General features: G+C 55.9%; 85 protein-coding genes and 3 tRNA genes (1 of these 88 running past the window's edge). 36 read left to right on the top strand and 52 right to left on the bottom strand.

All coding sequences use genetic code 11. From position 1 onward, the window contains the following. The 3 genes from CGZ80_RS11695 to CGZ80_RS11685 form a co-directional block, all read right to left on the bottom strand. Positions 1 to 412, bottom strand: partial view of a lysophospholipid acyltransferase family protein gene (locus CGZ80_RS11695; RefSeq protein WP_233148372.1) — the beginning only. The gene continues 434 nt to the left of window position 1, outside the view; the window shows 412 of its 846 coding nt (coding positions 1-412); the start codon lies at positions 410 to 412; its stop codon lies off the left edge, out of view. Between the two features lie 5 nt (positions 413 to 417). Further along, positions 418 to 1,992 carry a phytoene desaturase family protein gene (locus CGZ80_RS11690; protein ID WP_094414522.1) on the bottom strand — a complete coding sequence of 525 codons (1,575 nt, stop codon included), beginning with the start codon at positions 1,990 to 1,992 and terminating at the stop codon, positions 418 to 420. A gap of 121 nt (positions 1,993 to 2,113) precedes the next feature. Further along, complete coding sequence (locus CGZ80_RS11685) at positions 2,114 to 3,514, bottom strand: aldehyde dehydrogenase family protein (RefSeq protein ID WP_094414520.1); 1,401 nt, start codon at positions 3,512 to 3,514, stop codon at positions 2,114 to 2,116. Between the two features lie 186 nt (positions 3,515 to 3,700). On the opposite strand from CGZ80_RS11685, the gene acs reads away from it, so the two are divergent. Beyond that, on the top strand, positions 3,701 to 5,659 hold the full coding sequence (gene acs, locus CGZ80_RS11680; protein ID WP_094414518.1) for an acetate--CoA ligase: 1,959 nt from the start codon (positions 3,701 to 3,703) through the stop codon (positions 5,657 to 5,659). Between the two features lie 190 nt (positions 5,660 to 5,849). On the opposite strand, the gene CGZ80_RS11675 is transcribed toward acs, so the two are convergent. From CGZ80_RS11675 to CGZ80_RS11665, 3 genes are all read right to left on the bottom strand, one after another. Further along, entirely contained in the window at positions 5,850 to 6,032 is a 183-nt protein-coding gene (locus CGZ80_RS11675) for a hypothetical protein (protein WP_094414517.1), read from the bottom strand. Further along, positions 6,032 to 7,480, bottom strand: a complete 1,449-nt coding sequence (locus CGZ80_RS11670; protein WP_094414515.1) for a YeiH family protein — start codon at positions 7,478 to 7,480, stop codon at positions 6,032 to 6,034. Before CGZ80_RS11670 ends, CGZ80_RS11675 begins: the two co-directional genes overlap by 1 nt. Positions 7,481 to 7,706: 226 nt before the next feature. Next, the gene (locus tag CGZ80_RS11665) at positions 7,707 to 8,975 is read right to left on the bottom strand and encodes a tagaturonate epimerase family protein (protein WP_094414513.1); all 1,269 of its coding nucleotides are present in this window, start codon (positions 8,973 to 8,975) and stop codon (positions 7,707 to 7,709) included. A gap of 440 nt (positions 8,976 to 9,415) precedes the next feature. Between CGZ80_RS11665 and CGZ80_RS11660 the strand changes: the two genes are divergently transcribed. Next, positions 9,416 to 9,486: transfer RNA gene (locus CGZ80_RS11660), tRNA-Cys, on the top strand. Positions 9,487 to 9,553: 67 nt separating this feature from the next. Here CGZ80_RS11660 and CGZ80_RS11655 read toward each other — a convergent pair. Beyond that, complete coding sequence (locus tag CGZ80_RS11655; protein WP_094414511.1) at positions 9,554 to 10,486, bottom strand: hypothetical protein; 933 nt, start codon at positions 10,484 to 10,486, stop codon at positions 9,554 to 9,556. Positions 10,487 to 10,845: 359 nt separating this feature from the next. Here CGZ80_RS11655 and CGZ80_RS11645 point away from each other — a divergent pair, with 359 nt between their 5' ends. Continuing rightward, positions 10,846 to 12,012 carry a hypothetical protein gene (locus CGZ80_RS11645; protein ID WP_143543882.1) on the top strand — a complete coding sequence of 389 codons (1,167 nt, stop codon included), beginning with the start codon at positions 10,846 to 10,848 and terminating at the stop codon, positions 12,010 to 12,012. 46 nt (positions 12,013 to 12,058) lie between these two features. On the opposite strand, the gene CGZ80_RS11640 is transcribed toward CGZ80_RS11645, so the two are convergent. The 3 genes from CGZ80_RS11640 to CGZ80_RS11630 all read right to left on the bottom strand — a co-directional run bounded on the left by CGZ80_RS11640 (position 12,059) and on the right by CGZ80_RS11630 (position 14,524). After that, positions 12,059 to 12,919 carry a hypothetical protein gene (locus CGZ80_RS11640; RefSeq protein WP_094414505.1) on the bottom strand — a complete coding sequence of 287 codons (861 nt, stop codon included), beginning with the start codon at positions 12,917 to 12,919 and terminating at the stop codon, positions 12,059 to 12,061. A 107-nt stretch (positions 12,920 to 13,026) separates the two neighbouring features. Then, positions 13,027 to 13,278: a bacterioferritin-associated ferredoxin gene (locus CGZ80_RS11635; RefSeq protein WP_094414503.1), complete on the bottom strand. Its 252-nt coding sequence runs from the start codon at positions 13,276 to 13,278 to the stop codon at positions 13,027 to 13,029. Positions 13,279 to 13,336: 58 nt separating this feature from the next. Next, the gene (locus tag CGZ80_RS11630) at positions 13,337 to 14,524 is read right to left on the bottom strand and encodes a M20/M25/M40 family metallo-hydrolase (RefSeq protein WP_094414501.1); all 1,188 of its coding nucleotides are present in this window, start codon (positions 14,522 to 14,524) and stop codon (positions 13,337 to 13,339) included. Positions 14,525 to 14,711: 187 nt separating this feature from the next. Here CGZ80_RS11630 and rlmN point away from each other — a divergent pair, with 187 nt between their 5' ends. After that, positions 14,712 to 15,797 (top strand): 23S rRNA (adenine(2503)-C(2))-methyltransferase RlmN, encoded by a 1,086-nt coding sequence (rlmN, locus tag CGZ80_RS11625; RefSeq protein WP_409994543.1) that lies wholly within the window; start codon positions 14,712 to 14,714, stop codon positions 15,795 to 15,797. A 165-nt stretch (positions 15,798 to 15,962) separates the two neighbouring features. Beyond that, a complete protein-coding gene (locus CGZ80_RS11620) occupies positions 15,963 to 17,603 on the top strand; it encodes a DJ-1/PfpI family protein (protein ID WP_094414497.1) in 1,641 nt (546 codons plus the stop codon). A gap of 169 nt (positions 17,604 to 17,772) precedes the next feature. Here CGZ80_RS11620 and CGZ80_RS11615 read toward each other — a convergent pair whose 3' ends face one another. Further along, positions 17,773 to 19,026, bottom strand: coding sequence for a glycoside hydrolase family 71/99-like protein (locus CGZ80_RS11615; protein WP_143543881.1), 1,254 nt, complete (start codon positions 19,024 to 19,026; stop codon positions 17,773 to 17,775). 225 nt (positions 19,027 to 19,251) lie between these two features. Continuing rightward, a complete protein-coding gene (locus CGZ80_RS11610) occupies positions 19,252 to 19,875 on the bottom strand; it encodes a transposase (RefSeq protein WP_094414493.1) in 624 nt (207 codons plus the stop codon). A gap of 422 nt (positions 19,876 to 20,297) precedes the next feature. Between CGZ80_RS11610 and CGZ80_RS11600 the strand changes: the two genes are divergently transcribed. Then, positions 20,298 to 21,362, top strand: a complete 1,065-nt coding sequence (locus tag CGZ80_RS11600) for a methyl-accepting chemotaxis protein (RefSeq protein ID WP_199180701.1) — start codon at positions 20,298 to 20,300, stop codon at positions 21,360 to 21,362. A gap of 18 nt (positions 21,363 to 21,380) precedes the next feature. Here the strand turns inward: CGZ80_RS11600 and CGZ80_RS11595 are convergent, their stop codons facing one another. The 3 genes from CGZ80_RS11595 to CGZ80_RS11585 form a co-directional block, all read right to left on the bottom strand. Further along, a complete protein-coding gene (locus CGZ80_RS11595) occupies positions 21,381 to 23,327 on the bottom strand; it encodes an SHD1 domain-containing protein (RefSeq protein ID WP_094414488.1) in 1,947 nt (648 codons plus the stop codon). Positions 23,328 to 23,550: 223 nt separating this feature from the next. Further along, complete coding sequence (locus tag CGZ80_RS11590; protein ID WP_158222661.1) at positions 23,551 to 24,657, bottom strand: quinone-dependent dihydroorotate dehydrogenase; 1,107 nt, start codon at positions 24,655 to 24,657, stop codon at positions 23,551 to 23,553. A 168-nt stretch (positions 24,658 to 24,825) separates the two neighbouring features. Beyond that, positions 24,826 to 25,782, bottom strand: coding sequence for a hypothetical protein (locus CGZ80_RS11585; protein ID WP_103296732.1), 957 nt, complete (start codon positions 25,780 to 25,782; stop codon positions 24,826 to 24,828). 37 nt (positions 25,783 to 25,819) lie between these two features. On the opposite strand from CGZ80_RS11585, the gene CGZ80_RS11580 reads away from it, so the two are divergent. Continuing rightward, positions 25,820 to 26,521 (top strand): ABC transporter ATP-binding protein, encoded by a 702-nt coding sequence (locus tag CGZ80_RS11580; RefSeq protein WP_094414579.1) that lies wholly within the window; start codon positions 25,820 to 25,822, stop codon positions 26,519 to 26,521. Here the strand turns inward: CGZ80_RS11580 and tssH are convergent. The 14 genes from tssH to tssK form a co-directional block, all read right to left on the bottom strand. Continuing rightward, positions 26,508 to 29,252 (bottom strand): type VI secretion system ATPase TssH, encoded by a 2,745-nt coding sequence (gene tssH / locus CGZ80_RS11575; protein WP_094414483.1) that lies wholly within the window; start codon positions 29,250 to 29,252, stop codon positions 26,508 to 26,510. The two genes, CGZ80_RS11580 and tssH, sit on opposite strands and share 14 nt — an antisense overlap. A 47-nt stretch (positions 29,253 to 29,299) precedes the next feature. Further along, positions 29,300 to 30,424, bottom strand: a complete 1,125-nt coding sequence (tssG, locus tag CGZ80_RS11570) for a type VI secretion system baseplate subunit TssG (protein WP_094414481.1) — start codon at positions 30,422 to 30,424, stop codon at positions 29,300 to 29,302. Beyond that, on the bottom strand, positions 30,388 to 32,229 hold the full coding sequence (tssF, locus tag CGZ80_RS11565; protein WP_094414479.1) for a type VI secretion system baseplate subunit TssF: 1,842 nt from the start codon (positions 32,227 to 32,229) through the stop codon (positions 30,388 to 30,390). Before tssF ends, tssG begins: the two co-directional genes overlap by 37 nt. After that, positions 32,226 to 32,720, bottom strand: coding sequence for a type VI secretion system baseplate subunit TssE (gene tssE, locus CGZ80_RS11560; protein ID WP_094414478.1), 495 nt, complete (start codon positions 32,718 to 32,720; stop codon positions 32,226 to 32,228). The genes tssF and tssE overlap by 4 nt, the downstream gene beginning before the upstream one ends. Before the next feature lie 2 nt (positions 32,721 to 32,722). Continuing rightward, positions 32,723 to 33,535 carry a type VI secretion system accessory protein TagJ gene (locus CGZ80_RS11555; protein WP_094414476.1) on the bottom strand — a complete coding sequence of 271 codons (813 nt, stop codon included), beginning with the start codon at positions 33,533 to 33,535 and terminating at the stop codon, positions 32,723 to 32,725. Between the two features lie 93 nt (positions 33,536 to 33,628). Continuing rightward, positions 33,629 to 35,245 carry a type VI secretion system contractile sheath large subunit gene (gene tssC / locus CGZ80_RS11550; protein ID WP_094414474.1) on the bottom strand — a complete coding sequence of 539 codons (1,617 nt, stop codon included), beginning with the start codon at positions 35,243 to 35,245 and terminating at the stop codon, positions 33,629 to 33,631. Positions 35,246 to 35,366: 121 nt separating this feature from the next. After that, positions 35,367 to 36,869 (bottom strand): type VI secretion system contractile sheath large subunit, encoded by a 1,503-nt coding sequence (gene tssC / locus CGZ80_RS11545; protein ID WP_094414472.1) that lies wholly within the window; start codon positions 36,867 to 36,869, stop codon positions 35,367 to 35,369. Positions 36,870 to 36,937: 68 nt separating this feature from the next. Then, positions 36,938 to 37,453, bottom strand: coding sequence for a type VI secretion system contractile sheath small subunit (tssB, locus tag CGZ80_RS11540; protein ID WP_094414470.1), 516 nt, complete (start codon positions 37,451 to 37,453; stop codon positions 36,938 to 36,940). Positions 37,454 to 37,619: 166 nt separating this feature from the next. After that, positions 37,620 to 38,780: a type VI secretion system protein TssA gene (gene tssA / locus CGZ80_RS11535; RefSeq protein ID WP_094414468.1), complete on the bottom strand. Its 1,161-nt coding sequence runs from the start codon at positions 38,778 to 38,780 to the stop codon at positions 37,620 to 37,622. A 163-nt stretch (positions 38,781 to 38,943) separates the two neighbouring features. Continuing rightward, on the bottom strand, positions 38,944 to 39,654 hold the full coding sequence (locus CGZ80_RS11530) for a sigma-70 family RNA polymerase sigma factor (protein WP_158222660.1): 711 nt from the start codon (positions 39,652 to 39,654) through the stop codon (positions 38,944 to 38,946). After that, on the bottom strand, positions 39,651 to 40,028 hold the full coding sequence (locus CGZ80_RS11525) for a hypothetical protein (protein WP_094414464.1): 378 nt from the start codon (positions 40,026 to 40,028) through the stop codon (positions 39,651 to 39,653). Before CGZ80_RS11525 ends, CGZ80_RS11530 begins: the two co-directional genes overlap by 4 nt. A gap of 10 nt (positions 40,029 to 40,038) precedes the next feature. Beyond that, the gene (locus CGZ80_RS11520; protein ID WP_094414462.1) at positions 40,039 to 41,730 is read right to left on the bottom strand and encodes a type VI secretion protein IcmF/TssM N-terminal domain-containing protein; all 1,692 of its coding nucleotides are present in this window, start codon (positions 41,728 to 41,730) and stop codon (positions 40,039 to 40,041) included. 165 nt (positions 41,731 to 41,895) lie between these two features. Continuing rightward, on the bottom strand, positions 41,896 to 42,534 hold the full coding sequence (locus CGZ80_RS11515) for a DotU family type IV/VI secretion system protein (RefSeq protein ID WP_094414460.1): 639 nt from the start codon (positions 42,532 to 42,534) through the stop codon (positions 41,896 to 41,898). 118 nt (positions 42,535 to 42,652) lie between these two features. Beyond that, positions 42,653 to 44,107 carry a type VI secretion system baseplate subunit TssK gene (gene tssK / locus CGZ80_RS11510; protein WP_094414458.1) on the bottom strand — a complete coding sequence of 485 codons (1,455 nt, stop codon included), beginning with the start codon at positions 44,105 to 44,107 and terminating at the stop codon, positions 42,653 to 42,655. A 295-nt stretch (positions 44,108 to 44,402) separates the two neighbouring features. On the opposite strand from tssK, the gene CGZ80_RS11505 reads away from it, so the two are divergent. The 10 genes from CGZ80_RS11505 to CGZ80_RS11460 all read left to right on the top strand — a co-directional run bounded on the left by CGZ80_RS11505 (position 44,403) and on the right by CGZ80_RS11460 (position 60,726). Next, positions 44,403 to 49,169 carry a hypothetical protein gene (locus CGZ80_RS11505; protein WP_094414456.1) on the top strand — a complete coding sequence of 1,589 codons (4,767 nt, stop codon included), beginning with the start codon at positions 44,403 to 44,405 and terminating at the stop codon, positions 49,167 to 49,169. 191 nt (positions 49,170 to 49,360) lie between these two features. Beyond that, positions 49,361 to 49,843: an Hcp family type VI secretion system effector gene (locus CGZ80_RS11500; protein WP_143543880.1), complete on the top strand. Its 483-nt coding sequence runs from the start codon at positions 49,361 to 49,363 to the stop codon at positions 49,841 to 49,843. A 173-nt stretch (positions 49,844 to 50,016) separates the two neighbouring features. Then, the gene (locus CGZ80_RS11495) at positions 50,017 to 51,987 is read left to right on the top strand and encodes a type VI secretion system Vgr family protein (RefSeq protein ID WP_094414452.1); all 1,971 of its coding nucleotides are present in this window, start codon (positions 50,017 to 50,019) and stop codon (positions 51,985 to 51,987) included. Between the two features lie 64 nt (positions 51,988 to 52,051). Beyond that, complete coding sequence (locus CGZ80_RS11490; protein ID WP_094414450.1) at positions 52,052 to 53,185, top strand: DUF2169 domain-containing protein; 1,134 nt, start codon at positions 52,052 to 52,054, stop codon at positions 53,183 to 53,185. A 3-nt stretch (positions 53,186 to 53,188) separates the two neighbouring features. After that, positions 53,189 to 54,628, top strand: coding sequence for a DUF2169 domain-containing protein (locus tag CGZ80_RS11485; RefSeq protein ID WP_094414448.1), 1,440 nt, complete (start codon positions 53,189 to 53,191; stop codon positions 54,626 to 54,628). Continuing rightward, positions 54,625 to 55,059 (top strand): hypothetical protein, encoded by a 435-nt coding sequence (locus tag CGZ80_RS11480; protein WP_094414446.1) that lies wholly within the window; start codon positions 54,625 to 54,627, stop codon positions 55,057 to 55,059. Before CGZ80_RS11485 ends, CGZ80_RS11480 begins: the two co-directional genes overlap by 4 nt. A gap of 48 nt (positions 55,060 to 55,107) precedes the next feature. Continuing rightward, a complete protein-coding gene (locus CGZ80_RS11475) occupies positions 55,108 to 55,872 on the top strand; it encodes a hypothetical protein (protein ID WP_094414444.1) in 765 nt (254 codons plus the stop codon). 37 nt (positions 55,873 to 55,909) lie between these two features. Next, positions 55,910 to 59,467, top strand: coding sequence for an RHS repeat-associated core domain-containing protein (locus tag CGZ80_RS11470; protein WP_094414442.1), 3,558 nt, complete (start codon positions 55,910 to 55,912; stop codon positions 59,465 to 59,467). 76 nt (positions 59,468 to 59,543) lie between these two features. Then, positions 59,544 to 59,795 carry a hypothetical protein gene (locus CGZ80_RS11465; protein WP_094414440.1) on the top strand — a complete coding sequence of 84 codons (252 nt, stop codon included), beginning with the start codon at positions 59,544 to 59,546 and terminating at the stop codon, positions 59,793 to 59,795. A 34-nt stretch (positions 59,796 to 59,829) separates the two neighbouring features. Further along, entirely contained in the window at positions 59,830 to 60,726 is an 897-nt protein-coding gene (locus CGZ80_RS11460; RefSeq protein ID WP_094414438.1) for an Imm26 family immunity protein, read from the top strand. A 1-nt stretch (position 60,727) separates the two neighbouring features. Here the strand turns inward: CGZ80_RS11460 and CGZ80_RS11455 are convergent, their stop codons facing one another. The 4 genes from CGZ80_RS11455 to mnmD are packed head-to-tail and all read right to left on the bottom strand — an operon-like array spanning position 60,728 to position 64,922. Then, entirely contained in the window at positions 60,728 to 61,903 is a 1,176-nt protein-coding gene (locus CGZ80_RS11455) for a cysteine desulfurase family protein (RefSeq protein WP_094414436.1), read from the bottom strand. Between the two features lie 4 nt (positions 61,904 to 61,907). After that, positions 61,908 to 62,564 carry a hypothetical protein gene (locus CGZ80_RS11450; RefSeq protein WP_143543879.1) on the bottom strand — a complete coding sequence of 219 codons (657 nt, stop codon included), beginning with the start codon at positions 62,562 to 62,564 and terminating at the stop codon, positions 61,908 to 61,910. A 37-nt stretch (positions 62,565 to 62,601) separates the two neighbouring features. After that, positions 62,602 to 64,188, bottom strand: a complete 1,587-nt coding sequence (locus CGZ80_RS11445) for a methyltransferase regulatory domain-containing protein (RefSeq protein ID WP_094414432.1) — start codon at positions 64,186 to 64,188, stop codon at positions 62,602 to 62,604. Continuing rightward, the gene (mnmD, locus tag CGZ80_RS11440) at positions 64,185 to 64,922 is read right to left on the bottom strand and encodes a tRNA (5-methylaminomethyl-2-thiouridine)(34)-methyltransferase MnmD (protein WP_158222659.1); all 738 of its coding nucleotides are present in this window, start codon (positions 64,920 to 64,922) and stop codon (positions 64,185 to 64,187) included. Before mnmD ends, CGZ80_RS11445 begins: the two co-directional genes overlap by 4 nt. A gap of 184 nt (positions 64,923 to 65,106) precedes the next feature. On the opposite strand from mnmD, the gene CGZ80_RS11435 reads away from it, so the two are divergent. Beyond that, entirely contained in the window at positions 65,107 to 66,438 is a 1,332-nt protein-coding gene (locus CGZ80_RS11435) for a hypothetical protein (RefSeq protein WP_094414428.1), read from the top strand. A 196-nt stretch (positions 66,439 to 66,634) separates the two neighbouring features. Then, positions 66,635 to 68,254 (top strand): PQQ-binding-like beta-propeller repeat protein, encoded by a 1,620-nt coding sequence (locus CGZ80_RS11430; RefSeq protein ID WP_143543878.1) that lies wholly within the window; start codon positions 66,635 to 66,637, stop codon positions 68,252 to 68,254. Between the two features lie 144 nt (positions 68,255 to 68,398). On the opposite strand, the gene CGZ80_RS11425 is transcribed toward CGZ80_RS11430, so the two are convergent. The 7 genes from CGZ80_RS11425 to CGZ80_RS11395 all read right to left on the bottom strand — a co-directional run bounded on the left by CGZ80_RS11425 (position 68,399) and on the right by CGZ80_RS11395 (position 75,783). Further along, on the bottom strand, positions 68,399 to 68,809 hold the full coding sequence (locus tag CGZ80_RS11425) for a hypothetical protein (RefSeq protein ID WP_094414423.1): 411 nt from the start codon (positions 68,807 to 68,809) through the stop codon (positions 68,399 to 68,401). Between the two features lie 304 nt (positions 68,810 to 69,113). Then, positions 69,114 to 71,492 (bottom strand): transglutaminase-like domain-containing protein, encoded by a 2,379-nt coding sequence (locus tag CGZ80_RS11420; protein ID WP_094414421.1) that lies wholly within the window; start codon positions 71,490 to 71,492, stop codon positions 69,114 to 69,116. Beyond that, positions 71,492 to 72,886 (bottom strand): DUF58 domain-containing protein, encoded by a 1,395-nt coding sequence (locus CGZ80_RS11415; protein WP_094414419.1) that lies wholly within the window; start codon positions 72,884 to 72,886, stop codon positions 71,492 to 71,494. Before CGZ80_RS11415 ends, CGZ80_RS11420 begins: the two co-directional genes overlap by 1 nt. Further along, positions 72,883 to 73,986: an AAA family ATPase gene (locus tag CGZ80_RS11410; RefSeq protein WP_233148371.1), complete on the bottom strand. Its 1,104-nt coding sequence runs from the start codon at positions 73,984 to 73,986 to the stop codon at positions 72,883 to 72,885. The genes CGZ80_RS11415 and CGZ80_RS11410 overlap by 4 nt, the downstream gene beginning before the upstream one ends. 190 nt (positions 73,987 to 74,176) lie before the next feature. After that, entirely contained in the window at positions 74,177 to 74,515 is a 339-nt protein-coding gene (locus tag CGZ80_RS11405) for a rhodanese-like domain-containing protein (protein ID WP_094414417.1), read from the bottom strand. 22 nt (positions 74,516 to 74,537) lie between these two features. Further along, the gene (gene hisG, locus CGZ80_RS11400; RefSeq protein WP_094414575.1) at positions 74,538 to 75,401 is read right to left on the bottom strand and encodes an ATP phosphoribosyltransferase; all 864 of its coding nucleotides are present in this window, start codon (positions 75,399 to 75,401) and stop codon (positions 74,538 to 74,540) included. A 40-nt stretch (positions 75,402 to 75,441) separates the two neighbouring features. Next, entirely contained in the window at positions 75,442 to 75,783 is a 342-nt protein-coding gene (locus tag CGZ80_RS11395) for a phosphoribosyl-ATP diphosphatase (protein ID WP_094414573.1), read from the bottom strand. A 332-nt stretch (positions 75,784 to 76,115) separates the two neighbouring features. On the opposite strand from CGZ80_RS11395, the gene hisH reads away from it, so the two are divergent. From hisH to CGZ80_RS11355, 7 genes are all read left to right on the top strand, one after another. Then, positions 76,116 to 76,763, top strand: coding sequence for an imidazole glycerol phosphate synthase subunit HisH (gene hisH, locus CGZ80_RS11390; RefSeq protein WP_094414415.1), 648 nt, complete (start codon positions 76,116 to 76,118; stop codon positions 76,761 to 76,763). A gap of 17 nt (positions 76,764 to 76,780) precedes the next feature. After that, on the top strand, positions 76,781 to 77,311 hold the full coding sequence (locus CGZ80_RS11385; RefSeq protein WP_094414413.1) for a hypothetical protein: 531 nt from the start codon (positions 76,781 to 76,783) through the stop codon (positions 77,309 to 77,311). Positions 77,312 to 77,987: 676 nt separating this feature from the next. Further along, the gene (locus tag CGZ80_RS11375; protein WP_233148370.1) at positions 77,988 to 78,398 is read left to right on the top strand and encodes a CAP domain-containing protein; all 411 of its coding nucleotides are present in this window, start codon (positions 77,988 to 77,990) and stop codon (positions 78,396 to 78,398) included. Between the two features lie 107 nt (positions 78,399 to 78,505). Beyond that, positions 78,506 to 79,321, top strand: coding sequence for a hypothetical protein (locus CGZ80_RS11370; protein ID WP_143543876.1), 816 nt, complete (start codon positions 78,506 to 78,508; stop codon positions 79,319 to 79,321). A gap of 316 nt (positions 79,322 to 79,637) precedes the next feature. Further along, positions 79,638 to 81,674 carry a hypothetical protein gene (locus CGZ80_RS11365; protein ID WP_094414407.1) on the top strand — a complete coding sequence of 679 codons (2,037 nt, stop codon included), beginning with the start codon at positions 79,638 to 79,640 and terminating at the stop codon, positions 81,672 to 81,674. A 52-nt stretch (positions 81,675 to 81,726) separates the two neighbouring features. Further along, positions 81,727 to 82,800: a hypothetical protein gene (locus tag CGZ80_RS11360; RefSeq protein WP_094414405.1), complete on the top strand. Its 1,074-nt coding sequence runs from the start codon at positions 81,727 to 81,729 to the stop codon at positions 82,798 to 82,800. Positions 82,801 to 82,891: 91 nt separating this feature from the next. Further along, positions 82,892 to 83,854, top strand: a complete 963-nt coding sequence (locus CGZ80_RS11355; RefSeq protein WP_094414403.1) for an SRPBCC family protein — start codon at positions 82,892 to 82,894, stop codon at positions 83,852 to 83,854. Positions 83,855 to 83,883: 29 nt separating this feature from the next. On the opposite strand, the gene CGZ80_RS11350 is transcribed toward CGZ80_RS11355, so the two are convergent. Then, entirely contained in the window at positions 83,884 to 84,135 is a 252-nt protein-coding gene (locus tag CGZ80_RS11350; protein WP_094414400.1) for a hypothetical protein, read from the bottom strand. A gap of 185 nt (positions 84,136 to 84,320) precedes the next feature. Beyond that, entirely contained in the window at positions 84,321 to 85,319 is a 999-nt protein-coding gene (locus tag CGZ80_RS11345) for an FAD:protein FMN transferase (RefSeq protein WP_233148369.1), read from the bottom strand. Between the two features lie 255 nt (positions 85,320 to 85,574). On the opposite strand from CGZ80_RS11345, the gene CGZ80_RS11340 reads away from it, so the two are divergent. Together CGZ80_RS11340 and CGZ80_RS11335 are read left to right on the top strand one after the other, a co-directional pair. Next, positions 85,575 to 85,663: transfer RNA gene (locus CGZ80_RS11340), tRNA-Ser, on the top strand. 142 nt (positions 85,664 to 85,805) lie between these two features. Continuing rightward, positions 85,806 to 85,878, top strand: a tRNA-Lys gene (locus tag CGZ80_RS11335). A 79-nt stretch (positions 85,879 to 85,957) separates the two neighbouring features. Here CGZ80_RS11335 and CGZ80_RS11330 read toward each other — a convergent pair. After that, on the bottom strand, positions 85,958 to 87,391 hold the full coding sequence (locus CGZ80_RS11330; RefSeq protein ID WP_094414396.1) for a DUF58 domain-containing protein: 1,434 nt from the start codon (positions 87,389 to 87,391) through the stop codon (positions 85,958 to 85,960). A gap of 124 nt (positions 87,392 to 87,515) precedes the next feature. Here CGZ80_RS11330 and CGZ80_RS11325 point away from each other — a divergent pair, with 124 nt between their 5' ends. Further along, entirely contained in the window at positions 87,516 to 88,502 is a 987-nt protein-coding gene (locus CGZ80_RS11325) for a D-2-hydroxyacid dehydrogenase (RefSeq protein ID WP_094414394.1), read from the top strand. A gap of 183 nt (positions 88,503 to 88,685) precedes the next feature. On the opposite strand, the gene CGZ80_RS11320 is transcribed toward CGZ80_RS11325, so the two are convergent. Together CGZ80_RS11320 and CGZ80_RS11315 are read right to left on the bottom strand one after the other, a co-directional pair. Then, positions 88,686 to 89,606, bottom strand: a complete 921-nt coding sequence (locus tag CGZ80_RS11320) for a hypothetical protein (RefSeq protein WP_094414392.1) — start codon at positions 89,604 to 89,606, stop codon at positions 88,686 to 88,688. A gap of 49 nt (positions 89,607 to 89,655) precedes the next feature. Next, complete coding sequence (locus CGZ80_RS11315; protein WP_094414390.1) at positions 89,656 to 90,789, bottom strand: hypothetical protein; 1,134 nt, start codon at positions 90,787 to 90,789, stop codon at positions 89,656 to 89,658. Between the two features lie 265 nt (positions 90,790 to 91,054). Here CGZ80_RS11315 and CGZ80_RS11310 point away from each other — a divergent pair, with 265 nt between their 5' ends. The 3 genes from CGZ80_RS11310 (at position 91,055) to CGZ80_RS11300 (ending at position 96,315) form a co-directional block, all read left to right on the top strand. Further along, positions 91,055 to 92,407 carry a hypothetical protein gene (locus CGZ80_RS11310; protein WP_094414388.1) on the top strand — a complete coding sequence of 451 codons (1,353 nt, stop codon included), beginning with the start codon at positions 91,055 to 91,057 and terminating at the stop codon, positions 92,405 to 92,407. Beyond that, on the top strand, positions 92,404 to 94,518 hold the full coding sequence (locus CGZ80_RS11305; protein ID WP_094414386.1) for an acyltransferase family protein: 2,115 nt from the start codon (positions 92,404 to 92,406) through the stop codon (positions 94,516 to 94,518). Before CGZ80_RS11310 ends, CGZ80_RS11305 begins: the two co-directional genes overlap by 4 nt. Before the next feature lie 177 nt (positions 94,519 to 94,695). Then, complete coding sequence (locus CGZ80_RS11300) at positions 94,696 to 96,315, top strand: hypothetical protein (protein ID WP_143543872.1); 1,620 nt, start codon at positions 94,696 to 94,698, stop codon at positions 96,313 to 96,315. A gap of 108 nt (positions 96,316 to 96,423) precedes the next feature. On the opposite strand, the gene CGZ80_RS11295 is transcribed toward CGZ80_RS11300, so the two are convergent. The 5 genes from CGZ80_RS11295 to rpsB form a co-directional block, all read right to left on the bottom strand. Then, positions 96,424 to 98,106 carry a sigma-70 family RNA polymerase sigma factor gene (locus CGZ80_RS11295; protein ID WP_094414382.1) on the bottom strand — a complete coding sequence of 561 codons (1,683 nt, stop codon included), beginning with the start codon at positions 98,104 to 98,106 and terminating at the stop codon, positions 96,424 to 96,426. Positions 98,107 to 98,246: 140 nt separating this feature from the next. Further along, a complete protein-coding gene (gene dnaG / locus CGZ80_RS11290; protein ID WP_233148368.1) occupies positions 98,247 to 100,334 on the bottom strand; it encodes a DNA primase in 2,088 nt (695 codons plus the stop codon). A gap of 451 nt (positions 100,335 to 100,785) precedes the next feature. Further along, positions 100,786 to 101,532 carry a UMP kinase gene (gene pyrH, locus CGZ80_RS11285; protein WP_094414380.1) on the bottom strand — a complete coding sequence of 249 codons (747 nt, stop codon included), beginning with the start codon at positions 101,530 to 101,532 and terminating at the stop codon, positions 100,786 to 100,788. A gap of 191 nt (positions 101,533 to 101,723) precedes the next feature. Next, entirely contained in the window at positions 101,724 to 102,698 is a 975-nt protein-coding gene (gene tsf / locus CGZ80_RS11280; protein WP_094414378.1) for a translation elongation factor Ts, read from the bottom strand. A gap of 261 nt (positions 102,699 to 102,959) precedes the next feature. Then, positions 102,960 to 103,727 (bottom strand): 30S ribosomal protein S2, encoded by a 768-nt coding sequence (rpsB, locus tag CGZ80_RS11275; RefSeq protein ID WP_094414569.1) that lies wholly within the window; start codon positions 103,725 to 103,727, stop codon positions 102,960 to 102,962. Between the two features lie 571 nt (positions 103,728 to 104,298). On the opposite strand from rpsB, the gene CGZ80_RS11270 reads away from it, so the two are divergent. Continuing rightward, positions 104,299 to 106,569 (top strand): hypothetical protein, encoded by a 2,271-nt coding sequence (locus tag CGZ80_RS11270; RefSeq protein WP_094414376.1) that lies wholly within the window; start codon positions 104,299 to 104,301, stop codon positions 106,567 to 106,569. Positions 106,570 to 106,803: 234 nt separating this feature from the next. Here CGZ80_RS11270 and CGZ80_RS11265 read toward each other — a convergent pair whose 3' ends face one another. Together CGZ80_RS11265 and CGZ80_RS11260 are read right to left on the bottom strand one after the other, a co-directional pair. Next, a complete protein-coding gene (locus CGZ80_RS11265; RefSeq protein WP_094414374.1) occupies positions 106,804 to 107,616 on the bottom strand; it encodes a sugar phosphate isomerase/epimerase family protein in 813 nt (270 codons plus the stop codon). Between the two features lie 141 nt (positions 107,617 to 107,757). Continuing rightward, positions 107,758 to 110,634, bottom strand: a complete 2,877-nt coding sequence (locus CGZ80_RS11260) for a 2-oxoglutarate dehydrogenase E1 component (protein ID WP_094414372.1) — start codon at positions 110,632 to 110,634, stop codon at positions 107,758 to 107,760. Positions 110,635 to 111,321: 687 nt separating this feature from the next. Here CGZ80_RS11260 and CGZ80_RS11255 point away from each other — a divergent pair. Genes CGZ80_RS11255 through CGZ80_RS11245 form a run of 3 tightly spaced genes read left to right on the top strand, consistent with a single transcriptional unit; the run spans position 111,322 to position 114,697 of the window. Next, positions 111,322 to 111,930, top strand: a complete 609-nt coding sequence (locus CGZ80_RS11255; protein ID WP_094414370.1) for a hypothetical protein — start codon at positions 111,322 to 111,324, stop codon at positions 111,928 to 111,930. 44 nt (positions 111,931 to 111,974) lie between these two features. Next, positions 111,975 to 114,440, top strand: coding sequence for a HEAT repeat domain-containing protein (locus tag CGZ80_RS11250; RefSeq protein ID WP_233148367.1), 2,466 nt, complete (start codon positions 111,975 to 111,977; stop codon positions 114,438 to 114,440). 14 nt (positions 114,441 to 114,454) lie between these two features. Continuing rightward, positions 114,455 to 114,697, top strand: a complete 243-nt coding sequence (locus tag CGZ80_RS11245; RefSeq protein WP_094414368.1) for a hypothetical protein — start codon at positions 114,455 to 114,457, stop codon at positions 114,695 to 114,697. The last annotated feature ends 646 nt before the right edge of the window (positions 114,698 to 115,343 follow it).

Raw genomic sequence — 115,343 nt, 5'->3', positions numbered from 1 at the left:
TCAAAATGGCCAGGCTGTTCCGCAAAAACGCGGCAGCACCGGATTGTGTCGAGAGCTGAACGCCGTAGAAACCGAGCTTTTCGAAGACCTTGTACTTCTGCAACGCCTCGGCATCGATGGGCGCAAAGAAATGCCTGGGGGAAAATAAGGCGGCATTCAAAAAGTGGGCGATTAACGGATCCCACCACGAAGGATGGTTGGCGTAAATGATGACGGGGCGATCTTGAAGTGAGCCGCAGTCGATGCGACTGTCACGCAAGACAGCGATCGCATGAAAATGTCGCTTCAAAAAGCGATTCAAGAACCGGTGAAAACCGCCCAGAAACCATGCGGCTGGCGGAGCGATCAAAGCATCGTGCTTGGATCGCTTTTCGTTTGGCGATTTCGATTCGTTATCGAGCGTTTTGGCCACAACGGTTAGATCTTCCTTGATGCCAGCTTTCCACCACGAGCGTCTTGATCAAGCGAGTCCGCCGCTATCCAGCCGCTCATCATCACCATCGGCATTCCCGGGCCTGGGTGTGCAGCTCCGCCAGCAAGATAAAGCCCTTGCAGGTCTTTGCGTCGATTGCCAGGCTTAAACGCACCGGTGAATTTTCCGTGACTGGCCAAGCCATAGATCGCGCCATTCAAAACGCGATAGCGGTTGTGAATGCCTTCCGGAGTTAGCGAGGCTTCGTAGACGATCGCGTCGCGGATGCCTTTCGTACCGGCACAGGATTCCATCTTGTCCAAGATGACTTCGCGGTACTCCGGAAGCATCTTTTTCCAGTCGTGGTGCTCGCGCAGGTACGGCGTGTGAACGAGGATATAAAGTGCTTCGCAGCCCTCGGGGGCAACCTCTGGCTCGCTGATTGCCGGGGCACAGACGTACGCGGTTGGATCCGGAGCCGGTTCGCCGCGGTCGTAGATGTACTCGAATTCTGTTTCCGGGTCTTTCGAAAACACAAAGTTGTGATGCAGCAACTGTTCGTAGCGACGATTCAGCCCCAAGTACAACACCACGCCGCTGCATGCGGGCGAGTACTTGTTCGACCGTTCGAACTTTTTGGACTGCGGCGTGTCACGTAGCAGTTCGCGATAGGTACGCACCGCATCACAGTTGCTGACCACGGCATCGCAGGGCAGTGTCTCGCCCGTCGCGGTGACCACACCGGTAACACGTTTGCCTTGAGTGTTGATCTTCATCACGTCGACACCGGTACGGATATCAACGCCGAGCTCTTCCGCCAGTTTTGCCAACGCTTCAGGGACAGCACGGGTGCCGCCGACGGGATACCAGATGCCTTCGTCGGTTTGCATGTGCGCGATGCTGCAGAGCACAGCTGGCGACGCATACGGCGACGACCCGACGTATTGCGTGAAGTGATCCATCATTTGCGAAACACGCGGGTCGGGCGTGTGCGAACGGACGACACTGGCAACGCTTTTGCCCATTCGCAGCGACAGAACATCTTTCAAGACGTCCAGCGAAAACGCACCGCCGACATCCATTGTGTCTGCGAGACCGCCGACCGACCGCCAGAAAAAGAAGCGATCGGAAACTTCGTGCAGGTGTTTGCTGAGCTTGATGAAACGCTCATAGCCGTCGCCATTCGCATCGCCCGATGTGAACTCGGCCAAATGCCGCTTCATCTGTTCGACGTTGGGGACCAAATCGAGCACGCTGGTTTCGCCAGGAGTGCTGCCGCCTGATTCGAAGAAGCACCGCCACTGCGGATCGAGCGGCAGGATTTTGACATAATCCTCCATCTTGCGATCGGCTTCTTCAAAGACACGCTTCAGCACACTGGGGACGGTCAAGATCGTCGGCCCCATGTCAAACCGATAACCTTCGGCGACGTGCTGCGCGGCTTTGCCACCCACCCAATCATTCTTGTCCAGCAGGGTGACCGAGTGCCCACGGGCGGCGAGCACACAGGCACTCGAAAGCCCGGCCAGTCCGGCACCGATGACAATTACGTTTTTGCGTCCCGAATCAGCCGCGATCATTTGTCGAAAATTCCTGTTTCCTAGGGCTTTCGTCCGCCCGTCGTACGGCAGACCCTGCATGCATTGGTTTGATGCACGCTTTATTCTCCGGGAACGACAAGCGTTCGCCTAGCGGGACCACCTAGTCTGTTTTTGTTTTGACGCCACGCACCAACTGATTTAGGCCAGACAGCCGGGTTCGCAGCGATCCGCCATGCAAAACAGCCATTGCGCCTTGCAGTAGATCACGATCCCGCGGTGTCCGGCGATCCAAGTGAGGCATCAACCGTCCGCGACGCGTGCTAACCACACGAGCCGTCGTCATCGCCAACAGCCCCTCACGACCTCGAGTCACGCCAAAGCCACTTTTACCGCGGCCACCAAACGGCAGCCTCGGATCAGCCGTCGGGGCAATCAGGTCGTTGATCGTGACAGTCCCAACGTTCAGATCGGCGGCGATTTTCTGGGCGGTTGAGCGATCACCGAACACACTCGCCGCCAAACGATACGGGCAGTCGTTGACGATCCGGATCATGCAGTCGGCATTGTCGGCCCGAATCACCGAAAGCACCGGTGCGAACAAGTCAGCTTGGGCGATCGGAGCGTCTGCGTTCACACCATCCAGAATCAATGGACTCATCTGACCATGATTTCGCAGTTTGTCTTCGTCGAAGCTACCGAGGACGTCAACCGCACCGGCAGCAAGCGCGGCAACCACTTGATCCGCAACATTTTTCCGTGCCACGGGATGCACCGTGACTTCGCCGGTGTCTGATAATTCTTGAGTCACCGCATCAAGCAGCTCGCGGTGGTCATCAGGCTGAACGAGCAATCGCCGCGGCCCGATACAAGTGGCACCGCCGTTGAAGGTCAGCCCAAACCGAAGTGACCGCGCGACCAGCTGTGTGTCGCAGCCGGGCAAGGCCAGTACCGCATCACATCCGCTCAATTCCATGATCGACGCAGAAAGCGTCGGCGCGACGGAGGCAAGGACCTTTTGCCCCGTCGCTGCGGATCCTGTTAAGACGACCAAGTCGACTCCGGAATCGATCGCGGCCGTCGCCGATTCGACATCGCTGCCAAGCAACCGCAGTCTGCTTTCGTCAACGCCGACGTCTCGAAAACAGTCAACCAGTAACTTCGAAATCGCCTCCGTTCCGACAGCCGGTTTAAAGCACACCTGGTTTCCCGCCGCGAGTGCTTGTGCGATTTGGATGCCTGGCAACAACAGCGGGTAATTCCAAGTGCCTAAAATCAGCACTTCCCCAAACGGTACACGCTGAACCGTTGAACGGACGCCGGTCATCCAAAGCGGACGACCGAACACGCCAACATGACGATCACGCAAGACTTTGACGCCACGCTTTCCAATCCAACGCAGCCCCGCACACAAGGGCAACAATTCGCCGGTGATTGTTTCGACCGGATCGGGCCGCCAATCCGATTCGCAGGCGGCAATCAACGCATCGCCACGCAATACTACTTGCGAGGCGACCGATGCCATTTGTTGACAGCGCTGCTGAAGAGAAAGTTTTTGCGACATGACGAACTGTTGTAGCGTTTTGCCAAGCCTTTAAAAAAGCCAATTCGTTTGAAAAACATTTTTGACCTGTTTAGCGACCAAAAGTGAAAGCGGGCGCTAGACTTGCGCCGTCAATGGAAACCATTTAAACTGGGGATCAACTTCTCCCTCCCCATCCTTCCCCGAATCGTTTGGAATTTCTTTTCGATGTCCGAATCTGCTTCCGGCCAAATTGACCACGTTCTCGACGAGACTCGCCTATTCCCGCCCGCGGCCGAGTTTACCGAGAAAGCAGTCATTTCGACGCAAGAACAATATGAAGAGCTTTACCGCCGAGCCCGCGATGACAGAGACGGTTTCTGGAAGGAAGAAGCACTCGAACACCTGCACTGGTTCGAACCGTTCAACGACGTTTGCCAGTGGGATGCTCCGCATGCGAAGTGGTTCGTCGGCGGCAAAACCAACGCCAGCTATAACTGCGTTGACCGCAACATCGATCAAGGTCGCGGCGACAAGGCGGCCATCATTTGGGAAGGCGAACCCGGCGACACACGCACGCTGACGTTTAACGAACTAAAGACCGAGGTTTGCAAATGCGCCGCGGCACTGAAAGAACTTGGTATCGGCCAAGGCGACGTTGTCAGCATCTACATGCCGATGACACCGGAACTGGCGATCGCGATGTTGGCGTGCGCACGAATCGGCGCCATCCACTCGGTCATCTTCGCCGGGTTTAGCGCCGAATCGATTGCCGATAGAAACGAAGACGCAAACGCGAAACTGGTCATCACATCCGACGGACTTTATCGCCGCGGCAAAGTGCTGCCGCTCAAGGAAACCGTCGATGAAGCGCTCGCCAAATCACCGTCGGTCCAAAAGTGCTTGGTACTTCGGCGCGTCGGAAACGACGCACCAATGACCGAAGGCCGCGATGTCTGGTGGCATGACATCGTCGATAAACAATCAGGCGACCTACCCGCCGAACCGCTCGACAGCGAAACCACGCTGTTCATTCTTTACACGTCCGGCAGCACCGGTAAACCCAAAGGCATTCGCCACACGACCGCCGGATACAACCTGTGGGCCAAGCGGACGTTCCAATGGGTATTCGACCACCGCGATGACGACATTTATTGGTGCACCGCCGACTGTGGATGGATCACCGGACACAGCTACATCGTCTACGGCCCATTGTCGGCTGGCGCGACGTGCCTGATGTTCGAAGGGGCACCAAACTATCCGGCCGAAGACCGCTTTTGGGACCTCGTCGAAAAGTACAAGGTCACAATCCTTTATACCGCGCCGACCGCGATTCGTGCCTTCATCAAATGGGGCAACCAACACGTCGAAAAGCATGACTTGTCGAGCCTGAGATTGTTGGGCAGCGTCGGCGAAGGAATCAACCCAGAAGCTTGGATGTGGTACCACGAAAAGATCGGCGGCGGACGTTGCCCGATCGTCGATACGTGGTGGCAAACCGAAACCGGCGGCATCATGATGAGCCCGCTGCCGGGGATCACGGCGACGAAGCCAGGATCTTGCACTCGTCCGCTGCCCGGCGTAGTGCCCGTCGTTTTGGACGAAGCCGGTCAACCTGTCGAAGGCGAAAATGGCGGCATGTTGTGCATCGACCAACCGTGGCCCGGCATGCTTCGAGGCGTCTGGGGCGATGACGAACGCTTTGTCGACACGTACTGGTCGACCATTCCCGGCAAGTACCTGACCGGCGACAACGCGCGACGGGACAAAGACGGTTACTACTGGATCATGGGCCGCATCGACGATGTCATCAACGTTTCCGGCCACCGCTTGAGCACCATCGAAGTCGAAAGCGCTTTGGTCAGCCACGAACTGGTCGCCGAAGCGGCTGTCGTTGGACGCCCCGACGACATCAAGGGACAAGCGATCTGCGCCTTCGTCACCGTTACTTCAGAAGATCCGGGCGAAGAGCTTCGCAAAGAACTGCGTCAGCACGTGCGAAAACAAATCGGTGCGCTCGCCCAGCCCGACGACATCCGCTTTGCCGCCTCCGTCCCAAAGACTCGCAGCGGCAAGATCATGCGTCGTCTACTTCGCGATATCGCTGCCGGACAGGAAGCCGTCGGTGACACCAGCACCCTGGAAGACTACACCGTGCTGGCGAAGCTTCGCGAAGAAGAATCCTGATCGCTGCAGAAGCTTCGCACTCATTCAACTCCAACCGTGGTGGCCTCGAACAGGCCGCCACGCTTGAGTGTGGTAGTCGCTCCCGCGAAAGTAGCGTTCTTCGCTGCTGTTTCTGAGAACAATTGGCGATCTTGCGAGAGACCAAGCCTGAACAACATCGGGCTGAATCGCCCTGTGCGGCAGGGCTGCTTTACCTGCCCGCCAGCACGCGATCCATCAATGGCAGCTCGGTGTAAAACATCGCTGCCGGATCGATCTGCTTTTCTTTTAGCCAAGCGTTGCGTTCGCGCACCGTGTTTGTCTTGGCTAGCCGTGGTAGCACCACGCCCCAGACAATCGCGACACAAGCGGCGACGATTAAAAAACGCTTCATTAGCTGGTTGGGAATAAGATGCCGAACATCAGGTACGACATCAGCAATGTCAAAATCAGGTTCAACGACTGGCCGCAGACGTAAAGCATCATCGGCTTGCCGCCTTTAAAGTACGGCAATAACTCTTTGAAGTTGGTGTCCAGCCCGATGCAGATAAACGCGAGGCAGAAAAACCAACCACGGAGCGTCTTGGTGCCGTCCTTGATCATCGCGTCGGTCAACAAGCTGCCGCCTTCGACTTGGCCGTGGATCAACGAAAACAGGATCGAGGCGATGATGAATCCCAAAACGAATTTTGGGAACCGATACCAAATCTCGCCGACGCCTACCTTTTGCGATGTCTCGTTCTTTTCGACATAGGCAACCCAGTAGGCTGCGACCAAGAACGCCGTGACGCCGATCAAGATGTTTTGAATCATCTTCACCGTCGTGGCGACTTCCAAGGCTTCGTCACCCAACACCGCTCCTGCTGCGGCGACCGCGCCGGTTGCGTCGATCGTCCCGCCAAGCCACGCCCCGCCAACTGCTGTCGGCAAGTCCAACGCTTGAATCACCGCAGGCAACACCACCATCATCACGACGGTGAAGGACAGCGACAGTCCGATCGCGAGCGACAGTTCTTCCTTTTTCGCACGGCAAGACGCGGCGGTTGCGATCGCGGCAGAGACACCACAAACGGACATGTCAGCGCTGATGACCATGTTCAGCGAGCGTGACGGGATTTTCAAAACCTTTTGGCCAAAGATATACGTGCTGATCAGCACGATCGGCGTCACCACCCAAGCGACACCAATCCCGGGCAGGCCAAGAGCCATCAGCCGGCTCATCAGCACTTCTGCCCCCAACAGTACCAACCCGGTCTTGATAAAGAACTCGGTCAGGATCGCCGGACGCATCCAAGCGGGCGTCTTCAAGGTGTTGCTGATGATCAATCCGACCAGCAATGCCCACAGGGCGTACTCGAGGTTGTAAGCCTTGATCACCGACTGACCAGCCAAGATGTAGGCAAACGTGGCGAGCGCGAACACGACCGGAAAGCCTTTAATGAAACCGAGCGCGTCTTTGCCACGCAGTTTTGTCGCCACAGTGAATAGCACACCGATGACAACGAACGCTCCCAAAATCCCTTTCCAGCTTTTCGCGAGTGCCGGCAACGGTGAGTCTTCCCAGCCGCCAGGCTTGCCCAAGTAGGTCGACATCGGACTGATGCCCTTGAGCGATTCAAGGCTGGTGTAATCCGCCGGGGCGGTCAACAAGACGATGCAGAACCCGATTGCCAGGATGACGAAGCCGATGTAGATCGCCCACCAGTCTTCGCTGGTCGCCATCAATTTCAGCAATGGTTCGCGTTTGGCTTGAACGACCGAGTCGTCAGCATCACTACTAAGGGATGGTTCTGGGCCAGACGATGAATTGGGCGAACCGTGGGGATTGTCAGCTTGGGACATGTTCGATTGGCGAGACGGATCGGGGCGGGAGTCGGCATCTGAATCAGCGTTTTACCAGCCGAAAGATGCCGAGTCGACAGAGATGCGCGGTGGCACGACGTCGCAAAAGCAGGCCGCCATTGTAAATCAATCGACGCATCCCGAACCTCGCCATTTCATCCGATTGGCGAGGTGTGCTGGTTTGTCGCCAGGGTTGGCGATCCCCCAACCCAATTCGTCCGCTGCCCTACATGCCGCTTTTGAGTGCGTCCAGGTGACGGCCGAAGTGATCGTCAAGAACCGCGGTGTAAGTCTCGGGATGTGCAACCAAGCAATCGTGCAGCACCTTGCCCCAGTGCGGGTCTGTCAAAACGGAACCGAACGTGCAGTGCAGGATTTGGCGTCCGGGTTTGGTGAACCCCTTGCCCACGGGGACGTCGTCCCACAATTCAAGGTATTCGCGTTGCAGCGTCAGGTCTTCGGCTTGGTCCGTGGTCGGCGCGTCGGACAAGGTAGCCGAAACGTGGTAAGTCGCCTTATCGGTTTCGTATCGATCGCGTGAGAAATCGATGATCCCGCGAAATGCGGCTGCGTCGTGCTTGGCGACCACACGAAGTGCCTCGAGGTAACTCGTGCCTGCGGTTTTGACGTGGAAATGGCCGCCCGTTGTCCTGGCGAGCGCGGCGTACATTGAAACTTTGTCGCTGCCGGAGTGCAGGCTTAGCTTATACGGACCGAGCAGCTTGGCGATCGCGGCATGATCAGCCAGGGAGCTCTCCAGCGCTGACAAGTTGCCTTTGAAATCGATGCCCTTTTCAAAGTCGCCGATGAAGCGTGGGGCGAGGCTGACCAGCTTCATCCCGCCCGACAAACATTGATCGGCGATAATGTAGTGCTCCGCCAATGTCGTCGGTTGATCGGTTTCGTCGACGGAAAGCTCGATTTCGTAGTCTTGCGAGGCCTGTTCGTTGACGCTGCGGATGTAGTCGCCAAGTCGCAGGGCCCGCGCGATCGCGGTGCCGTATTTGACCGCCGCCCGCATGCACGCTTGCTCGTCCAATTCGATGCTGGTGCCGGTCGACAGGGATACGCTTTTGCCGAGGTATTGATCAAACCAAGGCACCGAATCTCGGACCGCCACGAAACGTTCACGTAAGGTCGCTTCGTCGTAATCGTCAGCCTTTTGGTCGACGTCGTCTGACGGATCGATCGTGAAAAAGGTGAACCCGGCCGCAGCGGTGATGTCGACGTCGGCATTGGTTTTCAAGTGATCGGCATCGGCACCGACCGGCCCTGTCCAACCGGCTTTTTCGACCGCATTCATCGCATCCGCGATCACGCCCACAGGGTTGCGCTGGGTTCGCGTCATCTCCCGAATCGACTGCTGAGGAAAGATCGCAGTGATGCCATCGCCACAACGCTTCATCGCCGCGATGTGACCTGGCGTCGCCAGTCCCGTGCGGTCACCGAATCCAAAGCTAGGCTCGAGTCCAAGGGTGGTGCATTTTTTCGTCATGGCTGTGCTCTCGGTCGCGGCGGGGCCGTCAATCAGTTTGCGGTGGGGAGGGAGACAAGCGGATCGAGAACAGCTTATAGGTGGTCGCCGAATCGTCCTAGCACCGTTAAAGTGTGCGACCAGATTGGAAAGAACGCGCGGACGCCTCGACACCTTTGAACGCGTCAGATCGATCACAAACCGAGGTGAGCTTTTTCTAAAATGCTGCTTCGCCGCACCTGTTTGCGTTGCAAAACTTTTTCGGGGGGGCGGTAAAATTGCGGGCGTTTTGGGGAACAGAAGTGAACTTTTTGAAATCTTCAGATGTCCCTCAAGAGACTACACCGAGATTCCGATATCCCATTGCACGCAAGGAAGCGATTCTCAGGATTTACTGAGAGGTTCCATCTGGGGACTTCTTGACGATCAGAGAAAGTTTTCCTAGGCTGACAAAACAGTCAGGCGACTTGGCCGAGTGGTTAGGCACCGGATTGCAAATCCGTCTACAGCGGTTCGACTCCGCTAGTCGCCTCTAGTAAAAAAAGCTCGTGTGAACGACGTTCACACGAGCTTTTTCTGTTTGTTGCTGGCGCCCTTGTTCACGAGCTGTCGTCGTCACCGCGGTTGATGAAGTAGTCTCCAACGGCGGCGTGCAGTGCCGGTTTATTGCTCGCCCAACAAAGTAAGCCTTGGTCGTCGATGGCGATGTCTCGCGTCGGATCGAAGTCGTGTTGCTTTAAGATCGATTCACGCGACAGATACTGCCGCTTCTGTTTGTGACCATGCCAGAGATGGTAGGCGACTGAATGGACGAAGCCAACTTTTGCGTGAAAGCCACGGCCGCGGTTGATGTAATCGCGGTAGCTATTGGCAAGAGCATCGGTGGTATCAAAAATCGAAGCGGGGTCGCGTTGTCCTGAAGGTTCACCTAGCAGTGCTCGCGCAAAAATTTCGTCACCCGAACCGACGATATTGGAGGTTGGCAGTCCGCCGAGTGATTCCAAGAAGCTCCGATTTGCGATCCAAGCGCCTCCTGGACAGCCTTTGCCATTTGCCGCTCGTCCGCGCCGGCGATGGATGATGTTATGGCTCAGATCCAAAAAGAACACACGATCGAACAACTGGACTGCGTCGCAACCTTGTTCGAGTAACTCAAGTGCTTCAATCAGCCAGTCTCTGCTCGTCAGGCAGAGATCGTGGTCGACCCAACCGACATAGCGAATATGACTGGGCAAGCAACGGATCGCGTGGTTGATCATTGCCTCCTTTTGCCACATCAGGTGTTGTGGTCCTCCACGCACCACGTTGGCATTGTCTATCTCTGGCGGTTGATCTCCAAAGACCAACTCTTCGATCCGAAGACAGGATCGTAGGTCACCTAAACTGGGAGCCCATTCGTAAAAGGTTTCGGCAAGTCGCTGCGCACGTGTTGGGTTGAAATGGCAAGCGATCAACGTAACGTCACAAACGTTTTTCGGGACGAGTGGATCGACGGAAGAAAAGTCGAACTCGATATCAGTGAACTCTTCCAACCAAACACCTCGGTGCTATCGCTGCGGAATTAGCAAGGCTACTGGACTGCCAGATTTTCAATAAGATACCAAATTGTGGACCAAGGTATCTCATCGGTTTTCACATGCGAACTTCGCACGTTTCCGTTGGAAAAGTTTATGCGGACAGCAGAAATCCCTTATGATGAATTTGCCGTTAGCAGCCCGTTGATTTTTTTAATTTGTTTTGTCGCTTTTTGCTCCGCGAAAGTAGCGGAAGAGAACGCCGCTTGCGAGGAGCAAAAGCCGACACTCGAAAATCAGCAGGATGTTAGTCAAACATTTCCCCTGTCCTGACGCGAGTGGCACTGATGATCTTTCGGGTACTGCATACTTTTGTTTTGTCTTGCATCTCCATGGCAAGCTTTGCTGCGGGTCCTGTCCTGTTATTCGATCCGGGATCGGCAAGTCAGACCGACGGCACCCTGCACATGGTGGTCGTGACCGACGATCCGGCAAGCCCGCCCGATGAACGCGACGTCATCGCTTCGAGTGAAAATTTATGGTGTGGGCAGGCAATCAATGCGTTGATTAGTGATCTTTATGAGACACGTCCAGATCTCAATGGGAAGTTGAAACTTCATCAGATCGCTGCCGGATGGCCTAAACAGTTGCTTGCTGGCGAAAACGATCCATTGCCGCAACGAGCGATCGTATTTCTCTGTGACCGCGAGCAGCAGGTTCTTGACTTTTGTGTTGGGGTGCCCGGCCAGGCCGAACTGATCGACATGATTGAAAGCTCCGAAGAAACGGCTTCGCTTCTTTCGATCCAAGCCGATCAGCCTACGAAGCTTGCTAAACAGTTGGTCGATCGAGCGAAGGAGCGAGTGCATCGAAATTACCGAGAGCTGATTGAGAGCCAGTTGCTTGAAGACTTTGCGACATCGACCGAGTCAGCCGATGCGGCTTGGCTAAAGAATTACGAAAGTCTTGTCGTTCAGTTGCTACCGCTCTATACCGTCGATTTCAACCTCCGTTTCAACGCACCGATGGCGATCAATTCACCTCGACTGCGAATTTTGGAGCAGCACTGTGAAGCGAGGCATGACTGGTGCGAAACCGTGTTGCCAATGTTGGTCGGAAAGCAGCTTCGACGTGTGATTCACCCGGTGGTCGATTCGGTTTGGCAGGCACCGCCTGTGATTGATTTATCCGAAGGGTCTCATGCCGATTTACTCGAGTGGTTCCAATCTCGACGCGATGTAGCGACGATTGTTTTCGCAATCACTCCAGACGTCATTACACAGCAGGTCAGTTGGCCGCCGCCGAACGTGAATCCTAAAATGCGCGGACGTAGTTGGAGTGATCTCGAAATCGCGATGTCAAAACACGCGTTTCGTGGCGTGACAGCGGAAGAACTCGCTGTCATCTTGCAAGTTGAAACACAGGTTTCCTTGAATGCATTGGTGCCGTCTCGTCTGCGTTATTTGGTCTTTCGCCCGAAAGAAGGAAAGCCAGTTGAAATACGGGAGTCAGATCTGCCCAGTAAATTTATTCGGCGGTTCTAACGAAGCAATGATTCTAGGACGCAATGCTCCACCAATGATGACCGCATCAGGGGTTGTATTCGGACAATCGTTGTTCGAGATAACTGTCTTTTGGTGATCGCGGGTTCGACCAATAACCTTTGACTTCGTAGATCGATTGCCCGTCTAAGTAAAACGATAGCGGGCGGGAAGTCATCCGAGCCAATGTGTAAGTCCACTGTGACTGGTTCGGGCTGGGACTGCCGTTGTACTTGATGATCACCAGTCCCTCCGGATCATTGGTCTCGGTAAATCCAAAGCACATTGCCGTGGAATTTGTCTTTTCATCAGACCATTCAATCAACGGTTTGTTGAGCAGTCGTAGCTCTTTGACGTTGTCGGGATCGTTCGGCTCTTGCATTTGGATTTTGAATCGACGGATAAGGCGGCGCATGACAAAAGCTTGGCGATTGGCCGACGGGAGCCCCTCCACACTTAAAGGCACGTCGACCTGCGACGTTTTTTCGGGCGTCCATGCGGGGCGTCCGTTCGCTATGTCGCACCGTAGTGGAGTCGATTGCAGGGTGGCGAATTCACAGAACACTGCGCCGTTTCCACGAACAGACAACGCACCCAACAGAATCGGCTGGTCGTCGTGTCGCCATAAATAGACGGCCCCGTCGCTGAAGAAATTACGCACCGGGTTGCTGTATCGAAGTACCGGTTGTGTGTCCAAGATGCCGGTTGCGCTGGCGGGCTCGTTGAGCGTCACCAGCATGTTGCCTGCGAGTTCGGTGAGATACTTCAATCGCTGTGCTTTCTCTGCCGCTCGGTCGTTTGGTGTGTCGTCCGCATTTGAGGAAGCGGGCGGCACGAAGCTGGCCGCAAAGATCAGAACAACGATTGAAACGAATTTGCAACGCTTGGCGTTACCAAAAGAGTGACGCATACCGGTGCCTTGATGTGGCTGAAAGGCTGGCTCGATTCGCTCGCAGATACCGCAATTGTAGCGAGTCACGAAGCCAAATGTTTCGCCAGCCCTCGCGGTGGCTCCTGTCACGTTTGGCGTTTTTTGCGATAGGTCGCACGCTGCTCTGCGTATTGCTCGGCATCGGGAAGCGTTTCGTCGGCGGGATTCTCCGATCGCCACAACCGCTCTAAAAACGGTCGGCACCAGCCACAGCCGGTGCCAGCACCGTAACATTCCGATAGCTGCGAAACAGCTCGCGGTTTGGTTGTGCGGATGAACTTTTCGATCTTCCTGCGCGAGACGTGAAAGCACAGGCAAACGTCTTGTTCGCTATCCATAGATTGTCGGCAGACTGTTGGTTGGCTGGCGGACGTCGAGATCGAAGGACCGTTGAGACTAAGAAACCGGTTCGCAGATCAGTTGGGTCGCGATTTGGCAGGCAGCCAAGTAATCGTTGATATCCAGTTTTTCGCTGTCGGTGTGAATGTTTTGTTGGCCACAGCCGACGGTTACTGCCGGGATGCCGTGATGGTTCAACCAGTTGGCGTCTAGCCCGCCGCCGGCAACTTTGCGATACGGTTCGCGTCCCATCTTCTGCAGCATCGATTCCAACGCTAACGCCGACGGATCGTCTTCGGGCAGGTGAAACGCGTCGTAGTCGACACGCGATGAGAACTCGCACCGACCTGTCACACCGGTATCGTTGCAAGTGTCCGATGCTGCCCATTGAAATGCCTTTTCAATCGTCTGGACGATTTCGGTTCGGAAGGCCGAATCATGGCTGCGGGCTTCCGCTTTTAATGTCACTTCGGGGGTGATGACGTTTGTGGCATCTCCGCCGTTGATCACGCCAACATTCGCGGTGCCTTCGCCGCTGGGTTGTGACACGCGGCCCAGCCAACCCTCTTGCTGTAACACGGCGATTGCCTTTGCGGCAATCACGATCGCGCTGACACCGGTTTCGGGGGCGACACCGGCATGGGCTGGCAGGCCTTTCAATTTGATATCGATCCGCTCTCCACCGATCGCGCCCATGGTGATTTTTTCAATCGGTCCGCCGTCGAAGTTAAAAGCCAAATCGACTTTGCCAATCAAAGACGCGTCGAGTGCACGGGCCCCTTTTAGACCGATCTCTTCCTGAACCGTGAACAGCAGGGTTGCCGGGGGCAGTGAATCGTCGCTGCCACGTAAACGTTCGATCGCTGCGGTCAGAACGGCTGCGCAGCCACTGCGGTCGTCGGCGCCCAGTCCGGTCGCCGCCGAGCTGGTAATAAAGTCACCTTCGACAACCGGCTGGCTGCCCAAACAAATCGGCACGGTGTCCATGTGGGCAGACAACAGGACGTGGGGGCCGGAGCCACTACCTGGCAAATGAACGATCAGGTTGCCGCAGTTTGCGTCAATTTCGGTCCGCTCCTCCGCACCGTCGAATTTGCAGTTGGATCGATCGAGTCCGGCAGCGACCAATTGCTCAATAATCGCTTCGGCGACGTCTTTTTCCTCGCCGCTGCGACCGGGAATTGCCGTCAGGTGCGTGAATCGGTCCAAAGCTTCTTGACGGTCAATCGATTCCGGCGAATTCATGCGAACGTGACTCTTGGTTTAGCGGCTGACAATTTTAAAAACGAGTCTTAAACTATGACGGGATCGGCCGGATGCGCGAATAGGCAGCCGTCGGGTCGATCCCCAAATCGGCAGTTTCCCTGTTGCCAGCAACCGCCATCACGCTTTCAAAATCCATTTCGGCGAAGCATCCTTGAACCTTCCAGTCATCCAATCCACGCCCCCCGCTGAACCCGAAGCCGCCCGCGACGAGCGACTTCACTTGCTGGATTTTTCGCTCGATGAGTTGCAGACTTGGCTGAAGGAACACGGGCAACCAAAGTTCCGCGCGAAGCAGATCTTTAATTGGTTGTACCAGAAACGCGCCCGCTCGTTCGACGAAATGAGCGATTTGCCGAAAGCATTGCGCGAAGTGCTTCAGAAAGAATTCGTCGTGTTCAAAGCGGAGGAAGCCGCGATCCAGACCAGCCGTGACGGCACGGACAAATTGTTGGTCCGTCTGGCCGATGGCGGCGAAGTCGAATGTGTTCTGCTTCGTGATGGTCACCGCCGCAGCATCTGTGTCAGCAGTCAAGTCGGCTGTGCGATGGGTTGCGTGTTCTGCGCGAGTGGACTCGACGGCGTCGATCGAAACCTGACACGCGGCGAAATCGTCGAACAGATGCTTCGTCTGCAAGGACGACTTGAGGATGGCGAACGCCTCAGCCACATCGTGATGATGGGCATGGGCGAGCCTCTGGCAAACCTCGATCGTGTCCTTGGTGCCCTGGACACCGCCAAGTCTGCCGACGGGTTGGGGATCAGTCCACGACGGATCACGATCAGTACCGTTGGGTTGCCACCAGCGATTGACCGCCTGGCTGCCAGTGGTGTGCCGTACAATTTGGCGGTCAGTTTGCACGCCCCAAACGAAGAACTCCGCAGCCAGTTGGTCCCCGTCAACGAAAAAATCGGTATCGACGCCGTTTTGAATGCCGCCGACCGATACTTCGAAGCCAACGGGCGTCGTTTGACGTTCGAGTATGTACTGCTCGGTGGCATTAACGACGATCTCGATCATGCTCGGCAACTGGCGCGCATCCTGCGAACACGCAACGTGATGTTGAACGTGATTCCGTACAATCCGGTCGAGGGCTTGCCCTATGTCACACCGACCAAGCAATCGATTTCACAGTTCAAAGAGATTCTGGAAGCGTCCGGCGTGAACGTGATGTTCCGTCAACGCAAAGGCGACGAAATCGACGCCGCCTGTGGCCAACTCCGCCGAAATCGTGGCAATAGCCAGTGTTCATGATCCTCCGGTTCTTTTCCGGAAGTTGAGACCAGGTTTCGAGCAAAACTTTTTTCGACATTCTTGTCGCATCGGAATTCGCAATGGCGAGTCAGGGGTGACCGGCGATTTCAAGTCGCCGATTCACCGACTTTTCCTTGCCAATCCAAGCTTGAAGGAGCTTTTCCGATGACTATTCGATCGAACCGCAATCGGTCTCGTCAGACTTCACGACGCCTGATCCTTGAAAATGTCGAAGCCCGCTGCTTGATGGCCGCTGATGGTTTCGATTGGGCTCCCGACGCGTTTGCCGACTTAACCGTTCCCGCCGAAATCAGTTCCTTGTCGATTCAATCTGACAGTGACCAAGCCGCCGATGGGCCCTCGCCTGTCTTGATGGTGATTTCTAATCAAGATTTCTGGTACCAGGACTACGCCGATACGCGGGCGTCGTTGGAAGCTGCAGGGCTGGAAGTGGTCGTCGCCGCGGCGACCACTGAAGTCGCTCGGCCACATGCGAGATCGGGGCAAGGCAGCGATGGCGGAATGGTGCGGCCCGATTTGGCGCTGACCGATGTCAACGCGGACGACTACTCCGCAATCGTGTTTTCCGGCGGCTGGGGCATGGCACAATACCAGTACGGCTTCGAAGGAAACTATCACAACGATGCCTACAACGGAAATCGCGACATGAAACTGATCGTCAACGATTTGATCAATCAGTTCATCGAGCAAGACAAGCATGTTGCCGCAGTATGCTACGGCGTGTCAGTATTGGCGTATGCTGAAGTCGACGGCGAAGCACTCTTGCAAGGCCGAACGGTGACCGGATGGAATGGCACCGCACCGGGGGCGGATGGCGTCGGGGAAACCGCACGACGACAAATCGAAAGTCGGGGGGCGACGATGTTGGCGTCCAAATCGATTGGTGATGCCTCCACCGCAGCGGACGATGTCTACATCGATGGAAAAATCATCACAGCAGAAAACTACGATTCGGCAGGCTACTTTGGCACCGTCGTTGCCCGCCAGGTGATTGACGACTTTACCAGCCAACCGAATGACGATGGGCAGCCCGGTGACGATGGCCCAACCGATCAAAGCCAGCCCAAACCGGTGTTGATGGTCATCGCGAATCAAGATTTTTATCACCGCGAATACTACGAATCCCGAGAGTCACTCGAAGCCGCAGGCTTGGAAGTGGTGGTCGCCGCCGCGACGACCGAAACGGCAACGCCACACGCGATTTCGGTGGTCGAGGGACGTGAGCCAAACGTCGATCCAGACATCGCACTTGCCGATGTCAACGCAGACGACTATTCGACGATCGTCTTCATCGGGGGCTACGGGGCGGCGAGTTATCAGTACGCGTTCGAAGGTACCTACGACAACGGAAGCTACCAAGGTGACGATTCGGTCAAAGTCATCGTCAACGATCTGATCAACGACTTTGTCGAACAGGACAAGTACGTGACAGCGATTTGCAACGGAGTGACGGTTTTGGCATGGGCGCGCGTCGACGGTGTCAGCCCGATCGACGGACACACCGTCTCCTCATGGGCTGGTACGCTTCCCAATGCGGATGGCGGACAAACCCAGGTGACTCGCGACCACATTGAATCAAACGGGGCAACTCAAGTGGCAAGCGGTTCGGTCGGAGACACGAGCACCGCAACGGACGACGTGATTATCGATGGAAACATCATTACCGCCGAAAACTTTGATAGCGCGTCCGCCTTCGGAGCCGTCGTCGCCGAGCAGGTGATCGAAGCGTTCAACGCATCTGCCGAAGCGACCGACCAAGCGATCTTGGAATTGGTCGGTGCCTAGCAATCGATTGGACTTTAACAGGCTGTTGATTTTCGAGTGTCGCCTTTCGCTCCTCGCACGTAGCGTTCTCTACGGCTGCTCATGCCGATCAGAAAGCGACATCGGGAGACGACAAATTTAAAAATCAACAGCCCGTCAACATGCGATTCTCGATTCGTGAAACGACGGATCATTGACCTTGTCGGAATAGCTCCGACGCACGTCCCGTCATTTTCAGGTAGTGGTCGCTGGGAAGGCCTTCATAGGTGATGAACTGTGGCGATTGATCGACCGGTGGGTTGTTAGTGCATTTAAAGATCGCGGTTGCTTCGTCTACCTCGTCGAACATGGCGACATACAGCATCGAGCAGCCCACCGACTTTGCCGCAGCAATTTGGGACCAATAAAATTCGCCTTTTAGTCGTGGGATTTGATCCAGTTTTCCTCCATGAAGGTTGAACCAACTGAACCCGGGGAAAGCGACCGGAAGAAAATCGACGCCTTCTTTTTCCAGCCATTCACGGTCAGCTCGCCACACGCGTTCGGCGTGACGTTCTGCCTGTTGCGGCGATTGATAACGGCCAATGGTCCAAGGGCTGACAACGTCAGCCAATTTGATCGTTTCGTGCAATACAGGGTCATTGACCGCGTCGCGATCACCTTCGCGCCAATACGACGGAACGCCTAGCATCACGGCACAACCGGCGTCTTTCAGCGTTTGTACCAATTCCAAACACTCTCGAACGGTGTAGGGACGGTTGTCACTAAAACCCACTCCCCAAACCGAAACTAGCGGCTTGCCTTCGTGATGAAGGTAGCTGGTGTCCTCGGTGATTTTCAATTCGTTTTGCAGCTGCTTCCAATCTTCGGCAACACGTTTGACTTCGCCAGCACGTAAACCGCTCAAGTCATACATCACTGCGTAAGCACGACCTGACTGCTTGGCGCCTTCGCGAACATGAGACAACACGACGTCGACATGATTGTGAAGTCGACGGTCACCCAGTTGGTTTGCAAAGCGTTGGACGAAAGCACCATCAATCGCATAGTCCTTCATCCAGGCGAAGTGCCGCATCACCGTTTTCCGGTTGTAGCTGCTGAAAATTGTTGCGGCTGTCCCGTCAGAGTTCTTGAAATCGGTCGCATAAAGTTCGTCAGCGTCGAACTCAGAAATGTCTGGCCAGAGGTCGACCGTGATGTTGTTTGGGCCCGGTGCGCCACGCCGTCGTGCCCAGTGTTTCCATCCCAGGTTGGCACCGTCACCTTCGCAATTGAACCAACCTTGGTAACCGACCATGACCTTTCCGGTCAGCGTCGACGCGTCCACCACTTCGGGACCCGTTGGCATGGGATCTTGAGCGGAAACCGGTATCGAGAATCCTGAAACGAAAATCGAAACGGCAACGCAAAAACGAGCGACAAGCGAAGGTAGGGGAGAGTTCATGGTGGGCTCGGGCGGGAGGGGGGAGAACACAAGTCGACTGTGATAATTGCAATGGTCAATTTTGAAAACCCGCTTTCCCCGCGCAGGTAACGCGAATGATTGCGAATCAGCGTTTTCCGCAAACTTTGTCCGTCGGCGTTCCTCCCTCGTTCAACAGTCAGCCGCAGGCGTACTCCACCGTCAGCATGTACGCCTGCGGCTGACTGTTATACGAGGCCTATAACACTAGTGGTACGTCGTCCAGCCGGAGTCAATTCCGCTGTAGGGCGTGAGCCAGCGCCACAGTTGTCTTGGTTTGTCTTCTTTGATCGGGTTTTCAATGACGTAGTTCATCGCATTCTCGATAGCTTCGTCACTGTCGAGGAACGACTTCCATTGATGCCTCGCCCACATTGTTGGCGGTCGCTTGCCTTGCGTCGCATGTTGACTTAACGGATGGAGCCCATCCTCGATCAAACGCCGCGTCGCGGCACCCTTCAGCAAATTTGCGATCTGTTCGGCTTTGTAGCGGTGCCGTGCGACCACCAGATGCGTATGCTCGGGAAGAATCGAGCAGGCCCAGATGCTGTAGTCGCTTTTGAGTGCTTGCTCTTTGAAGCCGTTGGCGACGGACAAAGCCTGCTTACCAGTCAAGCAGACTGGCGGATAACGCAACGCTTTTCGGGCCGCCTCTCGAAGGGCGAGTTCCTGCGGAGAGAGCATCGCCAGGGTGCGTCGTTCCAGGTGTCGGATCGTCTCGCCGAACCGAGCGATCTCCCAACTTGCGACCAACTCCGACCAGGATCCACGCGGATCATTGGGCAGCCAGGAACCGTAGTGCGGCAAAATCAAGTGGTAGCCATGAACCATGGTTAGCGTTTCTCGTTTATCCGTAAACCGTTTGCGCGAGGCTTGATTATAGAGTGCGCCTCCGGCTGACTGTTAAACGAAGAACGCTCCACTGGTTCAACAGATCGCAGTCCAGTGCGGCAGCCAATGTCGCTCGACTCTCCGAGTCGATAGCGTTTTCGACTCGGAGAGTCGAACGACACTGATTCGGTCGGCCAATTCGCGTCGGCGTTCGCGGTCTGGTACCCGTATGTTGCAATGACGGTTTCCATGAGCAAGATCTGTCAGAAAGGCGACAGTGGGGGACAACCCTTAATGCACAGTTTGGTCAATTGAACTTGTCAAACAGATTGAGCGGCAGATGTCGAAAAACGCCTTGATTTAGCCGAGGATTGTCCTTCGCGTGATTAATGAGGTTCTAGCTTTGCATGGTTCGAAACTTCTTGCTTCATCTGACTGAAGAGATCGCACGGGATATGTTTTTTGTCAAATCGCGTCCGCCGCAATACGATTGTGGATCGCCAGACGCGGAAAAAAACGATCGACTGATCGGGGTTCTGAAAAACGAAAACCTGCAACTCAAAGCAGGCTTGTGCAACATTCAGTCGGGGCTGTCGGACGCCGTTTCCGTCAACCAACAGAACATCGAAAATTGTCGACGGATCGAAAGCAATTGCGCGGAGCTTGCACACGAATCCGATGCGATCCGTTCGGCAACGAATGAGTTTTCCAAAGCGGTAACAGACATGCGTTCGTTGGTCGAACAAACCGATCGGCAACTAATCGGCATGCGGAAATTTGTTGAACTGATCGAAGAAGTTGCCTCGCAAACGAACCTCCTGGCGCTCAACGCAACCATCGAAGCTGCGCGGGCTGGTGAATCCGGAAAAGGGTTCGCCGTTGTTGCAGGCGAGGTCAAGGGACTGTCCAACCAAACCAGTACCGCAGTCAAAAACATTGCCGCGTCGATCGAACAGATCTTCGACAACTCCAAAGTTGTCGCAGATCGTATGAAGGAACTCGACGAACGCAGCAATACGATTCGCGATACCGTCTCGCATCTGAACGACCGTGTGGTTCAGACTGCACAAAGCAATATCGAGACCACGGAACAGGTATCCGGCGCGAACGAAATCGTTTTCCTGAGTTTGGCGAAGCTGGATCACATCGTTTGGAAGGTGAATACGTACCTGAGTGTGCTCGAAGGCGAACCGGTGATCGAGTTTGTCGATTGCCACCACTGCCGGCTTGGCGAGTGGTACTACCAGGGCGACGGACAGGCTTCGTTCTCACAAACCCATTCGTATTCACGACTGGAAACGCCACACGCACAAGTGCATCAAGCGACGCGCAAGGTGTTTGAATTACTGGGGACGTCGATTACCACCGATGACTTCGCCATTGCCGATGCGATCGACGAAATGGAACGGGGAAGCGAGCAGGTAATCAGCGTCTTAGATCGAATTCTGATGGAAAAACAATCGGGCTCTGCCAAACGATTCGTCTAGCACGACTTGTTTGCAGCGCTACTTCGAGTCGACGAGACCACGTTGCGTGAATTTGGATACCATCAACGCGTTTTGGTGATTTCCACCGGCTTTGTCGCCAGGATTTTGCATCAACGTGGGTAGTGCAACGCTTTTGAAGTGCGCAAGGTTTGGCTCCTTGCCCAGTTCGTCCAATCGTTCCTGAATCGATTGGTCCCGCTTGGTCATCAATACTCCTGGAATATTGGTTGATGAGCGTGTCCAAACGTCTTTGCCCTGATTGGTGATCTTCACCGTCGATGTATACGTGTTGGCAATGTACGCGCCGCGTGCGATGTACGAGACGGCTTCTTGCTTCGGGCCAGACACGCTGGCTTGAATTTGTATGGGGGCGGTCGCTGTCAGTTTGTAACCGGCCGACTGAATCGCCGATTCGAGCCCGCTACGAACGGTGTCTTGATATTGCTTCGGAACAGCACTCACATCCATCGAAACGGCGACGCCGGGGTAAATTAGAAACACGCTGGGGTCGTCGACTGCTTGCTGCAACATTTGGTCGGCAGCAGGATGCGGCAGCTGCAATGGTGCGAGATGCCCATCCTTGTCCGAGATCACACCGGCGAACTCGATTCCGCCCGCCGATTCGATCACGGCATCTTGGTAATCGCAAAGCTTGATCTTTGACGGCAGGTGCAACAGCAGATGATTGTCTAGCAAGACAAAGTCATTGTCCGCAAAGCTCAGCCCATTCGGCGCGACAGGACCACCACCGGTGCTGTACTCATCCAATGTTTCGCCGTTCACCAAGCTGACCACTCGAAGGTTGTCAACGAACGAGATCAGCATCCGATCGCCATCCGGATTCAAGCGAATTTTGGTCCAGCCCATTCGTGGCTTATCTTGTAATTCAAACGCACCAAGAACGGCTCCGCTTTGTGGATCAACATGCATCAACAGATGCTCATCAAGTACAAACAAATCCTTTCGATCGGTGGTGCAGGCGATCGCGTGATTCTGAGACAGGTTCGCATGCCAAACCGGCATCAAAGTCGCCAGGTCAAAACAGGCTAAGTGCCCGTTGTCGGCAAGCAAAAGCACGCGGTTGTTGTCGAGTGCAAAGGCTTCATTGACGTTGGCGTTTGTCGTTTTGCCAAACGCTTTCTTTTCATTGGCAAAAGGAATCCAGGATGGTGTTCGATTAACGCTTTGACCTTGTGGTCGCCAAAGCTGAACCTGGTCGGCGGTTTCATAGCCGTCACGATCGCCGCCGGTACCTTGCATCAAAACAGTCTTTCCATCGCTCAGGATGTCGAGCGGACACATGTTGGCAGTCACCAAGTCAGAGTGGAAGGTTTCGCCGGTCTTCAGATCGACAAGCGAAATGCGACTCGAATGTTTCGGCGTACTGAACGTCCACGTGTATCCGGCGACCGCACTTCCCGCCGCTGGGTTGACCTTCAATCGTCGCAGGCCTTCGAAAAAGTTCTTCTTGGCTGGTAAACGCGCCGAATGAGGTTCGTAGGCGAAGCGGTTGTCACGCGGTTGATACGACCAGGGTTTCACTCCAAACCCGGAATCGAGCAACTGTACCCGATCCCAGTCAACGGACGGAGGAGCCGCCCAATTGGCCTTGGGGTTGCCCACAGCGTTCGACTCGGCGCTTGAAGCAGAAGCGGACGACATGGTTTTTGCACCTGTCGCTGGTGTGGCGTCCTCGACAACTTCAAACGGGTTGTCGAGTTGTTGCAGAAACGCTTGGTCCGCTTCACTCAGTCGACTGACGGGGACCTTGACCGTTTGGCCGCTCGTTCGCTTCAAGATCGCGACGCCATCTTTGACTTCAACCAAGGTCGCCTCGACCTTGAATCGCCCCGTCGCATCGGCCCAAGTCCGAGCCTCCTGAGCACTCGCATTGTCGGGCAGTACGACAATCAAGGATGCGAGTGCAGCGCATTGCAAACCGCGAATGAGGTTCCGTGAGACCATGGACACTTCCTAGATAACATTTCGATGATGAGCAATTGAATGATGCAAGGCGATCGCCCGCACCAAGCAATTGTACAAAGGGCGAATTCCCAAAGGTGAACAGCACCTGAATTTGTGAGTGCCGATTCCTGCCGGTTCCGCCTCCCCCGTCTGGCGGCCAATCGCAACGCTGTCCTATTCAACAGGTTGCATTCACTACGTCACCGGGAAAAATTAAACACGACTACCCTGCGTTTGTACCAACAATGTCCGCAACATTGTTGACGCCTTCCTTTTCTAAGCGGGATGCGAGTAAACGATTGATTTGGCGAACGAGTCGGGGACCTTCGTAGATTAGCGCCGTGTAGAGTTGAACGAGCGATGCGCCGCTTTCCATTCGTTGCCAAACGTCGTTTGCCGATTCGATACCACCGGCGGAAAGTAACCTTAACCGTGTTGATTTTGTTTTTTGATACAGCCACGCGGTGCGTTCATTCATCCACGCTTTGATCGGAGCCCCCGCGACCGCGCCCGGGTAGTTGGACCAACGACTTTGTGCCGATCCCAGCACGTCGCGTTGCTTCGCCGAAAGGTTTAGCATCAAACCTGCGACGCTAGGTGACTCAAGTGCCGTCTCGATCAGCTGATCGAATTGGTGATCGTCCCAATCGGGAGAGACCTTTAAAAGCAACGGTGGGTTCAAAGACAGCTTTTCGATGCGCTGCAGAAGCTCACCGATTCGCCCCGTCGTTTCAAAGAAACCTCGGCCGTCAACCGTGTTGGGGCAGCTGAGGTTGAGCATCAAGTACGACGCAAATGGTGCGAGTAGCGTCGCCGACTGGACGTAATCTGCGATGACGGCGCCGCTATCTGGAGTGACCGACGGGCCATCGTTGGTGTTGACCAAATTGATTCCCAACGGTTTGCGCAATATCCCGCGTGTTTGAAGCTTTGCTAACCGAGCCGCGACATGCTCGGCGCCATCGTTGGGAAGGCCATAGTGCACCAGCACACCGCGATGATCGATCATTCGCCAAAGTCGCGGCCGAGGATTACCCAGTGACGGACGCGATGAAATCGACCCGATCTCTAAATGGCCAAATCCAAGCGATTGCATCAGCGGTATGACCTGGCCGGATTTATCGAAGCCTGCCGCTAGCCCCAATGGCGTTTCAAACGGAATACCGCCAACATTTGTTGTCAGACGGGGATTGGGGGCAACGATCTGATTCTCTGGCCGCATGAGACCTGGAATCGATTGCAACAACTGTCCGCTAAGGATTGCGATGCGATGGGCCGATTCGGAGTCCATCCGAAACAGCAGGGGACGTAACCAGGGATAAAAATTCATCGTCATCGCAAGGGGGGCTAGCATCCTGTTGATTTTCGAGTGTCGCCTTTCGCTGGAGTCTAGGCTTTAGCCGATTTTCGGTGTAGCGATGTCGACGAGGAGCCGGGCAGGAAGAATCGGCAAAAGCCTAGACTTCAACTTGCACTGCTGAAAAACCGACACCGGCGGCTAGCGAGCACGGTTTAGCAACGCAGCCAATCGTTGTGAAAGTGACTGCAACTGTGTCGCGTCATAAGACAATCGCCCGGCAAGTCGCGCCGTTTCTTTGTCCCATGCGACTTCGTTGCCGGGAGGAAGGTCGACCAAACCGAACGCTTTCTCGCTCGGAACGCCGAGGAAGTTGAACTCGTTTCCGTCAACATGAATGCGTCGATTTTCGACCGTTTCAAAGGGTGTCATGCGGATCGGATGATCGATGATCGGGAACGCGTCGAGGGTCTTGGTTTCGCTGATGGGGGCCATCAGCCAAGTCAGCATCGCGCCTTCACCGCTGTTGGGATCAATGTAGACGAAGTGCCTGGTGACGTAACGCTGATTCTTGTCGCGGCGATGCATGATCGATGGTGCGTCAAAAATTGCGACATGGTCGGACTTTCCTACCACCGTCACCCGCTCCAGTTGTTGCTCGCTCGTTCGCAACACTTGTGTCGGGATAAAACCGAGCGAGACGCCTTGGTCCGACGCGGTCGCGGACGAAACGATTTGACGTCCCAGATCAGTCGCGACGCTGTACCCGGCGCCAACGTCTGCCAAGCGATACTGCGTCGCCGTGTTTTGCGAAGCGGGAACAGGCTGAACCGAAGCCATCAACGTCAACGAGCATTTCGTAGCGGCATCGCGAACGGTACTGCTGACGTCCTTTGAATCACCGGAGCTAAGCTTGGGGATCGCCAACAAGATCAGTCGATTGAATGTCGCATCAGGATCCGGAGAGGCCACTTTGGAACCAGGCGGAATGATCGTAATCGGGCGTGGTATCGCGGCTTCGGGCGAATTCCCAATCGCGACGCTGCTGATCCAAAGTCCCAAAACGGCTCCCCGAAGCACGGCCCACGGCAATCGTGACAAACATCGGATTTTGCGTGTCGCCGGTCGCACCGTGGCAAAGAGATGGTTATCTTCCATCGTGGTATCCGTTCTCAATCTTCCTGGTCGTCGCAATATGCCGGATCGAACTTCTACCGATGATAACGCGGATGCGATCATCCAGACAGTTTCCGTTTCCAGATACTTTCCCCAGGGCGATGTTCACGCGCTCCGCGATGTCTCGATCGAAGTCGCCCAGCGATCCCACGTTGCGATCGTTGGAAAAAGTGGCAGCGGAAAGTCGACACTCCTGAATTTGATCGGGGGGATGGATCAGCCGACTTCTGGCGAGGTGCGATTTGACGGTCAGTCGTTGTCGCAAATGAATTTGGATCACTACCGATCGCGGCAAGTCGGATTCGTGTTTCAGCGTTATTACTTGCTTCCCAATTTGAGCGCGGTCGAAAACGTTCAAATCCCAATGTTCGAATCTTCGATCGCCAAGCCGGAACGCGTCGAAAAGGCCCGCCGCTTGCTCCATCAAGTGGGGCTATCGGGACGAGAGAAACATTTGCCGCGGCAATTGTCCGGTGGCGAAAGTCAGCGTGTCGCGATCGCCCGCGCCCTCGCGAACGATCCGAAACTGATCCTGGCCGATGAGCCAACAGGGGCGCTGGATAGTGAATCGGGGCGAGCGATTTTGGAACTGTTGGAATCACTTCAACAGTCCCACCAATCGTCGCTCGTCGTCGTGACTCACGACGAATCGATCGCGGCCCGCGCCAGCCAGCGAATCGAACTGGCTGACGGAAAAATCGAAGCAGTTATTGCTCGCTGATCACCTGATACTCGAAGTGGTCGTCTTTCATATCGATCGACACTTTGCTGATCGTTTCACCTTCGGCAAGGCTCGATAGAACGCGCGAGGACAACTCAGGCAGCATCGTACGGTTCAGGATATGGTCGATGTTTCGAGCCCCCGTGTCGACTTCGGTGCAACGGCTGCGGATTGAATCGACGACGGCATCGGTGTATTCGAATTCGGCACCGTAGCTTTCGGCGACACGGCGACCTACTTTGCCAAGTTTCAGCCGGATGATCCGGCTCATCACATCATCGTTCAACGGGTAATAAGGGATCACACTGACCCGGCCCAAGAAGGCTGGCTTGAACGTCTTCAGCAACTCGGGAAAGACGGCTTCGATGAAACCGTCCGGATCTGGCATCGTGTCCTCGTCAGCACACAAGCTTTTGATCAAATCCGTCCCGGCGTTGGTGGTCATGATGATGACCGTGTTTTTGAAGTCGATGTCGCGACCTTCGCCGTCCTTCATCTGGCCTTTGTCGAAGACTTGGTAAAAGACGTCCTGCACGCCGGGGTGTGCCTTTTCGACTTCATCCAGAAGGACAACCGAGTACGGTTTGCGGCGAACCGCTTCGGTCAACACACCGCCTTCGCCATAGCCAACGTAACCGGGAGGCGATCCCATCAGTAGCGAAACTTTGTGCTCTTCTTTGAACTCAGACATGTTGATCGTCGTCATGTTCTGTTCGCCGCCGTAAAGCAGGTTCGCCAAGGTGATCGCGGTCTCGGTTTTACCGACACCGCTGGTGCCCGCCAGCAGGAACACGCCGATTGGTGTGCGAGGGTCACGAAGTCCCGCGCGGCTGGTGCGGATGCTTTGTGCGATCCGATCCAGCCCGTGTGACTGGCCGACGATGGATTGCTCCATCAGTTCCTTGAGCTGCAGCACGGTGTTGATTTCGTTGCTGACCATGCGTCCGACAGGAATGCCCGTCCAAGCAGCAACGGTTTCGGCGATCGCGCCGGCATCCACCGCCGGGAACAATAGCGGCCGTTCGCCTTGGACTTTGCGAAGTTCCGCTTCGGCGGCAACCAATTCAGATTTCCACTGCGCGATTTGCTCCTCTGTCGGCGGCTCTTCCTCAGTCGGCGTTTCAGCCGAGTCAGCGGCACTTTCTGATTCGGCATCCGCCGTTTCGTTGACCGGTGGAGCGGCGAGGTGTTCGGGGGCGTCTTTGTCGAGCTTTTTACGCAGCGAGACGATGGTATCGAGGTGCTGCTTTTCTTCGTCCCATTGTTTGCGAAGCGATTCGAGCTCTTTCTCCACTTCGACGATCTCTGCTTCAGCCGCTTCGATCGCCTCGCCATGATCGGCGCCCGTTTGCTGTTCGCGTTTCAGGATCCGAATTGAAACTTCCAGCTGGCTGAGACGTCGCTGTGCGTCTTCGATCGCTGGCGGCGTCGACGACTGGCTGAGCTGAATCCGTGCACATGCGGTGTCCAACAAGCTGACTGCTTTGTCGGGCAACTGGCGGCCCGAGATGTAGCGTTTGGAAAGTTTGACTGCTTCGATCACCGCTTCGTTCATGATGCGAACGCGGTGATGGCTTTCCAACGTTCCGACCAAGCCACGCATCATCTCGACCGCGACCGGTTCGTCTGGTTCGTTGACGATGACCGTTTGGAAACGACGAGCGAGCGCGGCGTCTTTTTCAAAGTACTTTTTGTACTCGGCCCAAGTCGTCGCCGCGATCGTACGCAATTCGCCACGAGCCAAGGCGGGTTTGAGCAAGTTGGCGGCGTCGCCTTGGCCCGCTTGTCCACCGGCACCGATCAAAGTGTGCGCTTCGTCGATGAATAGCACGATGGGAACCGGTGACGCTTTGACCTCGTCGATCACGCCACGCAAGCGATTCTCGAATTCGCCTTTCATACCGGCGCCCGCTTGCAACAATCCCAGGTCCAGTGTGTGGATCCGAATGTTTCGAATCGCTTCGGGCACATCGCCGGCGGCAACACGTAACGCGAAGCCTTCGACAACGGCCGTTTTCCCAACGCCAGCTTCGCCGGTCAGGATTGGGTTGTTCTGCCGACGACGAGTCAGGATATCGATCAACTGTCGGATCTCGGGATCTCGGCCGAGGACCGGATCGATGTGCCCCGACTGGGCGCGATCGGTCAGGTCGATTGTGAATTGATCCAAGGCCGGAGTTTTGGTCACGCCCGGTTTCCCCGGAGCAGCCGACGAGGACGCAGGGGCCTTGCCCACGCCCATCGGCACATCCGTTTCTTCGCTGTCGGCAAGGACACCGGCGAAATCTTGTGCAAGCGAATCGGCGTTGATCCCAGCCAAGGCATCCGACGCGTCACGAGCAACCGAACGCAATGACGACGATGTCAGTAGTGCGACCAACAGATGTCCGCTGCGCACCTTCGCGGCGCCATGGTCGACGGAGCTATACAGCCAGGCTTCGCGGATCAGGTCGACAACGTTTGGCGAAAGCGCTGGCGGACGGCCGTTGCCCGTTTTGAACTTGTCGATCGCTTTGTTCAAATCGTTTTGCAAGTCGCTGGTATTGATCTCCAACGCCGCACAGGCGACCGACAAATCTGAACGGCTGTTTTCCAACAGCTTCAACAACCAGTGTTCGATTTCGATGTTGTAATTGGTTCTCGAAAGGCACAGCCCGGCCGCGGATTCCAAGGCTCCGCGACAGGTGTCGTTCAGCTTGCCAACCAATTCTTTCAAGTTGATCTGTGCCATGTGTCAGTGATGCGTTGTTGGTGAATAGTGACGTTTAAAAGTGAAAGTTAAAGCGACGCGACAGGTTCCCGGTTGGGTGCCCCATCGTGGTAAAAGACCGCATCGTCACTGTCACGCAACGGCGGTCGGCTGCAAAGCCATGTGTTCCAGCCCAAGTGTGGACGATTGTCGTCTTGTTTGGTCTCGTTCGCCGACGAGAGCTGGCAGCTCGGGATCTCTTCCGCCATCAAGATGACTTGAAGGTCAAAGTCAAATTCCAAGCCGACGTAACTGCGGACGAACTGGCAAACTTGTGTCAGGGTCTGTCCTGTCGGAAGCAACCGTTTGAAATCATCGAATCGAACCGGGCCGATCTGAATCCGAAACTTGGACCCTGGGTCCCAAGTTTTGCCGCCAAGGATCGTGTCGGTGCCGACCATACAGTGCCCCAGTTCGGCACCCAACCGCGAACATTCCGCCGGTGGCAGCACCAACCATTGGCCAAACATCGAGATCACTTTGGCTGGCAAACCGAGGTAATCCGAGACGATCGCTCGCAATGATTCCGCAGTCGGGCGGTCATTAAAGATCCCGCCGTAGTAAACGGTGGCGTCATCACTGGCATGCAATCGGTCGCGCACATGATCGGTACCTCGACCAAGAACCGATAACAGGGCCTCACGAAACAAGTCAGCTTGTGGACGATCAAGTTGCTGGCTGGTTTCATAGCCCGCGGCGAGTGAATACTTTTCCCACGCTCGATAAAAGAACGACAGCTGGCGGTGAGAGAACATGTCAAAGAACGCACGCATGGCATGGTCTTTGGCGTGAACACGGTCGATTACCAGTTGCGTGTACTGTGTCGGCAAAGCGCCAGCCGGCCCGGTCAGTCCCCAAAAGCTGACCATCATTTCGACCAAGCCGTCGTTGATGTCGTCTTCGTTGTCCGATTGACGCGCGGCGACCGAGATCACTTCGCTGGGGGCAAAGCTGAGCGCGGGCTGGACTTGGAACCGCACCGGTTCGTCGTGGATATTGCTGGTTGTCCCGATGCGTCCGTAACGCGCACCGCCAGCGGTTGTCGTTGACTTTGCCAACAACAGACGGACCGCTTGATAAAACGTGAACTTGTGCGGTTCACGAACAAGCCGTTGCTTTACAGAAACTCTTGTCTTCCCGACCGCGCCGGCCATCGTGCGATTTCCTGTTCTCTTAAACTGCTGCGCAGTGTCGTTCGGGTGAAAGAATTAATCGAAGCGTACAAGCCAAAAAAACGTTCCAAGACACAACCCAGCAAGTACGCGCCACCGCTGCTGAGTTTCTCTTCGTCGATCGTCAATTCCAGATCCAGGCCACGACACATCGCCAAACCGCCGGTCGGCGCCTTGCATCTTGCCACACTGGGCGAACAGACGACGGACCGAATTGAATCGATGCGTTGTTGTGCATCGCCTTTTCCGATGTACTCGTAAAGCCCCAGGATTTCACGAATCGCACTGGCCCCCTCACGCTGATCGAACAGCGAGATATGGCCGAGCGAAAGGTGACTGATCAATCGCCAATAAGTGCCTTTTTCCAAAGGTGGACGCAACGGGACGCGTGGCTGGGTCACACACTTCGGTGGCAGCAACGGTCCGCCATTGACGAGTGACATCGCCGGTCTGCCGCCGCCAAACTCCAAGCGTTGCGGCAGATTACGACTCGAACACAACGCCCGAATATCTAGGACTGTGCCGTCGCTTTCATCGGGATTGAAGTCCAGATCGACCAGCGACAAGTAAACTTCCGAAGCGGAATCTTGCGTCCCGCCACTGAAGTCACTGCGACGCCGGTGCGTGTGATAAAAGCCGCGTCGATCGCGTTGTTCACCCGCATGACGAATTGAATAAAACGGGTGAAAATCACGCTCCGGTCGGTCGCTATCGATCGCCTTGACGCTTTCGATCGAGTGGACCTCGAATGCACGCGGTTGCCGTGCGTCGGGGACCACGCGGTATTCGTGCGTCGCATGGCCGACGCGGATCGGTTCGCAGCGGTGTTCGAACAAATTGACGATTGGCGCACATCCCAATCGAACCGTTTCCGAATCGACAAACTGTTCGACGGAACTGACGTGGCGTTTAATCAACACAAACAAATGCATTGTATTGCCAAACCCGCTGAGCATTTCTTTGCGGATACCGGCCACGTCAAAGAACATGAATTTTTCGGGCGCCGCAAAGTATTCCGTTAACAAGCGATAGCCGTTAAACGTTCGTGCCTCTTGAGGGAAGATGCATTGGTCCGTATCAAATCCGATCATCCGTAAATTGTCTTTGGACAAGCGGATGGGATTCGGATCACGTTCCGATTTGGCGATCAGGATTTCGATCGAATCGTTGTGGACCAATTCGAACAAATCCATTGCGGCATGCGAGATGCCACGAATAAAGAATCGCAGCGAATCGATCTCGGTCATCTCAAACGTGACCGATTCCCGAAACGTATTGAGTTCCAAATGCAACACCGATTCCGCTTTGCCCAACAGCGGGCTCGGCGGACTTTGAAACGGTTGGCCTTTGTAAGTCGCCGCGGAGACGCGAATCGGAAACAGTTTCACCGGGTAAACGGTTCGGTATTGGCAAACGCCATCTTCGGTTGATTCGGTTTCGATCGCCGAACCGGCTTCGATTTCGTATCCGCCGACCAAGTCGGCTTGGCGTGGGTCGAGATCAAATTGCACCACCGCCGTTGATGGGATCGGCGCCAGATAGTGCGGATACAGCACTCCAAGCAATGCTTGTGTGATCTCTGGGAAATCATCATCCAGCTTTAGCCGCGTTCGCGCAGAAAGCAGCGCGAACGATTCGATGATTCGCGAGACATGTGGGTCTTCGCTCAGTTCGTCGCCCAAGCGGAGCCGCGCGGCGATCTTGGGATGCTGTTTGGCGAACTCGGAACCGAAGCGACGCAGGAACTGCAACTCTTGGTTGTAATACGGCAGTAAACGGTCGGTCATCGGCGCACTCCTTTCACCATAAAGTCACCGCTGGTGGCGTCCAGTTCGCTGTCATAGACGACCGGTTCGGGAGCGGGATCGATTTTCAGCATGGCATCGATTCGGAACCGCAGCGCTCGGTCGGCGGGATCGTTCGTATCGGCCAGTTGGACGCGTACTTTGGTAAGACGCGGCTCAAAGACTTCGATCGCACGCGTCATCATTTTGCGAAGCATTTCCTGCTGCTCGCGAGAACCGGTGCTGATACCGACGCAATCGGGAATCCCGTACGCAAAGATCGACCGTTCGAGTTCCTTCAAGTCGTCCGGCCAGGACGTCGCTCGACAGCGAGTGTTAAGCAGAGCTTGCAGATCGCGGCCAACGCTTTCCTTCATCTGTGACAGCACCTGAGTCCGGTTCATCGGCACTTCGCTTTGCCGATGCGGTTCCAGATCGATCAAACGATCGAGAACACTGGGAATCAACGGGCGGTCATTGGGGACGCGTGACATGACTAGGCAGGTTCTTTTCGCTGGATCGATTGCAGTTCCATGATCGGCATGTCTTGGTCACCGACAAGCAACATTCGTTGCCCGCGTCCACGCACGATGCCTTTTTCGGTGTCGAACCAATCGGTCCCACGACCGAGTCGCAATCCGGCGTCAGCCGTCGCCGATTTTTCAGGCTCCAGGTAAATCGCCGGTAGGTAAACTTCGCCGTCGGGGCCGGATTCGATCGAAAGGGTCGCTTGTCGCCACAGCAAATCGAACGGCCGCTCGGGGGCGCGGACGTCTAATGTCAGGATCTGATTCCAGTCCACCCAAAAGTACTTGCCCGTCGTGGTGTAGACCTCCAGCACTGGCGCCAGCAAGTCATCCAAGTCACGGATGTCGTCGACCACGTTGCCGTTGACTTCGATGGGCTGGTTTAAAACCGGTTGTTCGATCAGCGGTTCCAGTTCTTTGGCCGCAGCATCGATTTGGCCGTCACGGTAAAACGTCAGCGCACTCAGATGAGCTTTCAACCGGTCGGACGGGTCGCCTAGGAATTCGGGCACGCGGCCTTCGTAAAAGCACTCGCGGCGGGCGGTTTCGGCACGTACCAGTTGCCTTAACAGAGCCGCTCCGATCGCGGCCTGGGCGTCTTGATTGGACACGGTGTCGAGTTGTTTATCGGCCCGTTCCAGATTGCCGGCGATGCACGACAGTTCGGCCAATTGGAAACGCAAACCGACGTCAGCAGGTTTTGACTTAACGAGTTGTAACGACGCTTCCATCGCTTCGTCCAGTTGCCCGGCTTCGTACAACTCCATGGGTGTCGATGTCATCGGTGGAATCCTTCAAAGGTAGAACGGCCGCGTCGTTGAACGAAATGCGGCGACCATGCAATGGAATCGGTGGCGTCTAAAGTTGGTAGCCCGTTACGAACGTCCGATGCGTGTTTGTAATCGGATGCTACCAACCATTTCGTCCAACTCATAGTGTGGCGCGAGACGCATCATACAATAAAAACCGCCCGGATTACTGGGATCGGGCTGAACAGTGATCGATGCTTCACGCAACGGTTTTCGGCTCTTGACGTCTTCGCTGGCTTCGCGGTCCGCCGTCACATATTCGATGATCCAGTCGTGCAACATCCGCTCCAAATCTTCGGCGGTGGCGAACGACCCGGTTTTCGTTCGGGCGATGACTTTGACGTAGTGGGCAAAACGTGACACCGTCAAAATGTACGGCAGCATCGTGCTGATCTTTGCGTTGGTCGTCGCTTCAAGACTGTCGTATGTCTTGTGTCGCTGCAGCGATTGTCCGCTGGCAAAGACGCCCATTGGTGTGTCTTTGCAATCGCAGATTGGCAGCATGCCCAATTCGCTGAGTTGTCGTTCTAGCGAATCACTGACCGCGATCTCGGTGATCGGTCTGGGGATGACGCCTTTCGAATCGGTCGGGAACGACAGCGCGGGCAAGTCCGCGACCAAGCCGCCGCCTTCGACGTCTTGGCGAAGCCCACGAATGTCAGCCAGCCAGCCGCTGTTGGCGAACGATCGCATCAACACCGAGACATAGGCATAGGCCGGGTTGCCCCACAAATACTGATTGCCGCTGGGATGTGTCACGTCCTCGCGAAACAGGAATCGGTCGACACGAGTTCCGTCGTCTTCGTAGGGGCCACGCATCAGGATTCGAGGCAGCACCATCCCGACGAACCGCGAGTCTTCGTCGTCGCGGATCGCATTCCATTTCAAATAGTCCGGCCGCGACAACCGTCCGGCGTGATCGCGTGTGACTTGCAAATCGCTGAAGCTTTCCAAGTCCAACAGGGCCGGACTCGCGGCGAGCAGGACAGGACAAAACGAACTCGCCGCGACGCCGGCGAGTGACCGCAAGACAAATAAATCGTCGGTCGTGCGTTCTGCGGAGACCTTCGGATAGATGTCGTAATCACCGACCAGCACGCTAAATGGCTCGCCACCGGGAGAGCCGAATTCATCTTCATAGATTTTTTTGAAGACGGTGCTCTGGTCGAATTCGATGCTGCGATCGAAGTCTTTCTCGAGTTCTTTCCAACGCGCCGATAGCACGCGGATTTTAATCATCGGGTCGCTTTCGAGATCCGCGCGATTGACGATGAACTGTAATCCTCGCCATGACGATTCCAACTTTTGGAATCGGGGATGGTGCAAGATCACGTTGACTTGGTCATTGAGCCATTGATCGATCTGTGCGATCTCGGCTGCCAAACGCCGAAGAAGCCGATCACGCTGGGCCGGATCGTCTTTGTCACGCCAGTCGCTTCCGAGCCAGCGGTCGAGAGCCTCGCCAACGGTTTTCGACTGTAGAAACCGCGCCAAGGAATCGGACGGAACTTTCGATGACCGCTTGGGCGGTTTGGTTTCGGCAGACGCCGGTCCACGCGACTTTGCGGTCGAGACGGCGTCGACCGAGTAGTCGAGGACACGGTCAAGCAGACTGTCCGATAGACTGGTCGCGACGGCTTGTTGATGCGTCGATTCGAAGTTCGGTAGCTCGGCGGAAGACATGCTGGGAAACCGAAACGAATCTTAGGACGCGGTGGTCTGCGTCCGGGCCGAACAAGTCGACTGGCCGGACGCAGCAGAAACCAAATGAATGCGGCAATGCCGCCGGTCAGCTAGCGGTTGACTAGCCGCCAAGTTTTGGAATGCTGGCGACCATCCGCATGCTGGTCGTCAGTTCTTCCATTTGCAACCAAGGACGCATCCAAGCAACGGCGTTGTACGAGCCGGGTTTGCCAGGGATTTCCTTGACTTCGACGCGAGCCTCGGCCAGCGGGTAACGGGCGCGGACGTCGGCTGGCGGGTTCGAATCGCTGGTGACGTAGTTGTGAATCCAGCGATCGAGCCATGCTTCACAATCGCTCGCTTCCATGAAGGCACCGATTTTGTCTCGGCCGAGAACCTTCAAGTAGTGCGAGAAGCGACTGGTCGCCATGATGTATGGCAAACGGGCGCTGATCGACGCGTTGGCGGTGGCTTCGGGGCGGTCGTACAGCTTCGGTTTTTGGCATGTCTGTGCGCCGAAGAAGACCGAGTAGTCGGTGTTCTTGAAGTGGCACAGTGGCAGGAAGCCGAGGTCACTGAGTTCTTTCTCGCGACGATCGGTGATCGCGATTTCGGTGGGGCACTTGAGGTCCGTGTCGCCGTCGTCCGCTTTGAAAATGTACGTCGGCAGGTTTTCGACTTTACCGCCGTTTTCGACGCCACGGATTGTGGTGCAGAAACCGGTTTTCGCGAACGCGTCGGTCAGTTTTGCGCCCATGACATAGGCGGTGTTCATCCAGCAGAACTCGTCGTGATCGACGCTGACCGATTCGCCTTGGTCGCCGACGGAGACTTCTTCGTACGCGAATTCGTCGATGGTTTTGGTGTTGGCACCGTATGGCAAACGGGCGAGCGTTCGTGGCATGGTGAGCACACAGAAGCGGCTGTCTTCGCTTTCGCGGAACGACTTCCACTTGGTGTATTCGGCGCTTTCAAAGATACGTGCCAAGTCACGTGGCTTGGACAGTTCCGTCCATTCATCGAAGCCGAACAGTTGTGGTGCGGCGGCGGAAATGAACGGGCAGAACGCGGACGCGGCGACGCCACTGACCTTGCTCATCAGATCGACGTCTTCGGGGTGATTGGTGAATTCGTAATCACCGATCAACGCGCCATAGGGTGCACCGCCGGGGGTGCCGAATTCGTCTTCGTAGATTTTTTTGAACAGTTGACTTTGGTCGAACTCGACGGCCCGGTCCATGTCTTTGAACAGTTCACGTTTGCCGCAGTTGAGCACGCGGATCTTCAGCGATTCGCCGGTTTCGCTGTTCATGACCAAGTGCTGCAAACCGCGCCACGAGCCTTCCAGTTTTTGGAATTTCTCGTTGTGCATGATCGCGGCAAGCTGTTTGCTCATCTTCGCGTCGATGCCCGCGATGGCGGCATTGATCGAACGCATGACGTCTTTGTCAAACGTGACGGTGCCCTTGAGGGCTTCTTCGGTCAGCGTTTTGATTAACTCTTCCGCACGAGACCGCTCGGTCTTTTTCGTCGCTGCGATGGCGGATTCCAGCAAACTGCTGCCGGCTTCGGTTGTTGCTTCGGCTTGCTGTGCTGGTTGGCTTTCGGTCTCACCGGAACTCATGGCCAGTTGACTCCTCGAATCGGAATTGGATTGTTCGTGAATTGAAAACGTGGTGGGTCAACGCGTGGTTACTCTTTGTCGCCAGACGAGTCGACACCCAGTTCGCCGGAGAGTTGTTTGAGCTGTTCGCTGTTGGTCAGGACTTGTTCCAGGACGCTTTCCAAATCGTCACTGCGGTCAATTTTGCTGGCCAAGTCACGCAGCTTGTCGCGGGTTTCCATCAGCTTCTTCAGCGGTTCGACTTTGTCGACGATGTTGGCCGGTTCGAAGTCGTCCATGGTTTGGAATTCCAGGTTGACCGACATCTCGCTGCCGTCATCGGCAAGCGTGTTTTCGACACGCATGTTCAAGCCTGGTGTCATGCGTTGGAGCACGTCGTTGAAGTTGTCGCGATCGATCTGGATGAACTTGCGATCCTTCAGCGGTTTCAGCTTGGAGGTCGGGTCGCCCGAGAAGTCGCCCATCACGCCAACGACGAACGGCAATTCTTTGACAACCTGTGCGCCTTCGGTTTCGACTTCATAGGTGATGTGTACGCGAGGCTTTCGGACGCGATTTAGCTTTTGCTGTTGGCTCTCGGCCATCTCAATTCTCCAGACGCTATTTACGGATCACTAAATTTCGGAACGTTGGGTTGCCAAATCCTTGCCTGCGAAACGGGAATCAGCGGTATCGGTTGTAAATGACCACCCCCTGTGAGGCAACCTTTTGCCGAGACGCCGCCAGCAAGAAACTAGCGAAAATCAGGGGTCAATCGTCATCGTACGAGTCTTCTTTGATGGGCACGCCGACGCGTTCGGAGAAGTTCTTCAGGACATCGTCGTCGCGGATCAAAGTTTGCAGTAGTGTCGGTAAGTCCATGCGTCCGAACTCGACCGCTTGCTGTAGCATGTAACTGACCGGCGAATGGGGCTCGGTCTTGCGAAAAAATTCACTGGCCTTCATCAACATCCGAAAGGCATCTTCGCGATTGTTCACCTGAGCCTGGGCGATGTCGATCGAAGGAGCCGACGGACTGGCAATTCCTGTCACCGCTGCGGCGTCCGCGGATTGGGCGGCAACTTCGCCACCGCTAGCACCACCGGCAGCACCATCACTGAGCAGGTTACGGGTCAGCGTCGCGAACGATTGCTGGACGGATTCAAGGCTGCGGCGGATCTGGCTGCTCGGCGGTGTACAGTCTTCGAATTCGTCACTACGGCATTTCTCTTCCAGCACGTCACACAGGCTAGAAAACTCGCTAATCGCCTGGGCAATGTCTTCTTCGTGGTTGCGGAGCGTTTCCAAGTCGACTTGGCGAACGGCGTTTTGGAAGTCCGACTCGCTGGTTTCACCACCGCCTTCGATCGCTTCACGAAATGCGGCGTAGGTCAACGCGCCGAATCCCGGCACCAGCTCGACTTCTTCCAAAGGCGCGATCAGCGTTCCGGGGCCTTCCAGGCCATTCATGCTGGTCAGCTGGGCGACGGTATCCATGTAGCCTTCGTCTTCATCGAAAGGCGGATTGATACCGTCCCAAAACTGATTGCAGATTTCTGTGGCAAGCTTGAAGCCGTCGCGCGCCCCGACAATGCCGTTCAGTCGCGTGTTGGCTTCGATCAGCCAGGTTGCTACCCAAAGGTCTTTGGAGTGCTTGGCAAGGATTTCGATGCATTGCTCACGAACGGTTCGCCAATTCGGCGAGCTGGGCGTTTCGACACTTTGCCCCTGGGCTTCGAGCTCAGCCAAGTCATCGTCGCTGAACAAGGCGAATTCACGCTGTTTTCGCTCCGCCGCGACGGCGTCGTTGCGGGCGTCTTTGGCATTTTGCAGACGATCAAAATCGGATCGTCGAAGGTATTCGCCCGCCGGATTGTCGTCCGAGATCGGTGCCAATAGTGCGTCGAAGTCCAGCGTCGGTTCGGATGCCATTGTCAGTTTCTTGATCGTAAAAAAGTGCAACGTGATGGTTATTTTCGGTCACTTGCTCACATTGTTGTGAAGAAGTTTCAAATTGACCTCAAAGTTCTTTACTTTCCGATCCGCGAATCTCCGACTCGATTGCGGCCGCTAGACGTAAAAGCGGAAAGCGGCATCAATCGTTACCGGATCTTCGCAAAGATTGTGCTAATTGGTCCAAACCTTTGGCATGGATACGACTCGCCCAGCTTTTGCTGATCCCGACCCGTTCGGCCGCCTCGGTCAGCGAAAAACCTTCGAAATAGATACTCGTGATCAGGCGGCGGGCATCCGCGGGCAACTGTTCGACCAGTCGCCGCAGTGTTGTCTGCATCTCGCGATTGGCGACGACTTTGCTGGGGATTTCGTGGCGGTCGGGGGCTTCGGACAGCACGCCGCTGGTATCGCTATTTTCGTCACCACTGGCTAAATAAACAATTGCCAGCCGCTCGGTCATCCGCCCCAGCCACTCGGCATCGGATTCACCTGGCGAATCGGATTCGCCGTCCGCGGTGGCGCTGGCATCGGACTGCAGCACGTCGTCAGCCATCTCGCGGAACCTTGCCCGGCGCAATCGCGCCCGACTGGTCCAGTTCATTTTCGAGACGCCGTCGTAGATCGCACCGCGGACCCGGTAATACGCAAACGTTGTGAATCGTACGCCTTCGGCGGGATCGTATTTTTGAGCCGCTTCGGCCAAGCCCAATTGCCCGTACGCGATCAGGTCGTCCAGATCCATCGGAATCGGCAGTGATCGATGCACTCGCATTGCCAGCGAGCGAACCAAGCCTTGGGCTTCCGCGATCAGCTCCGAGACGCTTTGACGTTCTTCCTCAGACGAGCTCAATTGTCGTTCCCCAAGTTTGACCAGAATTGCTGGATCCGTTTGCGAGAAGGATCGCTATTCCAGAACGCCCGCCCGACTTCTTCGAACGCTTCACGAGGCAACCGCCGGCACTGCTCGCCCAGTCGATACTGCAACACCTGCTCGGCGATTTCGATGAAAAGGCTCTCGTCACAGGGCTGGTCCGTTTTGGTTTGACGCAGCCGCACCAACGCGTCAATTAGTTTTGAACCGTCTTCGCGATGTCTGGCCAGTGTTTCGCCCAGGACGTCGTTGAGCAGCTGTTGGTTGACGGCTTTCGGTGTTTCCGGCGCGCGTTGATCTTCGAACTGGGTTTCCGGTTGTGGATCGGGTTGAGGCTGCTGGGCGAACATCATGGTTGACCGATCAATCTTTGAAATTGAAGTGATAGACCAACAGTCCGATGATCGTCGCCACGAGGGCCCCGTTGATCACCATCAGCAATCGCACGCCCGTCTGCATCCGTTCTTCTTCGGCGATCGCTTCGCTGCCCCATTCCAGTTCTTCTTCTTCGTTTTGAGCCTTCTTGAACACACTGGCCAAGAACGCTTGACGATCGGGCATCGCGCCACTGGCGACGAAATAACAACCGCTGAACAGGAGCGGCTCGGTTTCACTGAGCTGAATTCCCGAGGCGTTGAGCCCATACGCCGACTGGATCAAGTGGGATAATCGCGGTTCGAACGTCGATCGGATGCGGCACAACAGCGAATACAGGTGACGGTTACCGGCTTTGTTCAGCCCGTCGCCTTCACGGAACAGCAAATACGACCAGTCTTCGAACGCTCCGCAGGCGTGCTTCACGACCGCATCAAGCTGTGGCGCGTTGGGCAAATTCCACAACCCGTAACCTTTACCGAATCGCTGGACAGACGACCGCTCGGCCCCGACACGACGCACCAGTTCACGGAACCCGGTTTCGATCTCCATCGAATCGACCACGTGAGTGACGCTGCAGCGAATCCGCAACGTTCCACGTAAACATGCCAAGTCGGCTTTGAGTGCGATCAGGATTTGGTTGACCATGTCCTGTGATCCGTCCGCCAAAAATCGGAACGGCGTCGAAACGATCACGCCGTTGATCGGACAAAGCGGGTCACGAAGTTTGCGAAACAGTCTCGCCAAGTGAGCCAACCGGCTGGTCGCCAAGCTGGCATCGGCGGAGGAAATCGAAGCGGCCGAAATCCCACCGCCTTGAGGTTTCCCGGGATCACGAACGCCGCCGGACAAATCGCCGACCATCATTGTGCCACGCAGGTCGCCGCCCGCGGGCTGGTTCGGTGTGGGGATGTTCAATGCCGCGATGGTGTTCCGCACGTCGTCGGAATACGTCCCACCGGGATTCGCAGCGGCGGGCGGAATGGGCGGTCCGCTGAACGCGCCTCCGTCGCCCATCGAGCTGATGTCCATCGTCGCGTTGGGGGAAAACGGTGGTGGCGGAGCACCGGGCAGCTGGTCAGGAACGATCGTGGCGTCACGCGGCGATCCGATCAATTTGCTGAGCTGGCAACATTCGGTGCAGACCACATAGATCGCTTGTTGGTTGGCGAACACGTGGATGGGGGCCGGACCGAGCGGATGGCGAACTGGAAACTGAGTGTTGCTGGTCGCCATAAAGGCGTTGACGTTATCGACTGTGCCCGGGCCGAGAATCATAAAGATCGGCGTCTCGGACGGATCGATCGAGTGATCACGCATTGCTTCGAGAGCACCGTCCCACACGCGATCGATCTCGGGATGCTCCGACGGTTCGCCTTCCAGCCAAAGCTTCAGTGCGTACCAAGTGATCGCGGGAATCGCGAACACCAGCAGCATCACCACGGGAAGCTCGACGGACAGAAATCCGCCGTACTGAACGCGGGATTCGGGATCATATCGAACGAACGCCCAGACGATCGCGACGACCAACAAGCCGGCCCAAAGCAACAGCGCCGCACGCGATTGCAGCGACAAACCCAACACACGTTTTGGCGTGCTGATCACACTGCTGGGAATGCTGGCCATCAAGCGGAACGGATACAGTACCGCATCGATGAAACTTCGAATGGCACTTCCCATCCTACGCTGTCCTCACAAATAACGTTGAAGCGACGGCAGCGAATGCGTCGCACTGATTGTTTTCTCGGCTTTGAATTGTGAATACCGCCAATGACCGGCCCAGCGATTGGGGCGGAGTCAGTCTGCCTTGGCGAAATAATCCAGAAATCGATTGTCGCTTCATCGTCATTCACCCAGCACCATGCGGGCGACACCGACGGTGATCACCGACAGCAGCACACAACAGATCACCGAGCTGATCATCAGGTACTTGCCTTCGAGCGGTGGTGCACCCAGACCGGGACGACCGGCTTCGCGAATCTGCGGTCGACCTTGTCCCAGTTGAATCGTCATGCCGGTGCGACGCGCCCACTCGTCCAGCGAGGCGGGGACGCCAAAGTGCTGGTGTTGGGCGGTGGCTTCTGGGTCGCCGTAAAGCCCGCGAAACCCCAGCACGACGCAGACATAAAACACTTCCAAAGCGTCTTTGCGTGGCAATTGCGACGCCTTTTGGCTCTGTTCGTAGAACTTCGAAAACGCGCTGGTGGTGTTGAAAATCTGGAACTCGAGTCGGTTCTGTTCCCACCACTGACTGCCTTCCCAGACCGCTTCGATCAGCAAATCGTCGACCCAGGAAACAAGTGCGTACTTCGCCAAACGCCATCCTTCGCCGCCGCCGAGTAGGTTTTCGGCGGAGTCCAACAGGCCGCGGATCTTCGCGTTGACGTCTTCGGGGTCGGGGCTGTGATTCAGTTCGATCTCGTCGATCACCGACGAGACGTACATGAAGATCGGATCGACCGCTTTGGCAAATTCAGGCGACATGAAACCTGTCGGAAGGGCAAGTCCAGGGTGAAATTCGAGATGGCAATGGTTGATCCGAACCGAACACGACGTTGAAACCAAGCGTCACATAGGAACAGGTGTTACTAACAAAGCGTTACTAAGAAACTGGGACCGCAAACAAACTTAGACGCAACGTGCCTTCGATTCCGTCGACGTTGATTTGCAGTTCTTTTTTCCCTTGTAGCGATTCCAAATTGGTGATCAGCGTTTCTTTAAAGCGGACGCCAAGCCGTGGCGAGTCTTCGGATCGGAGGTCTTCCCAGGCCGGACCGCTTTTATTAACGCTGTAAAACAGCCAGTTGTCACCCTGCGGCAAAGCGCGCGGGGCTTTCGTTTCCGAAATGTTCAGTCCTTCTTGACGGTATCGGAACATGAAATCAACTTTTTCACTTTTTCCCAATTTCCAGTCCAAGCGACCGGGAACGAGGAAGTCGCGACACTGGGCCGCAGTAATCCGTTCGTATTGAACGCCAATGTACCATTCCCAGCCTTGGCCCATCCATTTCTGGTCCAGCGAAACCTCTTGGCCTTTACCGGCGCCGATAAAGTCACGCCGCTCGAATTTGTATTCTTGGACCTCGGTGATCAGCGACCGGATCTCTTCACGCACCCAGCCAAAAATTCGTGCCAGATCGTCGTGGTCGTAAAGTGGAATCTCGCCCGGACGCCGATCGGGTCGGAAAATCGACAGCGCGCCGACGATTCGGCAAAGCTCGGTGTAGGCGACGTGCGGATGGACTCCACGGGCAAACGCCAGCGACCGTAGGGCGGCGAATCCCGAATTCAGCGCTGTCAGCATCAACAAACGGTTCACGTCGCCCGCTTCTGGCGACCCTTGCATGATGCCGCGTGTGTTGACCTGCTGGGCGAGCACCTCCAGTTTTTGGCCGATGATATCGTAGACCGCACGCACGTAATCGCGGGCCAGTTCCGGCCAGGCGTCACAGCCCAGCACCGGCGGGATGTAGTCGTGATCCAGCTCGGGAGCCGATTCGGCCGCACCGCTGCGTTTGATTCGCGCGATCGGCAGCGTCTCGTATCCGCCCAGGTTATCGGTGCCCAGCAAGATTTGAACGTTCAGCGAACGGAGGCTGATTTCTTGCTCGTTGCCGCCCGCGTTTTCGTCTGCCACGGTGCTCGACAGACTGACAAATCGGTGCTGACCGCCGCTTTCTTCGATCGTATTGGGGCGACCGAGACGAAGCTTGGGAACGGCCAGGTAAACGTCGATCGATTCGACTTGATCAAAGGAATCGGACAAACTGCGTTTCGCTGCACCGCCTGCTTTGCCTAAATCAACACGATCAGGTTGCGTTGCGGCGTCGATCCAGATGACCGTGCCGTCACGCAGTCGAGCCTGGCATTCGGAGAGTTCGAACTGGCCGTTGGCAATCGCGTCACGAGAAAAGCTGATCTGTCGAATGCCATAGTTGTACGCATGGTCGAGCGACACCTGTTGCCGAGCGTTTTCATCGATGCTGCGTTCTGCGGCTTGCATGTGATGCGGCCGAAGAAACATCCCTTCCAACCAAGCGACACTCTCGTTGTGCATCGGTGCTTTATTCTCCAATCAAATGGTCGGTATCATCGACTCTCGCCGTTCATGCTCTGAACCGATACTCTAACAGGTGTGGGGCAGATACGGCACTGGGTCACAGCCGGAGTCGGCATCGGGCCAGAGCCGGAGACGGCACTGGGTCACAGCCGAATTCAGCATTGGTGAATTCGACTGATTGTGCGCGATCGAATTCGCGGCGCAGCCTCCCCAAGCGGAGTGGCAAACACGAAAGGTCGCCACCCCGACGGTATGAACGTGTTTCCTTTGGCGACGAATCAACGAATCGCTCATGAGTACAGCTGGTAATTTCGGTGAACGACAGTCGTGGCGTCGCGGCAATGACAATGCTGCCGGAAAGCGTCGGACGACCAAGGCGGTACTGACGCTGATCGCTGCGTTGCTGTTGGCCCTGTTTCTTTACATTTTGCTTCGTCCAAAACCGGACCGGAATCTGGTCACGGTCATGATTTCGCCGTCGTACAACTTGGACATCGTGACGCCGGGGCTGTATGCCGAATCGGTTCGAAACGCTGTCCGAGAACAACTCGGCGCCGAAGTTTTCGACGATTCTTCACAGACGATTCGATCTCGTTTTCAAGACACCACGAAAGTCGCCAAGTATTTCAGCGACAAAGACGACACGCTGATGGTCGTCATCCGTGGTTATTTGCTCGAAGACGCCAACGGTGATCCGGCGATCGCGTGCAGCGACCTCGGATTCGATCCCACCTCGTTGCAGCCCGTCGGCCTGTTGAAGCTCAGCGAAATCCTTGCCCCGCTGGCATCTCAAGCCCCCGAGTCGTTCACGGGAAGCCGCTTGGTGGTGCTGGACGTCGAACCATTGGCAGCACACCCGGCACTCGGCCAGTCCAACGAGTCGGTGTTCGCGAAACTGGAAACGCTCGTCCGTTCACTCGACGGACCGGCGGCAGAGCATGTATGGGTGTTGTCCACGCGCGGACCGCTACAAAATCCCGGCTGGGACCCGGCAGCGAAAATGCCGATCGCGTCTGAAGCCCTGCTCGACGGCATTGGCGGCGAAGCAGAACTTGACGGCGACGGGATCGTGACGCTTCCCGAACTTTGTGGCTATTTGGGAGATCGGTACAGCCGATTGCCGCGACGACGTGATGACGCTCCCCAAGTGTTGTTGCTTCGCGGTGGACAAGGCACCGTCACATTACAAGACGACGCCATTTCCGAGGTCTGGATCAACTATGCGACTCGATCCATCGCCAGCGATACGGACACCAACGACGAAGCACAAGAACCAGCCGAATCGCAACCCGCCGCCGAGGACACTGCGTCGGCAAACACTGCCACGGGAATCTCTCCACGCCCCGGTGCAATCGACCTTTCGATTCGAACCGTCGCTTTCCAAGCCGACAACGCAGGTACAAACACTGATGCTGCTGAGTCTCCAGTAGAGACAGCACCGGGGGACTCCGCATCGCAACCAACTGGACCGCCAGCCAATCAATCGCCCGCTTTGGCAAACGGAGCCACTCCAGGAAACGAGTCGACACCGATTGCGGAAACGTTTTGGGATTTTCGCGACCGTTTCGAAGCCGTCCCCTTTGAACTTGGCAGCGGCAATCGCGGTGAAGAAAACGCCGTTGTCAGTCCACTCGCATTGGCACCGCAGCTATGGCGGCAACTTACACTCAAAGTGCTCGCCGCAGAACTGCAAAGCTTGGATGCGTCGGCACCACAGTCGTCAACGCAGCTCGCCCAGATCGTGGTCGATGATCTGAAGCAGTTGCAAAATGTCTTGCTTGGCAAATCGACGAATGGTTCGATCAATGACGATTTGATTCGAAAGATGCGCGACTTCGTCGAGAGCGAGCAACGTCGACAACGTTCACAACGGCGCGACCGACGATTGACGGTCGCGGACGAATTACAGCACGCGATCGCGGCCGCTTACAACCGGCTGTGGGCACTGTCAGAATTTGAGCGGCAAGCGATCGTTGCCGGCACCGAGGCTCCCACCACACGCTTGTTAAGCGTCGTCAAAGTGGCCGAAAGCGTGATCGGGTCGGCAAGCGGTGGTCAGTCGCCTTCGCAAGCGGAATTCGATCGCCAACGCCGAGATCTCTTCGACTCGCTCGATAGCTTTGACCGAAATGTCGATCAGTCGATTGGCAACCTGCTGAACGAGTTCTCTCGCAATGATCCCGAGCGGACTTGGGAACTGGTTCGCACCGCCTACGCTTGGCTCCGTAGCCCGCTCCCTTCGGCCAAACAGCGGCGGCAGCTTTATCAAGCGATCACCTCGGCTCCGGTCGACAGCTCTGACCGGGTTTGGCGTGAAGTCAACGTCGCCAATGTCCGCTTGGCCAAGACGGTCGCCAATGAAGCCGATCGGCAGCGCGTCAGCCAATATGAAATGCACCTGGCAGAGTTCAACGCGGCACCGGATCCGTCCATCGCAGCCGAACGGGATGCGGCTTGGCAGCTCCGTTTGGCAACGGAAATGGACGCGGAATTTGGACCTCGAATGGCCGCGATCCTGCGTGTTGATCCGCGGCTGGGACTGCTGCCGGTCAACCAAACAGCGCTCTTGCACCGCGTTACCGCCGAACCGATTGTACGACGTCCGAACGTGGCGATCGTGGATGCCAACGGCACGCCGTTGACCGGCGATGCGGCGGTGATCCTTGGGACGTCCAACGATTCACAGACCTTAAACCTGAAAATCAATCCCGATCGACCGTCTGCCACGCGGTTGCTATTGAGTTACGCCGTTCGTTCGACCGCAAGCAGTTTTCGTGATCCGCCCGTCAATGTTGATTTCTCAATCCCGGGACAAAGCGGGATCGAGCCGGATCAAACGGTTGATGTGTCGATCGCTGCCGATCGTGATCGTGAAATCCCGGTCCGAATCACGGCCCAAGGCGTTGCCGAGCCGAATGAGTCATTGGTGCTTGAAATCCGGATTCGCGGCGACCGCACCAGCGACCAAGTCGAGGGTGTCGTCGGAACCTACGAAATTCCGATCGAATTGCCAGCCGAAAATCGCTTGATCGCTATCGCGTCCAATTACCGCGGGATCGGATGCAGTGTTCCGACCGAAAGCGGCCAAGGAAACTGGCCAGCCGGGATGTGGTTACGAACGTTTAACGATCGCAAGACACCGTTTCAATTGAGCCTAAAAAACGAAGCGGGCAAGGCATGCCGGGCGAAAGTGTGGTTGGTGCGATTGCCCAGCCCAATGCCTCAAGATGTCCGTGCTTATTGGCCTGATTTTGCCCAGCAGCGTTATTCGGATCCGGCCGATGGGCGTGTCTTGGACAACGACGGTCGTATCGAAGACCGCTTTCTGCGTCCCGAACGCATCCTGATGGGGCCAGCCGTGATCGGAATCCCTGCGGATCGCCAGCCCGTCCCGGTCAGCTTTCGCCCCAGCAATCCTGCCCAACCCGATGCACCACCACCAGCACCCCCTTCGCAGCCTGCTGTTGACGGAATGGACATTAGCCACGGGATGGCATTGGTCTGTCGCTTGGTGGATGAAAAAGACCAGCCACTGGCCGATAAGGATCAAGTCATTTACTTGGTCGCCAAACCTTGGGCACCACACGATTACCTGGATACCCAAGTCAGTTATGAAGGCGGGCGGGTGGAGGTCAACGCTCGACTGTTGAAATCGATCGACGGCGACCAAACCGATGACGAGATTCCGGAGATCGCCACTCGGCCAATCACAGTGACTTGGCTGGAGGATGACCAATGGGAGAGTTTCCAGCCGGGCACTTCGAAAGCTCCCGATTCACGGCCTTTGCGTTTACGTGGGACTGCCGGTGAACCGGTCGGATTCATCAGCGTGCCTGTCGATTCGCGTTCCAACCGGACGTGGGTTCAACTGGATGTCGATGGTTGGCCGCGAGCGATCTCGTCCGTCGTGGAACACCAATCGGGAAGCTTGGGGCAAAGCAAGACGCGCAATTCGATCAAATTCGGTTTGCTTCGCCATCTCAAACGTTCCGCCGGCGATCAGGAAAGCGATCCAGAAAAGCCTGGGCAATCGATCTTCGCCCCACGACGCGAGGTTTACTTTCAAGGCGGCGGCGCGGCTCTGCGCACAACCTTGCAAGCGGACTTTTTCAAAGGTGATTTCACAGCCGAAAGACAGCCTCAGTTGCGTTTCGAAGTCGAAGGCCGTCCGTATGCGACCTACTTGACCGACCGGATCGTCAAAACGGAGCTTGCCGAAGCGACGCTGGATGGCGTGGTGACGCTGAAAACAACCGTTACCGACATCAGCGAAGATCTACCGCAGGGGCAATATGCAACTGGCCAGGTTCCGCTGAATGCGAGTTTGCTACTCGGCGGACGCGAAGTCGAAACCACCGCGATCAACGCGATCTTTGATTCTTCCGCGCCGAATTGGATTTCGGTCCGACCGGCCAGTTCGCACAAAGGTCCGCTTCAACAGGGCACCACGGTTCCCTTTACGATCTCGGCACGCGACGAAGGCCGACTGATGTCGGGAATTCGAACGATCGAGTATGGCCTTGATACGACCGGCGATGGGCAGGCCAACACGCAGCGTGGCAGCTACACGTTTGATCCGCCGGTGACAAACGACGCGGCGATGATTCCCGTCGCTCGCACGGCGTTCAAGTTTCCGCTCGCACAGCACTATCACATCGTGGTCCGTGCAACCGACGCGTCGGGAAACTCGTTCGAATCTCAAGAACCGATTCAAGTCGTCAAAAGCTCGGAAGGGGCGGTTGCCGATGGTATGACGACGCCTAAAGCCGCGCCAAAGAAAGGCTGGCTGCATGGAACGATCAATACGGGCGCCGGGATGAGTGGCGACCTGACGCTTTCACCGGCACCGCGCGGGGTCAACATGAAATCGAAGTTCCTTTCGGGGACCGACCGCAGTTTTAACTTTGGCGTGTTGCCTGAAGGCGAGTACACACTGAAATTTAGCGGTTCGATTAGCAATCGCAGTCGGACGTTGACTTGGGAGGGATTGAAAATCGACACCTCGGCCGGGAAGGCAAACCCGGTTGCCTTGGAAATCTCCCAGGCAAAGTCCGAGTGACCGCTGACGGACGATTTTGAACCCGTTTTTTACGGGCTAAAAATTGCCTGGCGAAAAAGTCAGAAAAGTTTTTTGGTGGGACGAAACTTTCCAGGGCAGAGGTCGAGAACGGTAGTGTGCATGGCGGCGAGACAAATCGCCAAGCAAAAATCACACCACTTTCTGAACCTTCCGAAACACAGGAATCCCCAATGGCTGCTTACATCAAATTCGATGGCGTTGACGGCGAAAGCAAAGACAAAGACCACAAGGCTTGGAGCGACCTGCTGTCGTTCGGACAAGCCGTCCACCAACCCGGTGGAAGCTCCACCGGTGCATCGCGTCGTCGCGGCGACGTGATCATGGAAGACCTGACCTGCACGAAGGAACTGGACAAGGCCAGCCCAAAGATCGCCGAGTCGGTTTGCAAAGGCAAGGTCTACCCCAAAGTTGAAATCGACCTGACCGCTTCGTACAACGATTCCGGACGCGTCACGTACTACAAGTACACGCTGACCAACGTTCTGGTCACCAGCTACAACGTTAGCGGATCGGGCCAAAGCGAATCGGTTCCCGTCGAAGACTTCTCGCTGAACTTTGAAGAGATCAAAGTCACTTACACCGAGAACGACTCCAAGGGCAAGAAGAAAGGCAACGTCGAATACAGCTGGAAAGTCGAAGAAGGCGAAAGCTGATCGCAACGCCGCTGGCATCAAACGACAACGGTCCGTTCGCCGATTTCGGGCGGACGGGCCTGTTTTTATTTTGCAGGTTGGTTTCATGACTCGCCTGGTTCCGATTGTCGCCCGCAACGACAACCATTAAAAACGATTCAACTTTTCGATCCTGACGTATCTGTGACTGAACGATGACACTGCAACAACAAAACCGCCTGCTGAATCTCACCACGGCTCTTGGTGACGACGTTTTGTTGCTGACATCGTTCTCCGGATCCGAAGAGATCGGCCGGCTGTTCAATTACCAATTGGAAATGATCAGCGACGATCCGGCGATCGAAGCCAAAAGCTTGGTCGGCACGCCGATCGGCTGGAGCATCGAGCTGGCTGACAATACCAAACGCCACTGGCACGGCTACGTTAGCAGCCTCTCACGCGGTGACATCGATTCCGAAGGTCGACGAAACTACCGCGTCAACGTCGTACCTTGGCTGTGGTTTTTGACTCAGACCAGCGACTGCAAGATTTTCCAGGAAACCGACGTCCCGAAAATCATCGAATCGGTCTTCCAAGACTGCGGCTTCACCGACTTCGAATTCAAAGTCCAACTCGACCACAAAAGCTGGGAATACTGCGTCCAGTACCGCGAAAGCGATTTCAATTTCGTCTCGCGATTGATGGAACAAGAAGGTCTGTTCTATTTCTTTCAGCATTCCGAAGGCAAACATCAATTGGTGATCGCCGATCACGCGACCGCCTATTACCAATTGCCCGAAAGTACCGTCGACTATCCGGACAACATCGGATCACACGCGATCGTCGATCACCTGACGGCTTGGGAACGCCAGTACCAATTCATCCCCGGCAAATACGCCCAGACCGATTACAACTTCAAAACGCCAAGCACTTCGCTGGCCGCCGACAGTAGCAGCACCAGCGTGATCGACTTGGATAAGATCAGCGACTACGAGTTGTACGATTACCCTGGCGAATACGAAGAAAAGTCGGTGGGTGACGTCGAAACACGCGTCCGACTAGAAGCCGAAGAAACACGCTACGACATCATCTCGGCCACCAGTTTTTGCAAGACCTTTCAAGCCGGCGGGCGTTTCACGGTGGGCAAGCACCGCGACACCAGCGAAGAAGGTCAAGGTTTTGCGATCACGTCGATCGATCACATGGCCAGCGAGCCGATGGCCTATGAAACCGGCGGCAGCAACGAACTGGTGTATCGAAATAACATCCGCTGTATCCCTGCATCACGTGTTTTTCGCACTGCACGTCAAACGGCCAAGCCGATCATTAGCGGAATTCAGACCGCGATGGTCACGGGCCCGCCATCCGAAGAAATCTATCCGGACGAATTCGGACGCGTGAAGTGCCAATTCCACTGGGACCGCTACGGCGAAAATGACGAAAAGAGCAGCTGCTGGATTCGCGTATCGCAAAGCCATGCCGGCGCCGGATTCGGTGCAATCAGCCTGCCGCGGATCGGCGAAGAAGTCGTTGTCAGTTTCCTGGAAGGTGATCCCGATCGCCCATTGATCACCGGCCGAGTCTATCACGCGCAGAACATGCCGCCTTATGGGCTGCCGGACTCCAAAAACATCAGTGGCGTGAAAACCAACAGCACCATGGGTGGTGGCGGTTACAACGAACTGATCATGGACGACACCAAGAGCAAGGAGCTGATCCGGCTGCACGCTCAGTACGACATGGATTCGACGATCGAGCATGACGATCGCCAGACGGTTCACAATGATCGCTCCATCCAGGTCGACGGCACACACACCGAAACGATCAAGAAAGACACCACGATCACCGTCACCGAAGGCAACTGGGCACGCACCGTGTCCAAAGGCATGTCGGCAACAACGGTCAAAAAAGAAATCACGATCGATTCGGAAACTCAGCACATTCATGTCACCGCCGCGACCGAAATCAAACTCGAAGTCGGCAAGTCAAAATTGCTGATGAAAGCTGACGGTACGATCGAGATCAGCGGAATGAACATTGCCATCGAGGGAAAAGAATCGGTCAACATCCACGGTGCCGCTGTCACCTCCAAAGCCGACAACAACAATGTCCTCGAAGGCGCGATGGTATTGTCACAAGCGAAAGCAAACAACATGATCAAAGGCGGTATGATCATGCTCAACTAATTCGGCAGCGCTGCCAACCGATGCCCTGCCGAGTTGATCCATCCAACGTTTGTTTGCCACCGCGATGCCCAATGCCGATCCCGAAACGCTGTCCAGTATTGACGCCCCGACCGTAGACCTGCCCTGCGTGGTTTTGCCAAGCGTCGATGACCAGCGTCACTCGGTCCTAGCCGTTGTCACCAAGCAAACGTTTGACATCGCCAAATCAGGAAAGCTTGTCCCTGCCGAGAAGCCTGCCGTTATTCAGCAGGCAGACCAATTCTTTGACGAAGGCGACCCAGAAACCTGTTCGGTCCAGTTCGAATCGGACCTGGCGCCATTTAAAACGGTGACGGATGTCGTCGTGCTCGGCTCTGCACACGCGCCAGACGAAAAGCCACTTCGGCAACTCGACGTCGCCGTTGATGTCGGTACGAAACGAAAGTTGATCCGCGTCTTTGGCGATCGGTTTTGCCGCTATCGGGATGGCGAGTCACCGGAGTTTTCTGCGCCGGAGCCTTTTACGGTGATGCCGATCCGTTACGAAAACGCTTACGGCGGCGTCGATCGCGTCAGCGAACCCGGACTGGAGTTCAGTTATCCGCGGAATCATGTGGGCAAAGGATTCGTCTGCAAAAACATCCCCGAAGCCATCGAAGGGTTGGCACTGCCCAATCTGGAAGACCCCAATGACCTGTTGACGCCACAGCGGTTGTGTTTGGAATCGCTAACGTCCTGGAATGAACAGCCACTTCCGCAAGGGTTCGGCTGGTTTCAAAAAACGTGGTACCCGCGATGTTCTTTCGTCGGCGCGGTCCCTGGGTTCGTCGATCCGGACGAAGTCATGCGTGAAGAAACGCTCGGCCTGGTTCCAAAAGGTCAAATTGCGTTGGCTCGCCAATTCAAACTGCCCAGTTTTGATATCCGCTTTAACAGCGGTGCGTCAGTCGGATTGGCGTTTGCGCCGTTTCGCGGTGACGAAGTCCTTACAATTCACCACATGACGCCGGACCGGATGTTGCAAGTTCAGCTGCCGGGCCAACCGCCACAGGTCACTCTGAATTTGGGAAAAGGCGTTCAGCAACTCGATCCGGTCTTGCACACCGTTTGTGTTCGCGTCGAAGATCGCCAAGTCGATTTGGTTTGGCGTGGATCGCTTTCCAACCCCGATCGCAAGTGGCTGACAAAACTGCAAAACCTGGAGGCGTTTGCCCGGTAAATCATGCGTATTATCTTGACCGTCATCGCCGGCCCAGGGACTGGGCAAAAGCATTGGAGACGCAATCGCGGTGTGATGACGATCGGACGTACCGAATACGCCGACTTCGTGATTGCCAATGACCCCGCCTTGTCGAGTGTCCATTTCGAATTGCGTTACAGCGAGACGGAATGCTCCATTCGAGATCTCAACAGCAGCAACGGTACCTCGGTCAACGGCCAGCGGATCACACAAGGACCGCTTTCCCATGGCGACCGAATCACCGCCGGAGCCAGCCAATTCGAAGTCACTTTGGAAGGCATGGCGACGCCCGCGGCAGCGGTTGACGCCGAAGCTTCTGAACAGTCCACCGGAACCGACGGACGCGAGGAGCAACAGATCGTGTTGCCAGGGCAAACGCCGACGGGCCAACATGTGCTTTCGATTCTGCTGAAGCGGACGTACAACCTGAAACAAAACGCACGCTGTGAACGGGCCGAAGAAGACGAACCGATCAACCCGGCTGACTTGTTCTACGGCGACCCGATGAACACCTCGGTCAAAATGGAAGGCGACTTTGTCCCCTTCAAGCTGGCAACGGATGTCGTCGTGTTGGGCAGCGCCTACGCGCCCGGTGGCAACCCGACTCGCCAAATGATCGCCTCGCTTTCCGTTGGCAACATCGAAAAGAGGCTGTTGGTCATCGGTGACCGAAGCTGTGAGTATCGGATGGGCAAGGCTCCCGTCATTTCCGATCCGCAGCCGTTCGAATCGGTTGAGCTTCGGTATGAGAACGCTTATGGCGGCGTCGATGTCTACACCGATCCAGCGGTGGCCTATCCTTACCCACGAAACCATTTGGGCAAAGGTTTCGTCGTCAAAGCGTCCAAGAAAACGCTTCACAAATTACAGCTTCCCAATCTGGAAGATCCCAACGATCCACTGACCCCCGACCGATTGTGTGTGGGTGAGTACGCACAGTGGGAACGTCAGCCAATGCCACAAAGCTTTGGGTGGTTCTCGAAGTATTGCCAGCCTCGTGCGAAGCTTGCCGGGATCATGCCAGCCGACCGAGCGACCGAGCAGGAGTTGCGCGCGATCTATGCGCAGTCGATTCCCGATGAGCAGCGTCAACAGTACATGGATGCTCAAATTCCGGACATGGACTTTCGCTTCTTCAACGGTGCGTCTTCCGGATTAGCAATGGAGTTTCTGCGAGGCAACGAACGTGTTCGCACCGAAGGTTTGACGCCTGAGGGTGCGTTCGATTTTCATTTGCCAGCCGAACGGCCGCGAATGGGATTGGACATCGGAAGTGGATGCCAGCAGCCAGACGTGGTGCTGCACACGGTGCAAATTCGAATGGAAGAACGCCAAGTCGACTTGGTTTGGCGAGCTGCGGTTCCTTATCCCGGAACGGATTGGTTACCCGAAATGCGAACGATGGAGGTCACGATTGAATGAGTGAAGTCACTCCCTCAAACAGCAGCGGATCTTCGATCCGGCAGGCGACATTTAATCAGCCAGCGGGGCCGAATCGGTTCATCTATTTCTTTTCGGCGATCGTGCTGTGCAGCGTGGTCGCGTATTACTTGTTCGCGGCAATCAATACGAACGGCTTGCCGACGCATCAGGGCACGGCAACGGTCCTGGACAAGTATTTTCAAGAAGGCGGCACGAGCAGCTTTACCCAGCCGATCGGCAACCAACAGATTGTGCGTGTGACCGAGACGCCTGAGGCGTATGTCGTAAAACTTGAAATTAACGAGCAACAAACCGATTTCCCCCTCGATAAAGAAGTTTACGACCGTGTTTCTGCGGGGGACACACTGTCGGTCGAATACCAAATCACACGTCTAACCGGATCGATCCGAGTCACCAAGGCGAACCCCTGAAGCAACGGATTGTTGTGAATCGATTTCCGCCAGTGATCGAGAAAAATCATGTCACATTATCCCGCCGCAAAACTGTTTGATTCGGTTGTTGGCGTCGACGTGCACGCTGTCGTTGGCCCACCAGTGCACCCGTATTTTGGACCGATTTACCTGTGGCACACGCCGTCGTTTCCCAAAGCAGACGTGCTGATCAACGGGATGCCGGCCTGTGGCGTCGGCGCGATGGGATACTTTTTCCACGTGCCCCAAGGCCCACCGGTTCCGCCCACACCGACCAATACGCCGTACTGGAAACGGTATTTGATGAACGTCGCGATGGGCACCACGCTGATGACGTTGACGATTTTTGCCAACATCGCGATCGCTGCCATCGCAGCGATGATTCCCAAGCCAAAGAGCGTTGAGAAGTTTGTCAAAGATGTCACGGGGATCGACACGACGAACACGATCACGACGATGTCCACGATCAGTACGAGCTTCGGCGCATACACCCAGTGGATGACTTGGGCGAAATTGTTGATGCCTCCTGTGCCGTATCCTGGTGCCCAAGGTTCGACGGCGGTGGGCAGTCCAACGGTGACCGTCAACGGCGGACCGCTGGCTTTCGTGTGCCCGCTGATGGCGACCAGCTGCAGTGACATCCCGGTCGCCCCCAACGCGGCAACGATCGGTTTTTCCAACGTACTGGTCGGCATGTCGATGGCTCAGCTCGCTCAGCAGTTGGCCGTCAGCACGGCAAAGTCTGCTGTCACGGCGAGCTTGCAAGGCGGCCTGAAGCGGATGCAAGGCCGCGATGACTGCGGCTGCCGTTAATATCTGAAACAGCTTTCTAGAAGCGTTGGGACATGAGATGAGCGGAAAGCAAGGCAGCGTCAGTGCGGGCCACCCAGTGGATGTTGCCACCGGGGTACTGTTCGAAACGAACAACGACTTTTTTCTGAACGGACGCATGCCGCTGGAGTTCAAGCGGCACTATTCGACGGCGCTGTTGGATCAAAGTCCTGGCGTGCTGGGACCAGGCTGGGCCGGTTCGCTGTTCTGTGAACTTCGGATTGGCGATTCCGCGATCGAGTTTGTCGACGAATCCGGTGGAGAGATCCAGTTTGGCTGCACGCTTGATGAGCTGAGAAACGGAAAACCTGTTCGCGTCCCGGGGGCATTCCTGGAACTGCGACGTGATGAAACCGGCAAGCTTGTCGTCACGTCGTGGAATACGGACACGTTTCTCGTCACACGTTATCTTTTCGAATCAGTTGAACGTGGCGTGTCCAAGCTGCGCTCGATCGAGAACACGGCCGGCTTTGGCATCGACCTGTTCTACAACGAGCAAGAGCAACTGGTGCGTGCGGCACAGCGCCGCGAACGACGTGCGATCGAGTTGGATTACGACATCGTCGGCCGACTAAGTCGACTGTCTTTGCGAGGCAGCGGCGGTGAATCACGTGCTCTGATGCATTATGAATATGATGCGTCGGGACGCCTTCAAGCGATTCGGGACCCAACGGGCGCGACCGAGCAATACACCTATGACACAAACGGCCGGTTAACACGGATCGTACAAAAGGATGGTGCCGTTTGGTCGTTTCAGTTTGATGATCAAGGCCGCTGTGTTCTTGCGACTGGTCTGGAAAACTATGACCGCAAGAGCTTCCGCTACTTCGACGCGACGCGGACAACAGAGGTTACCGACAGTCATGGCTTGATCACCAAGTACCACTGGCTGCCGTCTGGACAAGTCTGGCAACAGGTTTCGCCCTCGGGCGCCAAACAGTTCACACGCTATGACGAATTCGGGCGAATCACCGAAACCGTCGATGCCGTTGGCGGCATTGAGAAAAACGAGTACGACGAAGATGGTAACCTCGCCAGTTCGGCAAACGCACTCGGCCAAGTCACCGCGTATTCCTACAACGAACGTCGCCAAATCACTTCGGTGACGCTTCCCAACGGCGCCGTTATCGAACGACGCTACGACCGCAGCGGAAGAATCATCGCGGTCGATGGGCCGTGCGATTCCTCCGGCCAGTTCACCTGGAACCGCAGCGGGGATTTGGAACGCTACACCAATGCGCGTGGCGAGTTCCAACACTTTCAGTACAACGGGTCAGGCGATCCAGTTCGCACCGAAGATTGCGACGGGACGGTTGTGCTGTTCGAATACGACGGCTTCGGTAAAAAAGTCAAACGCATCAACCAGGAAGGCGGCGAAACCGAACTCGCGTACGACAGCATGTTCCGTCTGGTATCGATCGGAACTCCCGGCGGCAGTATGTCGCGCTTTCGATATGACCGAGCCGGAAATCGAATCCGCGAATCCGGTTCTGACGGGTCTGTCCGCACGTTGACCTATGGAACATGCGGGCGGTTGGCTGAAGTTGTCGAAGCAGATGGTCGGCGAATTCGCTATCACTGGGATACGGAGCCTGGGCGATTGCTAAGCCTTTCGTCCAACGAGACACAAACGTATCGGTACGAATATGATGTCGACGGTCACGTGGCTCGTGAAATCGGATACGACGGCCGAACGTTAACGTTTGATCGCGATCCCGCCGGCCTGATCCGCCAAGTCACTAACGGTGCGGGCGAAGTCACCGAATTTGAACGCGACATCGCCGGTCAGATCATTCGCGTCATCAACTCCGACGGCGAGACGAAGGAGTACGAATACGACGAATTGAACTTGATGGTTTCGGCCGTCAACGACGCCTGCGAGGTCAAGTACGAACGTGACGAACTGGGCCGTATCCTGGTCGAATCGCAAAACGGCATCGCGGTCAAAAGCGCCTACGACGGATTTGGGATTCGGACAAAACTTGAATCGGATCTTGGACTGGATGTCGCGTTCAACTATCGATCGGCACTCACGCCCGAATCGGTGCAAATCAACGGCACCGAAACGTTTCACCTCGAACACGATTTCGCCGGTCGCGAGACGAAGCGGTTGCGTGATGACAGCTTCGAGATGCGTTTGGCCTATGGCAGCGAGGGCCATCTACTCGAACAGTGGGTCGCACGTCCCGGCGAACACCCGGCCGAGTCCGAGACACTGCACCTGTCCGATTCCGTTCTCGCTCATCGTAGGTACACGTACGATGACGCTGGCGAAGTGGGACGTCTGGAGGACGCCCGGCGGGGCACGACCGAATACCAGTACGACGCTGTCGGCCGATTGACTGAATCGCGCCGCGAACGTGGGGCGAGTGAACAGTTCGAATATGACGGGCGAGGCACGCGCGCGAGCTGGCAGATCACCGGGGCGACATCGGAAACCGACGGCCAGTATTCCGTCGAAGTCGGCTTGGCCAACCAAATCCTTTCTCAAGGTGAAGCGGAGTACGTCTATGATTCGGACGGACGGCTGGTAAGAAAGGTTTGGCGTCCTGGCACGGAGCAAGAAAAGGCTTGGCAATACACCTGGGATAGCGAAGGGTTCTTGCGTAGCGTCACTTGTCCGGACGGTGACGTCTGGACGTACGAGTACGACGCGCTTGGGCGCCGTGTCTGTAAGTCAGGACCAGATGGTGACGTGCGTTTTGTCTGGGACGAGCGATTCATCATCCACGAAATCCGTGACCAGGAATCGGGCGACTTCGATACATGGGTTTACGAACCCGATGGCCTGCGCCCGTTGGCAACGATCCAAAATGGTCGCTGCTACGCGTGTATCACCGATCAAGTAGGAGTGCCTCGTGAATTGATCGATGATCGAGGCAACGTCGTTTGGCACGCGGACTATTTGGCTTGGGGCTCGACCGAAGCTCAAACCGGTGACTCGGTCCGTTGTGACTTGCGTTTTCCTGGTCAATGGTTCGATGCGGAAACGGGACTGCACTACAACCGCTTCCGCTACTACTGTCCGGAGACGGCGACGTACTTATCACGCGACCCGATCCGCCTCGATGGAGGGTTGCTGGAATATGCCTATGTTCCGAACCCCTGTTTGTGGATCGACTTTTTCGGTTTGGATCCCAGTGGGGTCAGCACCGGCCCGCAGGACGAAACCGTTTATGTTGTCCGCGAAGGCAATCGTCCCGATGGCGACGTCATTTACGTCGGCATCACCAAACAAGACGTTTCGGCACGTCAAACACAACACCGCCAGGATCCGGAACGCAAGAACTGGGTCTTGATGCCGCTGACCGATGCCGAGGGCAGCGAAATCCGTGTTCGTCATGGCGTAGCGAAAGGAATTGAACAAGGATTGATCGACCACTATGGTATTCAGAAACCCGGACCGACACAGGGTTTGAAGAAAGGCCCCCTGGTTAACGAAATCAACAGCATGGCGCCCAACCGGGACCCAAAGGTCAGGAAACCACGGATGAAGGCGGGCAAGCCCTACGTGGATGAGTTCCTCAGCAACGAACAGAACAGCGACAAATCGAAACGGGGCCAGTGCTCGAAATAAGTCCGTGCTCCAACTATCCAGGTCCGCAATTCACCCGTGCGGCAAAACACTTGGTCACCGAAGAACGAAGGATCTGATGGCAAACGCAAAGTGGACGAGCCTGACCAAAGGCAAGCAGACGATCGAAACCAGCGATGCTGCGGAACGATTGACGAACGAATTTTTGAATCAGTTTGCGGACGAATACCAACAGTCTGAACTCGCACGAGCACCAAAGCTAGACGAACTGATGCTCAGTTTAAGAATGGTGCTGGCTGCCGATTCACAGCGCTACTGCGCCGAAGGCGCGGACAAAGACGTCGTCGCAATCACAGCCAAAACGAAATAAGCATGCGATCCGTTTCGGATCAAAGGAGTCAACGATGGGCTGGTTAACAGCAAACAAGGATGCCGCTGGTGCAGACGCGGACGGGCTGGCATTCAGTGACAGTGGTTTGGATGCCTGCAGTGATTTCCTGCAGCAGTTTGCAACACATTACCAAGACGAACTCGGGCGGCTGCCATCCGTAGCCGAAATCGCGTTTCATTTGGAAACCGCATTGAACGGCCAATTGTCGGAGTCGCTGGACGACGAAATCAAATCAGTCGCTGCCATCACGATCAAAACCAAGAAACGTCCCGCAAAACCCAAAGCGGTGGTGGGTGATTTCGTGGCGATCCCGTTGGTACGTGACAAATTCGCGGTAGGTCAGGTTGTCGAAGTTCTTAAACGCGACGATGTCGTCATCGAACTGCTGGACTTGTTGACCAACGGCATGCCCAATCTCGCGGCTGCCTCCGAAGCCAGTCCGCTGTCCCAATTTCGAATCGAGCAAACCGGTGTTCATTGGCAGCACTGGAAAATCATCGGAAATCGCGATGTGCCGTCGAACTATGCCGTGAAAAAGGTCGCCTATAGCCTGCCATGCTTTGTCGCCGAGCTCGAATTTGTCGATGCGTTGCGTTCGCAAGGTAAACTGCCAAGCGACTTCAAACTCTATGCCGACTTGAACGCTTCGCACCCAAGCCTTCAGGAAAGCGAATTCGCAGCGATGACTGAGATCATGTCGTTCTTGCAAAAGAAACAGCTCCTCAGCAACGAGGGGTTGGCCGAGTTTGCGGACGGCAAGCTGCCCGGGGACTTTTCATTGCACTCAGGGCTTTTGACCAAATCCGGTATCGAGTTTTACGACAAGGTGTTCAAGAAAGATTTGCAATCAGGATACTTTTCGAAAGACACCACCGCTCGGATCGAGGCGTTCTGGGACGAAAACCAATAGGTTATTTGGTACGGAGACTTAGGACCGCGTCGGCGACGATTTGAGCAACCACGCCTGCGCTCGGTTGCTCCTCCGCGGCGCAATTCCAATCTCGACCGAAACTAAATCGGATCGCGTCGCGACAGTCTTCTGGTGACTGCCCCATCGCTTCTAGCACATGACTACCCTGGTTGGGATGGCTCGCACAAGCCGATCGTTGGCTGACGGCAAGTTGTTGCATTTCACGAATGAGTTCCTGGCCACAGATGCTAGGAAAACGAAGGTTCGAGATGGAAGGGATTCGTGCCGCATCTCCTCCGTTCACGACAACGTCCGGCAACAAGTCGATCAGAGTGCCTTCAAACGTCGAATGGTACTCGGTCAGCCAAGCTTGGTAATCCGCGAGACCTTTGCCAGCGAGTTCGCAGGCTTTGCCAAACCCAACGATCGCGGCAACGTTTTGCGTCCCACCGCGAAGGCCGCGTTCCTGCCCGCCGCCATCGATCAATGGTGCCAGGGGAATGGCTTCGATTCCGCCGCGAACGTACAACGCGCCGATGCCTTTGGGTCCGTAAAGTTTGTGTGCGGAGAACGCCAGGAAATCGACGGGGATTTCACGAACGTCGACTTCGATTTTGCCAACCGATTGAGTCGCATCAGTCACTAAATACGTGTCGTGTTGGTGCGTGATCTCGGCCAATGCATCGATGGGAAAAAGCACGCCAGTTTCATTGTTGGCATGCATGGCGACCAAAGCGAGGGTGCTTTCGCGCTTGATCGCGGCGTTGACTTGAGCGAGTTCAAGCTGCCCGGATCGATCGACCGGATTGACGACGGTCTCTGCAATTCCAAGTTGTTGCAGACGCTGGCATGTCGATCGAACCGCAGCATGTTCAACGGCTGTCGTAACGATGGTCCACCGGCATGCTAGCCGCTCGATCATCCTTCCGAACGCTAAGCCCTTTATCGCTAGGTTGACTGACTCTGTTGCACTACCGGTAAAGATGATTTCTTCTGGCGACGCATTGATCAGGCTGGCAACTTGTGACCGTGCCCGTTCGATTGCATCGTTCGCGTCCCAGCCCATCGCATGGTCGCGACTGTTCGGATTGCCAAATTGCTGGGTCTGAAAAGGACTCATCGCATCGGCGACGCGTGGATCCATTGGTGTCGTTGCTGCGTAATCAAGGTAGATCATGATGCTACCCCTTGAGACGAACAATCAACCAGACGGCCAAGGTAACAACAAAACCCAAAATGGTTGGCAAGCCTGGATTGGTGAGCATCAAAATACCCAGACCAAGGAGTGTGGCAAACAAAAACGATCCTATGACAATGTGAAGCCATTGGTGGCGCATGCTGGATTGAATGCCCCGGCGAATCGATAGCAGTTCGAGCGGATCCGATGCGGCTTCGAGCGACGGTTGGATTTCTTCGAGCATCGCGAGCATTGATGCGAGCGTTTCTTTGGGAATACTTGGATTGGTGCGAAGTGCTTCCATCAACACTCCGATTCCAAATCGCTCTTCCTCAAAACGACTTACGACGCCGTCGAGCCAGCGGTGAACGGCAACGCTGTCACGTGCGAGCGATCCGCCGATGATTACGACGATTGCCAGCCAAGCGATCAACACCTCTAGCGACCAAACCAGGATAGCTGTCATCGCAACGAGAAAGAACCAAGCGACGATTGTGATGACTAAATTTCGATGTCGCCGCGAACGTTGTTCGATCGCTACCAAGGTCTCACGAATCGCTTCGGTTAACGAGCAATCCGCCGGTGCCGATCCGATTTGCACGTTGCCGGAAGACTGAATATTGGCGCCCGAGATTTTAATGTTGGGGGTTTCGTCGGTCATGTGAGTTAGTGTTGCCGTCGAGGAAGCCGGCTGCAAGTCATCCGATCAAGAGGAAAGCGAAACGAAGTTGATCGATCGCCCAGCGAACACAGTGTGTTGTCACGTTAGCATCCGGAGGCAGCGTTTTCATGGGCCGACTCGGACACGCAAGTGTGCCTTTCACAACGGCGTCGCGAAGCTGATCTGCGATTTGATCGATGGTGCGACTTCCGTCACACCAACGAGTCACGGCCCGACAGAACTCGTCAAGCTTTGCGACTTCGTGTTTTTGGTTGGTGACATAACCAAGTGTTTCTGCCTGGAGCCGCGCAAGTGGCGTCATCGCGGGACGTTGGCTGACGAACGCCTGGAATGTCGGATTGGATGAATGAACGTCGACAGCGCGTGATGCGAAACAACGTATCAAGTGTTCGCCGAGCTTCATCCGCATCAGCGAAGTCTCTTCGGAGGATGCATTTTGAAGGCTAGCGAGTTCCGCAGCACGTTCGAAAATTGTTTCGAACGGCAACCACTCCGGCCAAGCTTCTGAGAGTACGACGTGCGCCGCTTTGATGATCGCGCTCGCCGAACCGACCGCGATTCCTGATGCGACGAACCTCGCACGAACGCCTTCAATAAGATCGACCGAATCGGATTCCGCCCGGACTGGCGACGCGAAATGCAATTCTGCAGCGACGGCTGGCGTCAGCGATCGATCAAGCGAAACATCGCGGTGACAAAGCAGTGTCTGCCGAAACGTTCGGTTCCGCAGGAAATCCATGTACTGTTCGATTTGTATGATGTCTTGCGAAATCCGCTGCAGCGTTTCGTCGACCTGCTTATCGAAGTTACATGACGCCATTGACGCTAGATCAGATTCAGCAAGGTATTGCAGTCCATGTGATTCGGCACGCTCGACAAACTCGTGAAAAAGCGTTGGTTCGTTGATACCCGCCAGTAAGTCGTGAAAGAGATACGAATCGTCCGACTGGTCAAATAAATCGATTTCTTGTTGCAGATATGCACCGTAGGGATTGTCCTTCGTCGGGACCGAATCGCCCAGAAATCGCAACAGTCCGCGAGCTTGCGCGATTTGCTCACGCGGATCGGTAAATTGTTTTGTGTGATACACCAGCATGCTGCGAATCATGCCGCGCATGTGCCAACCGGGATAAGTATTGAAGCTGATGTAGGCAACGCCGTGCGGTTGGAGCAACGACTTGCAAAGTCGAAAGAGATACTCTTGCACCTCATTTGCCACCCAACTGAAAACGCCATGAGCGATGATGTAGTCGAACTTTCCGAAGCGATGATCCACATCCAAGATATTGGCGCATTGAAGCTGGATGTTTTTTATATCGAGTTGCTTCAGAGTCGAGTGGCCTTCGGCGAGTTCCTTTTGCGACAAATCGATGCCGACAAATTCGCTTTCAGGATACGTTTGTGCCAGCGGAATTAAATTGCCGCCCGCAGCGCAGCCGATTTCCAATACCCGTGCTCGACCGATCAGGGTTGGTTTCATTCCAAACAGCTTCGCCATCACCGCCAATCGGTCGGGATGAGTTTGGGGGAATGGCCAACTCTGGTATGGGACTACATCGTAGGCATAGTCAGACGCGTTTGGCTTAGAAGGCAACTCGCTCATTGTGGCCTCGCAATCAACACTTCGCGTTTGCCGCCCACCGGACCAGCGACACGATCAACACTCCATCCGGCTTCGGCAAGTGCGTCCCGTACCGCGCGACTGCAACTGTATGTTGTCAGTGTCCCCGTTGCCGTGATAGCAGACTTCATTTGCCGAAAACAATCGGAAGACCAAAGCTGAGGCGCGCTTTCGGGGCAAAAGGGATCGTAGTAAATCGCATCGAAGGCAGCTTCCTCACCGGGACGCCACTTAGCCGCGTCGGCAACATCGACACGCAATCTGCGGAGCCTGTCAAACGCCCATTGGTAACGGCCGGGCTGCACCGGAGTAGAAATCGACCGTCGAAAGTCTAGATAGCGATCGACCAAGTCACTTTCCTGGGTCCATTCATGCGGATTCAAATGCTGCATCGTTGTCGCCGCGATCCAATCGGTTTCCAAGGCCACGTAATCGATTTCGCTATCGCAGTGGATCGCCTCGCCGATCGTCACGATCATCCCCATCGCCGTACCGAGACCGATCTCCAATACGCGAGTTGGCCGTTGATGGGCGAGTCGTTCGGCGACACCACTATTGTGAAGGTAGACATGTCGTGTCTCGCTCAAGGCTCCGCATCCGCTATGAAACGAGTCTGATGTACCCGTGCGAAGCAGCGTCCGGCTACCGTCGTCGGTGACCAAGACGTTCAGGTCCGGTCGGTCGGTCGGAAAAGTTGCACGTTGGGGAATCGGCATGATTGGGCAGAAAGACGAAACGTGATCGCAGTTCAGCGGGCAGTGACAGAGAAACCGGTTTGGCGGCAGACATCTTAACGAACCGCATTGATCGATCCGCCTGAAATTGGTCATCGGCCGAGCAAACTGGTATGCTAGACGATACCTTTTCAGCTCGATCAAGCTTGCCTAACGGGATACCGCCATGGGAAGTGAACTTTTCGCGAACGATGCTTTCGGCGATCGCCGGAGCAATCTCGAACGGCATCTGCACCGTATCGAGGTCTTTGAAGTCGCTTTGCAGAATTCGTTCGGTTTGGATTTACGTGTCCTGCGCCGCCGTGTGGATGACCGTCAGATCGATGGTGGTGCGGTAAGTGTCAAACCGTTTCAGTACTTGCCTGAAGTACTGCCGTTTATTCAGCCTCGCGTTGACCAGCTCGAGCGAAAGCAACGCTCTGCCTTCGAAGCCATCAAGGAATTGGCAGTCGATTCGTTTTGGCAGGTCTACACGGATTTTCAACCCTTGGTTCATGCGATCGCCACAGACGCGGGAGTAGACGCCGACCAGCTAGGCCCAGTGTTGGCTCGATCCATTCTGTTGTTCGAATCGTCACGTGGGACCAAGTTTGTGACCTACGTCGAAAAGTGCTTGCGCGAAGCCGTTAAGAACTTGCGTGGTCAGCGTTTTGCCGACTTGTATGGAATCCCGGTTTCGGCAGGGCGTTTGGTGCATCAGATCTCCTGGCAGGTGCAGCAAGCGGAAATCGAACTCGGTTGTGGCTTGTCGACGGAGGAATTTGACCGAGTTGTGATTGGGTTCCTGAACGAGCATTCGGTTCGGTTTAGTCGAATGACCATCGAAAAGATCGCGGCGGTATTGCGAAATGGTCTGCCGAAGCAATCGATCGAGAGCTGCCAGAAATGGCTGGAACCGTCAACGGATGTTTGCTTTCAGGTTCCAGGAAATGATTGCCAAGTCGACGAACAAGACGAGCATCGTTACCAAATCAGCCAAATCCACGAAGCGATGAGACGGGCGAAATTCAGCCAGATTGAACAAGCAATCGTGTTGGAGCGATTGGGGCTGGCCTATCAAGCGACGGTGTTTGAACAAGTGGCCCGTCGCTGCACGTCGGCGACTCTTCGTAAACGGGCGTCGCGACTGCTGGTCCGATTGATGGCTGCCCGCTATCAACCGCAGTCACCGCGTTTCGGATGGTTGATGGATGAGACGGCAACTTCGGCGAAAGCTGAACTCGTCGAGACGATTGCCGAATTGGTCTCATCTGTCCCCTCCGAGCAAAGTGAGTTCGGGATGCGGGGATTTGTCGACGACCTCTTGAATTGGATGTCCGTCAGCGAATCAGTTTACCGAATCAGCATTTCCGAACGTGGGGCGCTGTGCGAATACTTGTTCCCCGATTCTGGTCGGGCGGGAAAGGCAACCAACCACCTGGAGTCAAACACGTTTAGCAAGCTGCGGGCGGCACTGATCGAACAGGAGCGTCTGGACTTCCCGTTTTGGTCGATGTAGTACCCCGAGACTCCCCGGTGGAAGCGGTTCACACTCGCTCCCGTGGCGAAATCTAGGCAAAAACGGTTCAGGATGGGCCCGTAAAGCGGTTCCTGCAGGCAAAAACGGCAGCTTTCATTGGTCATGCACTATCGACCGACTAGAATTCAGCGTGGAATCTTTCGTTCCAGACGCCTGATCCACAGAATTCTCTCTCTTGTCTAATTCCGACGCCGAACATTCGTCTGTCATGATGTACCGCGCCAAATCCCTGGTGATCTGCTCTTTAATGGTGGCTAGCTCCATTGCCAGCCCCAAGGTTCCGACCACTTCTGCTGAAGAATTGATGTCGGCATCGTTCGCGTCCCAGTTGGGCTTGGAACAGGCGTGGCGACGTCAGTTGCATGTCACCAACGGTGCGTCGGCGATCGCCGATTTCCAGATCTACATCAGCACGTCCAACCCGCGGAAATCGGTTGAAGTTGTCGAGGTGGGTGCCGAAGGCCAAGATCCGAAGGTCTGGTTCAGCATTGCGACCGATCAAATCGACAAAAGCGGACAACCGATTGGCGAGAAAGAAGCACAGCGTCTAGCACGTCGACAAGTCACGTTTCTGACCCGACGGGTAAAGAACGAGCTAAAGATTGAATCCAAGGAAACGCCCCGAGTTTACCTGTACACCCTGGCTTCCAACGGCACCGTCGATTGTCGTGATGCCGAGTCGGGGAAGCCGATTTGGATCTCTCAGGTGGGTGACCCGGAACTGAATTATGGGCAATTGGGCGTCGATGACCAGTTCGTCACCGTTCTCAACGGTTCCAGCATCATTTTGCTCGATGCTTCCAACGGCGAGCCGATCGATTCGAAAAGAACGATCGATGTGCCACTGTATGGTACCGTGATTTCCGGTGGATTTGTGCTCGCGCCGACAATCCGAAACGGCGTCGAAGGCTATCGGTTGGCGGACCTCAACAAGAAGATCACGACGGTTCGCTACATGCAGACGGTGGAGGGACTGTCCCTCGAACCGCTTGCCAAGTCGCCGACATCGCCGGTCGTTGCTTGGGGCACCAATAAAGGCTACATCTACTTCATGGACGTCACGAACGCTCCCTCGGTGACGTTTCGGTTGGACACCGTCGGCAATGTGAATGGGAAACCTGCACCAGCGGGCGGCGATCGCTTCTTCTTTGCCAGCGAAGGCGGCCAGGCGTACTCCGTTCGAGCGACTCGATTGGGCGATGTGTTGTGGAGCCAGCCGCTGGGCGAGCCGTTTTATGACACACCGTTTCTGCTCGAGTCGACGGTCTTTCTGAATTCCGCGTACGGAAACCTGTTCGCACTCAATGAAAGAACAGGCGAACCGATTTGGGCCGAGCCGACTTCGAGTGTTGCGAAGATCCTGGGCGGAATCCCAGGGGCGCTGTTTGTGCGTCTGATGAGTGGCCAATTCGCCGAGATCGATGCGAAGACCGGAAAAGTGATGAGTGTCCTGCCGATCGACAAGTCCGAATTCCTTGCGGTCAATCGCCTGACCGATCGACTCTATTTGATCGATGGACGAGGGGTCGCCCAGTGTCTGCGACCGGTCGGTTCCACTGCTCCCGCAATTTTGCACCCTCTTGATGCAGAACCCGTTGTCGAGGAAGAAGCGGAATCGACTGAAAAGCCAGAAGAGGCGATGCCAACGGAAACCACCCCGACCGATCCTTTCGGTACCGGTGGCGACCCGTTTGGGACCGGCGGTGCGGATCCTTTTGGCACCGGCGGTGGCAGTGACCCGTTCGGAACGAGTGGCGGCGGCGACCCGTTCGGTGGTGATCCGTTCGGGAACTGATCCCACATCAATTTCCACCCGCTCGTTTGCCATTCCCGTAAGCGAGCGTTGAGGCAAATAAAAAAGCCTCCGACGGTTAAAATCGTCGGAGGCTTTTGCTTTGGATTGTCAGGCTGATCGCCCGAGAATCTTTTGGTTGGCAGCTTATTCGGCGCTGTCTTGTTCTTCCCAAGCTTCTTCGAATTCGAGTGCGTCTTCGTCGCACTCGTCCAAACCGAGAGCGTCGATTTGATCGTCGTTGAGTTTGTAGTAGCCGAGTTCTTTGATCACTTCGAGAACTTCGCTGCAGGTTGGAAACATACGGCCGCTGCGTCGCTTGTAATCATCCATCGCTCGCATGAATTCGATTTCTGGATTGGAATAATCGCGTTCGCAAGTCGTCGGATCGATGTGACGCCGGCGTTGTTTCTTGCGGCGAGGATTGGTCATTGCACCGACATCGGTCGCATCAGGGTTACCACTGCGACGTTCAGCACCGGGACTACGGCGATCGATCGTGACAAATTCGCTGGAAGCTGGCTGAATTGTTTCGTTGGAATCAGCGGTCGAAGGCATGCAATTATTCCTTGGGATTCTTTTCACCATCAGGCCCCGTGCGGGTACCAGATCGAGCGGTCAGCTGTGCCGGTCTGGTAAGGTTTGGCGATGGTTCGTGCTGGTAGGCGGATAAACGCTGGGCCACTTAAAATTAGCACGCCGATTAGGTAAGAAAGTCCGATTGGCGATTGAATTCCGGCTAAACGAAGGCTGATCCCTGGCAAAGATTTAGGATGGTATCGGTCGTGACGGCACTGAGGCCAAATTGCCAGTGAATTCTGGGGGACGACCCCCTCGGCAGAGAATGCGATCGGACTCGGAATTAGATGCCCAGAGGTTCCGGACGCCGGCCCTGGTAGCGATCGGAGGCGAATTGTCGGTACCAATCGGCCGCTTGACGCAGCAGTGGCGTTTCGGGCGACTGAGTAGCGGCTTCCTCAACCCGAGTGGCAAATTGGTGCAGCGTTTCACCGGGAGCTCTGACCAGGGCGTACTTGCGAATCTTGCGATCGACGCGGGTCAGCATTTGGCGGCTTTCGTATTCCAGCGGATCACCAAACGCCGAGATCCGTCGACGGTGCCGGAGCCAAAGCATCAGCACCACCAAACTGAACAGAGGAAGCTGTGCCGCTTGAAAAACAAACGTCAGTGAATCGGATGTCCGGAAAGAAAGGATCCATCCCAGCAACGCAGCCAGCGGAGACCGGTCGTCGTCCTCGTTCAAATAATTGTCTGACGAGGTGTTTGCGGTATCGTCGGCGGTGACATTGTCGTGGAAGGTGCGGTAACGCCGACCCACGGTGGCTTCCACCGGAAACCAGCGTTCGGTGATGTCGTCATAGGCTTCGACCCAAGCGTGTGCATCACGGTTCCGCGCGAGATAATACGCGCTGTCATCGCTGAGCTCAGAGAGCACATAACCGGTCACGTAGCGTGTTGGGACGCCTGCGGCGCGGAGCAACAGTGCCGCGGCAGAGGCGAAGTATTCACAGTGAGCCGGATGCGACGTCGTCAAAAAGTGTGCGACGGGATCCATGTCGCGAGGGCTGGCGTGACGATTCAGCGAGTATTCGAAGTTCGCTTGAAAGTATTGCTCGATTGCCTTTGCCTTGGCCCGGGCGGTGAGATGCCCGTCGCAAATGTTATTCGCCATCCTGGTCATCAAGGGACGAATAGACTTTGGGACATCCAGCATGATGTCGCGCCGAATCGGGATCAGCGTTTCCTGGGGTGTATTGGCTCCGACACCTAGAACGTACGGGGTTTGGGTGTCGACGCCTTGCGTGACGCTATCGTGGTGGGTCAGTCGCACACCGTAAACGGACGCCTCGATCCACTCGGTTGCAAGGGAGGTAAAGACGAACTGGCCTTTTAGCGGAACGTTGTGGATCTCGATTGTTCCGATCACATCGTCTTCGCTGACCTTGCGAACGGAGAATCGATTCCGCTCTTTGAGGTCTTTGCCGGTTCGCAGTGGAGTTTCTGCGGGGGCCTCCGGATCGACGAAGCGAGCCAGGATTTGATCGGCATCGACGCGGGTGTTCCTCATCAGACGTTCTGAAACAGGGGTCCAGGCGCCGCCACGGTAGGTGTCAAAAATGGTTCCGCGCAAGTAGCCCGGTTCATCATCTGCATAGGCTCGCAAGGCGACTTCTTTGGGATCGCCCATCATGTGTTTTCGAATCTGCCCCAGGCGACTTCCGCGGACGTATCGAGAGCTTCCGATCATCGTTCCGCCGGCAACTTTCTCGAGTGAATCACTGAGACGGTCTAGCAAATCGACACGAAGACCAGGAACCATTTGGTTGGCGAAGTGTCCCGCCGCGGTCGTCGACATTAGCAGCAACGAAAACGCCAACACGTAAAACAACAGCGGGCCACGTGTGTCGGCGGCCTTTAGAGAGACGCTGGAGTTCGGTAGCGGATCCTTGGCTTTGGCATTCAGGCCCCCGACAAACCGCTGTTCGCGAGATTTCAGACGTCGGGTGAACAGTTTGTGTCGTCGCCGGATCGCCTTGTAAAGCTGCCACCGTCCCAAAATGTGGTCGGCACCGATCACGTATCCAACCAGAGTCGTCAGTGCGGCGACAAGTTGACCGTTAATCGTATGACTCACACCGCCCCCGCTGATCGCCATCAAAACGGCGATCAGTCCACAGGCCAACATCGCGGGATGCCCTTGGTAGGGAAACAAGACCCAGAGCACAATTGAAACGAAAAGCGTGCCGTGAGCCAACGAGTCGACGAACAACGCAACAAAGTTCATGCTCCCGGCCATGTGCGAGTCGATACGGGGAAGCACGCCCAGGGCGGTCATCAGCAAGATCAGGATCGGCGCGACAAACTTGCGGATGACACGAAGCCGCGTGCGACGTTGATGCATCGCTTCGGACTTGGAAAGCTGCCGTGGCGCTGTCGTTTTGGATGAGCGATCGTTTTGCTGATGAGAATTCCTGTTCGACGGAAGAACCAGTTCACGGGTTAACGCATCATAGCCGCCCATGAAATGAACCGTCGCCGCGACCAGGATGGCTGCGCTGCTGTAGATCATCATCGTGAACGAAAACGTCCCGAATGCCGATCCGACGAAAGCAGATTGCACAAAGAGCAGCGTCGGCAGGATCCACATCCGCCAGCGTTGTGGTTTTATCTCGTCGGCCGAGATCATTTCACGTCGTCGGTGGATTGGTTTGGCAGCCATCAATCCAGTCTCCGATCAGCTGAGTGCGATTTCTTGGTTGGGTTGGACGAGGTTGACGGTTGGTCTTCAATCAGCAGGTACTTTGCCGAAGAAGGTAGTTGTTCGGCGAGCTCTTGTCGCTCCGGATCGTCGAGTTCGATCAGCGACAGAATCAGGACGGGACGCCGGCGGCAAGCTTCGAGCGTTTCGACGATTTCGGCCTGGGCTGCCGCGGGCGGTGTCGGTTTCGCAGCCGCCAAGCGAATCAACATCGAATCCGACGTCTCGTTCGCCGTTTGGATGTTCTGGTAGGCGTCTTGGTCCGGCTGATTCGTGACATGCAACGTCAGTTGGACTCGGCGGTTACTAATCTCGTTAATCGCGGTCGTGGCGATCGACATCAGCCGCTCGAAACGTCGCTGCTCATCCGTCATCACGGCGTTTTCGCGAGCGGCCTGCGGTTTAGCGGCGGCACGCTGCGAGGTGTCGACGATCAGCGTGATTGCTTGGATCGATGGCGATTGATATTCGCGTACGATCGGTCGTCCGAGCCTTGCCCAGGATGCGAAGTCCCAGCGACGGACTGGGACGCCAACTTGATACTCGCGATTTCCGATGTATTCGACCGGCGCTCCGGCGACCAGTTGTTGGGTCCAGTCACCGATCTCTGCCAACATCATTCGCGACGTCGGGTCGTCGTTTGGGTTGGCCGGAACCGGCGTGATGGCGATCTTCGTCTCACATTCGATCTTGTTGCGGGCGTAGAACAGGTGAAACGGGAACGTCGAGGCGAGATGAAACGGTGGCAGATCGTGGACGCCGCGAGTGTCGAATCGCATGGAGCCGTGCCACTGCATTTGTTCCCCGCTACGGAGGATCTGGACGGATACCGGTGGCGACGCATCCCAGTGCTGCAACAGGGCCGAGCGGCTGATGAAGGACAAGCCTTCACGCTGAAAGCCGACTCGCAAGTTAATCGCGGGCAGCACTCGTGAGTTCGTTAACCGAACGCTCAACGAAAACGGTTCTCCCGCGATTGCGACGCGCGGCAGCGTGACGTTCAAGCGGAGGACCGGACGCATGATCCGATTGATCCCAAATCCGACAAACAGGATCGCGAAGAACGCTCCCATCATGCCGCTCCAGGGGAAACCCCAGATGACATTCAGCGTCATGAACACGCCCAAGAGCGCAAACACCGACGCATAGGTCATGCTACCGCGAAGCGCCATGTAGCCACGAAACGGGGCGGCTAGCCAATAAACCGTATTGCGCACCGATTGGCGGAGCTGATAGCGAAAGTCGGCGTCGTTGAGATCTTGTCCGATGCGTTCGGAAAGCGTCGTCCTTGGACCTGAATAACCGACCGAGGTTCCTGTTCGGTCTGATGATTCACCCGTGGCGTCGACGCTCACACAATCACCTCGGTTTGACGCAGCAATTCATCGATCACGGCGGCCGCATCATTCCAGGAGCCGGACACCGAACGCAGAGAGATGCGGTGTGCCAGCACTGCGACGGCAACCGCTTGGATGTCGTCCGGTAGCACATAGTCGCGACGGTCAAGTACCGCGCGAGCTTGAGCGGCCCGCAGCAGCATCTTGGAACCGCGTGGGCTGCATCCGACCCGCAGTCGGCTGTCTTGGCGAGTCGCGTTGACGACTTCGACCAGATACCGAGCGACTTTGGGGTCGACGCTGATCTCGCGCACGTGGCGTTGCAGGCTAGCCAATTCGTCTCGGTGCATTACCGGTGTCAAATCACCAGAAGGATCGCTGGCTGCTTGATCAAGCAACAGTTCGACTTCGCTTTCGATGTCCGGATAGTCCATCGAAAGCCGGAACAGAAAACGGTCCAGTTGTGATTCCGGAAGCGGATAAGTGCCTTCGAAACCGCTCGGGTTCTGAGTCGCGATGACGATGAAAGGGCGTTCCAGTCGGTGCTGGGACGAATCGATCGTGACCTGGGACTCCGCCATCGCTTCCAGCAAGGCGCTTTGGGTCCGCGGAGATGCACGGTTGATTTCGTCTGCGATCAACAGGTTGCAAAAAATCGGCCCGCGGCGGAAATGAAATTCACCGCTTGTCGGTTGGAAGATCGAGCTGCCGAGGATGTCCGATGGCAACAAGTCAGGTGTGCATTGGATTCGTTGGAAGTCCAAGTCGATCAGCGATGCGATCGATTTCGCCAGTGTGGTTTTGCCAACACCAGGAACGTCCTCCAGCAACACCGATCCCTCGGCCAGGATGCAGGTTAAGACAGAATCAATGACGTCTGCTTTTCCGCGAATCACGCCTTGGAGCTTTTCACGAACGAGCTCGATTTTGTCGAGCAGGGATTCGCGTGTTGATGCCCCATTGTCGGTCGTGTCGCTCGTTGCGAGCGATGTTTGATGACCGTCACCACTGTCCTGCACTTCGGAATCTCGCTTCATGTCGGAGTGTTGATGGTGACTTTGTCGCGGAAACGTTTGTTCCGGCGGCACAGACTCAGAATCATTCCCTTGGGTGAACATGCTGTTCCTCCAAACACTTCGGGCACGTCTACAATCGTACCGCTGCGACCCGGTCGCTGCGACTCTTTGCTGAAGAACCCTAGCCGAAAAGTGGATAAGTTTGACAAGTCAGGGGGAGGCTGACCCAGTCCACCATCAGGCAGTCATTTCCAGTTGACCCACCAAAAAGGCGGTCACCCGGCTGGAATGACTAGTATCGAGGAACTTCCGGATCGATCTGAAGGCTCCAGGCATCGATCCCGCCGGCCATATTTTGCGAGCCCGCGAACCCCCTGTTTCGCAACGCATTGGTGACCTGCATGCTCCGACCGCCATGGTGGCAATGGACCACGATGCGCGAGTCTTTATGCGCTTCTAATTCTTCTAAGCGGTCAAGGATCTCACCCATCGGGATCAACACACTACCAGCGATCTTCGCCGTCTGATATTCCTCTGGTTGGCGGACATCAAGCAGTAAGAAGTCCTCCCCCGCTTGCTGTAAACCCTGTACGGATTGGACGTCGATTTCGATCGGATAGTCTTCGGGCATTTTGTAGATTCTTTGGTCGGGTTTACAGTCGGCAGTTTGAAATCGTGGTTTGGAAGATCGCAGTCGCTCCCAAACGCTCGAGCTTTTCCATCACGTCAATGATCTCATCGCGTCGAACCATCGCACGGACGCTACGCAGCGATTGATCTTCCAGAGTGCCGATGGTGGGGGAGTTAAAACCAGGGGTGATTTTTTCTGCCTGCTCAAGTTTCGCCAATGGAACGTTGTACTCGAGCAGTGCAAAGTCGCGGGCGATCACCACGCCTTCGAGGCGACGAACGACGCGGTCGGCCATTTCCAAATCACGGCAACGGTCGTTTTGAATCAAGACCGTCTCGTAGGACCCGATTTCCTCCAGGACTCGCAATCGGTTGGCAGCGAGCGTGCTGCCGGTTTCGACCAGGTCAACGATCGCGTCGGCGACGCCAAGACTGATCATCACCTCGACGCTTCCCGAGAGAGACACCATGTGCGCGAGCGCGTTGTGTTGCCCCAAATAGGCTTTGGTGATCGAGGGGAAACTGGTGGCGATTCGTTTTCCGTCCAATTCGTTGGCCGAACGGATGTCGCTGTCTTCGGGAATACAAATCGCCAGACGACACCGTCCGACGCCTAGACGCATGCGGGTGGTCACGTTGGCGTTTGCTTCTTCGACCAAGTCGCTGCCGGTGATTCCCATGTCGATCGCGCCTTCGGCAACCAAAGTCGGGATATCATCGGTGCGTAGAAAAATCATGTCGATCGGCAGCCCTTTTACCTTGGCAAACAAGCCACGGTTTTGACGCCGAAAATTCAATCCGGCCTGCAGCAACAGTTCGCCAGAAAGCTCGCTCAGTCGGCCTTTGCTGGGGATGCCGACCCGAAGATTGTTGTTGAGTAGTCCCATCGGTGTGTTTTTCCGTTCGATTGGATGCTCGCGTCCGGCGTTATTGCGGCGCGTTGCGGTTTGCTTTTTCAACCAGCCCTGAGGTTCCTTCGCGTCGCGCCAATTCGGACGCGACTTCTTCAAGGTCGACCCCTCGATAGGCCAGCAAGACGAGGGTGTGGTAAATCAAGTCACCGGCCTCGTAAATCAGATGATTGCGTCCTTCGTCACCAGGTTCGTCTGCCGCCTCGATCAGTTCGGCGGCTTCTTCCATAATCTTCTTACCGATTTTTGCGGTCCCACCGTCCATCAATTTGGTGGTGTAGGAACCTGCTGGCCGCGTTTCGGCACGCTCGGCGAGCGTCTTCATCAGGCGATCGAGCGGCAATAATGAATCAGACATAGTGTTTTTTCGACTCTCTTCTTCTTCTGCATCATTCTTTGGCTGCGGATCGTAAATCAGACAGCCCGTTCCGTCCACCTTGCCGTACACCTTGGCCCCGCCCCAGGAAGGGTTTCAGTGACATTTTTTGTGTCGAGACCGGGCATTTGTGTCGAGACCGGGCAATCGCGGCCCGAACTGTCGCTTTCAGCAGCAATCGCTTGTCGGAAGCTTGGTTTTGCCTCACCCGCCACCCTGGGCGGCGAACGTGATCCGTATTACCGTGTCTCGCAACCTGTATCGTCCGTCACAACTGCCCGGTCCGTATCCGCTCCTCGAACGTCGATTTTGCCATGATCACCATCGTTGACTACCAAATGGGAAATCTCCGGAGCGTTCAAAAAGCGATTCAGCGCGTCGGCGGCGAAGCGAAAATTTCGTCGGATCCGAACGAAATCGCTAACGCAGAACAATTGGTTTTGCCTGGGGTCGGCGCCTTTGGAGACGCGATGGCCGAAATCAACCGCCGAGATTTGGCCGCCCCGATCCAAGATTTTTGCCAGACCGGGCGTCCCTTTCTAGGGATCTGCCTGGGATTGCAATTGCTGTTCGAAGAGGGTTTCGAGCACGGCACGCACAAGGGCCTCGGTATCCTGACCGGCGATGTGGTTCGATTCGAGTTGCCCGACCAATTCAAAGTTCCACACATGGGATGGAATACCGTCAAGAAACAAGCCTCCTGCGGCTTGCTCGATGACGTGTTATTGGATGATCTCGCCGAGTCGACACACTTTTACTTCGTCCACTCGTATTATGTGCGGCCCGCCGATCCGGCAGTGGTCGCGCTGACCTGTGATTACGGGATCGAGTTCTGTGCGATGGTCGCCAAAGGCAACTTATTCGCAACCCAATTCCACCCCGAAAAAAGTCAAACCAACGGGCTGCAATTGCTTCGGCGATTCACCCAGCTGGGAAACAACTCTCCCGCAAGTCTCGCGTAAAGCTTGGAAGCAATCGAGTGAATCATCAAGTCCGACCGGTTCGACTGAACCATCCCGACGGAAAACACTATCTGGAATTCAACTGGGATGGTCTGTGTTTCGTGCATCAATTGGTTGCCGGAAACGACATTCTGCAGTCCTACAACGACCTCGATGAAGCGGCGTGGCCACTGTCCCCGCCAATTCAGCAACTGTCGGTCGAGGAGATCAATGATCACGACGTCGCACTTGGGGTCGGCTGTGCCGGGACAAGTCACTGGAGTCTGAGCGTCGAGCCCATTGAGTCCGGTTATCAATTCGAATGGGCCTGCCGAACCAAGGTCGCTCCTGAAAAATTGTTGTCGACGTATCGACGAATGGCAGCAGACGGATCAACCGACGGTGACACCAAAGCCACGGCAACGGCTTGGAGTCTGCTTCCACAAGGAAAGACTGTGTCGGCGAATCGCGATGGAATGACTTCACTAGCGCCCGACCAGTCATTGGATTCGGCGGGGACTTTTCAGTGGACGTATCGGGCGGTCTTTCTGACTGGCGACGACGTATAGCGTCGATGCGGCGTCAGAAGTTCGCGTGAACTGGAGTTTTGTGAACTGCCTGTTTGCTCCAGTTTAGCTAGTTTGGTTTTTGGCCAAAACTTTCTTGTGGGCCGACACCGAGACCGAAGCGATTGTGCTCGCACGACTTCTGGCGTGCCAAGTCGAATCGCCGTCAACTCTTTTGCAAACTTCCCAGCTTGCCCCCTTCCGTGGATCGTCGTGATCGGGATCCTTTGCGGCCCAGGTTGGCAAGCTTCGTTGGTGGAAGCTTGCTGGGAAACGCCGGTGCGGGCAGCTGAGCAATTCGGTGTCGCACTGTGAAGGTTTCCGTTTTTGATCTCGATAACGGAGTTCTAACGTGACGGGTTTTGATTTTGGATTGGTTTTGCAAAGTGTCGTGACCGAAAACATGAATCCCAGCGACGCTAACGCAGTTCCCCGACAGGTTGTGGCCGATTCTAAAGGTGATAAACGGCCCGATTGTGACAAACAGCCTGGGCGAGCAATCCGAACGGGCCGTTCCTTTAAGCTTTTTGCAGCGGCGTGTTTGTTGATGACGATCACGATGCCAAGCGCCCCCGCGAAAACACCAACGGTAGAGTCATCGTCAGTGCAGAATCGCTCGGTCGATTCTTCCGAGGAGACATATTGGTGCCAGCGGTGTCAACGTTGGCACCAGCGGGCGGTGTCGACAGCAAACCCAACGGACGTGTCGGGTATTCCGCAAGCAAATTCGATAGTTCTTAAGAAAGGCGTTTCCGGGACATCGTTACCGCTGCGGGCCAAGGGTGGGATCCAAAATGTCTTGTCGGTCTTGAATCAACAACGGCAAAGGAAAGGATTGCGAGCGTTACGGCCTGATCCGGCGCTGCAAGCGGTTGCCGAGCGTCGTGCCCAAATCATGGCGAGTAGTGGTCGCAAGGGGCATCCGCCGGGATCGTTTTCGCCGGGACGTTATGAAGGCGTAGGCTGGTCGAGTTCATTTTCGCCAAACGGAGTATATGCGTGCTACACGAGCGATCCGAACATGACGATTGCTGGAGCAGCGATGGCGACCGGACCGGACGGGGTCTACTTTGCTGTGGTCTATCGGTAGCGCGGTCGGCGATTCCGTTTCTGTTTTCAAGAACGGATTCGATTCGCAAGGATGACATTCGTTCGTCCTTGTCGCGTGATTCAAAAGGCGGCGATTCAGATCGTCGCATGATGCTTCGCACGCTGCTGTCGATCGCCGCCGGTGTGTCAGCAGCAACTTGGCTCGTCGAACCGAAGCATGCTTTTGCCAACAGTGGCGAGCTGATGATCTCTCCGGATCAGGCTCGCCGGACCGTGCAAGAACTCGTAGATGCCGGGTTAGAGCTGTGTCCCCGGACTTATGACGGCGACAAGCATTGGGGCGACACCAAGAAAGTTTGGGCCGGCATCGATATCGATCGCGAAGGGCTCAAGTTAAAGACGCACCGGCGGTGGAAAGAAGTCAAACACGGGCTGCAAACCAAATATCAGGTCTCTTTCCCCGGTGACCCCGCCCAGCCTCCACCGGTGGTAGCACAGGTCCACTCGACGGAATCGATGCCAAACGGTTGGGATATCGATTGCGAGCTCATTACCCCGCTGGACTTTAAAGCGCGTATCGAGCGTTGGAATCGAGGTGTGAAGTTCTACAGCGTCGAGATAACTGGCAAGATGAAGGTCGGCCTGCGGCTGAAAGGGTTGCTCAACGCCTTTCCCGACTACGCCGAATTGCCGCCAGCCATCGTGATCGATCCTTCGGTCCAATCGGCCGAGCTAACGCTGATGTCACTGGACGTCGACCGGGTCAGCAAAGTTGGCGGTGAAGTGGCCGAGCAATGGGGAGAGTTGGCTGAAAAAGTGATACGTTCGGTGCTTCTGGACGACTTCAACGCCAATCTTCATAAAAAACTGAACCGCGCAATCGATAAAAAAAGGGATCGGCTGCGTTTGTCCTTTGCCGATTGGATGCGTCAAATCGATAGCACCCAAGACCCGCGAGGTTGAATTGATCGCACATCGCTACGTTCGTCGTGGCTCCGCAATTGCGGTTTAGCGATGGGCAATGCGGCTTAGCGGCGTGCGATTCTTTTCTGCCGTCAGACCTAGAAGTATTTGAACTGTGGTTGAGCAATGATGCCCAATCGAGGAAAATCCAGTGCTTGTCCCGAAGGACCGGAAAGCACCACCCGCCTGATGATATTTTAAGGCATGCCCTAGGTATCAAGTGGGGGAGATCGAGGTAGACTCTCGGTTGGACTTGCTCTTCTTGTGGTGATCAATGGATATAACTGCTTGCCCTAGCTGTCACGAAGTCGTCCGTGTGGCCTCCACGAAGGTGCCCGCGGCCCGTTCAGTTCGATGCCCTTGGTGTGACGAAGTCACGGCAATCGAGCACTGGTTTTCAAAGCTCCCGCCGATCGCCCAGGTGCTCGATCAGGATGGCAATCCGCTTGATGCGGAGCCGGAGGCGGATGCAATCTCTTGCGAGACCCAGGAAACGGATTCGGCACCGCGCGCCGTGCGAGTTTGCGCGACACCGATGTTCGCGAACTCTGGTCTAACCTCTTCCGATTCAGTGGCGTCGGATGAAAGCCTGTCGCCTTGGGTGAAGAAGGTCGAACGCGAGTTGGACGCACTTTGCCAAGAGTCGAGTGTGAGCGACTTGGACGAATCGCTTTCGCAAGAGGCTGCTTCGGAATCAGAGTGCGCCCCGGAGTCGGAGCCAGAGCCAAAGGTGAAGCGGCGACGTCATGACCTTGAAGCGATCGCTTCCATTTGGGACCGAAAGCCCCCAACATCGGATGCCGACACAGCCGGCGTCGCCTGTGAAGTAGAACCAGCCGCAGAATCGTCGCCGGTGGCAATCGCCCCGCCGGTGCAGGTCGAAGAGCCTGAGGTTGAGACGGAAGACGAACTGCCGGTGTTGGATGAATTTGAATCCTTCGACACCGTCGACAACGACTTGGAAGATCATTTTGTCGATTTCGAAGACGATTGCGAAGAAGACCTTTCACCGGCTGGCGGCGACTTTGGCGGTATCCATGCGTTTTCCATTGGCGAAGACGATCGCCCCTATCAGCGTTACAGCGGGTGGCGGAAGCATCGCCAAAATGCGACCCGGTGGTTAAAGATCGCCGCGCCAAGTTTGCTGGCGTTGCCTGTGCTGGGAATCATCTTAATGCTCGCCGGATTAGACCTGGGGCTCTATCCTTTTGATGGGTCGTTCAAGCGGACTTCTCTCGCACCCAAGCATCTGGCTTTCCCGCCTAGCAAGCCCGATCCGTGGTTGGCAAAACGTCGAGCCGAATCGCGGGGCAATGCAGGTGCCGCGAACTTAGGCGAAGGCCGTTTGTCGAACGAAAGCATTACATCAACCGACGAAGTTGATTCCGTAGAAGCGACCGAAGCGAACTCCGTTGCGAGCGCACCGCAATCGGGATCTGCTGCCGAGTTGTCTCTTGGCGATCCCCAGGAATGGAATGTGTCTGGTGCCGGGACGGATCGTTTGACAAACACATCGAGTGACGCCCCGTCCGAAACGCAAGAGAAACGGGCGACTGAAGAGTATGCTGAAGACTCGCAAGGTTTGCCCGAAGCAACGCTTGCGTCGACCGGCGAATCGCATGACTCAAATCTCGAGTCCGACATGGTTGCCAAGTCTGGTGCGCCTGCGCCAGAGTTGGTGATACCCGAGTCAACATCGCGATTGCAACAAGACGCTTCGGTCACTCCGAGTCCGGAGGCGGATCGAAAGGCGGTCGATGATCCAGACGCCGTCGTTCCCGCAAGTTCGATCAATCCGTCAGATGCCGATCACGAAGTCGGAAAGGTACGTCAAGTGAGTGCCGAGACGACGCTTGATGATGCCGCTTCGATGCCCGTGTCTGACGACCCAGTTGTTGTCGGCTGTTATCAAACGCTGGATCGTTTGCATGAGTTGGCGATTGCCGACCCGACGACACGTGAAGGAAAGCTTGCCGGATTGAAGGCTTTCCGAGCTGTGTCGCGATTGGTTGAAATCGACGGAATTGCAAACCGAGATCAGCTTGCGGACGTGCTCACGATCATCGCGGGAAGCGAAATTCGTTTTCAACTCGAAACGCTTTGTGGGGCTTGGGTGGGGTGGTCGAAACGACAAACCGATGGCATTTTGCTAATTGGCCATATCGAGAGCAACGAGACGGGCGAGCAATTTGTGTTGGCTGACGACACTCGCTTTGCGATCCTGGCTGGCCAAGAGCAACCGGTTGCGCACGGTCAGGTCGTCGCCTTGGCAGAATTACAAGGTTCGGAATCGGAATCAGAACGCCAGGTGCGCCTGATCTGCGTCCTAGCTGTGCCCTCTTCTGCGAACTAACGTGATCATTTCGAGTCGCGTTTTATGAATTTGGGAACAGCCCAGCACTGTGATGAACGAAGCGCGAGCTAATCAAACGCCATCCGATTCGATGGATCCGAGTCCACCGCCGCAGGATCTGCCGGATGATTCGACTTTATTTGATGCGTTGACGTACGGTTTGACGTTGCCCGAACGCACCGCACGGAGTGCCTCGGCGGTGGTCGGCGGATTGGTTCATGAGACCGCCGGTTGGTTAATCCCCGCAGCATTTCGGTCCTCGAAAACCTACTCCGCTTTCATCGGTCAATCGCTCGACATGATGATTCATGATGTCGGCGGCGTGACCAAGAACCAGGTCCCGGCTGCCGAGAATGAAGAAGCGGCGCTAGCGCAAAAGGCGGTCGGTGGGCTGCTGGATTTAGCCGGAGCGGCGACCTTGCACCTGTCGCCGCTAACCGTCTTGGCGGTATTCAATGACTTGGCGTACGGTTCAAGTCACTACCTCAAACGGTTGAGCGAAGAGCTGAAACGCGAGGGGATCATTGATCAGGATTCGAGTATCGATCACGTCTCTGATCTCGTCGATGCGCTCCAACAAACCGGCGCCCGAGCTTCTAAGGCCGCCGAGGCTCCGCCGATGAGTCTTGAAGCGATGATCAGCACGATCGGTGAAATCACGCAGCAGGTTCAACAAGTCGACCCCACCCGTTTGATTCCGCAAAGCGAACTGACGCGAATGTGGCAACAGATGGAGTCTGTTGCCGACGATACCGGAGTTGGGATTTGGGATGTCAGTACAACGATGACGATGTTTGCGATCGACCGTCTCTCGCTTTCAACCCGTGGTGCGCTCTCTACAGTGAGAGTGGCGGGTAGCCTATTGGATGAGCATTTTTTTGCCCATTATGGTGACGCCCTGGTCGCGATTCGTCAGGATGGTTTTTACGAAACACTTAGTAACGCATCGACGCCTTATTTAGATGCGGTCTGGCATAATTTCGATGCGAAGCGAGAGACCTTGACTGAAGAATTGGTTACTGGACGGATGCCCAGACGTCTCTGGTCAAGCTTCGTCTGTTGGTTCAAAAGTCGAGGCGACGAGAGAAAGACTTCAGAGCGATCAGGCGGAAAGCCGTTAAACTAAGAAGTCGGTGGAGTGAACAGCCGACGCCTCACCTAAAAAAGGTTTTCGAACCTCCCTCCCGCTTTCCTCGCCTCTCAGCTTGGGTTTCAACATGCCGGCATTCGAGGTCTCGCAGTCCATCGACATCAACGCAGATCCTGAAACCGTTTTTGGTTATCTGCGTGACTTTTCAAAATGGAAAGACTGGTCGCCTTGGTTACTTGCTGATCCCGATTGTGAACTCACGTACCAAGGTCAGACGGATCAGGTTGGCGGTGGTTATCGCTGGGACAGTTCGATCGTTGGTGCGGGGGAAATGCAGCACGTCAGCATTACGCCGCCAAGTTCGGATCGAGCCGGAACACTGCGGTCCGACCTTCGCTTCTTGAAACCATGGAAGTCCGAGTCGGATGTTGATTTCGTGGTCCGGCCGACACGAGATAGCGAAGGCAACGTTGGGACCATCGTCACTTGGAACATGAAAGGCTCGCTGCCGTTTTTCATGTTTTGGATGAAGCGAATGATGGTGTCCATGATCGGAATGGACTACGACCGCGGCCTTCGCATGCTGAAGTCGCTAATTGAAACCGGCAAGGTGGATTCGGCGTCAAGAGTCCACGGGGTCCAGGCGGTGACTGCTCGGCGAATTGTCGGCCGTTCAACCAACGTGCGGGTACAAGAGATCGCACCGGCGATGGAAAAAGACATCTGCGAGATCAATCGCAAGTTGGAAGCAGCGGGTGTGCCGGCGAACGGCACGTGGTTAGCGATTTACAACCAGCTCAACCTCAAGACGCAAGCGTTGACGTACTTTGTCGGCATGGAGCTTGACGAATGCATTGACACACCGAGCGGGTTGCAATCACAAGTCATTGAACCCGCGCAGTGCATGCGTGTGACTCACCAGGGCAGCTACTCGCACCTCGGCAACGCGTGGTTCACCGCGCACCAACGGATCCGATCCGACGGACATAAGCTGGCGAGCAAGAAACCGTCACTGGAGGTGTATCGCAATAGTCCGGAGGACACCGCCCCCGAAGACCTTGTGACAGACGTCTACGTGCCGGTGAAGTAACATCGGCCTGACTACGTAACAAGCCCGGACTAGCTTGCCGAGTTCATGTCCTTCAGGGACTTGCCCAAACGCTTGCGGCTTGCCGCAGTCGTGGTGGCTTTTTTGCGTGTGCGAGTGGCTGTTGCCGTGCTGCCGGATTCATTTCCCAGCAAGGCCGCGAGAGTCGGTTGCGAATCGGCATTGTTATCTGGCAATCCCATTTGCTCGACCGCATCGCTGACACCCATCAGGACCGATTGACGAACGCCATCACGTAGCCATTGAAAAAAATTCATATCCATCGTCGACTGACTTTTCAATCTTGGTAAGGTCTGATTTCACCGCCAGCATTGCCGGAATCTCCGGCGAACGTGGCACGACGTCAAAGCCTTGATCGGAGAGGTTCAACCGACAGTCGGGCCCTGACGAATGGCTTCTAGGAAGAGTTGCCCCCTCGCGTCCAGCCTAATTTTGGGCCGCTCAATGCCTAGGGATCAGATTGCCGCAACTGTGGGGGATCGATCCACAAGATCTCGCCCCAAGAGGTGACTTCCACCTCGTCCTGACGGTTGCGGGGGACCGTCGCGATCATCGCATCGGCTTGCTTCAACGTTCTGGCTGTTGGGGCTGATTCCGCTGGCTCGGCGAACAGACATTCAAGCTCATCCATCGGGCTCAGGAACGACGCCGTGCTACAGGCTTCGGCATCGGTCGCGTTAGGACAGATCGCCGTCAGTGAAAGCATTTCGCCAGCCGGATAACCTGTTCGAGGGTCGATGACATGGCCGAAGCGTTTGCCGCGGTGATGAAAGAACTGTTTGCCCGACCCACTGGTCGACAATGCCGCGTCAATCAAACGGATCCCAGCCAGGCGGAGATTCGGTTTGGTCGGGTGTGCGATGCCAACCGCCCAGCCTGCCCTGCTCTCTGGTTCATCGCTTAGGTTGTCGACCGGCGATTGATTGCCCCTGGCAAGCACACTGCTGCCTCCGCCGTGCAGCAGAAAGTTTTTGATTCCCGCTTGGACGAGGCGGCCAGCGAGTTGATCGAGTGCGAATCCTTTTCCGATCGCACCCAAATTGATTTCCATGCCAGGTTTTGCGAAGCGGATCGAATGTGTCTCTGGGCAGGTTCGCAAGTGTTGGTAGCCGACCGTTTCGAGGGCTGCTTCGACTTCATCGCGAGTAGGTTTTTTTCCTTGGCGAGTGAGGAAGCCCCAGGTGCGAATCAGCGGCCCCGCGGTGATGTCGAAGGCGCCTCCCGTTTGTTCGCTCCAGCGAATCGATTGTTCGATCAATTCGAATGTTGTGGGGGAAACCGGCACCCAGCGCTTATCGGCGTTCGAGTTCACCTGCGAGATCTCACTATCGGGCCGATACACCGTCAAATTGGCTTCGATCGCGTCCAGGCATTCCAGGGCGGCAAACGCCGCATCAAGCAGGGGGGCATCCGACGGCGGGAGCATTACCACAAACTCACAAGCCATGGAGCGGTGGGTGAGTGTTGTCAGCATGTGGGGCAAAAAAAATTTTGAAAAAGATTTGAGAACCAAGCGTCAGTTTGGCGACTCTATCACTCTGTTCACTGGCTTTTTAGCCTGTACACCGAGGTTTTTTGAAGACGAGAGACATTCGTTGGGACGATAAATTGTTTACCCGGACAAGGGTTGCCAAAATAACGTTCATCCAGCACAATCTCGCCTCACGGTTAAGCATCAGTCTTACCGAAAGCCGAAGGTCACGGAGCGGTGGCTGAGTGGTCGAAAGCGCCGGTTTGCTAAATCGGTGAACCGGGAAACTGGTTCCGCAGGTTCGAATCCTGTCCGCTCCGCTTGAATGGGTCTCACAGTTTGACTGTTAGGGCTTGTTCAACAAAAAGCCCTTCGGCTAATATTTTTGGCCCGGGCACATGTTGCTTTGTCACCTACTTTTCGGTTGACTAAGCAAGATGGATCGCAAGGCGATAACCATCAGAGAGTGTAGCTCAGTCGGTAGAGCATTCGACTTTTAATCGAATGGTCCTGGGTTCAAGTCCCAGCACTCTCACTGAAAGGCTCCGCGAGTCACCGTTTTGATACGGTCCGATTCGCGGAGCCTTTTTTGTTGCGCTCGATACACTGCTGCGTTAGAGCAGGTGCTTTGCTTTGACTTCCAAGTACTGATTGACCAGCGGTGCGGTCAGCTCATCGGGATAGCTATCGACCAGCAGCACGCCGCGGTGCTCGAGGTCTTTGAGGACTTGGTCGCGCCAGATCAAAATGTCGGCGGCCGCGGCGGCGCGGTAGAGATTCATCTCGGAGCCTTCGGGATGGTCCGCCGCTTCGAACAGCGTGCGGTCGCGAAGGATGACTCCCAGCGGTAAGTGCTGGCCGCGGAGGTTGATCAGGTAGTCTGTGATCGCTTGGCCGTTGACTTCGTCGATCACGTTGGTGGTCAGGGCGACCAGCGAGCGTCGTTTGCAGTGATTGCGTAGATACAGAAAGGCCTGGTCATAACGCGATTCGACCATCCGCGGAAATTGATCAAATCCTGCATGCAGCAATCGATTCATCTGGCTTTGGCCGCCACGTGGCGGAATGTAGGCGTGGATGGAATCTGAGAAGCACAGCATGCCGACCGAATCGCCTTGGTGGAGTGCGACATAGGCCATCATCAAGCATGCGTTGAGAGCGTGATCGAGCAGCGTGAACCCGTCGCGGCTTGCCGTCATCATGCGGCCGCAGTCGATCAGGAAAATCACACGTTGGCTTTGATCGCTTTGGAATTGTCGCACGGTCAGCTTGTTGCGACGCGCGGTGCTTCGCCAGTCGATATGCCTGAAGTTATCATCGCGACTGTAGTCACGAAGCCTTTCAAACTCGCTGTCTTGGCCGATGCGTCGTGTGCGGCGGACTCCGATCAGGCTCAGGCGGTTCGTGCGAGCCAGCATCGCGTAGTCGCCGAGCTGCTTCATGTCGGGATAAACATTCAGCGAGCTCTCCAGCGGCAGTTCCAGGTAGCGTGTCCATAATCGCAGCGGGCTGGTGAATTTGATCGCCGCGAATTCAAGACGAAACGCGCCCCGTTGGGACGGGGTAAGTTTTCGCCGAAACGTAATGCGGCCGGTGGGCGGCAATCGCATCGAATGTGACTCGGGATGAGACTCGAATCCGTGCGGCGTGTCGTCACGCACTTGTCCCAACAGCGTCAGCGAGCTGCGGTTTTCCACCGTCAACAAGCTATCGATTTGAACGCCTTGTGAGCAGGTATGTGGGATTTCACGGCTAACGCTGATGCCACGGTTGGTCGCCGTATAAATCGCGATGAAATCGATGCTCGCCGCAACGATCAACAACCAGTCGGCGGCCAGCGCCCAGAGGAAGAATTCGATGTGGAACACCGAAAAAATACTGATGAGCAGATTCAGCGTTAAAGCGACAATCCAGCCCATCGTCGGGACGATGCGGAGACGCCATGCGGCAAAACACAGTGGGAGTGCAAACAGCAACAACATCAGCCACGGAAGTGACGAGTACTGTTGGAATTGCTCGACGGCGGATGCGCGAAAGGATTCATTCATGGTGACATGTTACCAAATCGGACACGAAAACTTTGTGCTGCCCCGTTGCCGTGATCATCGAATGGGCCGAAACTTTTTGGTCTGCTAAACATCCCGTTCGTCGCCAGCTTAATTTGAAATTCGAATGCGCATCGTTCTTTGCTACCCCGTTGGTGAAAAGCACATCCGTTTGATCCAGCAGGCCGCCCCCGATGCGGAGGTCGTCAACGCCGGTCAGGAGCGAATCGACGAACTATTGCCGACCGCAGAGGTGTTTATTGGTCACGCAAAAGTCCCCGTCAATTGGGACCGTGTCCTCGACGCAGGCAAGCTACGCTGGATCCAATCCTCCGCAGCGGGGTTGGATCACTGTCTGGTTCCCGGTGTGATTGCAAACGACGAGATCACTGTCAGCAGTGCGTCGGGCCTGTTCGCTCCGCAAGTTGCCGAGCAGACGTTTTCATTGCTATTTGGCGTGTTGCGCCGCGCACCACTGTTCTTTCGCGCGGAGCGAAAACGTGAGTTCGTGCGACTTCCGACAGATGACTTGCGTGGAAAGACGGTTGGGATTGTCGGTCTGGGCGGGAATGGTCGAGTTCTAGCCAAAATGCTCTCGCCCTGGGATGTGCGGATCATCGCGACTGACTACTACCCGATCGATTGTCCACAAGAGGTCGACGAACTGTGGCCCGCCGATCAGCTCGATCGTTTGTTGGGCGAAAGCGATATCGTGATTCTGACATTGCCATTGAATCGTGATACCCGCGGCCTGTTTGACGCCGAGCGATTCGCCAAGATGAAACCTGGAGCTTACTTGATCAATGTCGCTCGGGGCGCGATTGTAAAAGAGTCGGCACTGTGCGACGCATTGCAGTCGGGGCAACTCGCTGGCGCGGGGCTTGATGTCACAGAAGTCGAACCGTTGCCCGAAGACAGCCTGCTATGGGATGACCCCAAGGTAATGATCTCACCACACGTCGGCGCCCAGTCTTATCGTCGTGTCGATGATTCGACCAACCTCGCCGCGTTGAACCTGAAACGCTATCAAGCTGGCTTGCCAGTCTATAATCGGGTCGACAAGTCGTTGGGATTCCCACACCCGTCAGCGGCATACCGTGGCGAATCAACCTGACCGAACAACAGCAATCAGTCCTGACTCACTAGGCAAGCGACACACCAGGTAAACGCACCGGGTAGACAATGAGCAGCAGCAATCGTGGATCGGGAGAGTTTGATGGGACGATCTATCTAGACCAAAAGCCCGTCGGGCCAATCCGGTTGCCAGCACAGCACACGTCCAGCTTTGTCGAGCAATTCAATCGAATTTATGGTTCGAAACGCTATGCGCTGTTGGGCAACCAGTCGAGCGAGCCCGTCGACGTTTGTGCCTGCGAAGCACGATGACCGTTGAGAGCAGCATGCATCCCGCAAAAGCAGATGGCTCGGGGATCGCGGTGACGCGGAGCGTTTGCAGGCTGTAGCCGTCCGCTGCCAAGATGGAGGACAGTTGGCCTTCATAGCCAGCGAGCAAGGTCGAAAACGTGTCGTAGCGATCACCTGCTGCGGCATTGCTGCCTTCTGGAACATCAATGCCCATGTGAGTTCCCAGCACACCATATCGGCCGCCGACGGACATCAGTGCCGTCCCGCCAGAATCGCCTGAAAGCAGGCCGATTTCGTCCTGTCCGAGTCCCCCGGATCCTCCGTTGGTCGCGGTGTCAAACGAATACTGAACCGCGACCGTGTCGCTGCTCCCGGAAGTGAATTCCACGATGCCGAGTGCGTCGATCGTATTGCGACCGGCCCACTGGTGTTGTTCAAATGCGATCAGTTCCTGTCCGATAAAATCAGACGCCTCACCAACAACGATTGGGAGTGGCATGATTGCCGGATCGACTTCTTGATCAAGTCGATAGACCCGAATGTCGCTGGGAATGTCGCCTTCGCCATCGACAAACGTTGTCAAACGCTGCGAAGACGATGCGGTGTAGGTCCGCTCGATTCCGTCGAGTCCAACGAAGGTGGCCGAGGTTGTTGAGACGTGGTTCGCGGTCACATAGTGGCGGGGACTGATCAGCGCCGCACGTTGGTGAGCAACACCAGAGAGCTGCGTCTCGTCGAGAAAGAAATCTGGGTTGGCGGTGCCGTCTTCAAGGAATCTCGCATGGCGAGCCACATCAAATCCGTCGATGATGCCACCGATGCAATTGGCGGAGCAGAAGCCAGTGATCAACACTACGAATGAGCAGATCCGATAACACATGCTGCTTCGCCGCCCGTTTGGATTAGTTCGAATCTGAAGTTGCCGATTGATCGATCGCCAGTTCACCCATCGTATTCGCTCGGGCGCGATACTTGTGTTGGTTCAACGAATTGAGTTCGTACTGTTTGCGGAACGCAACTGTATTCAGGTTTTCGGTATCGCACCAGCATTCGGTGCCAGGGCAAGGCGCTGGACGGGACATTAGGTCAAAGCCTTTGAATAAGTTGCCCAGCGGCATCTTGTATGTCCCGCATCGCCAGACGTCACCGTTGATATCCACATAGACGTAATCGACGCCCGCGTAGCAATCGCCAGGTTGAATCAAGTCAACCATATGTGCGTAGTCGTGCTTCGAATAGAACACGCTGGCGAGCAGGTCTCGGTCGGCGTCGCTGTAGGACTCTGGGAATTTTTTCTGTTCATGCCAACCATGGAATGCTTGGACAAATACTTCCAAGCCTGCCTGTTCCAGACGTTCTTTGTTCTCGATTAGTGTTGGCATTAGCGGCGGCCAAGCGACCAGGACAATGGCCAAGTCGACGATTTGGTTGATCTCGGCGGCGGTCTCGATCCAACGGTCAATGTCCTTGATCTCGGTCGGATGGAAGCTGCAAACCATCGCGATCCGTGAGAGGTCAAAGCCCTGGAAAATCTTTTCGTACTGTTTGAAGCTGAACGATAGGTTGGAGATCAGGTTTACCGCAGCCGTGTTGGCATGGTTGGACAATCGCCGGGCACCTTCGACGACAGTTTTGTTGATGAACGTTTCGCCGCCGACGCCGATTCGCACGTCCAGCGAGTAAGGCAGTTCCGCGCAGCGGTCGATGATCCGCAAGTACTTGCCTTCGTCCCATCCGATCGTCGGGGTTTCCTTTCCAGGGAGAACTGGCAAGCGGTTGGCAACCGACACGACCTTTCGGAGCACTTTGGAAGGGTTGGCCGCGGCTGACCGGAGCCGTGAGAGCACCGGCAACGTCGTCGGCGAGTCATCGTTGTCGCCAATCGGTTGGTCCGTCACGCAGTACTCGCAGTGGTAATTGCACGTGTCCCATCCCGTGCCAAAGCGAATTTTCAAGCGTGGTAATTGCGTAGGGCTGGTCAAAACCGAAACTCGGAATACGAATTGAAAAACGGACAGGCTGTCGGCTCGCGCCATTGTAGTGCGCTGGCGAACCGGTTCCGAATCGAGTCATTACGAACGGTTTTAAGCATTCGTTCGTCGAGTCAAAGCGATTTCCGTCCCCTCGGCAAACAATTTCAAGGAACTTTCCGTAAACTCAGCCAGACTTCACCGCCGGGGCCTTGAACGCTCCGGTAAAAGCGATTTCGATGGCGCGGCGAGCAATTTCACTGATCGGAGGATAGTCCCGAGTCCGGGAATCGACATGTCTACGGTACGAAGGATTTCCGAACGATTCGGAATGAATCGCGCCGTCTCTTATGCGATGTTCGCTCGCATGTGGCAGATCCCATCAGGGGTGGTCACGACCCTCTTGATCGCCTTGTGTTTGCAGCCGGATCAGCAGGGTGTTTACTACCTGATCCTGACGCTCACGGGATTGCAAACGCTTGCCGATGCTGGCCTGATCAACACGATCCTGCATGCGGTCAGTCACGAAATTGCTCACTCGCATTTTGATCGGCAGCGTCGCTTCCGTGGTCCTAAGCGCGCACGATCCCGTTTGGCGGCAATTTTCCGATTTGCGGCGTTTTGGTTTTCCGTTGCGGCTGCGTTGCTTTGTATCGGTGGCGTTTCTTTTGGGTATGTCATGCTCGCCCGGCAACAGATGGCTGTCTCGTCGATGTTGCCGCTATTTGTGGCGATCTGTTTGAGCGCACTTGCGCTCGCGCTCTCACCGATGATCGCGATCTTGGAAGGGGCAAATCAAATCCACGAAGTCAATCGATTTCGTCTTGGTCAGGTGGTGACCGGAAGCTTCGTCGTTTGGCTGGCGCTGTCGGTGGGCGCCGGATTGTGGGCTGCCGCAGCGGCAGTGTTGGTGCAGGTGCTCTGGGAACTGGTTCTGATCGGGTTTTATTACCGTCGCTTCTTCGTTCAGTTGGTCCGAACTCCTGCTGGCGAATTTGATTGGAAACACGAGATCTGGCCATTGCAGTGGCGGATCGGAGTTCAATCGGTTGCTCGCTACTTGGCGTTCTTTCCGATCTACCCCGTGTTGTTTGACCAACACGGGGCCGCGCTTGCCGGACGCTATGGCATGACCTGGCAAATCTTTAGCAACCTGTCGATGGTTGCCTATGTGTTTGTGCGAACAAAGTCACCTGAATTTGGTCGATTGATTGCCGCCGATCAGCGTGACGCAAGTCTTCGGTTGTTTCGTCAAGCGACTTTGGGATCAACCATTGTGCTCGTTTCATTGGTCTCTGTCTTTTGTGTTTCACTGTCGATTCTGCAGCAGATTCCCTTCGACTTGGCCCGGCAATTTGGCTCTCGATTTTTGGCATCATCGCAGTGTTTGATTTTCGCAGTCGCCATCATCCCAATGCATTTGACGCAATGTTTCGCCATGTATATCCGCTCGCAACGTTTTGATCCGATTTGGCGAGTCAACTTGCCGACCTCCACAACACTGTTTGCATTGGGATACTTTGCGGCGTTACAGGGACGAGTCGAATGGATCGCGGTTTCTATCTTGGTTGTCTTTAGTGCCGCCGCCACGGCGCTTGGCACGATGAGTCGTTGGTACGATCGGCATTTTGCGGCTTTGGCAATCAAGTCTCAGTCTGTGTCCTCGAAGCCGGAACAAGGATGAGCGAAGCGGGTAAGGTTCTGATGACGAAGGAATCTCGGTATCGGCCAGAGATCGACGGACTACGCGCGATCGCGGTGCTTTCGGTCGTCATCTATCACGCGGGACTTGGATTGTCGGGCGGATTTGTCGGCGTCGATGTTTTCTTTGTGATCTCGGGCTATCTGGTCACCGGAATTATCCGCCGCCAGATCTTGGCCCAATCCTTCTCGCTGCGGCAGTTTTATTGTCGACGGATACGCAGAATCTTTCCTGCGGCGGCCGTGGTGACTGCGGTGGTGCTTGCGTTCGGTTACCGGTCGGTTATGTCGGTTGACCTGACGCAGATCGCGAAAGCGTCGCTAGCGCAGAGCTTTTTTGTCTCGAACGCATTCTTCTGGAGCGAATCGGGGTATTTTTCTCGCGATGTGATGACCAAGCCGATGCTGCATTTCTGGTCATTGGCAATTGAAGAGCAGTTTTACCTGTTCTTCCCGCTCGTGTTGGTTGTGCTTGCGAAGCTTCCTTCGAGGTTTGTTCGACATGTGATCGCGTTTGTCACCGTCCTGTCTTTTTTACTCGCGTTCTATGGGACGTATCGGCATACCAGTGCGACGTTTTACTTGTTGCCGACACGTGCCTGGGAACTGTTGGCCGGCGGTTGGCTTGCGTTTCGTCCTCGCGATGTCGACGAGACCGCAGCAAGGACATCAACCAGTCCGTTGAAATCGATGGCTATGTCGAGCGAGATTCTCTCGGCGGCCGGTTTAATGGCAATTGTTTGGTCCGTGTTCTGGATCGACGAATCCATCGCGTTTCCAGGTTGGGTGGCCGTGGTGCCGGTCTTTGGTGCTGTCGCGGTGATCGCCACAAATGAACGCCGACAAACTTGGGCCGGACGTTTGCTGTCGATCCGCCCGGTCGTGTTCGTCGGCCTGATTTCTTATTCGCTCTATCTGTGGCACTGGCCACTCATGGCGATGGCGAGGTACTTCGTCGTTGATCCTTCGCGTTCACTTCTGTTGGTGATCGCGTTGCTGTCGCTGCCCATTGCCGCATTGTCATGGCGGCTGATCGAACAGCCGTTTCGCAAACGGCAATGGCTGGCAAGTGACAAGCGATTGGTGATCACTTGCACATGCGTTTGGGGATTCATCTTGTTCGTGTCCATGGGATTGGTTTGGTCCGGCGGAGCTACTGGTCGGTTTGGTCCTGAAATGGAGACGCTGATCACCGATGCCACGTGGACGGGAAATTGGGCGTCACGTGAAATCGACGAAGTGAAACGAGGCGACGTGCCGGAGTACGGTGTCAAAGGAGCCTTACCGGCGGACGTGTTGCTTTGGGGGGACAGCCACGCGATGACATGGATCAACGTCATCGATCAAGCAGCAAAGGCAACCGGTCGAACGGGAGTGGCCTGCTTGCATGGTGGGACGCCGCCGATCACTGGCCTAACGCGGACCGGGATGCCAGGTTGTGATCAGTTCAACGCCGCGACGCTCGAATTGGCGGCCAAGTTAAATGTGAAGGACATTTTTTTGGTCAGCCGCTGGTCGGTCTACGTGGAGGGCTACAGTGCGAGTGATCCCAAGACCGATGGCAGGCGCGACGACGACCTGTTTCTGTCAGATGACGGGAGCCCAAATGAAACGGGGGCAGAGTCTCTGGCGGCGATGATCCGGCAGGTCCAGGCGATGGGGGAACGGCTGCAGAGCACGTTTTCGGTGACACCACCACGAGTCTGGCTGATTCGGCAAATTCCACCCCAACATTCCGTCGTCGCCGTCGCCGCGGTCAGGAATAAATTGTTGGGATGGCCCGCAAACGAAATTCGTACAACGACGCGTGACGAATACTTCGAGCAGCAAAAGCGAATCGAGTCGTTTTACGAAGCGGCCGATGCGGCGTTTTCACCGACTGGCGGCGGGGTAATTGATTTCAATGACCAATTTTTCGACAGCGAGGGCCGGGCACTGATTCGCTCGGGAGAGATTTTTTTCTATCGCGACGACGATCACCTCTCCCGCAGCGGCGCGGACCGATTGAAGTCGCAATTGGTGCAGTGTCTGGGGGGCGAGCAAGCTGCGGAAATGTCGCAATTTGCCGAATCAAACGCGATAATCGCGGAATAGTTTGCTGTGGGTGCCAATCTTGTTCGGCACAACCGGAAATCGTCGCCAGCGGAGGTAGAAGAAGAAAGGGTCGGTGCGCCGTCGCACCTTCGTATCGGCACCGTTTCTGGCTAAAATACCGCCGCCGAAGTCATGTTTTTGGCCGGCTTCTCGGGAACCAAACACATTTTCACACCGATGAAACACCTAATCCTTCTGCTCAGTCTCTTCGCGGGTTTGATTTTGCCGCAGTACGCGTTCGCATTCACGCCGGATGATCCGGTAGTGGTGCAGATGGTCGACCGCGGGATTCGCTTTATGGAAAAGCAGAAGATCCCCAATCAAGGGGAGCACGTTGTTTGTGCCTATGCTCACTTTAAAGTCGAGCACGACGATCAAAACCCTTTTGTTGTCGAAGGCATTCGGCTCGCGCAGCAATTCGCAAATGACATTGTCGGTGGGCAAAAATACAAGTCGAACTACGAATGTGCCGTTTCAACGTTGTTGCTCTGCGAGGTGAGCCCCACCCGCTATCGCAATGAATTGGCGACCTTCAAGCGTTACTTCGATGAAGTGCAGCTTTCCAACGGTGGCTATGCCTATCCGAACGAACACGAGGGTGATGTTTCGCAAACCCAATACGCCATCTTGGCCATTTGGACGTTGGATCGCCACGGGTTCAAGTTGGATTACAACAAGCTAAAGAGCGCCATGGATTGGCTGTTAGCGGTTCAGGACCGCAACGGACCTTGGCCGTATCACGGAGTTGTGCCTCGGACCGGTGGCTTGATCGGACAGAAGGAAACGTCAATGTCGATGGCGCTCGCCGGTGCGGCAAGTTTGCTGATCGGTGGCGATGCGTTTCGGATGTGGGGAGACACCGTTGCCGAGGAACAGGACACCGGTTTTGTTGGGCTTCCCAAGGCCATCAAGGTTTACACCGAAGACGTCAACGTCGCACAGCGTACGCGTGTCAAGAAACCTGACGAGTCACGGATCAAGAATGCGATTGGCCACATGGAACAGTGGCGTCAGGTCAACCCGGAGAAATATTCCGGAAACCTCTACTGGTATTTCTACACCGCATACACCACTGAGCGTTACGAGAGCTTTGTCGAAATCGCTTCGGGCAAGCCAATCTCCAAAAGCCCAGCTTGGTACAACGCCACCGTCACCGAGTTGATGGAGATGCAATCCAAGGAGTCTGGCGGTTGGGAAAGCCGTGCACACACCATGCCGCACGTTAGCACCGCGTTTGCAGTTTTGTTTCTGATCCGCAGCACTCAGAAGTCACTTGGTACCGGCGCGAGTGCGACCACGATTGGCGGTCAAGGCTTTGGTGACAACGTCAGTAAAGCTGACTTGGTCAACGGAAAGGCGGTCACCAAAACGCCGGCACAGAGCGTTTCCGGAATGCTGGAATTGCTCGAAGGCAACGGTGCTGATTCCCTCGATGGAAAAGCACTCGCTGATTCGGCCACCCTTTCAAAAAATCCGACGGAGCGTTCCGCACAGCTCGACCGGTTGGAGCGTTTGGTCCGTGGTAGCCAGTCGTGGCAAGCCCGACGTGTCTCTGCGAAACTGTTGGGAATGAGCGACGAGCTTCGCGTTGTTCCCGCTTTGATCTACGCTCTGAGCGACCCAGACAAAACCGTACGTCTTTATGCACGCGACGGCCTGCGGTTTATCAGCCGCAAATTTGAAGGGTTCGGTATGCCCGACAAGCCTTCGAATTCCGAGCTTCGCCAAGCACAGCGAAGTTGGCGTGAATGGTTCTTGAAGATGAAACCTGATTACGTCTTTGTTGACGACGTTTGATCCGTTCGGCGCATTAAAAAAACCGGCACGTTAGGCTGCTGTCTCGCAGCAGCCATCGCGTGACCGGTTTATTTGTTGACCGGGGTTTGCCCCCTTTCTGCTGCTCGATTAAGCAGCGACCTTGATGAACGATGCCAAGCGATCGGCGCGGCTCGGGCTTTGCAGTTTCGCCACCGCTTTCGCTTCGATTTGACGAACGCGTTCACGAGTGACTTTGAAGATCCGCCCGCATTCTTCCAGCGTGTAGCTGTAACCGTCGACCAATCCATATCGCAGGCGAATGATTTCGCGTTCACGATAGGTCAGCGTCTTGAGCAGCTCTTCGATCTTGCTTTTCAGCAATCCGTTGGCAGCCATGTGAACAGGGTTCAAGCTGTCGTTGTCTTCGATGAATTCGCCGAAGCTGCTGTCTTCGCCTTCGCCGACGGGACGGTCCAAGCTGGCCGGGTGGCGGCCGATGTCCATCACGCGTTGGACTTCTTCGATCGGTACTTCGGTCGCCTCAGCGATCTCTTCGTAAGTCGGTTCGCGACGCAGTTGTTGAACCAGTTTCTTTTGTGCTTGGCGAAGCTTGCTTAGTACGTCGATCATGTGAACGGGGATACGGATCGTACGCGCTTGGTCAGCGATTGCACGGGTGATCGCTTGGCGGATCCACCACGTGGCATAGGTGCTGAACTTGAAGCCACGGCGGTATTCGTATTTGTCGACCGCTCGCATCAGGCCGGTGTTACCCTCTTGGATCAGGTCCAAGAAAGACAGGCCACGGTTACGGTATTTCTTTGCGATCGAAACGACGAGGCGGAGGTTGCCACTGCTGAGCAGACGCTTGGTCGCTTCGAAACGCTCGAAGTACTCACGAGCCTTTTTGACTCGCTTGTCCAGGCTTTCCGGAGTTTCCTGAGTCAGCATCATCAGCTCGCGAAGTTCCTGACGCAGGTCAGCAGCTTCGTCACGGCTGACGGCATCGTGGCCGAGGTCTGCCAAACGGAATCGGATGTAGTTCATTCGCTTGGAGAATTCTTCCAGGCGAGCGAGCATTGGGGTGACGCGTCGGCTACGCAGGCTGAGTTCTTCGACCAGCTCGAGTGCTTTCTTACGGCGGGCGATGAAGTTGCGGCGGACAACCGCTTTCAAGCGAGGCGGCGTGCTCTTGCGAACCATCGCTTCGAAGTCTTCGCGGTTTTGTGCGATCAAGTGATCAAGCGTGCGAAGGTTGTGTGGCATCCGCGACGAAATTTGTTCTTTCGTCAGGTGCTCGGTCAGCGAGACTTTGATTGTGCGGTCAAACGGCAGTTCGCCTTCATGGACGCGGTGCAGCGTTTCGACGGTGTGACGAAGTGCGTAGTCGGACTCCAGCAAGCAGCGGCGGAACTGACGACGAGTGACTTCGATCTTCTTGGCCAGGGAGATTTCTTCTTCCCGCGACAGCAATGGGATCTCGGCCATTTGGCTGAGGTACATGCGAATTGGGTCGTCGCTTGCTTTGGGCAAGTCAGCACTGGACAGGTCCGCGGTGACGTCGTCCAAGTCACTGCTATCGACAGCGCCTTCGATTTCACGGCGGTGTCCACGGACGTTTGGTTCTGAGCGTCGTGCAGGACGCACGACAATGCTTTCGCTATCGACTAGCTTGATTCCGAAGCGTTCGATCGCCTCGATCAGGCGGTTCAGCTTTCGAGGGCTGCCGTCTTCATCGGGCAGGTACGCATTCACTTCGTCGTACGTCAGGCTACCTTGCTCGTGGTAACGTGCGACCAAATCAGCCAATTCTTGATCCATCAAAAGCATAATTCAAAACCTCTTGTTTGAGTTGCCCTTCATGGGCGTTTGCGGGTGCTGGGTCCTGCTGCCGTTTTGCTGCTTCGGGCGCTGCGGCAGGTGTGTTTTATCTTTGGGGAAAGATGGTGCGGGAAGCGGATCCGATCCTCCTAGCGATCGAGTTGTTGACTCGTCTTGGCACTTTCAAATAGTTGTTTTAGAAGTTCCAACTCTTGTTCTTCATCCAAGCTCGACGATTCAAGCTGAGCAATCTTCCGTTGCTTGCCAGCCTTCTCTTCACGATCGTGATAATGCTTGAGAACACTTTGGAAACGTTGTTCGGGCGATAGCGTACTGCGCCCTTCACGGCGTGCTAGTCGAAACTGCATCGTTACGACTTCATTTTTCAAAAAGTCATTTTCCAATAATAGCAAAAGGCTTTCTGCAGTCAGTTCACGACCTTCTAGATCGAGCTCTTGATAAGCCGACAAAATCATCTTTGCGGCATAGGTATCAAGCCATTCAGGGTCAATCGTTTCGACCGCGCGTCCGGCAAGATCAGGTGACTCAAGCAGCGCTTCAAACAGCTCTTTATCAATCGATGTCAACGGGATGTCTTGTTGAACCGCTTGCCTTGAAACGGGCGCATCAAGGCTTGGTTCAGACGGACCGTCGTAATATCCAATGTCGTCATAGCCAGCGTCTGCATAGCCGCCGTCATCGAAGTACATGTCCGCGCCGTCGTGATCAAAGTCAGCTGCTTCGTTGAGCAGCATGTTGGGATCGACAGGGCCGGTCGGTGCCGAGTTTTTCTTCGGCGGTTGTTGGGCTTGTTTGTTGGCCGGTGATTGCGTGCTGGGCTTTGCAGGTGCGTTTGCTTTTTGTTGTGTTTGTCGAAAGCGTTTCGCGTTTTGTTCGCGTTGCTTTTCGTCTTTACGTTTTTGATCCAGTCGCTCTTCGATGCGTTCTTTATCGATGCCAAAGGTACGCGATAGACGCAGCATGATCTGATCCATTTTCAACGGATCCATCTTTGGTGCTCGCGCCAAGATTGACGTCATCGTATCGATCGCCGACATCACTTGATGTGTGTCATTGGTAACGTCGATGCCTTCGGTCAATGAACGAAGTTTGTGTTCGAGCGCATCAGGCGCTTGCTCGATCATTGCCTCCATCGCCGGGCGGCCGTGTTCGGCAAGGTACTCTGCCGGGTCCATGCCTTCGGGCAAAGTCAACACTCGCAAGTCGGCATCTGCTTTGACAAACAGTTCCAGAACTTCGTCGGCACGTCGTCGTCCTGCGGCATCACCGTCAAGGACCAGAACAACGCGTTCGGTGTAGCGTTTAAGAAGCTTGACGTGGCCTTCGCCCAACGCAGTGCCGAGCACCGCGACGGCTGGTTCCAAGCCGGCTTGGTGCGCGGCGATGACATCGGTGTAGCCTTCCATCACCAAGGCTTGGCCGCTTTTGCGAATCGCTTCGCGAGACTTGTCCAGCGCGAACAGTTGCTGTGACTTTCGGAACAGCAACGTCTCCGGTCCGTTGATGTATTTGCCACCTGCTTTATCGCCATGGCGTTCTGCGATCGGCGGGATCACTCGGCCGCCCATCGAGATCGGTTTGCCTTGGGCGTCATGGATCGGAAACATCAGCCGACCGCGAAACAGGTCATAGCTGCCACCGCCGCTGCGGCGATTGAGTGCGACACCGGCGGCCGGTCCGATCTCGGGTCGGAATTTGTTTTGGTTCAGAAGCCCTGTAGCGAAGTCCCAGCTATCCGGCGAAAAACCGATTTGAAACTTCTTGCGTTGATCGTCGTCGATCCCGCGTTGGGCTAAGTAGTCGCGAGCAATTTTTGCATCGTCTGACTGTGGCGAATCGAGCAGTTCGAAGTACGCATTGGCGATCAGCTGCACGGCAGCTTGCAAGGTCGCCTTGTCGTCCTTGGATCCGGGTTCAGCCTTGGGGCCGGTCTGGTATTCGATCCCGGCTTGATCGGCAAGCATTCGCAGAGCGGTGACGAAGTCGACGCCTTCGCGTTTCATCACGAAGCTGAAAACGTCACCACCGATATCGCAAACCCAGCATTTCCAGGTTTGGCGTTCTTTGTTAACAGAAAGCGAGGGCGAGCGATCGTCATGCCATGGGCATCGCGCGGCTAACATTCGGCCCTTGGGTGCCAATGTCAGCGATGCGCCAATCACGTCGACAATGTCGACGGATGCACGCACACGTTCTTTGAGATCTAGGTCCAACATTGCGGACACAGCGACTCGCTGAAAATATCCCGCTTGATGTCAAACGCCATCAACTGTACTTAAGCAGTCAATGAACATTCATCGCGCAGGTGCCTGCGAAACCATCCGGATCGGTCCACCCGTGCCAAGCAAGCTTGGCAAAACTCTTTCCTGAGAGCTGACGAGCAAATTTCGATCACACGCACTCCTTTGCAGCGTAACACATTTGCAATCATTTCATTAGAGACGCCGTCGGGGGGACCGAGGTGCCGAAACGATCGCAAGCGGTGTCTCGCATGCGAGCGGGAGGAGTTTCACGATCTAGCCAAATCGAGTCAAGATCAGTTTCACGGCAAAAATTCGCTCAAGTTTCGATTTCTTTTTGGCGCCTGTTCACCTGTTTAGTAATCAGGTGAACGAAGGCTTCCCTGTGCAGGGGCTTCTCTGTGCAGGCAGCCGATCTGGCGATCCGTTATCGGCCTTCGGCGCCGATCCAGGTCCCAACGGTTTCGCCGTTGACCGCCCGGACGATGCTTCCGGACTGTTTGAAGTTGAACACCAGGATCGGTTTCTTGTGTTCGGCGCACAACGCGATCGCAGTCGCATCCATCACTCGCAGTTGCTTTTCGCTGACATCACGGAACGTCAGGGAGTCGTACAGGACGGCGTGCGGGTTCTTTTCTGGGTCGTCGCTGTAGACGCCGTCAACTCGGGTCGCTTTGAGGACCACGTCGGCGTCAATTTCCAGTGCACGTTGGGCTGCCGCGGTGTCGGTGGTCACAAAGGGGTTGCCAATTCCGGCCGCCAGGATGATCACGCGGCCTTTTTCTAGATGACGGATCGCACGGCGCCGGATGAACGTTTCGGCGATTTTGTCCATTGGTACAGCGGACATGACGCGTGTCGACAAGCCGGTTTTTTCGATCGCGTCTTGCATCGCTAGCGAGTTGATGACGGTCGCTAGCATGCCCATGTAGTGTGCAGTCGCTTCTTGGATCAGCGCGTTCGATCCAGAGAACTGTGCGCCACGAAGGATGTTGCCGCCGCCGACGACAATCGCAATTTGGCAGCCGCTCTCGTGAGCTTGCTTGATTTGATTCGCAATCTCTCCCATCTCTTTGCTGCTAATCCCACGGCCGCCGGAGTCGGCCAGGCTTTCGCCGCTCAGTTTCAGGATCACGCGTTTGTATCGAAGGTTGCTTTCGTTTTGGTCGGGCATGACGTTGCAAAGTCAGTGGGGAATGCAGGTTTGGCCAGGGGCGTCGCATCATCTGGTGAATCGCTCGATCGGCCACGGCGAGGTCTCAAGAGCATACGAAAAAACCTCGCTCATCCCGAGGGGACGAGCGAGGTTTCTCTGATGTGTCGTGTGGACGGGCTTAGACCCGCCCGAGCGTTGCGTTCGGCAACTTAGCCGCCAACGGAGACGCGTTTGAACGCGATCACTTCGGCGCCATCGCTGAATTCGGCGATCGCTGCTTCGACGGTTTTGGTGTCGTCGAGTGCGTAGAACTGGCTGAGCAAGCACTTGTCTTGGTCAAGCAGCGTGTTGTCGGCGACGAAACGCTCCAGTTTGCCTGGGACGATTTTGTCCCAGATCTTTTCTGGCTTGCCTTCGGCCTTCAGCTCTTCTTTGATCGCTGCTTCGGCAGCTGCCATGACTTCGTCGGTCAATTGCTTGCGGCTAGCGTACTGAGGAACGTTCTTCAGTGGCTTGCCGAGGCGTTGACGGTCTTCGTTTTCGACTTTGATCTGGCCTTGAAGGGCTTCGGTTTCCTTGGCGACGAATTCGGCGTCGAATTCATCGGGGGTCAGGATCGAAGGGCTCATCGCGGCGATGTGCATGGCCAAGCTACGGAAGAACTGTGGCGCGTCGTCCTTGCCACCGTCTTTGTAGGAAACCAATACGCCGATCTTGCTGCCAGCGTGGATGTACGACGCGAGTTGTTCGCCTTCGACAACTTGGAAATCAGCAACTTCGATTTTCTCACCAACGGTGCCGGTTCGCTCGACCAATTTCTCGGCGACGGTGGCGCCGTCGAATTCCATTGCGGAGACTTCTTCTTTGGTCTTCAGGCCTTTTTCCATCGCAGCTTTTGCGATTTTTTCGGCCAGCTGCATGTGGTCTTCGTTCTTGGCGACGAAGTCGGTTTCGCAGCTCAGTGCCAGCAGGACGCCTTTGTCGCCTTCGGCCAATGCAACGACAACACCTTCGTTGGCTTCGCGGTCGGCACGCTTTGCGGCAACCTTTTGGCCTTTTTTGCGAAGGTAGTCCAGTGCGCCTTCAAGGTCACCGCCGGACTCTTCGAGAGCTTTTTTGCAGTCCATCATGCCAGCGCCGGTGGACTTTCTGAGTTCGCTAACGTCTTTGGCTGAGATCGCCATAGCTGCCTCCGATACGTTTAAATCTGAGTTGTCTTGTGTGAAGTGTTACCGGAAATCGCTCGGTGTGATTGCCGGCGGTGGATGGGGCGGTGTCGAGCCGCGTGGGTCGCGGTCGACGCCAAGATTGTCGGCGGTTCCGATCGTGTCGGGCCCTTCAACGACAAACGTCAGGCAAAAAAGGTTCTGACGTGAATGTGTGGTCACTTTGGATCAAGCAGACGGGCACTGTCTGGTCGCAGTGCCCTGTCGCTTTGGATTCACTTACGCTTCCGAGGAAGCGGCTTCGGCAGCTGGTTCTGCGGCGGCTTCGGCTGGTGCAGCTTCACCGGCAGCAGCTGGCATTTCGTTTTGCCCGCGGCCTTTGAGGACTGCTTCCGAAAGTTGCTTCAGGATCAGCTCGATGCTGCGGATGCCATCGTCGTTGCCGGGGATCGGCAGGTCGATCTGCGAAGGATCGCTGTCGGTGTCGATCAGGCCGACGGTGGTGATGCCCAAGCGTTTTGCTTCACGAACGGCGTTGCGTTCTTTGCCGGGGTCGACAATGAACAAGCACTCTGGCAAGCGGTTCATGGTCCGCAAACCGTTCAGGTTGCGGTACATCTTGCGGTATTCGCGGTTCAGGGCGGATTGCATTTTCTTGCTGTATCCGTTGATCGCGTCGCTGTTACGAATCTTTTCCAGCTCTTCCAGGCGGCCCAGTCGGCTGCGAATGGTGCGGAAGTTCGTCAGCGTTCCACCCAACCAGCGTTCGCTAACGAACGGCATTCCGCAGCGCGATGCTTGCTCTTCAATCGCTTCACCAGCTTGACGCTTGGTTCCGACGAACAGGATCAGCGAGCCGCCGGCAGCAACTTGGCCGAGGTACTTTTTGGCGCGCAGCATCCCGCGAAGGGTTTCGCGGATGTCGAGAATGTGGATTTGGTTTTTGCTACCGAAGATGTAAGGCTTCATCTTCGGGTTCCAGAGGCTGGTGCGGTGCCCGAAGTGAACACCAGCTTCAATCATTTCTTGTACGATCGGATTCGACATCGACAGACTTTCTCCGTTGCTTTTGTCAGTCAAGGCGCGCACGAAACGGATTGATGCGGAGAAACCAGTGTGGTCTCCGATCGGGCCGTTCCCAGGGGCTGACATCAACGCCGTTTGGCGATTGATGCCCCGCATTTGGCGGGGCCCTTCGTCCCATCAGAACTGACGGTTTTGGGGGTTAAATGAAAACAATCACCTTGTCGACAGGTGAGGGGGTCAGAAGTTAGCGGAAGCACTTCATCAGGACAAGGCATCAAATTTGCTGTGTCGGTTGGGATATCGGACTTTCATAGACTTTGGTCGCTCAGAATCACAGTTTTTTCGCAATCCCTCCCAGCGTTGCCTATACCAGCCCACTCCCCCTGGGCCGGTTTGTTTGACTGTTCTGTCTTGCCTTCAGCCGCTCGACTTCGCTATGTCGACAGTGGATTCCTTCTTCGAACCGCGTCCACGCGTGCAAAGCACGCCGTTCGGGCCATTTTGGCGTACTCGCCGTTGGCCATGAAAGCTGGCCATGAAAGCCACAGAGAAGGATTGAGTCGTTTCATTGAAAACACACGGACCTGACGACATGGATGTCTCCGCACCCAAGCGAACTTACCCAGCGCACAACCTGACGTCGGTAAAACGTCGCCGTTTTGCCAATGCGCTTGCGAGTCTTGTCACCGCGGGCGTCATCGCCTGCGGCGCAGCGTCGACTGGTGCGCACGCATTTGGTGCCGATGGTCAACCCATCCCGCTGACCAATCCCGTTCCGTCCGCGTCGAGTGCTTCGTCGGAAGCTGCGCCGCAGTCGGTCGCCAACGAGCCCTACGTGGTGTTCGTTTCTACAAAAGATGCCTTCACTCGCTGCGGACCTGGCACTGCCCATTATCGAACCGATCCCTTGCGGTTGGGGCAGGAGCTGGAGGTTTATGTCGAAACCGATGACGGTTGGTTGGGAATCCGTCCAACTGAAAAGAGCTTTTGTTGGGTCACCGGCGATTCGGTGCGGCTCGATAGCAACGGCCAAGTCGCAACCGTGCAGGAAGAGAAAGCGATAGCTTGGATCGGGACCAATCTTGGTGAGGCTCGGCGCTACCGTTGGCAGGTGCAGTTGCAACCCGGCGAACAAATCGATGTGCTGGAGGTAACGGAGCGAGAGAGTGACTCTGGAAGCAAAACCTGGCTGCGGATTGTGCCGCCATCGGGTGAGTTTCGCTGGGTTCATCGCGACGATGTCGTCGGATCGGCGGAGGCTCTCGCCGCCGCGATCGCCAAGGCACCCGCGCGCACGGCAGCACCAAAAGCACAGCCCAAAGTCGCCGTCGCAGAGCTGAAGCCTGAAGCGGTTCAGGTGCGCGCCGAAGCGTCGCAGCCGTTGCGCGGTGATTCGTCCAGTCGAAAGCAATACGACTCGGGAAATGTAGCGGCGGCAAACACTGCTGTGCCGGATGAGGGATTGAAGGTTGCCGGCAACGTTCCCAACCTGCGTCCTGTCGGCGAGACTGCCGCTGCAAAAGCAACGACTGCTTCAAAGTCGACGTCCGCGCCGAAATCAAGGACGGTGGTCAAGGACAGTGCGATTCAAATTCACCGCAATCCGGTCACGGATGAGTTCAAAGATCGTGGGGCTGTGATTGGCAGCGGCTTGCTGGATCGCTGGTCGCAGATTGAACGCGATGCCGACGAAGCGTCGCCTGAAGGCGAGTTTGGTCTCGATCAGGATGCCACTTCGATACTCAGTGACGAGTCGGTTGCGGGTCTGCCGGCCAACGGTGCCGCCGCAGCAGCTTCTGCGATTGCGGCACCGCTGAAAAAGGTCTCCGAGGTGGTTGCTAATTTCATCAGTCCTCCGCGGATCGTGCAGATCGATGCTCGTGATCCGAATGCGCTCGCTGCTCAGTCGTCCTTTGATCAAAACTGGACGGTCGGGCCTGGTCGTCCCTCGCCCGTTCAGCCTGGCTTGATGCCGCCGCAGTCTTTGGGCAGTCTCGGTGAGCCGCAGCCAACCGCAGTTACATCAATCGGTCTGCCAACTGCGAGTCCGTCGTCTGGTGTGGCCACGGTCGGTGGCGTTGCCCCGGGCGGGGCTGATTGGGCGGCCGCACCTGCCGTTGTGCCGGCAGCGCCTGTCGCAAAGGCACGTGAGGTCAGCGTGACGCAGATTGCTCGCGTGATTGACGCAATGGAAACTGCCAACGTTGCGACCGTGGATCGCTGGTTGTCAGCCCTTATCGCCGAAAGTGCTAGTGCTGACGAAATGGATCCCTTGATCCGTCGCGCCGAGGACTTGCTGCGGACGGGCGTGATTGGGGATGCGAATCGTACTCGCGAGTTATTGGCACGGGCGCGCAAGTATCGCTACGTTGCTGCCCGTCGCGACGGCCCGACCGTTGTACGCGGCAACGGGTTTGGCGTGCAAAGTGAACCAGTTCTGGCGACCGCTCCGGCAGTAATCACGACTTCGGCAACGATGTCGGATCGCCCGGCGGTTTCGTCAACTATCCCGTTGCAGGCACACGCTTCGATCAGTAATCGTGCTCCCGTCGCGACACAGGGGCCTTCGTCCGCTATCGCTTCGGCAGCAGCGTCGTCAGGGGCTGGGCAATCCGTCGTGCCTGGCAAGTCAGATGCCGGTAATGCAACCGGGTATTTGGTTCAGGTTTATTCGTCGCGACCGAATTGTCCGCCTTATGCGTTGACCGACGACTCTGGGGTGACGATTGCTTATGTGACCCCGTTCCCCGGCGTAAACCTGCGGCATCATCTCAATAGTCGCGTTGCAGTGCGGGGGCAGGAGAAACTGCTCGAGGGAATGAGCACGCCGCACTTTCTGGTCGACCAAGTTCTGCGACGCTAGTCGTCAATGCCTGAGTGTTGGAGTCTAGGCTTCAGCCGATCCTAGTTCTTGCACCGCTGGGGTCTAGGCTTCAGCCGATCCTTTGTCTCACCAAGCTGGAGTCGAGGCTTCAGCCGATTTTCGATCCCGGCATAACAACCACTTCCCAGCGCATCAACCGCTGTGTTGCTTCAACAAAAAAGGCAGGGCAAATCGCCCTGCCTTCCAGCGGAAGCATCAATGTGTGACAGTCACTTAGCAGCGTAGTGGCAGCGTTTGGCTGAGGAACTGTCTCGTGTGGTCGAGGACTTCGTCGTAGCCGATGTGTTCGATGTCTTCGCCGATCAGTTCGACTTCGACGGCACCTTGGTAGGAGTGTCGTACCAGTAGGTCCATCAGTTCCATGAGCGGAATGCGACCTTCGCCGAGGAGGCAGCGATTCATTTCGCCGTTGGGGCTGTGTCGTCCGTCACCAAGTTGGACCAAGTTGATGTAGGGGGCGTAGTCGGCAAAGGCGCGAATCACTTCGTCATCCATGCCTTGGTGGTAAGTGTCGAACACCAGGCCCAGTGACGGATTGTCAACGCGGTCGATGATGTCTAGGGTTGCGTCAAGGTCGTTGACGAAAGACCATTCGTCGCCGCATCCGGGGTGGAACGGTTCGAGCGCAACCTTCACGCCGTGTTCCGATGCAACCGCAGCGATGCGTCGCAAGGCTTGGCAGAGCACTCGATGGAGGTGCGTTTTGATGTGGTTGTTTTTACCACCGGCAAGAATGATGACCGTTTCGGCACCGAGTTCGGCGGCTTGAAGGACCGCCGCGATCCCGTCCGAGACAGACTCTTCGAATGACCGGCCATCGCTTCCAGTGAACCCGCCAGCCCAAGAAAGGGATGTGGCGGTCATGGAACGTTCGGCAAGCAGTTCCGCAGTGCGTTCGATTCCAAAGTCTTCGACTTTAGGTCGATACAAACCGATGCCGTTGAATCCACGCTCATAGTAAGCATGGACGTCTGCTTCCAAATCCCAACGCAACGTTGATATCTGGCTGACAGATAGCTTGTTCATCCGTGTTTGACCAATCAGGTAGTGAGCCCCGCTTGGGAAATCGCCCAAGCCGCTAATGCCAGGGGCGATTGTAATAGATCTCTCGACCCAGCGATGCGCGAACCAAATGATGGCAAAACACTTTTTTCAAAAGTCGTTTGGTTAATCCAAATCAGCGAACGCTGCTTCGATCAACTCACGTTGTTCCAGCACGTGTGCGGCCATGCTGCCCGTGCTTGGGCTTGCGGATTCAGCGCGAGTGATTGGCTTGAGATTCCAACCTGCCGCGGCAAGATCATCACCGAAGCTCAGTTTGACATAAGGCCAAGCGCCCATGTTTAACGGTTCGTCTTGTGCGAAGAACAGTTCTGTGCCTCGGCCCGCACCATCAAGTCCCGCGATCAGTTCTTCGCTCGAAAGCGGGTAAAGCTGTTCCACGCGGATCAGCGTCACGTCTCTGCGTTCGAGTTCTTCGCGATGCTTCTTGAGGTCGTAGTAAATCTTGCCAGTGCACAGGATCACGCGTTTGGCGTCGGAGATGTTGATGACCGGATCGTGCAGCAGTTTCTTGAACTGGCCATCGGCAAGCTCGATTCGTGTGCTGATCACTTCGGGGTGACGCAGCAAGCTTTTCGGCGTCAGCACGACCAGTGGTTTACGCCACTTGCGAATAACTTGTCGGCGGAGCAGGTGAAAGTACTGCGCCGGGGTGGTCGGTTGGCAAACCTGGATATTGTGCTCGGCAGCCATTGCCAAGAACCGTTCGACGCGGGCGCTGCAGTGCTCGGGGCCTTGGCCTTCAAAGCCGTGAGGCAGCAGCATGACCAAGCCGCTTAGTCGGTTCCATTTGTCTTCGGCACTGGCGATAAACTGGTCGACGATGACTTGGGCGCAGTTCCAGAAGTCGCCGAACTGTGCTTCCCACATGACCAGGTCGTTGGGGGCATCGAGCGAGTAGCCGTATTCGAATCCCAGTACGCCGGCTTCGCTCAGCGGGCTGTTGTGGATCTCGATGCTGACGTTGTCGGACGTCAGCGTCGAAAGCGGCATAAACGTCTTGCCCGTTTTGACGTCGTGCTGAACGGCGTGTCGTTGCGAGAACGTTCCCCGTTGGCAGTCCTGGCCGGTCAAGCGAACCGAGTGGCCGCCTGCCATCAACGTCGCGAAGGCCGCCAGTTCTGCAGTAGCCCAGTCAAACGCGACTTCACCTTTGGCCATTTTGCGGCGATTGGAAATCAGTCGTTTGAGTTTCTTGTGTGGAGAGAACTCATCGGGAAGGCGCGTGACTTGGTCGACCAATTCACCGAGCTGCGATTCTTCCACGGTGGTATCGGTTTGTTCGACCGGTTCGGGCCCGCCGAAGTACTCCGACCATCCGGCGGCAAGCGTTTGAGTGTCGGGGACGAACGGTTCGTGCTGGCTGGCATCGAATTCTGATTCCAGCTTCTCGGTACGTTTCTTTTGAATCTCTTCGGCGTCGGCGTCAGTGATTTTGCCAAGCGTCTTGAGACTGTTGAGGTACTGTTCGCGAACACTGGGGCGTTGGTCGATGGTCGCGTACATCCGTGGCTGGGTGAAACGCGGCTCGTCGCCTTCGTTGTGCCCCCAGCGGCGGTAGGCGTACAGGTCGATGACGACGTCGCGTTGGAATTCGTTGCGGAAATCCATTGCCAGCGAAACGACTTGGGCAACCGCTTCGGGGTCTTCGCCGTTGACGTGGAAAATTGGGATTTGCAGCATGCGGGCGACGTCGGTCGCGTACGTGGTGCTGCGTCCGGAATCCGGTTCGGTGGTGAAGCCGACCTGATTGTTGATGACGATATGTAGCGTCCCGCCCACCCGGTAGCCGTTCAGTTGGCTCAGGTTCAGCGTTTCTTGCACGATTCCTTCACCGGCAAACGCCGCGTCACCGTGAATCAGCATCGTCATGACTTCGCGACGATTCTCATCCCCCCGGTGGTCCTGTTTGCAGCGGGTTCGGCCCATCGCAACCGTATTGACGAACTCCAGGTGGCTGGGGTTAAAGCACAGTGAGATGTGCAGTCGATGGCCGCTGGCGGTTTTCCAGTCGCTGCTGTACCCGAGGTGATAGCGCACGTCGCCGCCGCCACGATTCATCTCCGGGTTCGGGTCATCGAAGGACCAGAAGATATTCATCGCACGCTTTTTCATGATGTTGGCCATCACGTTCAAGCGTCCGCGGTGGGCCATCCCCATCACGACTTCTTTGACGCCGTGTTCGCCGGCCTTTTCCAAGGCCAAGTCGATCATCGGGATCAGCGTTTCGGCACCTTCGAGAGAAAACGTTTTGGCGCCTACAAATTTGCGGCGCACGAATTCTTCGAAAATCGATGCGTCAGCCAGACGCGCATAAATACGGCGTTGAACTTCGCGTGGAAGTTCCAAGCGATTCTCGGTGCTCTCCATCCGCTGCTGCAACCAATCGCGAATGTTGCGATTGTCGATGTGCATGAACTGTGCACCGATCGAGCGGCAGTACGTGTTTTGCAATTTGGTCAGGATCACGTCCAGCGTGTCGCCTTTGACGTGTTCGACGGCAGAGGATCCCAGTCGGCGCTGCAAATCGGTTTCGCTAAGCCCATAGCGTTTGGGGCTGAGCTCCGGTGGCATTGCGCGGTCGATCCCCAGCGGGTCAAGCTGTGCACGCAGGTGACCCCGCACCCGGTACTCGCGGACAAGCTGGTTGACGCGGTCTTGCATCCGCGACATCCACAACGCTTGGTCGGTCGCTTCATCCCCGGTGGAGCCGTTGGCGGCTTGGACGATTTTTGCGCCGATCGAAGAACGCGGCGCCGTCGCAACGGCCGCACCTTGGCCGTTACCAGAACCTCCGGCGGCAGCGCTGCTCGTCACGCGAGCTGCGGCGGACGAGTCGCCTGCCGATGACGCCTTTCCCTTGCCGGGAGAGATCACCATGAACTGCTCGAAATATTGACGCCAGGTCTCGGGGACGCTCTCCGGGTCCTGAACATATTGGACATACAAGTCGTCAATGTAGTCCAAGCTAAACGTATTCATATCAACCGATGCCGATTGCGAATGTCGTCGTCCGCATAGGGTGGTTTGCGTCGACGAGCGTTCTTTTGACGGAGCCAATCGCGACAGTGTCGCTGCCCATTGGTAGTGATTAAGCCGACAAGTTCACAGCGGTTTTGTTGGTCCGGCTGATCCCTTTTTGTCAGTCTAGAACTCCTTCGTTTAATCGTCACCTGCGCCCCGACGCCCCGCAGTTCGTTTTCTCCAAAATTCCCAAACGGTCGGATCCATTTCAGTTTGTGAGGGTTCCTATCTTGCCACACGCCGTTCGCAGTGCTCGCTCTCCCTCAGCCACAAACCCGTCTGCGGTGCCCCTCTGCAAATCATTGCAGCCGATCCGAGTCGTTGTCCTTTGCCGTGTCGCTCACAAGTCGTCGCTACTCGTGTTGCGAACGATTCTCGATAGAGCCCTTTGTCGCCCAACGGATTTGGCCGACATCGCGGCATGACGTTATCCTGGTATCGATCAAGCTTTCCGGTTACTGTGCGAACTCTACTGTGCGGGCTAGGTTGCTGAATTGGCGGTGTGCTGAATCGGTGCCGCGCCCGTTCAGAAAGCAGTTACCGTTAAGAAATAGCTGCCAAGATCGGTCGCAGGTGACCGGGATCTGGCATTGTTAACAGTCTGGTGAAGATTCACGGACAGAATAACGTTCATGGAGTGATGTGATGCGAGCGGCGTTTACCGCAGCCCTTTCGGTTGGAGTTGTCAGTGGTCTTGTTAGCGGCGCGTGGATTTTCAGTCCGCCCGCGACGACTTCTTCCGCGTCTCAGCCCGCAAAGCAAGCGGAAAGGACACCGCTTGGGACCGCAATCACCATGCCCGACGGTGTGGTGCCGCCCGTTCGTACCAAGCCGTCTGATCCGGCGACGGAGCAGCAGATCCGCGATGCGCTCCAGTCCCCCGCGGCACTCCAGGCCGTCGGTGACCCGATGCTTCGCGACATCATCCAATCGGGAGGCGGGGGAAGCGTGCTTTCTGGGTCGCTGCTCGACGAAATGGCTGACAAGCCGCTGTTGGCGAACCCCGGCCAGGACGATGCGAAGCTAAAATCCGATTCTCAGGAGCTCAGCGCCGAACGACCTGCGTCTGTCCAGCAACGTCCTTCGGAAAACAGGCAACTGAAACGAATGAAGGCTGCAGAAGCTCTCCTAAAAGCTTGCCGATTGATCGGTCAACTGGACGATGATGCCCAACGAGATCAACTCCTGCGTCAGATGCGTGCCGAAGCGGTTCGCTTGATCTCGGAGCCAGCAACAGCGGCGTCGACTGATTAGTCTGCATCGTTTCCCATCCCCACGACTCGATTCCCACCCCAGCTTTGTCCGCACGCCGCCCCAAGAAAGCGTCACGCCAAAAGATCGCCAAGACGCAGCCGAACTCAAAGTCGCAGCCACAAACCCAAGATGGGCCGGTCGACGACGGGCCGGTCGACCAGGCGGCGTCTCGCGTACCCACGACCGCGAAGCCGATCGGTTCGCGGCGTCTGTTGGTCTGGGGGCTTATTCCGGTCTTGATGATCGCAGGCGGAGTGTTTGCCGATTATTGGTCGGCAATGCCCGAAGGGATCGAGCCGACCTTTGTCGGTCGTGATGCCTGTGCCAAGTGTCACGCCGAACAAATGGATGCGTTCTCGGGTTCCGATCACGACAAGGCGATGGATCTGGCAACCGACCAAACCGTACTCGGTGATTTCAATGATGTGACCTTCGAGCACGACGGGCTGAGCAACCGCCTGTTCCGCGACGGCAAGCGGTTTATGGTGCACACCGATGGCGAAGACGGCCAAATGCATGACTTCGAAGTCAAGTACGTCTTCGGTGTCTATCCGCTGCAGCAATACATGGTGGAGTTTGATCGCGAAGAAGGTACCGACGCGAACGAGGTCTCTGGGGACGACAAGTCTTGCGAAATCTCGCGGTTACAGGTTCTACGCATCTCTTGGGACAGTCGCGATAACCGCTGGTTCTACTTGCGGCCTCCAGATGTGACCGAAAAGCTGGCTGCCGATGACCCACTGCACTGGACCGGAATCGCACAACGCTGGCAAACGATGTGCGCCAATTGTCACTCCACCAACTTGCAGGAGAACTTTGATCCAAAGACAGCGACGTATCACACGACATTTTCGGAAATCGATGTAAGCTGCGAAGCCTGCCACGGTCCGGCCTCGTTGCATGTCGAACTGGCCAACAAGTCTTCGTTATTTTGGGATCGCCGCTATGGCGATGGCTTGGTCAATCATCTCAAAGGCGACGATGCCGAACCGCAGTTGCAAACCTGTGCCCCTTGCCACAGTCGTCGCGGGGTGATGGGCGCCGCAGGGACCGGCGGACCGAATTACTTCGATCACTATCGCTTGGAAATGCTCAATGAATTGACGTACCACGGCGACGGACAAATCAAAGACGAGGACTACGTCTATGGCTCGTTCCTACAGAGCAAGATGTATCACAAAGGCATTCGCTGCTCCGATTGCCACGACCCTCACTCGTTGAAGCTGAAGCATCCCGGCAATGAAACTTGCACGTCATGTCACCAGCACTCCGCCGGCAAGTATGACGTCGTCTCACACCATCATCATACACCAGGCAGCGAAGCGGCAAAGTGTGTCAACTGTCACATGCCAGAAACGACTTACATGGAAGTCGACCCACGTCGTGACCACAGCATTCGTGTCCCGCGTCCGGACTTGTCCGTCAGTCTCGGAACGCCTAACGCCTGCAGTCGCTGTCATGTGAAGGATCGCTTGCCGCAAATGGATTCTGATCAGCGGTCAAAGCTCGAACCATTGGAGTATGCCCAGTGGCTGCGTCTGGCTGGTGAGGAACCGAGTGCCGAGGTCGGCGCCGATGGTGCGACGTTGCAGGGCTTGATTGAACAGACCGACGCCTGGTGCGATGAAGCTTGCGACCGCTGGTACGGTGCGGATCGAAAGCGTGAACCGCACTTCGCCGAAACCTTGGTGCCGCTGCGTCGCGGCGAAGCTGGTGCGACGGAGCGGGCGATCGAGTTGTTGAAAATAACGGACTACCGATCCCCCGCAATCGCTCGGGCAACGATCATTGAGGAGTTGACTCGTCAGGGCGCCCGTGGGATTTCGAGCGTCGTCAATGAGTTACTCAATGATGCCGAGCAGCACCCGATGATTCGTGCGAGCGCGGCAGCGGCGTTGCCAGCAACCGGTTCCTCGCAAACGGTAACGCAGTTAGTGCGATTGCTCGACGACCCCTCGCGACTTGTTCGTTCGGCGGCGGCACAGGCCTTGGTGAATTCGCCGGAGCTTCAGCAGTTGTCGCCGGAGGATCGGTCGAAGCTGGAAGTCGCATTGAAAGAGGTGCACGAAGAATTCATGACAGCTTCCGACAGGTCGGGTGCACACCTGGGCTGGGGAATTATCTGTGAACGCTTAGGGCGTCCTGCCGAAGCCATCGAAGCGTATCAAACGGCGATTCGCGTCGAGCCCACGACAACCGGGCCGCACGTCAACTTGGCGGCTTTGTTCGAGCGGGTGGCCGGCGGAATGGAACCGGCAGAACGAGACCGTTACCTTGCCGCGGCAGGCAAGTTGCGAAAGCAGCATTTGGCATTGTTGGCCCGCGACGCCAAGCTAGCGCCCGAGCTAGCGCCCGTGCAATTCCAGTATGGCCTGGCGCTCTATTTGGACGGCCAGATGGAAGATGCATTGTCGCAGCTAAAGTTGGCGTCGGACCTCGAGCCAGAGAATCAACAGTTCAAAGTGGTCTATGAAGAGCTGAAGGCCAAGTTAGCGGCCGAGCAAAACTAGCGGCGAGTGGTTGAATGTCTGAGGGAGAGCAAAATGCTGACGCATCGGGCAGACGACTTGAGACACTGTTTTTTGGAGTCAACTTTACGCTCGCGACGATGTTGTTCATCACGAGCGTGATTGCGATCGTCGTTGCTGACAATCCCTATTCAATGATCGGTGGGCTGCTGCTGGTGTTGCCTGTTTTGGGTTATGCCATCGCCGAATGGATTCGCTGGTACCGGCAAGTTTCAAGTCTCGATCGACCGATGGGGTGATTGAATCTTTTCTCCGCCGCGTTCTTCGCTTTCGCGGCCGTCACCACCATCGGGGAAGAGATCACCAATGACGAACCGATTGATTGGGGATTCTTAGCCGTTTTTGGAGGCACATTCAGTCTCCTCGCAGCCTATCTTGGCTATTGCGGATGGAGAAGGATTCGATGGAGTTCTCGTCAGCTGCGCGAAGCGGTGGTAGGCGATTCAAATTGACCGCCCGCGTCCGTCCCGACCGTCGATCTCAGTTGAACGGCCGTTCTTGCAATGGAATTGCATCTGTGTTTCCCGCTTCATCGTGCTCGTGCTCAGCCTCGCGGTGCTCGTCCACGAGGTTTCATCAGCCGGAACGCGCTAGCGTGCGGTTAAGTGGCTTTGGTTTTGCACGGAAGTTGCAGGCGGGAGCCTGCGAGGCAATCGCGTGCAAGGCAGAGCCTTCGCACGAGGATTCAGGAGATCGGGACGACGAACAACCGAACATCGGAACGTACTCATGTGCGGTTGGCAGCCCAATGATTTTCAGAATAGGTTTCTGCCAATGTCGTTGTGTGTCAGGCAAACGCAGCGAATGGAAATCAACAATCAGCCGAAGCCCAACACCATGATGTCCATTGACCAGCGTTTGGGATACTCGGAAGCCATTCAATTC

It is taken from the genome of Rhodopirellula sp. MGV (assembly GCF_002251265.1).
GTDB classification, from domain to species: Bacteria; Planctomycetota; Planctomycetia; order Pirellulales; family Pirellulaceae; genus Stieleria; species Stieleria baltica_A.
Note: the sequence above shows the minus strand (reverse complement) of the source record. Positions and strands in the feature narration are given on the sequence as shown.

What these genes read in the sequence shown, in the direction of transcription:
- tssC (WP_094414472.1), bottom strand. Translation starts at nt 36,869, where the DNA reads ATGAGTTCCGGTGAGACCGAAAGCCAACCAGCACAGCAAGCCGAAGCA.
- tssA (WP_094414468.1), bottom strand. Translation starts at nt 38,780, where the DNA reads ATGGCATCCGAACCGACGCTGGACTTCGACGCACTATTGGCACCGATC.
- CGZ80_RS11485 (WP_094414448.1), top strand. Translation starts at nt 53,189, where the DNA reads ATGCGTATTATCTTGACCGTCATCGCCGGCCCAGGGACTGGGCAAAAG.
- CGZ80_RS11615 (WP_143543881.1), bottom strand. Translation starts at nt 19,026, where the DNA reads ATGAACTCTCCCCTACCTTCGCTTGTCGCTCGTTTTTGCGTTGCCGTT.
- hisH (WP_094414415.1), top strand. Translation starts at nt 76,116, where the DNA reads ATGATCACCATCGTTGACTACCAAATGGGAAATCTCCGGAGCGTTCAA.
- tssG (WP_094414481.1), bottom strand. Translation starts at nt 30,424, where the DNA reads ATGGCCGGCGCGGTCGGGAAGACAAGAGTTTCTGTAAAGCAACGGCTT.
- CGZ80_RS11305 (WP_094414386.1), top strand. Translation starts at nt 92,404, where the DNA reads ATGAGCGAAGCGGGTAAGGTTCTGATGACGAAGGAATCTCGGTATCGG.
- CGZ80_RS11355 (WP_094414403.1), top strand. Translation starts at nt 82,892, where the DNA reads ATGCCGGCATTCGAGGTCTCGCAGTCCATCGACATCAACGCAGATCCT.
- pyrH (WP_094414380.1), bottom strand. Translation starts at nt 101,532, where the DNA reads ATGCCCGACCAAAACGAAAGCAACCTTCGATACAAACGCGTGATCCTG.
- CGZ80_RS11255 (WP_094414370.1), top strand. Translation starts at nt 111,322, where the DNA reads ATGCGAGCGGCGTTTACCGCAGCCCTTTCGGTTGGAGTTGTCAGTGGT.
- CGZ80_RS11685 (WP_094414520.1), bottom strand. Translation starts at nt 3,514, where the DNA reads ATGTCGCAAAAACTTTCTCTTCAGCAGCGCTGTCAACAAATGGCATCG.
- CGZ80_RS11420 (WP_094414421.1), bottom strand. Translation starts at nt 71,492, where the DNA reads ATGGCTGCCAAACCAATCCACCGACGACGTGAAATGATCTCGGCCGAC.
- CGZ80_RS11500 (WP_143543880.1), top strand. Translation starts at nt 49,361, where the DNA reads ATGGCTGCTTACATCAAATTCGATGGCGTTGACGGCGAAAGCAAAGAC.
- CGZ80_RS11475 (WP_094414444.1), top strand. Translation starts at nt 55,108, where the DNA reads ATGTCACATTATCCCGCCGCAAAACTGTTTGATTCGGTTGTTGGCGTC.
- CGZ80_RS11330 (WP_094414396.1), bottom strand. Translation starts at nt 87,391, where the DNA reads ATGAATGAATCCTTTCGCGCATCCGCCGTCGAGCAATTCCAACAGTAC.
- tssB (WP_094414470.1), bottom strand. Translation starts at nt 37,453, where the DNA reads ATGGCCGAGAGCCAACAGCAAAAGCTAAATCGCGTCCGAAAGCCTCGC.
- CGZ80_RS11595 (WP_094414488.1), bottom strand. Translation starts at nt 23,327, where the DNA reads ATGGTCTCACGGAACCTCATTCGCGGTTTGCAATGCGCTGCACTCGCA.
- CGZ80_RS11410 (WP_233148371.1), bottom strand. Translation starts at nt 73,986, where the DNA reads ATGTTCACCCAAGGGAATGATTCTGAGTCTGTGCCGCCGGAACAAACG.
- CGZ80_RS11450 (WP_143543879.1), bottom strand. Translation starts at nt 62,564, where the DNA reads ATGACCGACGAAACCCCCAACATTAAAATCTCGGGCGCCAATATTCAG.
- CGZ80_RS11675 (WP_094414517.1), bottom strand. Translation starts at nt 6,032, where the DNA reads ATGAAGCGTTTTTTAATCGTCGCCGCTTGTGTCGCGATTGTCTGGGGC.
- CGZ80_RS11640 (WP_094414505.1), bottom strand. Translation starts at nt 12,919, where the DNA reads ATGCGTCACTCTTTTGGTAACGCCAAGCGTTGCAAATTCGTTTCAATC.
- tsf (WP_094414378.1), bottom strand. Translation starts at nt 102,698, where the DNA reads ATGGCGATCTCAGCCAAAGACGTTAGCGAACTCAGAAAGTCCACCGGC.
- CGZ80_RS11260 (WP_094414372.1), bottom strand. Translation starts at nt 110,634, where the DNA reads ATGAATACGTTTAGCTTGGACTACATTGACGACTTGTATGTCCAATAT.
- CGZ80_RS11590 (WP_158222661.1), bottom strand. Translation starts at nt 24,657, where the DNA reads ATGAATTTTTATCCCTGGTTACGTCCCCTGCTGTTTCGGATGGACTCC.
- tssK (WP_094414458.1), bottom strand. Translation starts at nt 44,107, where the DNA reads ATGCACAACGAGAGTGTCGCTTGGTTGGAAGGGATGTTTCTTCGGCCG.
- CGZ80_RS11360 (WP_094414405.1), top strand. Translation starts at nt 81,727, where the DNA reads ATGAACGAAGCGCGAGCTAATCAAACGCCATCCGATTCGATGGATCCG.
- CGZ80_RS11425 (WP_094414423.1), bottom strand. Translation starts at nt 68,809, where the DNA reads ATGCCTTCGACCGCTGATTCCAACGAAACAATTCAGCCAGCTTCCAGC.
- CGZ80_RS11270 (WP_094414376.1), top strand. Translation starts at nt 104,299, where the DNA reads ATGGATGTCTCCGCACCCAAGCGAACTTACCCAGCGCACAACCTGACG.
- CGZ80_RS11245 (WP_094414368.1), top strand. Translation starts at nt 114,455, where the DNA reads ATGTCTGAGGGAGAGCAAAATGCTGACGCATCGGGCAGACGACTTGAG.
- dnaG (WP_233148368.1), bottom strand. Translation starts at nt 100,334, where the DNA reads ATGTTGGACCTAGATCTCAAAGAACGTGTGCGTGCATCCGTCGACATT.
- CGZ80_RS11610 (WP_094414493.1), bottom strand. Translation starts at nt 19,875, where the DNA reads ATGGTTCATGGCTACCACTTGATTTTGCCGCACTACGGTTCCTGGCTG.
- CGZ80_RS11620 (WP_094414497.1), top strand. Translation starts at nt 15,963, where the DNA reads ATGACTATTCGATCGAACCGCAATCGGTCTCGTCAGACTTCACGACGC.
- CGZ80_RS11480 (WP_094414446.1), top strand. Translation starts at nt 54,625, where the DNA reads ATGAGTGAAGTCACTCCCTCAAACAGCAGCGGATCTTCGATCCGGCAG.
- CGZ80_RS11665 (WP_094414513.1), bottom strand. Translation starts at nt 8,975, where the DNA reads ATGACGAAAAAATGCACCACCCTTGGACTCGAGCCTAGCTTTGGATTC.
- CGZ80_RS11325 (WP_094414394.1), top strand. Translation starts at nt 87,516, where the DNA reads ATGCGCATCGTTCTTTGCTACCCCGTTGGTGAAAAGCACATCCGTTTG.
- tssF (WP_094414479.1), bottom strand. Translation starts at nt 32,229, where the DNA reads ATGACCGACCGTTTACTGCCGTATTACAACCAAGAGTTGCAGTTCCTG.
- tssH (WP_094414483.1), bottom strand. Translation starts at nt 29,252, where the DNA reads ATGGCACAGATCAACTTGAAAGAATTGGTTGGCAAGCTGAACGACACC.
- CGZ80_RS11295 (WP_094414382.1), bottom strand. Translation starts at nt 98,106, where the DNA reads ATGCTTTTGATGGATCAAGAATTGGCTGATTTGGTCGCACGTTACCAC.
- mnmD (WP_158222659.1), bottom strand. Translation starts at nt 64,922, where the DNA reads ATGCCGATTCCCCAACGTGCAACTTTTCCGACCGACCGACCGGACCTG.
- CGZ80_RS11515 (WP_094414460.1), bottom strand. Translation starts at nt 42,534, where the DNA reads ATGTCGCCTGAATTTGCCAAAGCGGTCGATCCGATCTTCATGTACGTC.
- CGZ80_RS11635 (WP_094414503.1), bottom strand. Translation starts at nt 13,278, where the DNA reads ATGGATAGCGAACAAGACGTTTGCCTGTGCTTTCACGTCTCGCGCAGG.
- tssC (WP_094414474.1), bottom strand. Translation starts at nt 35,245, where the DNA reads ATGTCTTCCGCCGAGCTACCGAACTTCGAATCGACGCATCAACAAGCC.
- CGZ80_RS11690 (WP_094414522.1), bottom strand. Translation starts at nt 1,992, where the DNA reads ATGATCGCGGCTGATTCGGGACGCAAAAACGTAATTGTCATCGGTGCC.
- CGZ80_RS11490 (WP_094414450.1), top strand. Translation starts at nt 52,052, where the DNA reads ATGCCCAATGCCGATCCCGAAACGCTGTCCAGTATTGACGCCCCGACC.
- CGZ80_RS11520 (WP_094414462.1), bottom strand. Translation starts at nt 41,730, where the DNA reads ATGGGAAGTGCCATTCGAAGTTTCATCGATGCGGTACTGTATCCGTTC.
- CGZ80_RS11435 (WP_094414428.1), top strand. Translation starts at nt 65,107, where the DNA reads ATGGGAAGTGAACTTTTCGCGAACGATGCTTTCGGCGATCGCCGGAGC.
- tssE (WP_094414478.1), bottom strand. Translation starts at nt 32,720, where the DNA reads ATGTCACGCGTCCCCAATGACCGCCCGTTGATTCCCAGTGTTCTCGAT.
- CGZ80_RS11525 (WP_094414464.1), bottom strand. Translation starts at nt 40,028, where the DNA reads ATGATGTTCGCCCAGCAGCCTCAACCCGATCCACAACCGGAAACCCAG.
- rpsB (WP_094414569.1), bottom strand. Translation starts at nt 103,727, where the DNA reads ATGTCGAATCCGATCGTACAAGAAATGATTGAAGCTGGTGTTCACTTC.
- CGZ80_RS11315 (WP_094414390.1), bottom strand. Translation starts at nt 90,789, where the DNA reads ATGGCGCGAGCCGACAGCCTGTCCGTTTTTCAATTCGTATTCCGAGTT.
- CGZ80_RS11460 (WP_094414438.1), top strand. Translation starts at nt 59,830, where the DNA reads ATGGGCTGGTTAACAGCAAACAAGGATGCCGCTGGTGCAGACGCGGAC.
- CGZ80_RS11265 (WP_094414374.1), bottom strand. Translation starts at nt 107,616, where the DNA reads ATGAACAAGCTATCTGTCAGCCAGATATCAACGTTGCGTTGGGATTTG.
- CGZ80_RS11345 (WP_233148369.1), bottom strand. Translation starts at nt 85,319, where the DNA reads ATGGCTTGTGAGTTTGTGGTAATGCTCCCGCCGTCGGATGCCCCCCTG.
- CGZ80_RS11455 (WP_094414436.1), bottom strand. Translation starts at nt 61,903, where the DNA reads ATGATCTACCTTGATTACGCAGCAACGACACCAATGGATCCACGCGTC.
- acs (WP_094414518.1), top strand. Translation starts at nt 3,701, where the DNA reads ATGTCCGAATCTGCTTCCGGCCAAATTGACCACGTTCTCGACGAGACT.
- CGZ80_RS11395 (WP_094414573.1), bottom strand. Translation starts at nt 75,783, where the DNA reads ATGTCTGATTCATTATTGCCGCTCGATCGCCTGATGAAGACGCTCGCC.
- CGZ80_RS11630 (WP_094414501.1), bottom strand. Translation starts at nt 14,524, where the DNA reads ATGAATTCGCCGGAATCGATTGACCGTCAAGAAGCTTTGGACCGATTC.
- CGZ80_RS11585 (WP_103296732.1), bottom strand. Translation starts at nt 25,782, where the DNA reads ATGGAAGATAACCATCTCTTTGCCACGGTGCGACCGGCGACACGCAAA.
- CGZ80_RS11580 (WP_094414579.1), top strand. Translation starts at nt 25,820, where the DNA reads ATGCCGGATCGAACTTCTACCGATGATAACGCGGATGCGATCATCCAG.
- CGZ80_RS11445 (WP_094414432.1), bottom strand. Translation starts at nt 64,188, where the DNA reads ATGAGCGAGTTGCCTTCTAAGCCAAACGCGTCTGACTATGCCTACGAT.
- CGZ80_RS11370 (WP_143543876.1), top strand. Translation starts at nt 78,506, where the DNA reads ATGATGCTTCGCACGCTGCTGTCGATCGCCGCCGGTGTGTCAGCAGCA.
- CGZ80_RS11555 (WP_094414476.1), bottom strand. Translation starts at nt 33,535, where the DNA reads ATGACATCGACACCCATGGAGTTGTACGAAGCCGGGCAACTGGACGAA.
- hisG (WP_094414575.1), bottom strand. Translation starts at nt 75,401, where the DNA reads ATGGGACTACTCAACAACAATCTTCGGGTCGGCATCCCCAGCAAAGGC.
- CGZ80_RS11405 (WP_094414417.1), bottom strand. Translation starts at nt 74,515, where the DNA reads ATGCCCGAAGACTATCCGATCGAAATCGACGTCCAATCCGTACAGGGT.
- CGZ80_RS11350 (WP_094414400.1), bottom strand. Translation starts at nt 84,135, where the DNA reads ATGGATATGAATTTTTTTCAATGGCTACGTGATGGCGTTCGTCAATCG.
- CGZ80_RS11465 (WP_094414440.1), top strand. Translation starts at nt 59,544, where the DNA reads ATGGCAAACGCAAAGTGGACGAGCCTGACCAAAGGCAAGCAGACGATC.
- CGZ80_RS11300 (WP_143543872.1), top strand. Translation starts at nt 94,696, where the DNA reads ATGAAACACCTAATCCTTCTGCTCAGTCTCTTCGCGGGTTTGATTTTG.
- CGZ80_RS11670 (WP_094414515.1), bottom strand. Translation starts at nt 7,480, where the DNA reads ATGTCCCAAGCTGACAATCCCCACGGTTCGCCCAATTCATCGTCTGGC.
- CGZ80_RS11505 (WP_094414456.1), top strand. Translation starts at nt 44,403, where the DNA reads ATGAGTACAGCTGGTAATTTCGGTGAACGACAGTCGTGGCGTCGCGGC.
- CGZ80_RS11470 (WP_094414442.1), top strand. Translation starts at nt 55,910, where the DNA reads ATGAGCGGAAAGCAAGGCAGCGTCAGTGCGGGCCACCCAGTGGATGTT.
- CGZ80_RS11495 (WP_094414452.1), top strand. Translation starts at nt 50,017, where the DNA reads ATGACACTGCAACAACAAAACCGCCTGCTGAATCTCACCACGGCTCTT.
- CGZ80_RS11310 (WP_094414388.1), top strand. Translation starts at nt 91,055, where the DNA reads ATGAATCGCGCCGTCTCTTATGCGATGTTCGCTCGCATGTGGCAGATC.